Origin of the sequence: Curtobacterium sp. SP.BCp, from assembly GCF_051903255.1 — a bacterium.
GTDB lineage: Bacteria > Actinomycetota > Actinomycetes > Actinomycetales > Microbacteriaceae > Curtobacterium.
On the sequence record NZ_CP194338.1, the window covers coordinates 3,389,453 to 3,501,375 of the forward strand.

113 protein-coding genes (2 of these 113 running past the window's edge) are annotated in these 111,923 nt (G+C 70.2%); 16 read left to right on the forward strand and 97 right to left on the reverse strand.

Annotated features, from left to right (window positions below):
- Nucleotides 1-893 carry the 5' portion of a glycerophosphodiester phosphodiesterase family protein gene (locus ACRQ4C_RS16200; protein WP_439689420.1) on the reverse strand. 136 nt of this gene lie to the left of the window's left edge, so the window shows 893 of its 1,029 coding nt (coding positions 1-893); its start codon is at nt 891-893; its stop codon lies off the left edge, out of view.
- A 215-nt stretch (nt 894-1,108) separates the two neighbouring features.
- Between ACRQ4C_RS16200 and ACRQ4C_RS16205 the strand changes: the two genes are divergently transcribed.
- Nucleotides 1,109-1,960: a Bax inhibitor-1/YccA family protein gene (locus tag ACRQ4C_RS16205; protein WP_439689421.1), complete on the forward strand. Its 852-nt coding sequence runs from the start codon at nt 1,109-1,111 to the stop codon at nt 1,958-1,960.
- A 299-nt stretch (nt 1,961-2,259) separates the two neighbouring features.
- Here ACRQ4C_RS16205 and guaA read toward each other — a convergent pair whose 3' ends face one another.
- Genes guaA through ACRQ4C_RS16230 form a run of 5 tightly spaced genes read right to left on the reverse strand, consistent with a single transcriptional unit; the run spans nt 2,260 to nt 7,109 of the window.
- Nucleotides 2,260-3,846: a glutamine-hydrolyzing GMP synthase gene (gene guaA / locus ACRQ4C_RS16210; protein ID WP_290133623.1), complete on the reverse strand. Its 1,587-nt coding sequence runs from the start codon at nt 3,844-3,846 to the stop codon at nt 2,260-2,262.
- Nucleotides 3,843-4,289 (reverse strand): DUF3817 domain-containing protein, encoded by a 447-nt coding sequence (locus tag ACRQ4C_RS16215; RefSeq protein WP_290133622.1) that lies wholly within the window; start codon nt 4,287-4,289, stop codon nt 3,843-3,845. The genes guaA and ACRQ4C_RS16215 overlap by 4 nt, the downstream gene beginning before the upstream one ends.
- A gap of 10 nt (nt 4,290-4,299) precedes the next feature.
- Complete coding sequence (locus ACRQ4C_RS16220; RefSeq protein WP_439689422.1) at nt 4,300-5,079, reverse strand: SURF1 family cytochrome oxidase biogenesis protein; 780 nt, start codon at nt 5,077-5,079, stop codon at nt 4,300-4,302.
- A 5-nt stretch (nt 5,080-5,084) separates the two neighbouring features.
- A complete protein-coding gene (locus ACRQ4C_RS16225; protein ID WP_290133620.1) occupies nt 5,085-6,575 on the reverse strand; it encodes a cation:proton antiporter in 1,491 nt (496 codons plus the stop codon).
- A 3-nt stretch (nt 6,576-6,578) separates the two neighbouring features.
- Nucleotides 6,579-7,109: a cation:proton antiporter regulatory subunit gene (locus ACRQ4C_RS16230; RefSeq protein ID WP_290133619.1), complete on the reverse strand. Its 531-nt coding sequence runs from the start codon at nt 7,107-7,109 to the stop codon at nt 6,579-6,581.
- A gap of 122 nt (nt 7,110-7,231) precedes the next feature.
- On the opposite strand from ACRQ4C_RS16230, the gene ACRQ4C_RS16235 reads away from it, so the two are divergent.
- Entirely contained in the window at nt 7,232-7,756 is a 525-nt protein-coding gene (locus tag ACRQ4C_RS16235) for a hypothetical protein (protein ID WP_290133618.1), read from the forward strand.
- 63 nt (nt 7,757-7,819) lie between these two features.
- Here the strand turns inward: ACRQ4C_RS16235 and ACRQ4C_RS16240 are convergent, their stop codons facing one another.
- From ACRQ4C_RS16240 to ACRQ4C_RS16285, 10 genes are all read right to left on the reverse strand, one after another.
- Nucleotides 7,820-9,691, reverse strand: coding sequence for a glycerol-3-phosphate dehydrogenase/oxidase (locus ACRQ4C_RS16240; protein ID WP_439689423.1), 1,872 nt, complete (start codon nt 9,689-9,691; stop codon nt 7,820-7,822).
- Nucleotides 9,692-9,724: 33 nt separating this feature from the next.
- Complete coding sequence (locus ACRQ4C_RS16245) at nt 9,725-10,846, reverse strand: GuaB3 family IMP dehydrogenase-related protein (RefSeq protein WP_400412269.1); 1,122 nt, start codon at nt 10,844-10,846, stop codon at nt 9,725-9,727.
- Nucleotides 10,847-10,855: 9 nt separating this feature from the next.
- Entirely contained in the window at nt 10,856-11,902 is a 1,047-nt protein-coding gene (locus tag ACRQ4C_RS16250) for a D-alanine--D-alanine ligase family protein (RefSeq protein WP_439689424.1), read from the reverse strand.
- Entirely contained in the window at nt 11,899-13,059 is a 1,161-nt protein-coding gene (gene alr / locus ACRQ4C_RS16255; RefSeq protein WP_439689425.1) for an alanine racemase, read from the reverse strand. The genes ACRQ4C_RS16250 and alr (ACRQ4C_RS16255) overlap by 4 nt, the downstream gene beginning before the upstream one ends.
- Entirely contained in the window at nt 13,056-13,772 is a 717-nt protein-coding gene (locus ACRQ4C_RS16260) for a M15 family metallopeptidase (RefSeq protein WP_439689426.1), read from the reverse strand. Before ACRQ4C_RS16260 ends, alr (ACRQ4C_RS16255) begins: the two co-directional genes overlap by 4 nt.
- 79 nt (nt 13,773-13,851) lie before the next feature.
- Nucleotides 13,852-14,031 carry a hypothetical protein gene (locus ACRQ4C_RS16265; RefSeq protein ID WP_400412260.1) on the reverse strand — a complete coding sequence of 60 codons (180 nt, stop codon included), beginning with the start codon at nt 14,029-14,031 and terminating at the stop codon, nt 13,852-13,854.
- 213 nt (nt 14,032-14,244) lie between these two features.
- Complete coding sequence (locus ACRQ4C_RS16270) at nt 14,245-15,081, reverse strand: ABC transporter ATP-binding protein (protein ID WP_439689427.1); 837 nt, start codon at nt 15,079-15,081, stop codon at nt 14,245-14,247.
- Nucleotides 15,078-15,962, reverse strand: a complete 885-nt coding sequence (locus tag ACRQ4C_RS16275) for an ABC transporter ATP-binding protein (protein ID WP_058725420.1) — start codon at nt 15,960-15,962, stop codon at nt 15,078-15,080. Before ACRQ4C_RS16275 ends, ACRQ4C_RS16270 begins: the two co-directional genes overlap by 4 nt.
- Entirely contained in the window at nt 15,955-16,941 is a 987-nt protein-coding gene (locus tag ACRQ4C_RS16280) for a branched-chain amino acid ABC transporter permease (RefSeq protein WP_290133610.1), read from the reverse strand. The genes ACRQ4C_RS16275 and ACRQ4C_RS16280 overlap by 8 nt, the downstream gene beginning before the upstream one ends.
- A gap of 11 nt (nt 16,942-16,952) precedes the next feature.
- On the reverse strand, nt 16,953-18,164 hold the full coding sequence (locus ACRQ4C_RS16285; RefSeq protein ID WP_290133609.1) for a branched-chain amino acid ABC transporter permease: 1,212 nt from the start codon (nt 18,162-18,164) through the stop codon (nt 16,953-16,955).
- Nucleotides 18,165-18,612: 448 nt separating this feature from the next.
- Between ACRQ4C_RS16285 and guaB the strand changes: the two genes are divergently transcribed.
- A complete protein-coding gene (gene guaB / locus ACRQ4C_RS16290; protein ID WP_400412256.1) occupies nt 18,613-20,115 on the forward strand; it encodes an IMP dehydrogenase in 1,503 nt (500 codons plus the stop codon).
- A 245-nt stretch (nt 20,116-20,360) separates the two neighbouring features.
- The gene (locus ACRQ4C_RS16295) at nt 20,361-21,695 is read left to right on the forward strand and encodes an ABC transporter substrate-binding protein (protein WP_290133607.1); all 1,335 of its coding nucleotides are present in this window, start codon (nt 20,361-20,363) and stop codon (nt 21,693-21,695) included.
- Between the two features lie 159 nt (nt 21,696-21,854).
- On the opposite strand, the gene rarD is transcribed toward ACRQ4C_RS16295, so the two are convergent.
- Nucleotides 21,855-22,817, reverse strand: coding sequence for an EamA family transporter RarD (gene rarD / locus ACRQ4C_RS16300; RefSeq protein ID WP_439689428.1), 963 nt, complete (start codon nt 22,815-22,817; stop codon nt 21,855-21,857).
- Nucleotides 22,818-22,967: 150 nt separating this feature from the next.
- Complete coding sequence (groES, locus tag ACRQ4C_RS16305; protein ID WP_022904625.1) at nt 22,968-23,264, reverse strand: co-chaperone GroES; 297 nt, start codon at nt 23,262-23,264, stop codon at nt 22,968-22,970.
- 158 nt (nt 23,265-23,422) lie between these two features.
- Between groES and ACRQ4C_RS16310 the strand changes: the two genes are divergently transcribed.
- Nucleotides 23,423-24,625 (forward strand): class I SAM-dependent methyltransferase, encoded by a 1,203-nt coding sequence (locus tag ACRQ4C_RS16310; RefSeq protein ID WP_439689429.1) that lies wholly within the window; start codon nt 23,423-23,425, stop codon nt 24,623-24,625.
- A gap of 87 nt (nt 24,626-24,712) precedes the next feature.
- On the opposite strand, the gene ACRQ4C_RS16315 is transcribed toward ACRQ4C_RS16310, so the two are convergent.
- From ACRQ4C_RS16315 to tsaB, 4 genes are all read right to left on the reverse strand, one after another.
- Entirely contained in the window at nt 24,713-25,594 is an 882-nt protein-coding gene (locus ACRQ4C_RS16315) for a DUF4190 domain-containing protein (protein ID WP_439689430.1), read from the reverse strand.
- 63 nt (nt 25,595-25,657) lie between these two features.
- Entirely contained in the window at nt 25,658-26,713 is a 1,056-nt protein-coding gene (gene tsaD, locus ACRQ4C_RS16320) for a tRNA (adenosine(37)-N6)-threonylcarbamoyltransferase complex transferase subunit TsaD (protein WP_439689431.1), read from the reverse strand.
- A complete protein-coding gene (gene rimI / locus ACRQ4C_RS16325; protein ID WP_439689432.1) occupies nt 26,700-27,242 on the reverse strand; it encodes a ribosomal protein S18-alanine N-acetyltransferase in 543 nt (180 codons plus the stop codon). The genes tsaD and rimI overlap by 14 nt, the downstream gene beginning before the upstream one ends.
- Nucleotides 27,239-27,925 (reverse strand): tRNA (adenosine(37)-N6)-threonylcarbamoyltransferase complex dimerization subunit type 1 TsaB, encoded by a 687-nt coding sequence (gene tsaB / locus ACRQ4C_RS16330; protein WP_439689433.1) that lies wholly within the window; start codon nt 27,923-27,925, stop codon nt 27,239-27,241. Before tsaB ends, rimI begins: the two co-directional genes overlap by 4 nt.
- 89 nt (nt 27,926-28,014) lie before the next feature.
- Here tsaB and ACRQ4C_RS16335 point away from each other — a divergent pair, with 89 nt between their 5' ends.
- Nucleotides 28,015-28,719 (forward strand): alpha/beta hydrolase, encoded by a 705-nt coding sequence (locus ACRQ4C_RS16335; protein WP_439689434.1) that lies wholly within the window; start codon nt 28,015-28,017, stop codon nt 28,717-28,719.
- 5 nt (nt 28,720-28,724) lie between these two features.
- Here ACRQ4C_RS16335 and tsaE read toward each other — a convergent pair whose 3' ends face one another.
- The 5 genes from tsaE to glmS all read right to left on the reverse strand — a co-directional run bounded on the left by tsaE (nt 28,725) and on the right by glmS (nt 33,796).
- Nucleotides 28,725-29,237 carry a tRNA (adenosine(37)-N6)-threonylcarbamoyltransferase complex ATPase subunit type 1 TsaE gene (tsaE, locus tag ACRQ4C_RS16340; protein WP_290133600.1) on the reverse strand — a complete coding sequence of 171 codons (513 nt, stop codon included), beginning with the start codon at nt 29,235-29,237 and terminating at the stop codon, nt 28,725-28,727.
- Nucleotides 29,234-30,394, reverse strand: a complete 1,161-nt coding sequence (gene alr, locus ACRQ4C_RS16345) for an alanine racemase (protein ID WP_439689435.1) — start codon at nt 30,392-30,394, stop codon at nt 29,234-29,236. Before alr (ACRQ4C_RS16345) ends, tsaE begins: the two co-directional genes overlap by 4 nt.
- Nucleotides 30,391-31,494: an alanine racemase gene (gene alr / locus ACRQ4C_RS16350; protein ID WP_439689436.1), complete on the reverse strand. Its 1,104-nt coding sequence runs from the start codon at nt 31,492-31,494 to the stop codon at nt 30,391-30,393. Before alr (ACRQ4C_RS16350) ends, alr (ACRQ4C_RS16345) begins: the two co-directional genes overlap by 4 nt.
- 73 nt (nt 31,495-31,567) lie before the next feature.
- Nucleotides 31,568-31,942 carry a holo-ACP synthase gene (locus tag ACRQ4C_RS16355; RefSeq protein WP_290133597.1) on the reverse strand — a complete coding sequence of 125 codons (375 nt, stop codon included), beginning with the start codon at nt 31,940-31,942 and terminating at the stop codon, nt 31,568-31,570.
- 6 nt (nt 31,943-31,948) lie between these two features.
- Nucleotides 31,949-33,796, reverse strand: a complete 1,848-nt coding sequence (gene glmS, locus ACRQ4C_RS16360; protein WP_439689437.1) for a glutamine--fructose-6-phosphate transaminase (isomerizing) — start codon at nt 33,794-33,796, stop codon at nt 31,949-31,951.
- 124 nt (nt 33,797-33,920) lie between these two features.
- Here glmS and ACRQ4C_RS16365 point away from each other — a divergent pair, with 124 nt between their 5' ends.
- From ACRQ4C_RS16365 to coaA, 3 genes are all read left to right on the forward strand, one after another.
- On the forward strand, nt 33,921-35,108 hold the full coding sequence (locus tag ACRQ4C_RS16365) for an ATP-binding protein (protein WP_400412239.1): 1,188 nt from the start codon (nt 33,921-33,923) through the stop codon (nt 35,106-35,108).
- Nucleotides 35,109-35,118: 10 nt separating this feature from the next.
- The gene (locus tag ACRQ4C_RS16370; protein ID WP_439689438.1) at nt 35,119-35,604 is read left to right on the forward strand and encodes a glutathione peroxidase; all 486 of its coding nucleotides are present in this window, start codon (nt 35,119-35,121) and stop codon (nt 35,602-35,604) included.
- Between the two features lie 122 nt (nt 35,605-35,726).
- On the forward strand, nt 35,727-36,671 hold the full coding sequence (gene coaA / locus ACRQ4C_RS16375; protein WP_439689439.1) for a type I pantothenate kinase: 945 nt from the start codon (nt 35,727-35,729) through the stop codon (nt 36,669-36,671).
- A gap of 157 nt (nt 36,672-36,828) precedes the next feature.
- Here the strand turns inward: coaA and glmM are convergent, their stop codons facing one another.
- The 6 genes from glmM to ACRQ4C_RS16405 all read right to left on the reverse strand — a co-directional run bounded on the left by glmM (nt 36,829) and on the right by ACRQ4C_RS16405 (nt 43,950).
- The gene (gene glmM / locus ACRQ4C_RS16380; RefSeq protein ID WP_290133592.1) at nt 36,829-38,205 is read right to left on the reverse strand and encodes a phosphoglucosamine mutase; all 1,377 of its coding nucleotides are present in this window, start codon (nt 38,203-38,205) and stop codon (nt 36,829-36,831) included.
- A gap of 22 nt (nt 38,206-38,227) precedes the next feature.
- Nucleotides 38,228-38,713 (reverse strand): 30S ribosomal protein S9, encoded by a 486-nt coding sequence (gene rpsI, locus ACRQ4C_RS16385; RefSeq protein ID WP_175328271.1) that lies wholly within the window; start codon nt 38,711-38,713, stop codon nt 38,228-38,230.
- A gap of 36 nt (nt 38,714-38,749) precedes the next feature.
- Entirely contained in the window at nt 38,750-39,196 is a 447-nt protein-coding gene (gene rplM, locus ACRQ4C_RS16390) for a 50S ribosomal protein L13 (protein ID WP_022904636.1), read from the reverse strand.
- A 253-nt stretch (nt 39,197-39,449) separates the two neighbouring features.
- Nucleotides 39,450-42,167, reverse strand: coding sequence for an ExeM/NucH family extracellular endonuclease (locus tag ACRQ4C_RS16395; RefSeq protein WP_439689440.1), 2,718 nt, complete (start codon nt 42,165-42,167; stop codon nt 39,450-39,452).
- 134 nt (nt 42,168-42,301) lie between these two features.
- On the reverse strand, nt 42,302-43,048 hold the full coding sequence (locus ACRQ4C_RS16400) for an MBL fold metallo-hydrolase (protein ID WP_439689441.1): 747 nt from the start codon (nt 43,046-43,048) through the stop codon (nt 42,302-42,304).
- Entirely contained in the window at nt 43,045-43,950 is a 906-nt protein-coding gene (locus ACRQ4C_RS16405; protein WP_439689442.1) for a tRNA pseudouridine synthase A, read from the reverse strand. The genes ACRQ4C_RS16400 and ACRQ4C_RS16405 overlap by 4 nt, the downstream gene beginning before the upstream one ends.
- Before the next feature lie 90 nt (nt 43,951-44,040).
- On the opposite strand from ACRQ4C_RS16405, the gene ACRQ4C_RS16410 reads away from it, so the two are divergent.
- Both ACRQ4C_RS16410 and ACRQ4C_RS16415 read left to right on the forward strand, forming a co-directional pair.
- Nucleotides 44,041-45,036: an ATP-binding cassette domain-containing protein gene (locus tag ACRQ4C_RS16410; protein ID WP_439689443.1), complete on the forward strand. Its 996-nt coding sequence runs from the start codon at nt 44,041-44,043 to the stop codon at nt 45,034-45,036.
- On the forward strand, nt 45,033-45,863 hold the full coding sequence (locus ACRQ4C_RS16415) for an ABC transporter permease (RefSeq protein WP_400412218.1): 831 nt from the start codon (nt 45,033-45,035) through the stop codon (nt 45,861-45,863). The genes ACRQ4C_RS16410 and ACRQ4C_RS16415 overlap by 4 nt, the downstream gene beginning before the upstream one ends.
- Here the strand turns inward: ACRQ4C_RS16415 and ACRQ4C_RS16420 are convergent.
- The 10 genes from ACRQ4C_RS16420 to infA all read right to left on the reverse strand — a co-directional run bounded on the left by ACRQ4C_RS16420 (nt 45,845) and on the right by infA (nt 54,483).
- Entirely contained in the window at nt 45,845-49,042 is a 3,198-nt protein-coding gene (locus ACRQ4C_RS16420; protein ID WP_439689444.1) for a BTAD domain-containing putative transcriptional regulator, read from the reverse strand. The two genes, ACRQ4C_RS16415 and ACRQ4C_RS16420, sit on opposite strands and share 19 nt — an antisense overlap.
- Nucleotides 49,043-49,051: 9 nt before the next feature.
- Nucleotides 49,052-49,570: an SRPBCC domain-containing protein gene (locus ACRQ4C_RS16425; protein WP_290133585.1), complete on the reverse strand. Its 519-nt coding sequence runs from the start codon at nt 49,568-49,570 to the stop codon at nt 49,052-49,054.
- 1 nt (nt 49,571) lies between these two features.
- Nucleotides 49,572-49,958: an ArsR/SmtB family transcription factor gene (locus tag ACRQ4C_RS16430; protein ID WP_290133584.1), complete on the reverse strand. Its 387-nt coding sequence runs from the start codon at nt 49,956-49,958 to the stop codon at nt 49,572-49,574.
- 51 nt (nt 49,959-50,009) lie between these two features.
- Nucleotides 50,010-51,131: a hypothetical protein gene (locus ACRQ4C_RS16435; protein WP_439689445.1), complete on the reverse strand. Its 1,122-nt coding sequence runs from the start codon at nt 51,129-51,131 to the stop codon at nt 50,010-50,012.
- A gap of 184 nt (nt 51,132-51,315) precedes the next feature.
- Complete coding sequence (gene rplQ, locus ACRQ4C_RS16440; RefSeq protein ID WP_439689446.1) at nt 51,316-51,888, reverse strand: 50S ribosomal protein L17; 573 nt, start codon at nt 51,886-51,888, stop codon at nt 51,316-51,318.
- 63 nt (nt 51,889-51,951) lie between these two features.
- Entirely contained in the window at nt 51,952-52,947 is a 996-nt protein-coding gene (locus tag ACRQ4C_RS16445) for a DNA-directed RNA polymerase subunit alpha (RefSeq protein ID WP_058725394.1), read from the reverse strand.
- Between the two features lie 205 nt (nt 52,948-53,152).
- Nucleotides 53,153-53,551, reverse strand: coding sequence for a 30S ribosomal protein S11 (rpsK, locus tag ACRQ4C_RS16450; protein WP_017885507.1), 399 nt, complete (start codon nt 53,549-53,551; stop codon nt 53,153-53,155).
- A 9-nt stretch (nt 53,552-53,560) separates the two neighbouring features.
- The gene (rpsM, locus tag ACRQ4C_RS16455) at nt 53,561-53,935 is read right to left on the reverse strand and encodes a 30S ribosomal protein S13 (RefSeq protein ID WP_058725393.1); all 375 of its coding nucleotides are present in this window, start codon (nt 53,933-53,935) and stop codon (nt 53,561-53,563) included.
- Between the two features lie 139 nt (nt 53,936-54,074).
- A complete protein-coding gene (gene rpmJ, locus ACRQ4C_RS16460; protein WP_022903266.1) occupies nt 54,075-54,191 on the reverse strand; it encodes a 50S ribosomal protein L36 in 117 nt (38 codons plus the stop codon).
- Nucleotides 54,192-54,261: 70 nt separating this feature from the next.
- Nucleotides 54,262-54,483, reverse strand: a complete 222-nt coding sequence (gene infA / locus ACRQ4C_RS16465) for a translation initiation factor IF-1 (protein ID WP_017885509.1) — start codon at nt 54,481-54,483, stop codon at nt 54,262-54,264.
- 264 nt (nt 54,484-54,747) lie between these two features.
- Here infA and ACRQ4C_RS16470 point away from each other — a divergent pair, with 264 nt between their 5' ends.
- Nucleotides 54,748-56,043: an LCP family protein gene (locus ACRQ4C_RS16470; protein WP_439689447.1), complete on the forward strand. Its 1,296-nt coding sequence runs from the start codon at nt 54,748-54,750 to the stop codon at nt 56,041-56,043.
- A 108-nt stretch (nt 56,044-56,151) separates the two neighbouring features.
- On the opposite strand, the gene map is transcribed toward ACRQ4C_RS16470, so the two are convergent.
- The 47 genes from map to ACRQ4C_RS16705 form a co-directional block, all read right to left on the reverse strand.
- Nucleotides 56,152-56,931: a type I methionyl aminopeptidase gene (gene map / locus ACRQ4C_RS16475; protein WP_439690923.1), complete on the reverse strand. Its 780-nt coding sequence runs from the start codon at nt 56,929-56,931 to the stop codon at nt 56,152-56,154.
- Nucleotides 56,932-56,992: 61 nt separating this feature from the next.
- The gene (locus tag ACRQ4C_RS16480; RefSeq protein WP_439689448.1) at nt 56,993-57,583 is read right to left on the reverse strand and encodes an adenylate kinase; all 591 of its coding nucleotides are present in this window, start codon (nt 57,581-57,583) and stop codon (nt 56,993-56,995) included.
- Complete coding sequence (gene secY, locus ACRQ4C_RS16485) at nt 57,580-58,902, reverse strand: preprotein translocase subunit SecY (protein WP_290133578.1); 1,323 nt, start codon at nt 58,900-58,902, stop codon at nt 57,580-57,582. The genes ACRQ4C_RS16480 and secY overlap by 4 nt, the downstream gene beginning before the upstream one ends.
- A gap of 147 nt (nt 58,903-59,049) precedes the next feature.
- Nucleotides 59,050-59,514: a 50S ribosomal protein L15 gene (gene rplO, locus ACRQ4C_RS16490; RefSeq protein WP_031273239.1), complete on the reverse strand. Its 465-nt coding sequence runs from the start codon at nt 59,512-59,514 to the stop codon at nt 59,050-59,052.
- Nucleotides 59,511-59,696 (reverse strand): 50S ribosomal protein L30, encoded by a 186-nt coding sequence (gene rpmD, locus ACRQ4C_RS16495; protein WP_439689449.1) that lies wholly within the window; start codon nt 59,694-59,696, stop codon nt 59,511-59,513. Before rpmD ends, rplO begins: the two co-directional genes overlap by 4 nt.
- Nucleotides 59,696-60,427 (reverse strand): 30S ribosomal protein S5, encoded by a 732-nt coding sequence (gene rpsE / locus ACRQ4C_RS16500; protein WP_058725387.1) that lies wholly within the window; start codon nt 60,425-60,427, stop codon nt 59,696-59,698. Before rpsE ends, rpmD begins: the two co-directional genes overlap by 1 nt.
- Nucleotides 60,424-60,795, reverse strand: a complete 372-nt coding sequence (gene rplR, locus ACRQ4C_RS16505; RefSeq protein ID WP_058725386.1) for a 50S ribosomal protein L18 — start codon at nt 60,793-60,795, stop codon at nt 60,424-60,426. The genes rpsE and rplR overlap by 4 nt, the downstream gene beginning before the upstream one ends.
- Before the next feature lie 2 nt (nt 60,796-60,797).
- Nucleotides 60,798-61,334: a 50S ribosomal protein L6 gene (gene rplF, locus ACRQ4C_RS16510; protein ID WP_058725385.1), complete on the reverse strand. Its 537-nt coding sequence runs from the start codon at nt 61,332-61,334 to the stop codon at nt 60,798-60,800.
- 6 nt (nt 61,335-61,340) lie between these two features.
- The gene (rpsH, locus tag ACRQ4C_RS16515) at nt 61,341-61,739 is read right to left on the reverse strand and encodes a 30S ribosomal protein S8 (protein WP_058725384.1); all 399 of its coding nucleotides are present in this window, start codon (nt 61,737-61,739) and stop codon (nt 61,341-61,343) included.
- A gap of 150 nt (nt 61,740-61,889) precedes the next feature.
- Nucleotides 61,890-62,480, reverse strand: a complete 591-nt coding sequence (rplE, locus tag ACRQ4C_RS16520; RefSeq protein WP_058725383.1) for a 50S ribosomal protein L5 — start codon at nt 62,478-62,480, stop codon at nt 61,890-61,892.
- On the reverse strand, nt 62,480-62,839 hold the full coding sequence (rplX, locus tag ACRQ4C_RS16525) for a 50S ribosomal protein L24 (RefSeq protein WP_058725382.1): 360 nt from the start codon (nt 62,837-62,839) through the stop codon (nt 62,480-62,482). The genes rplE and rplX overlap by 1 nt, the downstream gene beginning before the upstream one ends.
- Before the next feature lie 3 nt (nt 62,840-62,842).
- Nucleotides 62,843-63,211 carry a 50S ribosomal protein L14 gene (gene rplN / locus ACRQ4C_RS16530; RefSeq protein WP_017885523.1) on the reverse strand — a complete coding sequence of 123 codons (369 nt, stop codon included), beginning with the start codon at nt 63,209-63,211 and terminating at the stop codon, nt 62,843-62,845.
- A gap of 31 nt (nt 63,212-63,242) precedes the next feature.
- Nucleotides 63,243-63,527 (reverse strand): 30S ribosomal protein S17, encoded by a 285-nt coding sequence (gene rpsQ / locus ACRQ4C_RS16535; protein ID WP_022903277.1) that lies wholly within the window; start codon nt 63,525-63,527, stop codon nt 63,243-63,245.
- Nucleotides 63,527-63,847, reverse strand: a complete 321-nt coding sequence (gene rpmC, locus ACRQ4C_RS16540; RefSeq protein WP_290133577.1) for a 50S ribosomal protein L29 — start codon at nt 63,845-63,847, stop codon at nt 63,527-63,529. Before rpmC ends, rpsQ begins: the two co-directional genes overlap by 1 nt.
- Nucleotides 63,847-64,266 (reverse strand): 50S ribosomal protein L16, encoded by a 420-nt coding sequence (gene rplP, locus ACRQ4C_RS16545; protein ID WP_022903279.1) that lies wholly within the window; start codon nt 64,264-64,266, stop codon nt 63,847-63,849. Before rplP ends, rpmC begins: the two co-directional genes overlap by 1 nt.
- Before the next feature lie 2 nt (nt 64,267-64,268).
- Nucleotides 64,269-65,066 carry a 30S ribosomal protein S3 gene (gene rpsC, locus ACRQ4C_RS16550; RefSeq protein ID WP_022903280.1) on the reverse strand — a complete coding sequence of 266 codons (798 nt, stop codon included), beginning with the start codon at nt 65,064-65,066 and terminating at the stop codon, nt 64,269-64,271.
- Nucleotides 65,066-65,458, reverse strand: a complete 393-nt coding sequence (gene rplV / locus ACRQ4C_RS16555) for a 50S ribosomal protein L22 (RefSeq protein WP_058725380.1) — start codon at nt 65,456-65,458, stop codon at nt 65,066-65,068. Before rplV ends, rpsC begins: the two co-directional genes overlap by 1 nt.
- Before the next feature lie 25 nt (nt 65,459-65,483).
- Nucleotides 65,484-65,765 carry a 30S ribosomal protein S19 gene (rpsS, locus tag ACRQ4C_RS16560; RefSeq protein WP_017885529.1) on the reverse strand — a complete coding sequence of 94 codons (282 nt, stop codon included), beginning with the start codon at nt 65,763-65,765 and terminating at the stop codon, nt 65,484-65,486.
- An 11-nt stretch (nt 65,766-65,776) separates the two neighbouring features.
- Nucleotides 65,777-66,616: a 50S ribosomal protein L2 gene (gene rplB / locus ACRQ4C_RS16565; protein WP_022903282.1), complete on the reverse strand. Its 840-nt coding sequence runs from the start codon at nt 66,614-66,616 to the stop codon at nt 65,777-65,779.
- A gap of 18 nt (nt 66,617-66,634) precedes the next feature.
- Nucleotides 66,635-66,934, reverse strand: a complete 300-nt coding sequence (gene rplW / locus ACRQ4C_RS16570) for a 50S ribosomal protein L23 (protein ID WP_022903283.1) — start codon at nt 66,932-66,934, stop codon at nt 66,635-66,637.
- Complete coding sequence (rplD, locus tag ACRQ4C_RS16575; RefSeq protein WP_290133576.1) at nt 66,931-67,590, reverse strand: 50S ribosomal protein L4; 660 nt, start codon at nt 67,588-67,590, stop codon at nt 66,931-66,933. Before rplD ends, rplW begins: the two co-directional genes overlap by 4 nt.
- Nucleotides 67,591-67,592: 2 nt before the next feature.
- The gene (gene rplC / locus ACRQ4C_RS16580; protein ID WP_058725377.1) at nt 67,593-68,246 is read right to left on the reverse strand and encodes a 50S ribosomal protein L3; all 654 of its coding nucleotides are present in this window, start codon (nt 68,244-68,246) and stop codon (nt 67,593-67,595) included.
- A gap of 12 nt (nt 68,247-68,258) precedes the next feature.
- Complete coding sequence (gene rpsJ / locus ACRQ4C_RS16585) at nt 68,259-68,567, reverse strand: 30S ribosomal protein S10 (protein WP_022903286.1); 309 nt, start codon at nt 68,565-68,567, stop codon at nt 68,259-68,261.
- 546 nt (nt 68,568-69,113) lie between these two features.
- Nucleotides 69,114-69,926, reverse strand: a complete 813-nt coding sequence (locus ACRQ4C_RS16590) for a DarT ssDNA thymidine ADP-ribosyltransferase family protein (RefSeq protein ID WP_439689450.1) — start codon at nt 69,924-69,926, stop codon at nt 69,114-69,116.
- 80 nt (nt 69,927-70,006) lie between these two features.
- The gene (locus ACRQ4C_RS16595) at nt 70,007-70,984 is read right to left on the reverse strand and encodes a DNA topoisomerase IB (protein WP_400412188.1); all 978 of its coding nucleotides are present in this window, start codon (nt 70,982-70,984) and stop codon (nt 70,007-70,009) included.
- Between the two features lie 96 nt (nt 70,985-71,080).
- Nucleotides 71,081-74,737, reverse strand: coding sequence for an Ig-like domain-containing protein (locus ACRQ4C_RS16600; RefSeq protein WP_439689451.1), 3,657 nt, complete (start codon nt 74,735-74,737; stop codon nt 71,081-71,083).
- Between the two features lie 287 nt (nt 74,738-75,024).
- Nucleotides 75,025-75,294: an Rv0909 family putative TA system antitoxin gene (locus ACRQ4C_RS16605; RefSeq protein WP_290133572.1), complete on the reverse strand. Its 270-nt coding sequence runs from the start codon at nt 75,292-75,294 to the stop codon at nt 75,025-75,027.
- A gap of 193 nt (nt 75,295-75,487) precedes the next feature.
- Nucleotides 75,488-76,675, reverse strand: a complete 1,188-nt coding sequence (gene tuf / locus ACRQ4C_RS16610; RefSeq protein ID WP_290133571.1) for an elongation factor Tu — start codon at nt 76,673-76,675, stop codon at nt 75,488-75,490.
- A gap of 135 nt (nt 76,676-76,810) precedes the next feature.
- Complete coding sequence (fusA, locus tag ACRQ4C_RS16615) at nt 76,811-78,925, reverse strand: elongation factor G (protein WP_290133570.1); 2,115 nt, start codon at nt 78,923-78,925, stop codon at nt 76,811-76,813.
- Nucleotides 78,926-79,016: 91 nt separating this feature from the next.
- Nucleotides 79,017-79,487: a 30S ribosomal protein S7 gene (gene rpsG, locus ACRQ4C_RS16620; RefSeq protein WP_022903294.1), complete on the reverse strand. Its 471-nt coding sequence runs from the start codon at nt 79,485-79,487 to the stop codon at nt 79,017-79,019.
- A gap of 4 nt (nt 79,488-79,491) precedes the next feature.
- Nucleotides 79,492-79,860 (reverse strand): 30S ribosomal protein S12, encoded by a 369-nt coding sequence (gene rpsL, locus ACRQ4C_RS16625; protein WP_017885540.1) that lies wholly within the window; start codon nt 79,858-79,860, stop codon nt 79,492-79,494.
- 544 nt (nt 79,861-80,404) lie between these two features.
- Complete coding sequence (locus tag ACRQ4C_RS16630) at nt 80,405-81,514, reverse strand: hypothetical protein (protein ID WP_439689452.1); 1,110 nt, start codon at nt 81,512-81,514, stop codon at nt 80,405-80,407.
- 69 nt (nt 81,515-81,583) lie between these two features.
- Nucleotides 81,584-82,111 carry a DUF6121 family protein gene (locus tag ACRQ4C_RS16635; RefSeq protein ID WP_290133568.1) on the reverse strand — a complete coding sequence of 176 codons (528 nt, stop codon included), beginning with the start codon at nt 82,109-82,111 and terminating at the stop codon, nt 81,584-81,586.
- A gap of 73 nt (nt 82,112-82,184) precedes the next feature.
- Nucleotides 82,185-82,784 (reverse strand): CBU_0592 family membrane protein, encoded by a 600-nt coding sequence (locus ACRQ4C_RS16640; RefSeq protein ID WP_439689453.1) that lies wholly within the window; start codon nt 82,782-82,784, stop codon nt 82,185-82,187.
- Between the two features lie 172 nt (nt 82,785-82,956).
- Nucleotides 82,957-83,748 carry a hypothetical protein gene (locus tag ACRQ4C_RS16645; RefSeq protein ID WP_439689454.1) on the reverse strand — a complete coding sequence of 264 codons (792 nt, stop codon included), beginning with the start codon at nt 83,746-83,748 and terminating at the stop codon, nt 82,957-82,959.
- 1 nt (nt 83,749) lies between these two features.
- A complete protein-coding gene (locus ACRQ4C_RS16650) occupies nt 83,750-84,346 on the reverse strand; it encodes a hypothetical protein (RefSeq protein ID WP_439689455.1) in 597 nt (198 codons plus the stop codon).
- A gap of 203 nt (nt 84,347-84,549) precedes the next feature.
- On the reverse strand, nt 84,550-85,602 hold the full coding sequence (gene pilM, locus ACRQ4C_RS16655) for a type IV pilus assembly protein PilM (protein ID WP_439689456.1): 1,053 nt from the start codon (nt 85,600-85,602) through the stop codon (nt 84,550-84,552).
- Between the two features lie 23 nt (nt 85,603-85,625).
- Nucleotides 85,626-86,462 carry a prepilin peptidase gene (locus ACRQ4C_RS16660; RefSeq protein WP_439689457.1) on the reverse strand — a complete coding sequence of 279 codons (837 nt, stop codon included), beginning with the start codon at nt 86,460-86,462 and terminating at the stop codon, nt 85,626-85,628.
- Nucleotides 86,459-88,330, reverse strand: coding sequence for a hypothetical protein (locus ACRQ4C_RS16665; RefSeq protein ID WP_439689458.1), 1,872 nt, complete (start codon nt 88,328-88,330; stop codon nt 86,459-86,461). Before ACRQ4C_RS16665 ends, ACRQ4C_RS16660 begins: the two co-directional genes overlap by 4 nt.
- On the reverse strand, nt 88,330-89,028 hold the full coding sequence (locus ACRQ4C_RS16670) for a PulJ/GspJ family protein (protein ID WP_439689459.1): 699 nt from the start codon (nt 89,026-89,028) through the stop codon (nt 88,330-88,332). Before ACRQ4C_RS16670 ends, ACRQ4C_RS16665 begins: the two co-directional genes overlap by 1 nt.
- Nucleotides 89,025-90,473, reverse strand: coding sequence for a prepilin-type N-terminal cleavage/methylation domain-containing protein (locus ACRQ4C_RS16675; protein ID WP_439689460.1), 1,449 nt, complete (start codon nt 90,471-90,473; stop codon nt 89,025-89,027). The genes ACRQ4C_RS16670 and ACRQ4C_RS16675 overlap by 4 nt, the downstream gene beginning before the upstream one ends.
- A 96-nt stretch (nt 90,474-90,569) precedes the next feature.
- Complete coding sequence (locus ACRQ4C_RS16680; RefSeq protein WP_439689461.1) at nt 90,570-91,040, reverse strand: type II secretion system protein; 471 nt, start codon at nt 91,038-91,040, stop codon at nt 90,570-90,572.
- A 17-nt stretch (nt 91,041-91,057) separates the two neighbouring features.
- Complete coding sequence (locus ACRQ4C_RS16685) at nt 91,058-91,513, reverse strand: type II secretion system protein (RefSeq protein WP_439689462.1); 456 nt, start codon at nt 91,511-91,513, stop codon at nt 91,058-91,060.
- 179 nt (nt 91,514-91,692) lie between these two features.
- Nucleotides 91,693-92,922 (reverse strand): type II secretion system F family protein, encoded by a 1,230-nt coding sequence (locus tag ACRQ4C_RS16690; RefSeq protein ID WP_439689463.1) that lies wholly within the window; start codon nt 92,920-92,922, stop codon nt 91,693-91,695.
- A complete protein-coding gene (locus ACRQ4C_RS16695) occupies nt 92,922-94,634 on the reverse strand; it encodes a type IV pilus twitching motility protein PilT (RefSeq protein ID WP_439689464.1) in 1,713 nt (570 codons plus the stop codon). Before ACRQ4C_RS16695 ends, ACRQ4C_RS16690 begins: the two co-directional genes overlap by 1 nt.
- 19 nt (nt 94,635-94,653) lie before the next feature.
- Nucleotides 94,654-96,324, reverse strand: coding sequence for a GspE/PulE family protein (locus ACRQ4C_RS16700; protein WP_290133557.1), 1,671 nt, complete (start codon nt 96,322-96,324; stop codon nt 94,654-94,656).
- Between the two features lie 181 nt (nt 96,325-96,505).
- Entirely contained in the window at nt 96,506-97,528 is a 1,023-nt protein-coding gene (locus ACRQ4C_RS16705) for a GNAT family N-acetyltransferase (RefSeq protein WP_439689465.1), read from the reverse strand.
- Between the two features lie 66 nt (nt 97,529-97,594).
- Here ACRQ4C_RS16705 and ACRQ4C_RS16710 point away from each other — a divergent pair, with 66 nt between their 5' ends.
- Nucleotides 97,595-97,960 (forward strand): VOC family protein, encoded by a 366-nt coding sequence (locus tag ACRQ4C_RS16710; RefSeq protein ID WP_439689466.1) that lies wholly within the window; start codon nt 97,595-97,597, stop codon nt 97,958-97,960.
- A 3-nt stretch (nt 97,961-97,963) separates the two neighbouring features.
- On the opposite strand, the gene ACRQ4C_RS16715 is transcribed toward ACRQ4C_RS16710, so the two are convergent.
- From ACRQ4C_RS16715 to ACRQ4C_RS16745, 7 genes are all read right to left on the reverse strand, one after another.
- A complete protein-coding gene (locus tag ACRQ4C_RS16715) occupies nt 97,964-98,227 on the reverse strand; it encodes a hypothetical protein (RefSeq protein WP_439689467.1) in 264 nt (87 codons plus the stop codon).
- Between the two features lie 158 nt (nt 98,228-98,385).
- Nucleotides 98,386-102,267, reverse strand: coding sequence for a DNA-directed RNA polymerase subunit beta' (gene rpoC / locus ACRQ4C_RS16720; RefSeq protein WP_290133554.1), 3,882 nt, complete (start codon nt 102,265-102,267; stop codon nt 98,386-98,388).
- Nucleotides 102,268-102,309: 42 nt separating this feature from the next.
- On the reverse strand, nt 102,310-105,798 hold the full coding sequence (gene rpoB / locus ACRQ4C_RS16725; RefSeq protein WP_439689468.1) for a DNA-directed RNA polymerase subunit beta: 3,489 nt from the start codon (nt 105,796-105,798) through the stop codon (nt 102,310-102,312).
- 351 nt (nt 105,799-106,149) lie between these two features.
- A complete protein-coding gene (locus ACRQ4C_RS16730; protein WP_439689469.1) occupies nt 106,150-106,677 on the reverse strand; it encodes a hypothetical protein in 528 nt (175 codons plus the stop codon).
- Between the two features lie 285 nt (nt 106,678-106,962).
- The gene (locus tag ACRQ4C_RS16735) at nt 106,963-107,613 is read right to left on the reverse strand and encodes a response regulator transcription factor (protein WP_439689470.1); all 651 of its coding nucleotides are present in this window, start codon (nt 107,611-107,613) and stop codon (nt 106,963-106,965) included.
- Nucleotides 107,610-108,782, reverse strand: coding sequence for a sensor histidine kinase (locus ACRQ4C_RS16740; RefSeq protein ID WP_439690924.1), 1,173 nt, complete (start codon nt 108,780-108,782; stop codon nt 107,610-107,612). The genes ACRQ4C_RS16735 and ACRQ4C_RS16740 overlap by 4 nt, the downstream gene beginning before the upstream one ends.
- Nucleotides 108,783-108,784: 2 nt before the next feature.
- Nucleotides 108,785-109,297 carry a hypothetical protein gene (locus ACRQ4C_RS16745; protein WP_439689471.1) on the reverse strand — a complete coding sequence of 171 codons (513 nt, stop codon included), beginning with the start codon at nt 109,295-109,297 and terminating at the stop codon, nt 108,785-108,787.
- Between the two features lie 158 nt (nt 109,298-109,455).
- Here ACRQ4C_RS16745 and ACRQ4C_RS16750 point away from each other — a divergent pair, with 158 nt between their 5' ends.
- The 3 genes from ACRQ4C_RS16750 to ACRQ4C_RS16760 all read left to right on the forward strand — a co-directional run.
- Nucleotides 109,456-110,298, forward strand: coding sequence for a spermidine synthase (locus ACRQ4C_RS16750; protein WP_439689472.1), 843 nt, complete (start codon nt 109,456-109,458; stop codon nt 110,296-110,298).
- Between the two features lie 264 nt (nt 110,299-110,562).
- Nucleotides 110,563-111,390, forward strand: a complete 828-nt coding sequence (locus ACRQ4C_RS16755; RefSeq protein WP_439689473.1) for a hypothetical protein — start codon at nt 110,563-110,565, stop codon at nt 111,388-111,390.
- Between the two features lie 117 nt (nt 111,391-111,507).
- Nucleotides 111,508-111,923 carry the beginning of a hypothetical protein gene (locus ACRQ4C_RS16760; RefSeq protein ID WP_439689474.1) on the forward strand. It continues 430 nt past the right edge of the window, so only the first 416 of its 846 coding nucleotides appear in the window; its start codon is at nt 111,508-111,510; the stop codon falls past the right edge of the window.

Consider the following 111,923-nt stretch of genomic DNA (forward strand, 5'->3'; position numbering starts at 1 on the left):
GCCGCCACGTCGCCGCCTCGCCGGAGCGGTGCCGGCAGGAAGCGGTTCTCCGGCCGCAGGGTCCACGTGAACACGTCGAGCCCGGCGTCGTGCGCCCGGTCGACGATCGCACTTCGCACCGGCCCACGGTCGTCCACCGCCCGGGTGTCGACGCCCGCCATCAGGGTCCCCAGGTCGACGCTGATCCCGTGGAACTCGGTGGCGAGCTCCGCGAGCGCCTCGTCGGACCGCTCGGACGCGTAGGACGGGGCCAGCGACCCGTGGGACGCGACCTCGTCGGCGGCGCCGCCCCGCGCCTCCTGGAGGTACACGAGCCGGCCACCGGTCCGACGCGTGCGGAGGTCGCGGAGCACGCCCTTCTCGAAGCTCTCGACCGTGAGCCGCTCGTCCTGCCGCCACCCAGCGCCAGCGAGCACCTCGTCGAGCATCGCGCCCATCGGGAACCCGGCCCGCTCGAAGGACGTGGCGTGCTTGACCTCGGCGACCAGCCCCACCGCCCGAGGGGCGTCGTCGAGGATAGCGAGGAGGTCCTCGAGCCGCAGGATCGGGTCCTCCCCGTCGTGCGCTGCGGAGGCGGGGCGCAGGGCGGGCAGCCGCTCGCGGGTCCGCAGCGTCTGCAGCTCCGCCCACGTGAAGTCCTCGGTGAACCACCCGGTCAGGGTCTGCCCGTCGACCGTCTTCGTGGTCCGGCGGCCGGCGAACTCGGAGTGGTCGGCGACGTCGGTCGTGCCGGAGATCTCGTTCTCGTGCCGCAGCACGAGGACGCCGTCGCGCGTCGGGACGAGGTCCGGTTCGATCGCGTCGCACCCCATCGCGATCCCGAGGTCGTAGGCGCTGCGCGAGTGCTCTGGGCGGTGTCCGGACGCGCCGCGGTGGGCGATGACGAGGGTCATGCGTGCACGGTACCGGCCTGGAGGCACGGCTCGCCGCCGCCGTCCAGCCCACCTCCGTCAGGTGCTCAGGCCCGGTACGGCGAACTCCGAGCCGGGGCTGCGACGATCGCCGCAGGCGACCACGGGACAGCCGTTCCGCTCGCCGCGAATCCACAGCCTTCCGGGCCACCTGATCCGTAGGCTGAGAGGACTCGAATCATCCATGAGAGGACACCATGGCCTTCAAGCCCGGTTTCGACCAGTCCCCCGCCTTCAACGACGCGGGCCGGAACGCCTGGGGCGCGGGCGCCGGACAGCAGCAGGCTGGCTGGGGTCAGACGCCGCAGCAAGGGATGACCCCTGACCAGCTGCAGTACATGTACGACCGTCCGTCGGCCTCCACGGTCGACACCAACCGCATGTCCTACGAGGACACCATCGTCAAGACGCTCCTCGCCTTCGGTGTGCTCGTCGTCGGCGCGGTGGCCGGTTGGAACCTCCCGCCGGTCGTCTGGATCGTCGGCGCGATCGTCGGGTTCGTCCTCGCCCTGGTGAACACCTTCAAGAAGAAGCCGTCGCCGGCGCTCGTACTCGCCTACGCCTTCTTCGAGGGTCTCTTCGTCGGTGGCATCTCGGCGTACTACAACAGCGCGTTCGACGGCATCGTCACCCAGGCAGTGTTCGGCACGCTCGGCGTGTTCGCGGTGACACTGTTGCTCTTCACGTCCGGCAAGGTGCGTGCGACCCCGAAGGCAACGCGGTTCTTCCTGGTCGCGATCGTCGGGTACATGGCGTTCTCGCTGGTGAACCTCGTGCTCATGTGGACCGGCGTCACGAACACCGCGTTCGGTCTGCTCGGCGTGACGGTCTTCGGTATCCCGCTCGGTGTCGTGATCGGCATCTTCGTCGTGCTGATGGCGGCGTACTCGCTGATCCTCGACTTCGACCAGATCAAGACGGGCGTCCAGCGCGGCGCTCCCCGGATCTACGCGTGGACGGCAGCGTTCGGCCTGATCGTCACCCTGGTGTGGCTGTACCTCGAGATCCTGCGCATCCTCGCCATCATCGCGAGCAGCTCGCGCAACTAGCACCAGCGCAACACGGAGGGCCCCGGCGTACTCGCCGGGGCCCTTCGTCGTCCCTCGACGGGTGCGGGAGCTCGTCGCCGTGACCGAGGTTCCACGACATGCCGCTCGGGTTTACCGGGGTTCCACGAACCGTGCGCGGGGCCCGCGAGGATGCCGAGATTGCGGAACCTCGGGGAGGGCATCGCGCACGCGCCCCGCACGCACCCCCGCACGCACGTCCCCGCCGCACGCGAGCGCCCCGCACGCACGAGGGCCCGGCACGCAGTGCGCGTACCGGGCCCTCGGACGTCAGGGAGTGGTTACTCCCACTCGATCGTCCCCGGCGGCTTCGACGTGACGTCGAGCACGACGCGGTTCACGTCCGGCACCTCGTTCGTGATCCGGTTCGAGATCTTCGCGAGGGTGTCGTACGGCAGGCGCGTCCAGTCGGCGGTCATGGCGTCCTCGGAGGACACCGGACGGAGCACGATCGGGTGGCCGTACGTGCGGCCGTCGCCCTGGACACCCACGGAGCGGACATCGGCGAGCAGGACGACCGGGCACTGCCAGATCTCCTCGTCGAGGCCGGCCGCGGTGAGTTCCTCGCGGGCGATCTTGTCGGCGGCACGGAGCAGCTCGAGGCGGTCCTTCGTGACCTCGCCCACGATGCGGATGCCGAGCCCCGGACCGGGGAACGGCTGGCGTCCGACGATGACCTCGGGCAGCCCGAGCTCGCGGCCGACGGCGCGCACCTCGTCCTTGAACAGGGTGCGCAGCGGCTCGACGAGCTCGAAGGTCATGTCCTCGGGCAGACCGCCGACGTTGTGGTGCGACTTGATGTTCGCCGTGCCGGAGCCACCGCCGGACTCGACCACGTCGGGGTAGAGGGTGCCCTGCACGAGGAACTTGACCTCGCCCGCCTCGTCGTCTCCGCGAGCCTCGAGCACGAGCGCCTCGGCGGCGGCCTCGAAGGTACGGATGAACTCACGGCCGATGATCTTGCGCTTCTGCTCCGGGTCGCTCACCCCCGCGAGGGCGTCGAGGAACTGCTGCTCGGCGTCGACCGTCACGAGCCGGACACCGGTGGAGGCGACGTAGTCCTCTTCCACCTGCTTGCGCTCGTCGGCGCGGAGGAGCCCGTGGTCGACGAACACGCACGTGAGCTGGTCGCCGACGGCCTTGTGCACGAGAGCAGCGGCCACGGCGGAGTCGACGCCGCCGGAGAGCCCGGCGATGACGCGCGCGGAACCGACCTGCTCCTTGATGCGCGCGACCTGCTCGTCGATGACGTTGGCGGAGTTCCAGTCACCGGGCAGCCCGGCGGCGCGGTGGAGGAAGTTCTCGAGCACGGCCTGGCCGAACGCCGAGTGCTTGACCTCGGGGTGCCACTGCACGCCGTACAGCTTGCGCTCGTCGGACGCGAACGCCGCGACGGGGGTCGACGCGCTCGATGCGAGGACCTCGAAGCCCTCGGGGGCCTTCGCCACGGAGTCGCCGTGCGACATCCACGTGACCTGCGACGCCGGCTGGTCGCCGAGGAGGACACTGCCCGTGCCGGTCTCGTTCACACTGACGTCGGTCGCGCCGTACTCGCGCTGACCGGTCTGGGCGACCTCGCCGCCGAGCGCGGTCGCCATGGCCTGGAAGCCGTAGCAGATGCCGAGCACCGGGACGCCGAGGTCGAGGATGTCGCCGTCGAGCGACGGCGCACCCGGTTCGTAGACGGACGACGGACCACCGGACAGCACGATGGCCGAGGGGTCCTTCGCCTTCACCTCGTCCGCGGTGATCGAGTGGGGGACGATCTCGCTGTAGACGTTGGCCTCGCGGACGCGGCGAGCGATGAGCTGCGCGTACTGGGCTCCGAAGTCGACGACGAGGACGGGACGCTGGTCGGTCTCGCTCACCGAGCGGCCTCCTTCTCACGCTGCTGGGCAGCGGTCAGCTCGTGGTAGGTGTCCATGGCCTTCTGCTGCATGCGGTGCTCGACCACGAAGGACATGAACGGGATGATGCCGCCGAGGGCGATGAGCAGGAAGCGCGAGGGCCTCCAGCGCATGATGCTCCACAGACGGAAGTCCGTGAAGAGGTAGAGGACGTACAGCCAGCCGTGCGCGATGAGGATCGCGATCGACAGGTTGAACGTGCCGGGGGCTTCGCCGGCCGTGCCGTTCGGGACGAAGAACGGGCCGTTGCCGAGCTGCATCTCGAGCTGCAGCGGCGTGTACTTGATGATGACCTCGACCACGAGGGCCAGGAGCAGCACACCGGTGATGTACGCGGAGACGCGGTACCACTTCACCGCTCCCGGGATCTTCGGGACGTCGCGGGGTCGGACGGTCAGAGCCATATCGGCCATCCTACCGTCGGTCGACGAGCGCCCCGTCGGCGCTGTGGAGGCGCTCACGGCGGTCCTCTTCCTCGCGCTCCCAGGCGTCCTTCACGAAGCGGTACCAGAGGAACACGGCGAACCCCGCGAACACGGCCCACTCGACCGCGTAGAAGAGGTTGAGCCAGTCGAACTGGACCTCACGCGTCGGGGCACGGTCGGCGATGGTGCCGAGGTCGGCCGCCTTCGCGGTGGACCCGTCGGCGACCACGTACCCGAGGTACATGCGGTCGTCGAACTGCTTCCACGTGTTCACGAACCGCGCCGGCGCCACGGCGGAGTACTCGCCCTTGTCGTAGGTGTCCTGGTCCGGGGACTCCTCCGGGTAGAGCCGCCCCTCGATGGTCATCGTCTGCCCGTCGGTGAGCCGGTCACCGCCGGCGACGGCTGCGGACCGCTGGTCGGACCAGCCGATCACGACCGGGAGGCTCGCGCCGGTCCCGGAATCGACCAGGTGTCCGACGGTCTGGTAGGTCCCGCCGCCGCTCCGACCGGTCAGGACGGTCGTGTCACCGGCGACGAACGTGCCTGTGACGGTGACCCGCTGCCCGGCGAGCGCCTCCGTCACGGGCTTCATGGGCGCGAGGGCGTCGTCGAGCGTCCTCTGGGTCTCGGTGGTCGCGGGCAGGGGCTTGCCGTTCTGGATGCTCCGCTCGAGCTGCCACTTGCCCAGGAACGCGAACACCGCCGCGAGCACGAGCGCGAGCAGCAGCAGCGCGATCCACTTCGGTCGTCGGGCAACGGCCCACATCTGTATCAGTACTCCGGATCGCGCTGTCGCACCGGGCGTTCGGGACGCTCGGCGGGGATCTCCACCGACGAGGTCACGGGTTCGTCGCGGGGCTCCGGTGCACCATTCTCGCGCTCTTCCCTCCCAGCGGCCTCCACGAGGGCGAACTCCTCCGCGAACTGCCGGTCGCGTTCGGCACGACGGGCGGCCCGGGAGGCGTCCTCGTCGGCGACCCCAGCTTCCGCGGCCGAGTCGATCGCTTCGTCGAGGGCCGGTCCGGACGCTCCGACGGGCACGGCGCCGCCGCGGCCCCCGAGCCGCGCGCGGAGGCGCTGGCGCAGCCGCGCGACGCGCGCCGGACGCACCACGAGGCGGCCGATCCGGTCCGAGTTCACGGCGAGCAGCGGACCCAGGACGGCCATGACGAGGACGTAGAGGCCCGCGAACGCTGTGATCCGCGCCTCCAGGCCGGCGGCCGCCGAGAGCGTCGCGAGGATCAGCGCGAACTCGCCACGGTTCACCAGGATCACAGCGGTGTTGATCCCCTGTTGGACGTTGAACCCGTTCATGCGGGCGACGATCTGGCCGGCGACCGCGTTGAGCACGACGGTCATGCCGATCGCACCGAGGACCGGCCAGAGCACCTCGCCGAAGGTCGACAGGTCGAGGCCGAGGCCGAAGTTCACGAAGAAGAACGCCGCGAAGACGTCACGCATCGGTAGGGCGAGCTGCTCGATGCGGTCTCGGTAGCGCGTGGCACCGCAGAGCAAGCCGATCACGAACGCACCGATCGCGTCGGTGACGCCGAGGATCTCGCCGATGCCGCCGAACATCACCGCGAGGCCGAAGAACAGCACGGTGAAGAGCTCGTCGTCACGCGTGGCGAAGATCTTCGACACCCACTTGCCGGCGAACCGGGCGAGGGTGAACATCACGATGAGGAAGCCGAACGCCAGCGCGAGCTTGCCCACGACGCCCCAGATGTTCGTGTCGCCGGAGAGCACGACCGACACGATCGCCAGGTAGATGGCGATGAAGACGTCCTCGATGACGGTGACACCGAGGATCATCGGCGTCTCGTCGTTCGCGAGCCGCCGCAGCTCGATGAGGAGCTTCGTGACGATCGCACTCGACGAGGTCGCGGTCATGCCCGCGATGATCAGCGCCTCGCGGGTGCCCCAGCCGAGCGAGAAGCCGAACGCGAAGCCGATCCCCATGTTGATGGCGACGTACGTGCCACCGGAGACGAGGAGCTTGCCGGCGTTGCCGTAGAACTCCTCCTGGTCGAACTCGAGTCCGAGGTTGAACAGGAGCAGCACGAGGCCGAACGTCGCGATGAGCTCGATCGTGTGCGACTCGACGTTGAGCCCGATCCACGGTGTGTGCGGGCTCGCGATGAGCCCGACCACCATGTAGATCGGGATCGCCGGGAGCCCGATCGTCTTGCCGAGACGCCCGAGGACGTAGGCGATGACGAACAGCACACCGATGGTGAGCAGCTCACCACCCAGGTGCACGCGCTAGCTCCGGCGCGGGGCCTCGGCCGGTGCGGCCGCGAGCTCTCCGCTGCGGTAGAACGAGAACGCCTTGGCGACCTTCTCGGGCGCGCCCGCGACGACGATGGTGTCGCCGGGGAAGACGACGAAGTCCGGGGAGGGAGCGGGGTTGGCGCTGTCGCCACGGACCACCGCGACGACGGTCAGTCCGATGAACCCCGAGTCGTGGAGGTCGCCGAGGGGCTTGCCCGCGATGGCGTCCTCGTAGTCGACGGAGAACCAGTCGATGCTGAGGCCGGGGATCTCGTCGAGCTTGTCGAGGCCCTCGGTGATGCGGGTGCCGCCGAGCAGCTCCGCGAGCGTGTGCGCTTCGTCCTCACTGAGGCGCAGCGACACCTTCTCCGACTTGTCAGCGCCGTCCGAGACGTCCGCGAAGGAGATGAGGTCGGAGTGTCCCGACCGGTGCGTGATGACACCGCACTTGCCACCGTCGTCGGTGTAGAAGCTGTGCAGCACGCCGACTCCGGGGAGCTTGACGCGATGGACGTCGACCATGAGATGGCCTCCCTTTCCGAGTACCACGATGATAACCACCGGGAGGCGCGCACCATTCCGGCGGGTGGGCATCGTCCTCCGGACGGATGCGGGTGGCCGCGCGGCGGGGCTACGGTCGCGGCATGACCTCCAGGACCGTCTCGATCGCGGGTGCCGCCGTCGTCGTCACCTACGCCGCGCTGCTCGCGGTCAACGCGCTCGTGGCAGAGCCGCTCTCGGTCGCACCGGGTCGCCCGCTCGCGGCGGTCTACGCGCACGTCGACGCGATGGGGAACTCCTCCACGCAGGACCTCGTCGGCGTGCTGGTCGTCGCGGGCATCGGCGCGATCCTCGGCATCGGCGTCGGCGTCCTCGGCATCCGGCAGCACCTGCCGACGACCGTGGTCACGGTCCTCCACCTCGGCCTCGTGGTCCTCGGCGCGGCCGCGGTCTTCCAGTCGTCGTGGTTCCTCGGCATGGACCTCGCGGACTCGTACCCGGGCTCGGGTGGCCCGCACACCGTCTGGCCGACGGTGCTCGGCTGCACGAGCGCGGCCGCGGTGGTCGCGCTGCTCGCGGTCCTCACGGCCACCGCCGAGCGCACGCGACGGCGGACGCGACAGCGCGCGGACCAGGCGCGAGCGTCCGACCAGGGCGCGGCTGCCTGACGGGCGCGCACCGCGCCTCCAGGCCGGTCTGGAGGCACGGTGCGGGTCGGCGACGTCCGTCGCCTACCGGGGTTCGCTCGTCTTCTCCCCCACCACCTGCTCGTCGGACGCCTTCGCGCCGTCTGCGCTGCTCGACCGGCCACCGCCGACGACGACGTCGTCCTCATCGAAGCCGAACGCGATGTCCGGCGCCTCGAGGCGCACGCGGTCCGCGGACTCGTCGTCGGGCTGGAGCTGCGACTCGCGCTCCGCGGCGACGCGCTTGAGGTAGTTCGAGACCTCGTTCTCGGTGGTCTCCTGGTCCCAGCCGAGGACGTCGGCCATGAGCTTCGCCGCGACCGGGGCCGCCGACTCCCCGCGGTCCCACGCCTCGATCGAGATGCGGGTGCGGCGGGCGAGGACGTCCTCGAGGTGCAGTGCGCCCTCGTGCGAGGCCGCGTACACGACCTCGGCCCCGATGTAGTCGTCGGCCTGCGGCAGGGGCTCGGCGAGCGAGGGGTCCTGCTCGACGAGCGCGAGCACCTCGGTCGCGAGGGTGCCGTAGCGGTTGAGCAGGTGCTCGATCCGGACCTTGTGCACGCCGACCTGCCGGGCCGTCCGGCCGCGGCGGTTCCACGCGGCGGGGTAGCCCTCGGCACCGAGCAGCGGGATGTCTTCGGTCGTCGACTCCGGGATCCTGCCGTCCATCGCGGCGACGGCCTCGTCGATGGCGTCCTTCCCCATCACGCGGTAGGTCGTCCACTTGCCGCCCGCGACCACCACCAGGCCTGGTGCGGTGTGCGCGACGACGTGCTCGCGGCTGAGCTGCGAGGTCTGGTCGGACTCCCCCGCGAGCAGCGGACGGAGGCCGGCGTAGACGCCCTCGACGTCCTCGCGGGTGAGCGGGACCGCGAGCACCTTGTTGACGTGCTCGAGGATGTAGTCGATGTCCGCCGCTGTCGCCGCCGGGTGTGCCTTGTCGAGGTTCCAGTCGGTGTCGGTGGTGCCGACGAGCCAGTGCCGACCCCACGGGATCACGAAGAGGACGCTCTTCTCGGTGCGGAGGATCATGCCCGTGTTCGACTGGAAGCGGTCGCGCGGGATGACGAGGTGCACGCCCTTCGACGCACGGACCTTGAACTGCCCGCGGGTGCCGACCATCGCCTGAGTGTCGTCCGTCCAGACGCCCGTCGCGTTGACGACCTGCTTCGCCCGGATGTCGAACTTCTCGCCGGTCTGGATGTCGTGCGCGTGGGCACCGACGACGCGTTCCCCGACCTTGATGAAGCCCTCGATGCGGACCCGGCTCGCGGCGTGGGCACCGTACGACGCCGCGGTGCGGACGAGTGAGGCGACGTAGCGTGCGTCGTCGACCTGGGCGTCGTAGTACGTCATGCCGCCGACGAAGGCGTCCTTCTTGAGGCCCGGCATGTTCTTGAGCACCTGCTTGCGGCTGAGGTGCCGGTGGTGCGGGACTCCCGGCGGACGGCCACCGGACCAGCTGAACACGTCGTACATCGCCATGCCGATGCCGATGTAGAAGCGCTCCCACACGCGGTGGTTGAGCGGGTAGAGGAAGCGGACGGGCTTCACCAGGTGCGGGGCGATGCGCTGGAGGAGCAGGCCGCGTTCGATCAGTGCCTCGCGGACGAGGGCGAAGTTGAGCTGCTCGAGGTAGCGGATGCCGCCGTGCACGAGCTTCGACGAGCGGCTCGACGTCCCGGAACCCCAGTCACGGGCCTCGACGATGCCGACGCTCAGACCACGGGTGGCGGCGTCGAGTGCGCTGCCGGCCCCGACGATGCCACCACCGACGACGAGGACGTCGACCTCGTGCTCCTTGAGCGCCGCGATCGCGGCCGCGCGTTCGTCGGGTCCGAGCTTCACGGTCGGGTCGAACCCGACACCGCCGGGCAGGCCGTCGGTCGTGGTGCTGGTGGTCGTTGCCTTCGCCATGGTCGCCTCCGGTTCACGGTCGGCGCCGGAGCGTCACTGCTGGTGGTACGGCGCCACGACCACTTCTACTCGCTGGAACTCCTTGACGTCGGAGTATCCGGTCGTCGCCATCGACCGACGCAGGGCGCCGACGATGTTCGCGCGGCCGTCCCAGGTGGGGGTCGGGCCGTGCAGGACGTTCTCGAGCGGGGCGATCGTGCCGACCTCGACCCGACGGCCGCGGGGCAGCTCCGGGTGGTGCGCCTCGGCACCCCAGTGGAAGCCACCGCCGGGGGCCTCGGTCGCCCGGGCCAGCGCGGTGCCGAGCATGACGGCGTCGGCGCCCGTGGCGATCGCCTTGACGACGTCGCCCGCGGTGTCGAGCCCGCCGTCGGCGATGACGTGGACGTACCGCCCGCCGGACTCGTCCATGTAGTCACGGCGTGCACCGGCGACGTCCGCCACCGCGGTCGCCATCGGCGCATGGATGCCGAGCGCGGCCCGGGTGGTCGACGCGGCGCCGCCGCCGAAACCGACGAGGACGCCCGCGGCACCGGTGCGCATGAGGTGGAGCGCCGACGTGTAGGTCGAGGCACCGCCGACGATGACGGGGACGTCGAGCTCGTAGATGAACTTCTTGAGGTTGAGGGGCTCCTCGTCCTGCGAGACGTGCTCGGCCGAGACGGTCGTGCCGCGGATGACGAACAGGTCGACTCCGGCGTCGACGACGGTCTGCGAGAACTCCTGCGTGCGCTGCGGGCTGAGCGAGCCAGCGACGGGGACACCAGCGGCACGGATCTCGGCCAGACGTGCGGTGATCAGCTCGGCCTTGATCGGCTCCGAGTAGATCTCCTGCATGCGCTTGGTGACGTTGCCGTCGGCGAGGGCCTTGATCTCCTCGTAGTACGGCGCCGGGTCCTCGTAGCGGGTCCACAGGCCCTCGAGGTCGAGCACGCCGAGGATGCCGAGCTTGCCCATCTGGATGACCGTGGCCGGGGAGGCGACGGAGTCCATCGGGGCGGAGAGGATCGGCGACTCGAAGGTGAACGCGTCGATCGTCCACTGCACGCTGACGTCGCGCGGGTCTCGCGTGCGTCGCGAGGGGACCACCGCGATGTCGTCGAACGCGTACGCCCGTCGTCCGCGCTTGCCTGCACCGATCTCGACTTCACTCACGCGCACAGCCTACCGGGCGGCCTCCACGGCGGTCCCCGACCGGGTGGACGGTGCCGGACCGGTCGTGCGTCCCGCCCCGCGCAGTGCGGTCTCGACCAGGTCGGACAGCAGGTCGGGGTACTCGACCCCGACCGACGCGAACATCTTCGGCAGCTGGGACTGCGCGGTCAGTCCGGGCATCGTGTTCACCTCGTTGAGCACGACCGCGCCCTCGGGGGTGACGAAGCAGTCGACCCGCGCGAGACCGGCGCAGCCGAGGCGGGTGAACAGCGTCCGGGCGACTGCCTCGATGCGGTCCGCGACGGCAGGGTCGAGCGGTGCGGGTAGCGCGAACCGGGCGGAGCCGTCGTACTTGGTGTCGGCGTCGAAGAAGCCGTCCGCCGCGTTCAGCACCTCGAGCGGCGGGCCCACGACAAGCGACCCGTCCGGGCGTTCGAGCACGGCGACGTCGACCTCGCGGCCCGAGACCATCCGCTCGACGAGCACACGGTCGTCGTGGGCGGAGGCCTCGGCGAGCGCGGCGTCGAGCTGTTCCGGGGCGTCGACGCGGCTCACACCGAAGCTCGACCCGCCGGCCACGGGCTTGACGATCCAGGGCAGCGGACCGACGGTCGCCGCGAGCGCGGTGGCATCGGCCGAGCGCGCCTCGGTGCGGGTCAGCAGTGCGCCCGGTGCGACCGCGACACCGGATGCCTCCGCGACGAGCTTCGTCGCCCACTTGTCCATCGCGATCGCCCCGGCACCAACGGGGGACCCGACGACGGGCACGCCGGCGAGCCGGGCGAGGGCGGCGAGCGAGCCGTCCTCGCCGTCCGGCCCGTGCACCGCGGGGAACACGACGTCGGCGGATGCGAGCACCGCTGCGGCCTCGGGGAAGGAGCACGGCAGGTCGGCCGAGCGCCACCCGCCGTCGCGGTCGATCGTCAGGCGCGCGACCTCGTACCTCGTCGGGTCGAGGGCGGCCGCGACCGAGGCGGCACTCGCGAGCCCCACCTCGTGCTCGCTGTTGGCGCCGCCGCCGATGACGACGACGCGGACGGGCTCGGTGGTGCTCATGCGGTGCTCCTGCTGTTCGTGGTGGCGACGGTGCGCGCGATGCGGCCGCCGAGTCCGGTGACGATCTCGTGGGGGTTCGTGTCGGCCCAGGCGGCCCAGTCCGCGGCGGTCGGCCCGGTGCCGGCGGGCACGCCCGCGGGTCCGATCAGCGTGGCGACCTCTCCGGGCACCACGGGTGACCCGGGCAGCCCGGTCACGTCGAGCACGACCTGGTCCATGTTGATCCGACCGACCACGGGCACGAGCTGCCCGCGGAGGCCCACCCGCGCCGACCCCGACGCGGCGCGGGGCACACCGTCGGCGTACCCGACCGGCAGCACGGCGAGCACGGCGTCCCGCGGCGCCGTCCACGTGCCGTCGTACCCGACCGGGGTGCCCGCACGGACCGAGCGCACCGCGACGACCGGCGCGGTGACCGTCATCGCGGGGACGAGTCCGGCACCGGCGGGGCCGATGCCGACGAGCGCCGCCCCGACCCGCACGGCGATGCCGGCCAGGTCGGCCCCGGCGAACGCGGCCGGGGTCCCGCCGAGGTGCAGGTCGACCGGGTGCCCGAGCGTCAGGTCGGCCGCGAGTCCGGCGAGCCGCAGGAGGGTCGCCGCGCGCGACGCCGAGGCACGGTCGGCGTTCGGCACGTGCCCCATCACCGCCCGCACGACCACGTGACCGGCTCGCTCGGCAGCGGCTGCGGCGTCGAGGAGGCCCTGCCAGCGGTGGGGTTCGGCGCCCTCGCGCGCCATCCCGGTGTCGACGTGGAGGTGCACGACGACGGGGGTGCGGGTCAGCCGTCCGGCGTCCGTCACGGCGGCCAGCGTCGCCTCGTCGCCGACCGCGACCTCGATCCGCTCCCGCGCGGCGGCGGCGAAGTCGGCCCCGGGGAGGTGCAGCCAGCAGAGCAGGCGGGCGTCGATGCCCGCGGCCCGGAGCACGAGCGCCTCGGCGAGGGTCGCGGTGCCGAGTGCAGACGCCCCCGCGGCGAGCGCCGTGCGACCGACGACCTCGGCGCCGTGGCCGTAGCCGTCGGCCTTCACCACGGCGACGAGGTCGTGCCCGCGGGCGGTGACCCGGCGGACGTTCGCGGCGATCGCGGCGGGGTGCACGGTGCGGAGCGGCCCGACCGTCGGTGTGGTCGGCACCGGCGCCGCGAGGACGGTCATGCGACGGCCCGAGGGTCCACCGCACCGGCGCTGCGCACCGCGGCGCCGGCCCCCTCCGGGACCGCCCTGGACCGTGCGGCGTCGGACGCCTCCGGGACCGCCGCGTACCGCGCGGCGGCGGCTCCCGTCCGGTGTGCCCAGTACCGGTCGCCGTGGCTCCAGTGCCACCACTCGGTCTCGTAGTTCACCATGCCGACCGGTTCGAGGACCGAGGCCATGAGCGCTCGGTTCGCCCGGGCTTCGTCGTCGATGTCCGGCGAGCCCGTGAAGCACCGGCCGCCGCTCTGCTCGGGGGTGTCGTCGATCGCCGTGCCCATCCAGAGCTGGTCGCCGTCGTCGTCCACGAGGGTGCAGTCGACCGCCGCACCGGCGACGTGCGGCGCCGCCTGCGCGGGTGCGACGAAGCGGGAGACGAGGTCGTCGAGCTCGCCCGGGGTGACGCCGGGGTGGAGGGCGGCGAGGGTCGCACGGTAGTCGGCGATGATCGCGTGCTGGGCCGCGAGCGTCCGGTACCCCTCGCCGACGAGCAGGTGCACGCCGGCGGGCAGGGCGCGGTCGGCACGGGCGAGGCGCTCCGCCACCCCGCGGCGGACGAGCCCGCCGACACCGGTCGAGGTCGTGCGGACACCGAGGTCGGCCACGGGCACCAGCGGCTCGCGCCGTGGTCGGACGGTGACCGCGAGGACGCGAGGGTCGTTGATGAGCGTGGGCACGCACTCAGCGTGGCGGCAGGGTGCCCGCGGCGGATCGGGGCCGCGGGTGAGCGCTGTCGTCCCGGAGGATGAACTGCGATCAGCCGCGCGACCGACGCTTCCGCAGGACCCGCAACGTGAGGCCGAGCAGGACCGCGAGCACCACGAGGACGACGAGCAGCACCGCGGCGACCTTCACGAGCAGCGCGGCGCCGACGAACAGGGCGACGAAGAGCAGCCAGACGACGGCGTCGAGCGCGCGGGGACCTGGAGTGCGCACCTGCACCACGGTAGCCGACCGTCGGAGCCGACTCGTGCCTCCAGTCCGTCGCCGAGGGGGCGTGGGCGAGGGGGCGTGGCCGACCCGACCGGCGGCGCGGCCCCCACGGGCGGCCACCGACACGGGAATGGGGCCGTGCGGCGCGGAGCGTCCACGCACGGCCCCACCCGGTGCGGATCCCACCCCCACAGCGGGACCCGCGGCCGACCGGCGCTACCGCGCCGAGTCGACGTCCTTGGCGAGCGTGCCCAGGTACAGCTCGATGACCTTCGGGTCGTCGGCGAGCTCACGCCCGGTGCCCGAGTACGCGTTCCTCCCCTGGTCGAGCACGTACCCACGATCGCAGATCTGCAGACAGCGTCGCGCGTTCTGCTCCACCATGATGATCGACACACCGGCCTTGTTGATCCGGCGTGTGCGGATGAACGTCTCGTCCTGCCGAACGGGAGACAGTCCGGCGCTCGGCTCGTCGAGGAGCAGCACCTTCGGGTCCATCATGAGCGCCCTGGCCATCGCGACCGACTGCCGCTCACCGCCGGAGAGCGAGCCCGCCCGCTGGTTGCGGCGCTGCGCGAGCACCGGGAAGAGGTCGTAGATGACCTCGAGGCGCTCGCCGAACTTCCGGGGCCGGAGGTACAGCCCCATCTGCAGGTTCTCCTCGATGGAGAGCGACGGGAACACGTTGTTCGTCTGCGGGACGAAGCCGACGCCCGCCTGGACGAGCTTGTTCGCCTTGAGGTTCGTGATGTCCTCACCCTGCAGGCTCACGGACCCCTCACGGATGGAGACGAGGCCGAAGAGCGCCTTGAGGAGCGTCGACTTGCCGGCGCCGTTCGGGCCGATGATGCCGATGAGCTCGCCGGGGTAGCAGTCGAGGTCGCAGCCGTTGAGGATGTTCACCCCGGGCAGGTAGCCGGCGACGAGGTTCTTCGCGCTCAGGACCGGCTCGCGGTCCAGGGTGGCGGTCGCCGCCTGCGGCGTTTCCGGCGCCTGCGGCGTTTCCGGACTGGAGGCGCGGCTCGCGTCCGCAGCGTTCGGTGCGTCGGTCATCGGGTCGCCTCCTGCTCGTCTTCTTCCTTGACTTCCTCGGCGAGCTCCTCGTAGGTCTCCTCGGTGAGGAGCGAGTCGTCGCCCAGGTCGGTGTCGTGGTGGGCGCCGAGGTACGCGTCGATGACGGCCTGGTCGTCCATCACGGTGTCCGCCGGTCCCTCGGCCACGACCTTGCCCTCGGCCATCACGACCACCCAGTCCGAGATGTGCCGGACCATGTGCATGTCGTGCTCGACGAACAGCACGGTCATGCCGTCGTCGCGGAGGGACTGGATGTGCCCGAGGAGCGACTGGGTCAGCGCCGGGTTCACGCCGGCCATCGGCTCGTCGAGCATGATCATCGTCGGGTCGGACATCAGCGCGCGGGCCATCTCGAGCAGCTTCCGCTGGCCGCCGGACAGCGAGCCGGCGTAGTCGTCGGCCTTCGTGTCGAGCTTGAAGCGGGCGAGGATCTCCTCGGCCTTCGCGGTGATGGCCCGCTCGCGGGGTCGCCAGAGGGCGGGGACGAGCGCGGCGAAGAAGTTCTCGCCCGGCTGGTCGCGCGCTCCGAGCAGCATGTTCTGCATCACCGTGAGCCGCGAGAGCGCCTTGGTGAGCTGGAACGTGCGGACCATGCCCTTGTTCGCGATGTGCGTCGCGCTCGTCTTCTGCAGCGTGTCACCGTTGAAGCGGGTCGTCGCGCCGGGGCTCGGCTTGTCGAACCCGGTGAGCAGGTTGAAGAACGTGGTCTTGCCGGCGCCGTTCGGGCCGATCAGGGCGGTGATCGAGCCCCGCTGGACCTCGAGGTGGTCGACGTCGACCGCGGTCATGCCGCCGAAGCGACGGGTGACGGTGTCGACCGTGAGGATCGGGTCGGCCTTGGGGTGGCTGTACTCAGACACTGAACGTCAGCTCCTTCTTGTTGCCGAGGAGTCCCTGTGGACGGAACACGATGAGGAGCATGAGCGCGACGCCGACGAGCACGTAGGAGAACTGCTCCGCCTGCTGCTGGTTCATGATCGAGTCGGGGATGAAGTCGCTCGCGACCGTGCGGATGAAGAGTCGGACGACGAAGAACAGCACCGCGCCGAGCACCGGCCCGAACACCGTCGCCGCGCCGCCGAGGATGAGCGCCGTCCAGATGAAGAACGTCATCGATCGGCCCATGGCGTCGGGCTGCACGGAACTCGGCAGGACGTAGATCACGCCGGCCAGGGCCCCGAGCGCGCCGCCGAACACGAGCGCCTGCATCTTGTACGAGTAGACGTTCTTGCCGAGGGAGCGCACGGCGTCCTCGTCCTCGCGGATCGCCTTCACGACACGGCCCCACGGGCTGCGCATGAGGAGGAAGAGCACGAGGGTGAAGAGGGCGACGAGGCCCCACGCCGCAAGTCGGATCCACCAGCCGTTGACGCCGTTGTTCGAGTACGTGAACCACAGGATGGTGGTCGTGCCGTCCGGCAGCGGGCTGATCGCGTTGAACGGGTCGCGGTAGGTCGAGCCGGCGATACCGTTCGAGCCGCCGGTGGTGTCCGTGAGGAGGCTCGATCGGCCGACCATGCGGATGATCTCGGCGCCGGAGATCGTCACGATCGCCAGGTAGTCGCCGCGGAGCCGCAGCGTCGGGATGCCGAGGATGACCGCGAAGACGATCGCGATCGCGAGGGCGATGAGCACCGCTACCACGAAGGGCAGTCCGTTCGTGATCGAGATCGCGAAGCCGTACGCGCCGAGCAGCAGGAACGCCGCCTGGCCCATGTTGACGAGTCCGGTGAGGCCGAAGTGCACGTTCAGACCGATCGCGGCGAGGGCGAACGCGGCCGTGGTGGGTGCCAGGGCCTCCTGGCTGAGGCTGCTGAGCAGGTTGACGAAGTAGTCCATGACGCGCTCCCTTAGCCGATCCGCTCGGCGCGACCGAAGATGCCCTGCGGCCGGAACAGCAGGATGAGGATGAGGATCACGAGGGCCGTGGCGTACTTGAAGTCACCCGGCAGCACGAGGTTCGTGAGCTCCACGACGATGCCGATGATCATCGAGCCGACGAGCGCCCCGTACGCGGTGCCGAGACCGCCGAGGGTCACCGACGCGAACATGAGGAGCAGCAGCTGGAGGCCGGTCTGCCAGTTGACACCGTTCAGCACGAGGCCGAGCATCACGCCGGACAGCCCCGCGAGGCCGGCGGCGAGCGTCCACACGAACCGGATCACCCGGTCGACGTCGATGCCGGACGCCGCGGCGAGCGCCGGATTGTCCGACACCGCGCGGGTCGCTCGACCGAAGCGGGTCTTGGCGAGGAAGAGCCCGGTGGCGACGAGCACGACGAGTGCGATCGCCATCGCGACGTAGGACTGCACCGTGAGGGTGATGCCGGCGAACGTGATCGTCTCCGGGTTGCCTTGCTGGATCCGGACGGTCGCGGCGCCGAAGAAGTACTGGAAGGCGTACTGCGCGGCGATCGAGAGGCCGATCGTGACGATCATGAGCTGCGTCAGGCTGATCCGCTTCCGGCGGAGTGGCCGCCAGATCGCCGCGTCCTGGAGGTACCCGGTCGCGGCGCACAGCAGCGTGACCACGATGCCCGTCACCCAGATGTTCCATCCGAGCTGGTTCGCGAAGACGTAGGCGAGGAGCCCGCCGAGGGTCACCTGCTCGCCGTGCGAGAAGCTGGAGAGCCCGGTGGTGCCGTAGATCAGCGAGAGGCCGATCGAGGCGAGCGCGATGAGGAGCCCGAGTCGGATGCCGGAGGCGAACTGCTGCCAGGCACGCGTGAAGCTGAAGCTGCTCGTGTCGGCCTGCGTGGTGGCACCCTGCTGGTCGGAGAGCTGGAAGATCTGCCCGACGTTGGCGTTGAGCGTCGCGGTCACCTTCCGCTCGGCGTCCGCGGCGTTCGTCAGGTACTGGCCCTTCGGCAGGGAGTCCTGGTCGACGCTGACGGTGTACTGCCCCGGCGTCGTGATCGTCACGGACCAGCGACCGGAGTCGTCGGTGGTCGCGGTCTGGGCGAAACCGCCGGCGCCCGCGACGTCCACCGCGACGCCCGCAGCGGGGTCCCGCTCGGAGTCGAGGATCGTTCCGCGGATGCACCCGTTCGTCGGGCTGACCACGCACGGCCCGGTCGAGGCAGGCGCGCTGGCGCTGGGACTGCTCGTCACCGCCTGGGCCGCGGGCGACACTGCCCAGTCGACCGCGAAGGTGGCGAGGAAAGCGAGGAAGAGTACTGCGGCGAGGACCAGGCGGCTGCGGCCTGGCGCCCCTCGGCGGAACCGGCGCCGCAGCGCTGACCCCGGCGGAGTGATGGAACCCACGGATGAGCCTCTCGTTCGGATAGTCGAGGACCCTAGGGAGTTTTTGTGTCCCCCGTGTTTCCACCACGTTCCCTGGAGAAATCGTGCCCTGACCGTGATCCTGCACAGGTTCTGCGGTGTGCCACGGTCCGGAATGCGCGCACACCCGCGCGCGTTACCATTGCTCATCCGGAACCCGTCGCTGCGTTCCCGGTGTCTCGACCACTTCAGGTGCCGCCCCACGGCACCCAGCCCACGAAGGGGACTCATGGACCAGCCGGATCCGTTCGGATTCATCGGACTCACGTACGACGACGTCATGCTCCTGCCCGGGCACACCGACGTCATCCCGAGCGAGGCGTCCACGACGTCCCGGCTCACCAAGCGCATCCAGGTGCACGTCCCGCTGCTCTCCGCGGCGATGGACACCGTCACCGAGGCCCGCATGGCGATCGCCATGGCACGCCAGGGCGGCATCGGCATCCTGCACCGCAACATGTCCATCGCCGACCAGGCCGCAGCGGTCGACAAGGTGAAGCGCTCCGAGTCGGGCATGATCACGAACCCGGTGACGACCACCCCCGACGCCACCGTGGCCGAGGTCGACGCGATCTGCGGTCAGTTCCGCGTCTCCGGCCTGCCCGTCGTCGAGGGCGACGGCAAGCTCGTCGGCATCATCACGAACCGCGACATGCGCTTCGTCGCCCCCTTCGAGCACCAGACCACGCTCGTGCGCGACGTCATGACGAAGGCACCGCTCATCACGGCGCCGGTCGGGATCGACCCCGACGACGCCGTCGCGATCTTCGCCGAACACAAGATCGAGAAGCTCCCCCTCGTGGACGAGGCCGGTCGCCTCAAGGGCCTCATCACCGTCAAGGACTTCGACAAGAGCGAGAAGTACCCGGACGCCACGAAGGACGACGCAGGACGCCTGCGCGTCGGCGCCGCGATCGGCTTCTTCGGCGACGCGTGGCAGCGCGCGACCGCCCTGCTCGAGGCAGGCGTGGACGTCCTCGTCGTCGACACCGCCAACGGCGAGAGCGAGGGCGTGCTCGACATGGTCCGCCGGATCAAGGCCGACCCGGCGTTCGCCGGTGTCGACGTGATCGGCGGCAACGTCGCGACCCGTGCGGGTGCGCAGGCCCTCATCGACGCCGGCGTCGACGCGGTCAAGGTCGGTGTCGGTCCCGGGTCGATCTGCACCACCCGCGTCGTCGCGGGCGTCGGCGTCCCGCAGGTCACCGCCGTGTACGAGGCCTCCCTCGCCGCGCGTGAAGCCGGTGTCCCGGTGATCGCCGACGGCGGCCTGCAGTACTCGGGCGACATCGCGAAGGCCCTCGTCGCCGGCGCCGACACCGTGATGCTCGGCTCGCTCCTCGCGGGCACCGACGAGTCCCCCGGTGACCTCGTCTTCGTCAACGGCAAGCAGTTCAAGGCGTACCGCGGGATGGGCTCCCTCGGCGCGCTCCAGACCCGTGGCAAGAAGACCTCGTACTCAAAGGACCGCTACTTCCAGGCCGACGTCCCCTCGGACGACAAGCTGATCCCGGAGGGCATCGAGGGCCAGGTGCCGTACCGCGGCTCCGTCGCGAACGCCGTCTACCAGCTCGTCGGCGGCCTGCGGCAGTCGATGTTCTACGTCGGCGGCCGGACCATCCCGGAGCTCAAGGCCCGCGGCAAGTTCGTCCGGATCACCCCGGCAGGGCTCAAGGAGTCGCACCCGCACGACGTGCAGATGGTCGTCGAGGCCCCGAACTACAGCCGCTGATCGGTCCGCGCGACCGCCCCGGACGCCCCGTTCCTCAGTGAGGAGCGGGGCGTTCGTGCATCCGGGGTGCGGGACGGTTGTGCGGCTGCTCAGCTTTCATCACGGGTCTGTAACGAAACATCCAGGGGTGGATGATCGTCACACGGGCGAAACAGATCCGCTCTAGCTTTCTCGACATCCCACGCGGAGGACACCGCGCTCGACCCGATGCGGTCCGGCCCCCGCGCAGAGAAAGGGCTCCACGGATGATCAGAACCACCCGTGCCACCTCGGCACTGGCAGTGGCGGGGGCGGCAGCGCTCCTGCTCGCCGCGTGTTCCACCACCTCGGGCGGCAGCTCGCCTTCGGAGTCCGCCTCCGGCGGCGCGAAGAAGGACCCGGCCGCGAGCTGCAAGGCTCCGGACTCCCCCAGCACCGACGCGCTGAAGATCGGCACGATCCTGCCGCTCACCGGTTCGCTCGCGTACCTCAACCCGCCCGCCGAGTCCGGTGTGGGCCTCGCGGTCGAGGACATCAACGCGGCCGGCGGCGTGCTCGGCAAGGACGTCTCGATCAGCCCGGCGACGGACTCCGGCGACAGCAACGACATGACCGTGTCGAGCGCCGCGGCGACCAAGCTGGTCAACGCGAAGGTCCCGGTCGCGATCGGTGCCGAGTCCTCGTCCGTCACGCTCAACGTGATCGACCAGCTCACGAGCAACTGCATCGTGGAGATCTCCCCCGCGAACACCGCGACCGACCTCTCGGGCTACTCGTCCTACTACTTCCGGACCGCTCCGCCGGACTCGGTGCAGGGTTCGGCCCTCGGCCAGCTCATCACGGGTGACGGCAACGCCAAGGTCGCGTTCCTCGTCTTCAACGACACCTACGGCACGGGTCTCCGCAACTCGGTGCAGGCCGCGGTCGAGGCGTCCGGTGGCCAGGTCGTCTACGGCGGCAAGGGCAAGGGCCAGGAGTTCCCGCCCGGACAGACCACGTTCTCGTCCGAGGTGACGGCGGCGCTCGACTCGAAGCCGGACGCGATCGTCGTCCTGGCCTTCGACGAGACGAAGTCGATCATCCCGGAGCTCAAGGCGCAGAACGCGAAGATGTCGAGCATCTACATGTCCGACGGCAACACCGCGGACTACTCGAAGGACTTCGACAAGGGCACGCTCGAGGGCGCGCAGGGCACCATCCCGGGCGCCTCGCCGAAGGACGACCTGAAGAAGAAGCTCGCCGCGTTCTACAAGGAGTCCTCGGGCAAGGACCTCGCCGACTACTCGTACGCGGCCGAGTCCTACGACGCCACGATGCTCGCCGCCCTCGCCGCGGTGAAGGGCAAGGGCACCGACTCCGGCACGATCCAGGCCAACATGGCCGCGGTCTCCGGGGCGGACGGTGGCACCGAGTGCTCGACGTTCAAGGAGTGCTCGACGCTCCTCGGGGACGGGAAGGACATCCACTACACGGGTCCGTCCGGCATCGGACCGTTCGACGACAACAACGACCCGTCGAGCGCCTACATCGGCATCTACAAGTTCGACGCGGACAACAAGCCCGTGTACCAGAGCGCCATCCAGGGCTCGGTCTCGAAGTAGGCACGACCAGGTAGGCACGACCAGTACGCGAAAGCGACAGTCCCCCGCAGTTCAACCGCGGGGGACTGTCGCTTTCGCAGTTGAGAGGGCGGATCGCGTCGCGTTCTCGGCATGACCGTCCGCAGGACCGGCCGGGAGGCACGGCGCGCGTCCGGCGGGTCAGGCCGGGTCCGCCACCGGCGCGGCCTGGGCACGACGCCGCGACGACCGTGCCGCGGCGAAGCTGTCCACCGTGAGCACGACGAGCGCCAGCCACACGATCGCGAAGCCGATCCACCGCTCGGGCGGCATCGGCTCCTGCTGCACGACCACACCGACGAGCAGCTGCATCACCGGCGCGAGGTACTGCGTCAGCCCGAGGGTCGACAGGCTCACCCGGCGCGCCGAGGACGCGAAGAGCAGCAGCGGGACCGCGGTCGCCGGGCCGGTCAGCACCGTGACGAGGACGTGCACCCAGCCCTCGCTCGCGAACGTCACACCGCCGCCGAGGCCCGTCACGCCCATGACCACGAGGGCCACCACCGCGATCGGCAGCAGCCACACGGTCTCGATCGTCAGGCCGCTCAGCGCGTCGACCGTCCCGCCGACCCGCTTCTTCACGAGCCCGTACAGTCCGAACGAGAACGCCAGCGCGAGCGAGATCCACGGCACCTGCCCGTACCCGACCGCGATGACGACGACCGCGACGACGCTGATGCCCACGGCCGTCCACTGCGCCGGACGGAGGCGTTCGCGCAGCACGACCACGCCGAGTGCGATCGTGACGAGCGGGTTGATGAAGTACCCGAGCGCAGCCTCGACGGTGTGGCCGGTGGTCGTCGCGGCGACGTACACGGTCCAGTTCACGAGGATGAGCACCGCTGCCAGGCCCATCACGAGCATCACCCGGCGCTGGGCGATCAGTGAGCGGGTCCGGAGCCACGACCGGGTCACGGCGATCGCGACGACGCAGAACACCAGGCCGAAGACGATCCGCCACGCCACGATCTCGAACGCGCCGGCCGGGGACATCGCCGCGAAGAGCAGCGGCATGAGTCCCCACAGCCCGTACGCCACGATCGCCTGGACGACACCGACGGATGCCTCGCTGCGGGCCGGGCGCACGGTCGTCGGTTCATTCACGGAACCATCCTAGGAAGCGGCGCCGACGCTGCGGACCGGCACCGTGCCTCCCGGCAGGAACGCTCGGTGACCACCCGCCGGACCGAACGCGGACGCACGAACGCCCCGCCGACCAGGTGGCCGACGGGGCGTTCGAGGAGTGGGCTGGACTCAGCGCACGACGACCGCGAGGACGTCGCGGGCCGAGAGGACCAGCAGGTCCTCGCCCGAGTACTTGACCTCGGTGCCGCCGTACTTGGAGTAGATGACCTTGTCGCCGACGGCGATGTCCAGCGGGATGCGGTTGCCGTTGTCGTCGACACGGCCCGGGCCCACGGCCACGACCTCGCCCTCCTGGGGCTTCTCCTTGGCGGTGTCCGGGATGACCAGACCGGAAGCGGTGGTCTGCTCCGCCTCGACCTGGCGGATGACGATGCGATCCTCGAGCGGCTTGATGCTGACGGCCACGGTGACCTCTTCTTTCTCGGTACAGACTCGGTACAGATGAAAACCGGGTTGGCACTACGCACAGGAGAGTGCCAACGCCAACTCTAGGGGGTCGTTGGCACTCGGTCAATCCGAGTGCCAACACGGTGGACTCGGTGTGCACCTGGGAGGATCGGAGGATGGACGCCGCCGAACTCGCCCAGCTGCTCACCCCCGAGGGGATGGCCCTGCTCGACCGTACTCCGAGCGTCTCCGACGGCGGCGAGATCGTCCGGGTCGTCTCGCGCCTCCGCGGCGAGGGGCACGACCCCGGGCTCGTCGCCGCCGTCCTGACCCAGGCGAAGCTCCGACAGAAGGCGGGCGCGAAGTTCGGGCCGTTCGCCTCGCGCATGCTCTTCACCGAAGCCGGACTCGAGCAGGCCACCCGGCTGCAGGTCGCCGCGCAGCACGCCGGCCGGTTCGCCGCCGCCGGGCTCTCGCGGGTCGCCGACCTCGGGTGCGGGATCGGCGGGGACGCGATGGCGATGGCCGCGCTCGACCTCGACGTCACCGCGGTGGACCGCGACGAGGTCACCGCGGCGGTCGCGACGCACAACCTCGCGCCGTGGCCGAGCGCCCGAGTGGAGCTCGGCGACGCCGCAGCGTTCGACCTCTCCCGCGTCGACGGCGTGTGGATGGATCCCGCCCGCCGCACCGCCGGACACGGGAACACCCGGCGCCTGGCCGACCCGGACGACTGGTCGCCGTCGCTCGACACCGTGTTCGCCGCCGCGACGACCACCCCGACCGGCGTGAAGCTCGGCCCGGGCACCGACCGCGACCTCATCCCCGACACCGCCGAGGCGCAGTGGGTGTCCGTCGACCGCGAGGTCGTCGAGCTGGCCCTCTGGTTCGGCCCGCTCGCCCGCGACGGGGTCCGGCGCGCCGCGACCGTGATCGGGGCGCACGGGGTCGCCGAGCTGACCGGGGCCGCCGATGCACCGGACGTGTCCGTCGGCGCCCTGGGTACCTACCTCTACGAGCCCGACGGAGCCGTGATCCGCGCACGGCTCATCGGGGACCTCGCCCGCTCGATCGACGGTCGCATGCTCTCCGACGGCATCGCCTACGTCACGTCGGACCGTGCCGTCACGACGCCGTTCGCGCAGGGGTTCCGGGTCGTCGACACCCTGCCGCTCGACGTGAAGCAGCTCGCGGCACGATTGACCGCCGACGACGTCGGCACCGTGGAGATCAAGAAGCGGGGGGTCGACGTCGACCCCGCGCAGTTCCGGAAGCGGTTGCGGCTCCGGGGGCGGCGCGCAGTGACGCTCGTGCTCACCCGCCTGGAGGGACGGCACACCGCGATCCTGTGCGAGCGGCTGGGCGAGGTGGCCGGCTAGCCCCCCCCCCCCCCGGACGCCGCGACGGCCCCCGCGGGTGCGGGGGCCGTCGTCGTGGGCGCGTCGTGTGCGGGTCGTGCGTCGGGTTCAGAGGACGAACGCGCCCGTGGAGCCGAAGTCGTCGGAGTAGCCCGAGCCGCTGCGGGAGGCGATGCCCGCGATGACGATGAGCGCGACGAAGAGGATCCACAGCGCGGTGAACGCCCAGCCGCCGATGATGCCGGCGAGCGCCAGACCACGTCCACCCTCACCGGTCTGCTTGATCTTGCCGAGGGCGACGTGGCCCATGATCGCGCCGGCCGGACTGGTCAGGATGATGATCGGCGGGATGAAGATGCCGGCGAAGGCGAACACGATCGAGAGGATCGAGAGGGTGTTCGTCTTCGGGCGCTGCGCGTAGGGCTGGTAGCCCGCCGCGGCGTACTGGCCGCCGTACGGCTGCTGGCCGTACTGCTGCTGGCCGTACTGCTGCTGGCCGTACGGCTGCTGGCCGCCGTACTGCTGCTGGCCGCCGTACTGCTGCTGGCCTCCGTACTGCGGCTGCCCGTACTGCTGCTGGTTCGGCGCAGCGTACGGGTTGCTCGGCGCGGCGTAGGGGTTCTGCGGCGCCCCGTACCCCGGCTGCTGGCCCGGCGCGGCGAACGGGTTCTCCTGCCCGGGCGTCGCGTACGGGTTCTGCTGCGAGCCGGTCTGCTGCGCGCCGGACGGGTTCTGGCCGGACGGGTTCTGGCCGTACGGGTTCTCGGGCGGCTGCGGGGCGCTCGGCGGTTGCGGCGCGCTCGGTGCTTCACCGGGCGCCGGGGTCGACGTCGGATCGGACGCACGGCTGCCGTCGGACGCACGATCGCCGTCGGGCTGCGGGGCGCCGGAGTACCCGCCGCTCGCCTGCTCGTCGGACTGGCCGGGCCTCGGCCACTGGTTCTGATCGGACACCGCGTCCACCCCTCCCGGCACCCACTCGTCGGACACCGGCCCCCATCGTTCCACACGGAGCCCGAGCCCGTGCAGGACGCCGAGCCGCGCCGCCGGGCCTCAGACCTGGACGGTCGTGACCGGCAGCGTCGAGTCGGCGGCGATCCCGAGGTCGCTCGGCGCGTGCCCCTCGGCGACGAGCCGTGCACCGACTGCGGCGATCATCGCGCCGTTGTCGGTGCAGAGGTCGAACGGCGGGATGCGGAGCGCGACACCGGCGGCTGCGCAGCGTTCGGTCGCGACGGCACGCAGGCGGGCGTTCGCCACCACCCCGCCGCCGAGCAGGAGCCGGTCGACCCCGGTGTCGCGGCACGCGTTCAGGGCCTTCGTGAGGAGCACGTCGACCACGGCCTCGCGGAAGGACGCGGCGACGTCGGCGACGGGGACCTCGCGGCCCTCGTCGCGGCACTTCTCGACCCAGCGGGCAACGGCGGTCTTCAGCCCGGAGAACGAGAAGTCGTACCGGTGCGCCGCCATGTCCTTCGGCAGCGTCAGTCCGCGGGGGAACCGGATCGCCGTCGGGTCGCCGTCCGCGGCAGCCCGGTCGATCTGCGGGCCGCCCGGGTACGGCAGGCCGAGCAGCCGCGCGACCTTGTCGAACGCCTCGCCCGCGGCGTCGTCGATCGTCTCGCCGAGGAGCTCGACGTCAGCCACGAGGTCCCGCACGAGCAGGAGCGACGTGTGCCCGCCGGAGACGAGCAGCGCGACCGTGGGCAGTTCGATCTCGGAGCCGTCCGAGCGCAGCACGTCGGCGCCGACGTGCCCGACGAGGTGGTTCACCCCGTACAGCGGCTTGCCCGTCGCGACCGCGAGCGCCTTCGCAGCCCCGACCCCGACCATGAGCGCACCGGCGAGCCCGGGTCCGGCGGTGACCGCGACGGCGTCCAGCTCGTCGAGGGAGACGCCGGCGCGGTCGAGCGCTTCGTGCAGCGTCGGCGTCATGGCCTCGAGGTGCGCCCGTGCGGCGACCTCGGGCACGACGCCGCCGTACCGGGCGTGCTCGTCCATGCTCGACGCGATGACGTTCGCGAGCAGGGTGTTCCCCCGGACGATGCCCACGCCCGTCTCGTCACAACTCGTCTCGATGCCGAGCACGAGAGGTTCAGTTGTGCTCATCGAGCGCCTCCTGTCCGATCGGCCCGACGGAACCGGTGCCGGGTGCCGCGGGCAGCTCCGCGCGCATCACCCACGCGTCGACGCCGTCCGGCTGGTAGTAGCGGGGCCGCGTGGCGATGTGCTCGAAGCCGAACGCGGTGTACATCGCCTGCGCCACCGGGTTGTCCGCCCGCACCTCGAGGAAGACCTCGTGCACGCCGCGACGACGCGCTTCGTCGAGCAGCTCGGTGAAGAGCACCCTGCCGATGCCGCGCCCACGCTGCTCGGCGGCGACCGCGATCGTCTGCACGTCGGCGACCGGGTTGCCCGCGAGCGAGGACAGTCCGGCGTACCCCACGACCGTCGGCGCCGTGCCCTCTGCCACGGTCTCGACCACGACGTAGTACCCGTGCGGCGAGTACAGCTCGCCGGACATCTGCGACGCCGACCACGCGTCCGTGGGGAACGACACGTGCTCGAGCCACATGATGTCGTCGAGGTCCTGCGGGTGGGCCGGTCGGAGCCGCAACCCGTCGGGGAGGCCCGTCACCGGACGACCCGCTTCGGGGCTCCCGGCATCGTCACGTCGGGGTCGCGCAGGTAGAGCGGGGTGTCGTCGGCGAAGGGAGCGCCGGAGGCGAGACGTTCCGCGGCGAGCGCGCCGAGCCTCCAGGCCGGGATCGCGACCGCGGTGACGCGCTCCCAGGTGACCGCTTCCGGACGGGAGGCGCGGATCGCCTCGTCGAGGTCCGCCGGCTTGGCGAGTCCCGGGCCGGCGACGCGGACGCCGTCGGCGTCGTACGCCGACCAGTAGACCTCGCGCCTGCGCGCGTCCGTCAGGACGACGAAGGGGCCGGGCCGCGGCTGATCGGTCTGGGGCTGATCGGCCTGGGGCTGATCGGTCCGGGGCTGATCGGTCTGGGGCTGATCGGCCGCGACGGCGTCGTGACTCGATAGTGGGAGGAAGGGGACGCCGCGCGCCGCGGCGAAGGTGCGGGCGGCGGCGATGCCGACGCGGAGACCGGTGAACGGGCCGGGGCCCATGCCGGCGACGACGCCCGTCACCTCGGCAGGTGTGACGCCGGCCTCTGTCAGGACCTCGGCGAGGAAGGGTCCGATGACCTCGGCGTGACGGCGGGAGTCGTCGGTGCTGCGGCTCGCGAGCTGCTGCCCGGTCGACGGGTCGACGACGGCGACGGACGTCCCGGCGGAGGTGTCGATCGCGAGCAGCACCCGTCCATCGTAGGCGTCCCCGACGGTTGCTCCATCGCTGTGAGCGGAACGCCGGAACGGCGACCTCCCCACGACGTAGCGTCACCGACATGGAACTGCTCTTCGTGCACGGCGCCCTCGTCCGCGACGGCGACTGGTGGTGGTCGCCCACGGCAGCACTGCTCGACCGCGCTGGCGTCCGGAGCCGTTCGGTCGCCCTCCCGAGCTGCGGCGAAGCTCCGGCGGTGGACGGGACGTCCGGCCTCGTGGCCGATGCGGCCGCGCTCCGTGCAGCGCTCGACGACGTCGACGACCCCGACGGCGCGGTCGTCGTCGGACACTCCTACGGCGGGACCGTGATCGCCGAGGCGGGCCGCCACCGGGCGGTCGCTCGGCTGCTGTTCGTCTCCTCGTACCTCCCGGACGTCGGCACCGCCCAGGGCGCGATCATGGCCGACGAACCGGACCCGGTGTCGATCGGTGACGGGGGCGAGGGGCGGCTCGCGGTCAGCGGGTACGACGCCGCGTCGTTCGGGGCGCGGTTCCTGCAGGACGCCGACCCGGACACGCAGCGGGCGGGCTGGGAGCGGGTGACGGCGCAGGACGCCACCGCCTTCGTCACGCCGACGACCGGTGCGGGATGGCAGGGCGTCGACTCGACCTACGTGGTGTGCACGGAGGACCGGAGCACCACCGTCGGCCTCCAGCGCTCCCACGCAGCGCGGGCGACGCGGTCGGTGGACGTCCCCACGGGACACCACCCGTTCGTCACCCGACCGGACCTCGTGGCGGAGCAGGTGCTCGCGCTGCGGTGACGGGCCTAGAGCCGGACGCCAGCCCAGCGGCCACCGGTACCGGTCACGATGACCCGCCGGGGTTCGTCGGGCACGTCGTCCGGGTCGAGGTCCTCGTCGGCTGCCCGGTCACCGGCGCTGCCCGTCGCCCGGACGATCTCGACGTCGAGCACGTCGTCGGTGATGCCGTCGACGAAGCCGCGACCCCACTCGACCACCACGATCGAGCCGTCCCAGTCGAGGTCCAGGTCGTCGAGCTCCAGCGGGTCCGACAGGCGGTAGGCATCGACGTGCACGAGGTCCGGCCCGCTCGTCGTCGGGTGGGTCCGGGCGAGCACGAACGTCGGGCTGGAGACCTGCCCCCGGGCACCGAGTGCGGCACCGAGGCCCCGCGTGAGCGTCGTCTTGCCGGCGCCGAGGGGACCGGTGAGCACGACGAGGTCGCCAGCGCGCAGGACGCCCGCGAGCCGTGCACCGAGGTCGCCCATCTCCTCCGTCGTGGCGACGGTGGTGTCGAGGAGGACGCGCGGTTCGGTCATCGCTCGCCCCGGAGGTACTCGGCCACGTGCCCCTCGGCCTCGTGCCCCTCGTACACGCGGGGCACGCGCTCACCGATGCGGCAGACGATCTCCTCGCCGATGCTGTCGAGCGCCTCACCCCACTCGAGGACCGTCATCTCCCCGTGCTCCCCCGTGCCGAACAGCGTCACGGTGTCCCCGACCCGGACCTCGTCGTCGCCGACGTCCACGAGGAACTGGTCCATCGCGACCCGGCCCGCGATCGGGTACCGCTTCCCGTTGATCGCGACCTGCACCCGTCCCTGCGCGAGTCGCGGCACACCGTCCGCGTACCCGACCGGGACGAGCGCGAGGGTCGTCTCCGCGGTCGTGCGGTACGTGTAGTCGTACGAGACCCCCGTGTCGACGGGCACGCGCTTCGTCTTCGCGACGGAGGCACGCAGCGTCATCACGGCCTCCAGACCGAGGTCGGCTGCGGAGACGCCGTCCGCGCCCGGGATGCCGAACAGGTTCGCCCCCATCCGGACCATGTCCTTCCGGAACTCCTTGCGTTCGAGCCCCGCCAGCGATGCGGCGACGTGCCGCACCGGGAGGTCGAGCCCGGCGTCCTCGGCCTGCTCGACGGCCTCGTCGAACGCGGCGACCGCGGCGGTGTCCTCGTCGTCCGACGACTCCGCGAGGTGCGTGTACGCGGCGACGACCTCGATCCGACCGGCGCGCTGGGCGTCGAGTGCTGCGGCGACGAGGGCCGGCCAGTCCTCCGGCGTCGCGCCGTCACGGTGGAGGCCGGAGTCGAAGCCGAGGTGCACGCGCGCGGGTCGGTGGTCGACGGCGTCGACGATCCGCTGCAGCTCGGGTACGTTCGAGACCCCGAGGTCGACCGCGGAGTCGATCGCGTCGCGGAAGTCGAGGTCCGGGGCGTGCTGCCACGTGAACACGCGGACGTCCTCGTCGACGCCGATGGCCCGGAGCCGGAGGGCTGCCGGGACGGTCAGCACGCCGATCCACCGCACACCGGCGTCCACCGCGGCGAGCGCGATCGGCTCCAGCCCGTGGCCGTACGCGTCGGCCTTCATGATCGCCATGAGCTCGACCGGTTCCATCCACTCGCGCACCAGGTCGAGGTTCGCCCGGTAGGCGTCGAGGTCGACCGATGCCTGTCGCAGTGACGCGCTCACGTGGTCCTCCGCTCGACGCTGCGGCCGACGCGGGCGACGACCTCGTAGTTGATCGTGCCGATGGCGTCGGCCCACTCCTCGACCGCGGGGTCGCCGTTCGCCGGGTCGCCCCAGAGGACGACCTCGTCGCCGACCTGCACGTCCGCGTCACCGATGTCGACGTGCATGGCGTTCATCGCGACGCGGCCCACGACCGGGAACCGCTGGTCGCCGATGCGCACCGACACGTGGTTGCCGAGCGCCCGGTCGAAGCCGTCCGCGTACCCGAGGCCGATGACCGCGAGGCGGGTGTCGTGCTCGGCGCGCCAGGTGAACCCGTAGCTGGCGCCCTCGCCGGCGCGGACCTGGACGGTCCGGAGCACCGCCGCGGTGACGCGCATCGCGGGACGGAGCCCGAGGTCGGCCGAGGTGCGGTCCGCGAAGGGGCTCAGCCCGTACAGCGCGACACCGACGCGCGCGATGTCCCGGCGGGTCTCCGGCACGGCGATGCTCGCGGCGCTGGCCGCGAGGTGCACCATGTCCGGCACGATGCCGTTCGCCGCGAGGCCGTCGAGCGCACGCTGCAGCGCGGCGTCCTGGTCGAGGTCGTCCGACCGCGAGGCGTTCGCCAGGTGCGACATGAGCCCCTCGACACGGGTGCGGGAGCCGCTGCGGGCGAGCCGACCGGCGGTCTCGAAGAGCTCGGGCCACTCCGACTCGACGGCGCCGTTGCGGCTCAGCCCGGTGTCGACGCACACGTGCACGGCGGGCACCTCGGAGTCGGCCGCTGCCGACAGCTGCGAGACGCTGGAGACGGCCGGCGTGATGCCGTACTGCGCGGCGCGGCGGAAGTCCTCGTCGGGGGCGTGCAGCCACGCGAGGATGCGGGTCCCCTCGTCGATGCCGGCCTCGCGCAGGGCGATCCCCTCGTCGATGTCCGCGACGCCGAGCCACTCCGCCCCGGCGTCCACGAAGGCCCGCGCGGCGTCGGCCGCGCCGTGCCCGTACGCGTTCGCCTTGACGACCGCGATGACGCCGGACGGTGCCACCTGTTCGGCGACCGTCGCGTAGTTCGCGATGAGAGCCTCCCGGTCGACGGTGATCCCGGTGAACGCGCTCACCGCGCGTCACCCCCTCCGACCTGGAGGCGCGGGTGCAGCCGCGCCGTCCGGCGCGGCAACCGCAAGTGGCTGGTCAATCCGACTTCCCTTCGATGATCACGAACGCCGTCGCGATCCCTCCATCGTGCGACAGCGACAGGTGCACGCTCGTCACGCCACGCTGCTCCGCCACCCGCCGAGCACCCTCGTGGAGGGTCAGCGACGGGTTCCGCTGGTCGTCCGCGACGACCTCGAGCTCCTGCCAGCTCAGGCCCGCGCTCGTGCCGAAGGCCTTGATCAGTGCTTCCTTGGCGGCGAACCGCGCGGCGAGCGACGCGGCAGGGCGGGGTTCACCGTCGCGGACGAGCTCGGCGGGGGTGAACAGGCGCGTCCGGAGCGCCGGGGTGCGCTCGAGCACACCACGGAAGCGTTCCAGGTCGACGACGTCCACCCCGATGCCGATGATCACGAGCGACTACTCGACGGTGACCGACTTCGCGAGGTTGCGCGGCTGGTCGACGTCGAGGCCCTTGGCCGCGGCGAGCTCCATGCCGAACATGTGCAGCGGCGCGACCGCGAGCAGCGGCTCGAACAGCGGCGTCGCCAGCGGGATCCGCAGGACCTCGTCGGCGAAGGGCAGCACGGCGGCGTCACCCTCTTCCGCGATGGCGATCACCCGGGCGCCGCGGGCGCGGATCTCCTGGATGTTCGACACCACCTTCGGGTGCAGCGAGCGGCTGTCACGCGGCGACGGCACGATGACGAAGACGATCTGCCCGGGCTCGATGAGGGCGATCGGACCGTGCTTGAGCTCACCGGCGGCGAAGCCCTCGGCGTGGATGTACGCGAGCTCCTTGAGCTTGAGCGCACCCTCGAGCGCGATCGGGTACCCGACGTGGCGGCCGAGGAACAGGACGCTCCGTGTGTCCGCCATCCAGCGGGCGAGGTCCTTGATGCCGGACGCGTCGTCGATGGTCTGCTGCAGCTTCGGGGCGAGGCCCTCGAGCTCGGCGACCTGCTCGGCGATCTGCTCGGCCGTCAGCGTCCCGCGGAGGGTCGCGAGGTGCAGCCCGAGCAGGTACAGCGCGACACCCTGCGCGATGAACGCCTTCGTCGAGGCCACGGCGACCTCGGGGCCGGCGTGCGTGTAGATGACCGCGTCGGACTCGCGCGGGATCGTCGCGCCCTGGGTGTTGCAGATGGAGAGGACCTGCGCCCCCTGCTCACGGGCGTACTTGACGGCCATGAGCGTGTCCATGGTCTCGCCCGACTGGCTGATCGAGACGACGAGCGTGCGTTCGTCGAGCACGGGGTCGCGGTACCGGAACTCGTGTGCGAGCTCGACCTCGACGGGGACACGGGCCCACTGCTCGATCGCGTACTTGCCGAGGATGCCGGCGTACGCGGCGGTCCCGCACGCGATGACGATGACACGCTCGACGGTCGCGAGGCGCTCGGCGATCGGGTCGAGGTCCGTCAGGGTGACGGCGCCGTCGTGGACGCGGCCGAGGATCGTCTTCGCGACGGCCTCGGGCTCCTCGCTGATCTCCTTCGCCATGAAGGACGACCAACCGCCCTTGTCGGCTGCCGAGGCGTCCCAGTTGACCTCGAACTCGCTCGGCGACGCCGGGGAGCCGTCGAAGTGGATCACGTCGACGCCGTCGGGGCGGATCGTGGCGATCTCGTCCTGTCCGATCGCGAGGGCCCGCTGCGTGTACGCGACGAACGCGGCGACGTCGGAGCCCATGAAGTTCTCGCCGTCGCCGAGGCCGACCACGAGCGGGGAGTTCCGCCGGGCACCGACGACGACGCCGGGCTGGTCGGCGTGCACGACGAGGAGCGTGAACGCGCCCTCGAGCCGCTGCACGGCCTGCTGCATGGCGTCCGTCAGGTCCCCGGTCTCGCGGAACGACCGCGCGACGAGGTGCGCCGCGACCTCGGAGTCGGTCTCGCTGAGGAACTCGACGCCCTCGGCCTGCAACTCGCCGCGGAGCTCGGCGAAGTTCTCGATGATGCCGTTGTGGATGAGGGCGAGCTTGCCGCCGTCCGCGAGGTGCGGGTGGGCGTTGCCGTCGGTCGGCCCGCCGTGCGTGGCCCAGCGGGTGTGACCGATGCCGGTGCCGCCGTCCGCGATGGGGTGCGACTCGAGTTCGTCGACGAGCGCCTGGAGCTTGCCGGCCTTCTTGGCCGAGGCGAGGTCCGATGCGGCGTCCACGACGGCGATGCCCGCCGAGTCGTAGCCGCGGTACTCGAGCCGACGGAGTCCACCGAGGAGCACGTCCTGACTGCTGTTGCTGCCGACGTAGCCGACGATTCCACACATGGCCTCGATCCTACGGTCTGCCTGGGCGGTGACCCTGCGAAGCGGCCGGATCGATGCCGTCTCGTCATCTGTCGGTTTCTGCCGTAGTCTGCTGTCCACCACAGACCGGATCAGATTGGGAGAGATGCGCGCCGAACTGAACCCGTACGCCCCCGGTGCCGGCTTGCGGCCGCCGGAACTCGTCGGACGCCAGCCCGAGGTCGACGCGTTCGACCTCCTGGTCGCGCGGTCCCGTCGCGGCCAGACCTCGCGCAGCCTCGTCCTGCACGGGCTCCGCGGAGTCGGCAAGACCGTTCTGCTGAACCAGTTCCGGGCGCAGGCCGACTCGGCCGGCTGGCTCGTGGTCGACGTGGAAGGGCAGACATCGGACTCGGGGCAGCAGACCACCCGTCGGCGACTCGCTCGTGAGATCGCCCTCGCAGCACGCCGTCTGCACCGAGGAAGGGCGCTGACCTCCGCGGTGCGGGACGCGTTGGCCACGGTGAAGGCGTTCAGCGTGCAGTTCGGGGGCATGGGGTTCTCCGTCGACGTCGAGGCCTCGGTCGGGCGCGCAGACACCGGCGTGATCGAGATCGACCTCGAAGAGCTCGTCGAGGACCTCGCGCCCGCACTCCGCGAACAGCAGCGGGTGCTCGCGCTGTTCGTCGACGAACTCCAGGACCTCGAACCCGCGCTGCTCGCCGCGTTGATCTCCGTGCAGCACCGGGCGGGCCAGCGCGAGTGGCCGTTCGTCGTGGTCGGAGCCGGGCTGCCGAGTGTGCCCGGGGCGCTCACCACGGCGAAGTCGTACGCGGAGCGCCTGTTCGACTACCGCGAGATCGGGTCGCTCCCCTCCGGGGCCGCTGCGGACGCGCTCGTCCTGCCGGCGCAGCGGTCCGGGGTCACGTTCGACCCGGACGCGCTCGACACCATCGTCGACGCAGCGGGCGGCTACCCGTACTTCCTGCAGACGTACGGATCTGCCGCGTGGGACCTGGCGGCGGACAAGCGGATCACCCGAGCGGACGCCGACGGAGCCATCGAACGCGGGAACGCCGAGCTGGACAGCGGGTTCTTCCCCGGGCGCTGGGCGAGTGCGACGCCCGCTGAGCGCCAGTACCTCGTCGCGATGTCCGACGACCCTGAGGGTGAGTCCTCGACCGGTGAAGTCGCGAGCCGCCTGGGCGTCCCCGCGAAGGCCACCAGTCAGGCGCGTCAGGCACTCATCGGCAAGGGCATCGTGTTCGCGCCGCAGCGAGGACGGATCGCTTACACGGTGCCGCACATGCGGGCCTTCGTCCGGCGACAGGCTGATCTCGACCTGGTGGACTAACGTCCGTCACATGGGACGGTTCGACGACATCGAGATCACGACGCTGCACGGTGAGCACACCACGTTCGGGCAGTTCTCCGACAAGGCCGTGCTCGTCGTTAACGTCGCCTCGCGATGCGGCCTCGCGCCGCAGTACGAGCAGCTCGAGGCACTGCAGAAGGAGTACGGCCCGCGCGGCTTCACGGTCCTCGGCTTCCCGAGCAACCAGTTCCTGCAGGAGCTCGGCTCGTCCGAGGCGATCGAGGAGTACTGCTCGACGACGTGGGGCGTCACGTTCCCGATGTGCGAGAAGGTCAAGGTCAACGGCAAGGGCGCCCACCCGCTGTACCAGGCACTCAAGGAGACCCCGGACAGCGCGGGCAAGGCCGGCCGGGTCAGCTGGAACTTCGAGAAGTTCCTCGTCGCGCCTGACGGCGCGGTGACGCGCTTCCGTCCGACGACCAAGCCGGACGACCCCGAGGTCGTCGCCGCCATCGAGGCGGCCCTGCCCGCCTGACCGCACCGAGCGCAGACCGGCCCGCGTCCGGCGGACGCGCACCGGGCTCCGGACTGGAGGCACGGTGCACGGGAGCGCGCCTGCTCACGTGATCCGGGCCTCCCGTCGGTACGCTCGTCCCCATGCCGATCACGGACACCACCGTCGCGCACCCGACCCCCTTCGTGGAGATCCCCCGCGACGAGTGGGCACAGCTCGCGCCGCGGGAGCACCTGTCCCTCACCGAGACCGAGATCGTGCAGCTGCGCGGCCTCGGCGACCGGTTGGACATGCAGGAGGTCCAAGAGGTCTACCTGCCGCTGTCACGCCTCCTGACGCTGTACGCGGCCGGCGCGCGGAACCTGCACGCGTCGACGTCGAGCTTCCTCGGGGAACGAGCCGGCAGGACGCCGTTCGTCATCGGTGTCGCGGGCTCGGTCGCGGTCGGCAAGTCGACCGTCGCACGACTCCTGCGCGAACTCACGAAGCGGTGGCCGGACACGCCCCGGGTCGAACTCGTGACGACGGACGGGTTCCTGTACCCGAACGCCGAACTCGAACGCCGCGGGATCATGGACCGCAAGGGCTTCCCGGAGTCGTACGACCGTCGGTCCCTGCTGCGGTTCGTCAGCCAGGTGAAGAGCGGTGCGGCCGAGGTCCGTGCGCCGTTCTACTCGCACCTCGTGTACGACATCGTGCCCGACGCCGAGGTGGTCGTCCGGCAGCCGGACATCCTCATCGTCGAGGGACTGAACGTGCTCGCGGCGCCGACCAACGGGCGCCTGGCACTGTCCGACCTGTTCGACTTCACGATCTACGTCGACGCGAAGACGAAGGACATCGAGTCCTGGTACGTCGACCGGTTCCTCGCCCTGCAGGAGGAGGCCTTCTCCAGCCCGGACTCCTTCTTCCACCGCTTCGCCTCGCTCTCCCGCGAGGACGCGGTGCGCACGGCGACGGAGGTGTGGCGGGCGATCAACGAGCCGAACCTCGTCGAGAACGTGCTGCCGACGCGCTCCCGGGCGACCCTCGTGCTCAAGAAGGGCGCGAACCACAAGGTCAACTCGGTGCTGCTCCGCAAGATCTGACGCGCGGCGGGCTCGCGCGAGAGCACGCGCACGCGGCGCGGATCGCGCTCGCACAACCAAAGGCCCTCGGAACCACGCGATGACGTGGTTCCGAGGGCCTTTGGTTGTGCGGCGGCGGTTCGCGCCGGTCGCAGCAGCAGGGTTCGGCGGGCGGACCCTACGCGGCGTCCTCGATCGCGAGCCTCGCGCGCACGACGTCCGCGAGGTCCTCGGCGATGCGCTCGGCATCGGCCTGCGACGCCGCCTCGACCATGACCCGCACGACGGGCTCGGTCCCGGACGGCCGCAACAGCACGCGCCCGGAGTCCCCGAGCGCAGCGGTGTGCGCCGCGACGGCCTCTTGCACGCCCTGGTCGTCGAGGCCGGTGCGGTCGACGCCCCGGACGTTGAGCAGGACCTGCGGGAACACCGTCATGCACTCCGCGAGCTGCGCGAGCGACTTGCCCGTCCGCGCCATCTCCGCGACGAGGTGCAGCCCCGTGAGGATGCCGTCGCCCGTGGTGGCGTACTCGTGGAAGATGACGTGGCCGGACTGCTCGCCGCCGAGGGAGAACCCGCCCTCGTTCATGCGCTCGAGCACGTAGCGGTCCCCCACGGCGGTCTGCTCGACCGAGATGCCGGCGTCCGACATGGCCCGGAAGAGCCCGAGGTTCGACATGACGGTCGCCACGAGGGTGTCCGACGCCAGCTGCCCGCGCTCCTTGAGCGACAGCGCGAGGATCGCCATGATCTGGTCACCGTCGACGGCGTTGCCCGCGGCGTCCACCGCGAGGCAGCGGTCGGCGTCGCCGTCGTGGGCGATGCCGACGTCGGCCCCCGCCTCGAGCACGGCCCGCGCCAGGTTGTCGATGTGGGTCGAGCCGACACCGTCGTTGATGTTCACGCCGTCGGGGTCGGCGCCGATCAGGGTGACGCGGGCACCGGCGTTGACGAAGACCTCGGGCGAGACGGCCGAGGCCGCACCGTTGGCGCAGTCGAGCACCACGTGGATGCCGTCGAGCCGCGCCGGGAGCGTGCCGAGCAGGTGCACGACGTAGCGGTCCTCGGCGTCGGCGAAGCGCGTGATCCGCCCGACGTCGCCACCGGTCGGGGTGGGCGCCGAGTGGTCGTGCATGGCCGCTTCGATGCGGTCCTCGACCTCGTCCGGCAGCTTGCGGCCGCCGGCGGCGAAGAACTTGATCCCGTTGTCGGGGGCCGGGTTGTGCGACGCGGAGATCATCACGCCGAAGTCGGCGTCGATGTCCGCGACGAGGAACGCGGCAGCGGGGGTGGGGATGACCCCGGCGTCGAGCACGTCGACGCCGGCGGAGGCGAGCCCGGCGGCGACGGCCGCGCCGAGGAACTCACCGGAGACGCGCGGGTCGCGCGCCAGGACCGCGCGGGGGCGCGGTCGACCGGACGCCCGACGGGCGTCCGCATGGTGTCCGTGTGTGAGCACGGCCGCGCTGGCCTGGGCGAGACCCAGAGCCAGCGCGGCCGTCAGCTCGCCGTTGGCGAGACCACGAACACCGTCGGTACCGAACAGACGCGGCATTGCGATCGGGTTCGGCGAGCGACTAGCGCTTCGAGAACTGCGACGCCTTGCGGGCCTTCTTGAGACCGGCCTTCTTGCGCTCGATGACGCGGGCGTCACGGGTGAGGAAGCCGGCCTTCTTGAGCGCCGGGCGGTTGTTCTCGCGGTCGATCTCGTTCAGCGCACGCGCGATGGCGAGGCGGAGCGCACCGGCCTGACCCGAGGGGCCGCCACCGGTGATGCGGGCGGTGACGTCGTAGGCGCCGAGGAGCTCGAGCACCTTGAACGGGTCGTTGATCAGCTGCTGGTGCAGCTTGTTCGGGAAGTAGTCCTCGAGCGTGCGGCCGTTGACCGTGAACGCGCCGCCACCGGGGACGAGGCGGACGCGGGCGATGGCCTCCTTGCGGCGCCCGACGGCACCGCCCGAGACGTTGAGGATCTGGCGGGGAGCAGCCTCGGCAGCGGCGGGTGCGCTCTCCGTAGTGAAGCTCTCCGGGGTCTGGTCGAGGGAGTCAGCGATCTGTGCCATGAGTTGTATCAGTCCTTGAAGTCGTCGTGGCCGTCGTTACTGCGCGACCTGGTCGAAGGTGTACGCCTTGGGCTGCTGCGCGGCGTGCGGGTGCTCCGCGCCGGCGTAGACCTTCAGCTTCTTGAGCTGCTCACGGCCGAGGGTGTTCTTCGGCAGCATGCCGCGGATCGCCTTCTCGACGGCGCGGGTGGGGTGCTTCTCGAGCATCTCCGGGTAGGAGGTCGCCGTGAGGCCGCCCGGGTAGCCCGAGTGACGGTAGTAGACCTTCTTGGCGAGCTTGGAGCCGGTGAGGGCGACCTTGTCCGCGTTGATGATGATGACGTAGTCACCCATGTCCATGTGCTGGGCGAAGGTGGCCTTGTGCTTGCCGCGCAGGAGCGCAGCCGCGTGGGTGGCGAGGCGGCCGAGGACGACGTCGGTCGCGTCGATGACGATCCAGTCGTGCTGGACGTCTGCCGGCTTCGGGGAGAACGTACGAGTCACAGGTGTGCTGCTTTCGTGTCGAGGTGAGGAGTCCGTGAATCCCGCTCCGGTGGGTGTTCCCCGCGCGATGCACGTGGAACTGCCCGGTGGAGGGCTCATCTGACTGTCCGGCGCACGGGGCGCACAGACCAAGGAGAGAGCCTACCCGACGCGACTCGCGTTGTCGAACGCGCCCGGCAACGGACTGGAGGCACGGTGCCCGCTGGCACCGCGCCTCCAGTCCGTCAGGTGGTCACGTCCGTCAGGACGGCCGTCACCGGAAGAGGCCGCGCAACCAGTCGATGAGCGCCGCGATGGCCGCCGCGATCGGGCCGGTCCCGCTGTGGCCGGGCTTCCCGGGTCCCTCACCGGGCTTGCCCGGACCGTCACCGGGCCCGCCGGGCTTCCCGACGCCCGGCAGGTCGATGCCCACCAGGATCGGGTCGTGGTCGCTCGCGCGGAACACGTCGTCGCGGTAGAGGTCCGTGACGTTGTAGTCGTAGCGCGAGTACTCGAGGCCGACCGACTCCACCGAGTTGATGTTCCAGATGTCCACGCCGGTGACGGTCTTCACGGCCGCCTTCGACGCGAACACGTGGTCGAGCGACCCGCTCAGCCCGCTGAAGACGTACGACCACTCGGTCTGGTCTTCGGTCGGGCCGAGGTCCGTGTAGCCGGCGTCGTCGAGGACCTTCACCGGGTCCTCCTGGCTGTAGGCGTTGAAGTCGCCGAGCATGAACACCTTGTCGGTGCCGGAGGTCTTCTGCATCGCGGTCGAGAACGCCACGAGCGCCTTCGACTGCGCCACACGGGAGGCGTTCGATGCACCCTGGCCGTCGCCCTGGTCGGCGTCGGCGCCCTCGCCGGAGCCCTTCGACTTGAAGTGGTTCGCGATGACGAGGAACGTGTCCGCCTTCTTCGGCTTCTCGACGCCCCCGCCCTTGCCGGGCCCGGTCACGACCGGCGCGAACGCCTGGGCGAGGGGCTGCCGGGCGTTGGCGAACGCCGTCGAGTCGGTGAGGATCGTCGACCCGCCGACCGGCTGCACGCGGTCCTGCTTGTAGATGAGTGCGAGCCGGATGACGTCCTCGCTCGACGGGAGCTTCGCCGGCGACTTCGCGTAGGCCCAGGTGTCCTTGCCGGTGGCCTCGTTGAGGGCGGCGACGAGGGCGGCCACGGCGGCGTCGCGGTCCTGGCCGAAGCGGGCCGAGTTCTCGATCTCCTCGAGCGACACGACGTCGGCGCCGAGGCCGTTGATCGCCTTGACGATCTTCACCTGCTGGCGGGCGAGGTCGTCCGCGTTCGCCGCACCACGGGCGTCGCAGCCGCCCTTGACGGTCACGGGGTCGCCGTCACGGTCCGTGTAGTACGTGCAGCCGGTGAGCTGGTCGCCGGTCGTCGGGAAGTAGTTCAGGACGTTGAACCCGGCGAGCTTGACGTCCCCGCCGACGTTCTCCGGCGCTGCGGTGCGGACGTTCGAGAACGACACCGGCAGGTCCGCTGCCGGGGTGGCCCCGGTGATCGGCGAGGTCGGCTGGAACTTCCACGCGTCGTTCCGGAAGTCGAGGACGACCGGCTCGTCGAACGTCGCGGCGGCGCCGACCGTGACCGGGCCCTGGGTGAGCCAGGAGACCGGGATCGACTGGTTGGCGGCACTGAGGAAGTTCGTGCTCGCCCCGTCGTCGAGCACGACCTTGCGCGCCGCGTTGTCGGCGACGACCGCGGCGGCTGCGGCGCTGCCCGGACGGGCGACCTCCGTCGGCTGGAGCAGTCGCTGCTTCCCGCTCGCGAGCACGACCTCGCCGTACTGGTTCGTCGTGTAGTCGTCGGCGACCGTGTAGTCCCCCTGCGGCGCGACGAGCATGCTCTCGAGCGACTCGCGCTGTGCGTCGGTGCGCGGGAACGTGAGCGTCGCGGGCACGGGCTTGGCGACGCCGTCCTTCGGGAGCTGCTCGAGACCCGCGGCGGTCGGGACGGTGAGTTCGGTCAGACCGTTGAACTCGGAGACCGCGCCCGTGAGGCGCACGACGTCGCCGATCGCGACCTTCGCCGCGGTGGCCGAGGAGTACACGAAGACGGCGTCCGACGCCGTGTGCGTCGCCAGGTCGAGCGCCCCGCCGGTGCCGGCCGTCTGGATCGTGTAGCCGTTGAACCCGCCCGTGGCGTACACGGCGGTGACGACGCCGTCCGTGCGCACGGTCTTGCCGACGTACGGCGAGGTGTCCGTCGTCCCCTGCAGCTGCGCGATGGTGACCTGCTCGGCCGGTGTCGCCGGCGTGCCCGGGTCGGTGGGGTCCGTCGGGTCGGTGGGGTCCGTCGGCTGGGTCGTCTCGCCGGCCGCGTTCTCCGGGGTGACCGTGCTCGTCAGCGAGAAGTCCGCCGCGTTCGAGTCCGTGTCGGTCGTGCCCGTGCGGGTCAGCGCGTCCGGCACCGAGTTGGCGGTGCCGGTCGTGGCGGCCGCGGTCTCGAAGGTGTTCGACGTGCCGTAGCCGAGCAGGTCGACGACACCGGGCGTCCCGGTCGTGACGGCACCGGCGGGGAGGGTCAGCGCGGTCGCCTGGTCGGCGAGGACGAGCGTGCCCGTCGACCCCGACGGGTTCAGTCCCGTGACGGCGTCGGCTTCGGGCAGCGCCTGACCGGTCGACCCGTTGGACCCCATCTGCACGAGGTACGTGCCGTGCGCGGGGACCGAGCCGGCGAGCCTGCCGACCGACGGCGCACCCGTGCTGGTCGCGGCGCGGTACTGGAGCGACCACCCGTCCACGCTGATCGGGGCGTCGGTCGGGTTGCCGAGCTCGACGAACTTGTTCGTGAACGGCTGGTTCGCGCTGCCGCCCTTGAGGTAGGCCTCCTCGATGACGAGGCCGGTGCCGTCCGGGTTCGCCGACGCCGGGGCGGCGGCGACGAGCGGGGCGGCGACGAGGGCTGCGGCGGTGACGGCGCACACCAGCGTGCGGCTCGTCACCCCCGCCGAGCGTTCGGTTCGGAGCATGAGGACCTTCGCGTTCGTGGGTTGGCTCCCCCCGGTCGGGGGGGCAACGACCCTCGGAACCTACCTGCCTGGACGGTCGCTCAGGTTGCGGACAGGTAAATGATTGCTTCCCGGTACGAACGTCCCGGGACGACTCAGTGCGGGACGGGCAGCCACTCCGACCCGACGCGGTGCACCGCCGGGCCGTGACCGGGGAGCAGGATGCCCGGCATCGGCAGCGCTCGCGCCGACTCGAGTGCCCGTCCCGGGTCGGCCGTGAAGAACGGCGTGATCATCCGGGGGCGCGGCGCCCAGGACGCCGGCTGCGTGTCGTGCCGCGACACCACCGCGTCACCCGTGACGATCGCGTCCGCGGCCGGGAGGAGGTACGCCGTCGACCCGGCGGTGTGGCCGTCGGCCGGGAAGGGGGTGATCGCGCGGCCGTCGAAGTCCGCGGCGGTGAAGGCGCGGACGGTCGGGACGGTCGTCGGTCGGAGCGCGTCGGACGCGATCGCCCGGGCGAGCCACCGGAGCACCCGTGGTGCCGCGAGCCGCCCGCCGATCTCCGCGGGGGTGACCTGCTGCCGCCCGGGACCGCGGACGTTGTCGACCTCGTCCGCGTGGGCGAGCACCTCGAGGCGTGGGAACCGTTCGAGGATCCCGGGGATGCCGCCGACGTGGTCGACGTGCCCGTGGGTGACGTACACGCGGCGGAGGTCGTCGAGGTCGTGGCCCGCCCAGCGCACGGTGTCGAGCACGAGGTCCGTGTCCGCGGGGTACCCGGCGTCGATCAGCGCGACCCCGTCCTCCTCGGCGAGGACGACCCAGTTCGACACCGGTCCCTCGACGAACACCACACCGGGCGCGACGGAGACGACGGACCGGGCGGTGCGGGAGCTCATCCCCCGACCGTACCGGTGGCGGGTCCGTCCACCGTCCGGCGCGCACGGGTCTGGTCGGCCCGCGCCGCGAGCGCGTCGTCGGCCGGGTAGCCGACCTCGGTCAGGGTGAGCCCGCGGGCCGGCGCCACCTTGAACTCGCTGGTGCGCTGCTGCGCGCGCCGCAGCGCCTCGAGGCGCTCCGGGCCGAAGCGGCCCTCACCGACGGCGATGGTCGCCCCGACCATCGCGCGCACCATCGAGTGGCAGAACGCGTCGGCCTGGAGGCTCGCCACCAGTGTGCCGTCCGGCTCGCGGTCCCAGCGGAACTCCTGGAGCGTCCGGATCGTGGTCGCCCCGTCGCGCGGCTTGCAGAAGGTCGCGAAGTCGTGCAGCCCGAGCAGCACCAGCGCACCGCGCTCCATCGCCGCGGGGTCGAGACGCGTCGGGTGCCAGGTGGTGTGTCCGCGACGACGTGGGTCGCGGGGTGTGTCGGCGTCCGCGACCCGGTACTGGTAGCGACGCCAGAGGGGGGAGAACCGGGCGTCGAACCCGTCCGGGGCGATCGAGGCGCGCGTGACCACGACGTCGCCGTCGGGCGCCGCGATGCCGTTCACCCGCTTCACGAGACCGTCCAGCGGCGAGCGCCCGGTGGTGCCGCGCTTGGCCCGCAACGCCCCCCACTGTTCGGGCGAGAGGTCGAGGTGGGCGACCTGGCCGGTGGCGTGCACGCCGGCGTCCGTGCGGCCCGCGACGGTGAGGACCGGCGGCTCGCCCCACCGGGTGAAGACCGTGGCGAGCGCCGACTCGAGCGCGCCCTGCACGGTGCGGAGGCCCGGCTGGCGGGCCCAGCCGGAGAAGGCTGCTCCGTCGTACGCGATGTCGAGCCGGAGCCGCACGCCGTCGGGGGTCTCGGTGTCGCTCACGCCCCCACGGTAGCGGTGTCAGTGGCGCGTCAGTGGCGTGTGAGCGGGCGGCTGCACGATCGACCCCGACATCGACGAAAGGAACCTGCGATGACCACGACACCCCTCGCGGTGGAGGCATCCGGCCTCGTGAAGACCTTCGGGACGAACCGCGCCGTGGACGGTGTCGACCTCCGCGTGGAGGCCGGCACGGTGTACGGCGTGCTCGGCCCGAACGGCGCCGGCAAGACGACCACGATCTCGATGCTGGCGACCCTGCTCACGGCGGACGCCGGCGAGGCCCGCGTGTTCGGGCACGACGTCCGGCGTGAGGCCCAGACGGTCCGCTCGCTCATCGGCGTGACCGGACAGTACGCGAGCGTCGACGAGACGCTCAGCGCGACCGAGAACCTCGTCATCTTCTCGCGGCTGCTCGGGCTCTCCCGTCGCGACGCGAAGGCGAAGTCGTCCGAGCTGCTCGACCGCTTCGGCCTGACCGAGGCGGCGTCACGACCGCTCAAGGCGTTCTCGGGCGGCATGCGTCGTCGGCTCGACCTCGCGGCGAGCCTGATCGCGCAGCCGCCGCTCATCTTCCTCGACGAACCCACGACCGGGCTGGACCCGCGGACCCGGGCGCAGATGTGGGACACCATCCGGGAGCTCGTCACGACCGGGTCGACGGTGCTCCTGACCACGCAGTACCTCGACGAGGCCGACCAGCTCGCCGACCGCATCGCCGTCATCGACCACGGCCGCGTCGTCGCCGAGGGCACGGGTGACGAGCTCAAGGCCTCGATCGGCACCTCGTCGCTGCAGCTCCGGTTGACCGACGGGCTCCGGCTGGACGCGGCGCGGACGATCGTGCGCACCACGCTCGGCGTCGACGCGGTCGCGAGCCCCGAGGGCTCCCGGCTGACCGCACCGATGACCGACCCCGACCGGGTGACCGACCTGCTCGTGTCGTTCCGCGAGGCGGGCATCTCCCTCGCCGAGATGAGCGTGCAGAAGCCGACCCTCGAGGAGGTCTTCCTGACCATCACCGGCAGACCGACGGACGCCGACGCGACCGACGGTGCCGACCGCGAGCTCGAAGGGAGCATCGCATGACCACCATCGCCCCCACCCCGACCTCGACGCCCCGCGTCACGCCGCGCGCCGGCGTCGGCAGCACGGGACTCGCCGCGACCGTCCGACAGTCGTTCACGATGGCCTACCGCGGACTCGTGAAGATCCGCCGGACGCCCGAGCAGCTCTTCGACGTCACGCTCATGCCGATCGTCTTCACCGTGATGTTCACGTACATCTTCGGCGGCGCGATCTCCGGCGACATCGGCAGCTACCTGCCCGTGATCATCCCCGGCATCCTCGTGCAGACGAACATCACGTCGTCGATCGTCACCGGCGTCCAGCTCCGCGAGGACATGGACAAGGGGGTGTTCGACCGCTTCAAGTCGCTCCCGATCGCGCGCATCGCACCCCTCGCGGGAGCCCTGCTCGCCGACACCGTCCGCTACGCCATCGCGACCACGATCACCTTCACGGTCGGGATCATCATGGGTCTGCGGCCCGAGGGCGGTCCCGCGGCCGTCGTGCTCGCCGGGCTCCTCGTGATCGTCGTCGCGTGGGCGATCAGCTGGATCTTCGCGTACTTCGGCGTGGTCGCGCGCACGGCGTCGAGTGTCTCCGGCATCGCGAACCTCGTGCTGTTCCCGCTGACGTTCCTCTCGAACGCGTTCGTCCCCGTCGACACCCTGCCGAGCTGGCTGCGCTGGTTCACCGAGGTCAACCCGATCTCGCACCTCATCACGGCGGTCCGTGAACTCGTCAACCACGGCGCGGTGACGGGTGACCTCTGGATCAGCCTCCTCGGCGCGGCGGTCGTCGTCGCGGTCTTCGCCCCACTCACCGTGCGGACCTACATGCGGAAGGCCTGAGCCCCCGCCCGCAGGTCCTCGAGCACCACGCGCGTCGCCGCCACGGCCTCGTCCCGGTCCCACCGGGCCGAGGCCGTCTCGGCGTCGCGGAGCACGTCGGCGCCGACCGCCGCGGCGATCACGGGCCGGAGCCGCTCGTGCGAGAGCACCGCGAAGTCCTGCCGCGTGCCGAAGCGCACGGCCAGTGCCCAGCACCGCGCAGCCGCATCGAGGGATCCCTCGCGGGCGGCGGCGAGCGCCAGTCCGGCGAGGGTCGTCCCGACCACGGGCAGGTCGGTCCACCACGGCCGGACCCGGAGCAGGGCGAGTGTCGCGTTCCGCATCCGTCGCGCGACGGCTCGCTCGGCCGGCCGGAGCCTGTCGAGACCGCCCGCGGTCTCGTCGACGGCGGCGATGCGGGCGGCGCCGGCCATCAGCCGCCAGTTCGGGGCGGGTCCGCGCCGCTCCGATGCCGCCTCCCACGCCGCCGTGTACCGGTCGGCGGCCGCTGCCGGGTCGCCCTCCGCCCGCCGGCACTCCGCCTCGATCGCCAGCGCGATCAGGGCAACCATCGCACCGTCGGCCTCGGGGCCACGACCGCTGGCCGGTCGGTGCTGCAGCTCGCGGGCGACCGACCTGGCTCGGTCGACGTCCCCGGTCGCGGCGGCGCAGAGCCCGACTGACCACGCGATCTCGGACAGGTCGTCGTCGGCGCCCAGGAGCTCGAGGCGTCCCCGTGCCCGTTCGGCCGCGTCCAAGGCATCCGTGTACCGGCCCGTCTGCGCGAGGAGCTGCGTCATCGTGACCGCGGAGGTCCCGGTGGTCCACACGTCGCCGGCACGGTTCGCGAGGTCCTGGGCGGCAACGGCGAAGCGGAGCGCCTCGGCGGGTTCCCCGCCGTTCTCGGCGAGCGGGGCGCTGAGCAGGTTCCCGATGCAGGCGACGCGGTCGTCCGGATCGGCACGGAACCCGGCGAGGAGTGCAGTCGCGGCATCCGGGCGGCCGAGCTCGACGAAGAGGGCGGCGAGGGCGTCGACGACGGGATCGTCGGCGGTCGCGGTCCGGCGCCAGCGGCGGAGCGTCGACACGGCCCACGCGGTCGTGCGGCGGTCGTCGAACGCGGACGCGCCACCCGCGACGACGAGCCCGATGTGCGCGGCGGTGCGGTCTGCCCCTGCCGGCTCGCGGGACCGCAGGACGGTCACGACGTCCGGAGCGACCGCGGTGATCTCCTCCTGCGTGCCACGGAGCGTCCAGTAGGCACCGAGGGCAGCGAACACCGCCGCGGTCGCCCCGGCGTCCTCGTCGCGGAGCGCCCATCGCAGGAGCCCGACGAGGTTGTCGGCTTCGCGGCGGACCTCGTGGAACCGGCCGAGCTGCTCCGGGCCGACGATGGCGAACAGGTCGTGGGTGGTGCCGAAGCCGTGGGCCCACCCGAGCATCGCACGTCGGACCTCGTCGGTGCGTCCGAGGTCGCGGAGCCGCGCCGCGCCGAACTCCCGGACGGTCTCGAGCAGGCGGTAGCGGACCGGCTCGCCCTCGTGTTCGACGAGTTGCACGAGGGACTGCTCGACGAGGTCGGCGAGATCGTCCAGTGCGTCGGGCTGATCCGGGGCCGCGACCGCCTCCACCGCGTCCACCGCGAGCCCGTCGGGGAAGAGCGCGAGTCGGGGCAGGAGGTCGCGGGCGCCGTCATCGAGCAGGTGCCAGCTCCACTCGATGACCGCGAGCAGGGTGCGGTGCCGTTCCGGGGCGCTCCGGTCGCCGCCCCGCAGCAACGCGAAGCGGTCGTCGAGACGCCGTTCGATCTCGTCCGTGCTCATGCCTCGGATCCGTGCGGCGGCGAGCTCGATCGCGAGGGGTGAGCCGTCGAGACGGGTGCAGATCCGGCGGACGGCGTCCACCGGCAGCACCGCGCCGGGGCGGGCCGCGCGGGCACGCTCGGTGAACAGGCGCACCGCGGCACCGTCCGCCTCGACCGGCAGGGGCGCCAGGGGCGCCACGACCTCACCGGCGATCGCGAGGGGCGCCCTCGACGTGGCGAGCACCCGCAGGTCCGGGGCCGCGGCGAGCAGCTCGGCGGTCAGCGTGGCGACCGGCTCGAGCAGGTGCTCGCAGTTGTCGAGCACGAGCACCGTCGGCCCGTCCGACAGCGATCTGACGACCCTGGCCGACAGGTCGCTCACCACGGCGTCGCGCAGCGTCCGGGCCGATCTGACCTCCACGATCCCGAGCACCGCACCGAGCGCGGGGAGGACGTCCTCGGGCGCCGCGACGGACGCGAGCTCCACCACGACGACGCCGACGTCGTCCGGCAGCGCCGCCGCGACCGCCTGGGCGAGGCGGGTCTTCCCGAGCCCACCCGCACCGAGGACCGTGACCAACCGCTCCCGGGACAGGAGGTCCGTGACGGCGGCGAGGTCGGCCTCCCGTCCGACCAACCGGTTCGGCGCGGCCCGCAGGCCGATGTGTCGCGCCCGCCCCACCTGGTCTGCCGACCGGCGCAGGAGGTCCGCGTTCAGTCGGACGAGGTCGCCGGAGGGGTCGGCACCGAGTTCGTCGACCAGCCGGTCACGGTGCGCGGCGAACACGGCGAGCGCCTCGGCCGGTCGGCCGGCAGCGTCGAGCGCACGCATCGTGCCCGCGACCGTGACCTCGTCGAAGGGGTCCGCCTCGGCGGCGGACCGCCACACCGCGACCGCCTCGTCCGCTCGTCCGGCCTCGAGCAGGACTGCTCCGAGCGTTCGACGCAGGGCGCCGCGTGCGGTGGCGGCCCGAACGGCGAGCGCGTCGCCGAGGTCACCGTCGACGTCCTCGCCGGGAGCACCCCGCCAGAGCACGAGTGCGCCTTCCACGGCACCGACGTCGGTCGACGACGCCGCGCGCTCCGCCCGGAGCAGGTCGACGTCGTCCGCGTCGCACCCGAGGGCGTATCCCGTCGTGGTGGAGCGGACGAGCCCGTCGGCGGTCGTCCGGCGCAGGCGCGACACCATGGTCTGGAGCGCCGCCCGTGCCGCACGGGGCTGCTCGCCGGGCCAGAGGCCGTCGATGAGCGAGTCGGTCGACACGCCGAGCCCGGGCGCCAGGACCAGCGCGGTGAGGAACGACCGCGCGAGCGCGCCGGTGACGGCGGTGGGCGTCCCAGTCGTCCCCTCGACCAGCACGGGTCCGAGGACGGCGAGACGGGGACGCGCGGTCACGTCCCGAGTCTACGGACGCTCGGGCGTCACGCCTCCCGCGCCGTTCTCCCGGTACCGCGTCCGGAGCTCCCGGTACCGGGCATCCCAGTCGAACGTCGCGGCTGCGGCCGTGTCGCCGTCCAGGTCGAGCTCGAGCAGCTCGAGGTACGTGTGCCACCCGGCGAGGTAGTCGATGCTGCCGACACCCTGGTGCTCGAGCCGGAGCGACGCACCGTGCTCCGTCGGCTCGACCGTGACCGTGATCGTGGTCTGCTGCTCCTCGACGGCGTGCCAGGTGGTCGTGAAGCTCCGGGGCGGGTCGCACGCTGTGACCTGCCCGACGGTGAACACGCTCCCGTCGTCGTAACGGGCGGTCCAGTGCCCGCCGAGTCGCAGGTCGCCCTCGTACGGGGCCATCCACCGGGAGAGTCGCTCGCGGTCGGTCACCGCGTGCCAGAGGTCTTCCGGGGTGGTCGGGTAGGTCTGGGCGAAGCGGATGAGGTACCCGCCCTCGGAGAGCGGTTCTGCGGTGCCGTCGGTGGTGCGCATGTCAGGACTCCTCGTCGTGTCGTGCGGGTCTTCTGGTCGTGTGATCGGGCTCATCTGCCGCCGGTCGAGCCTCGCGCTGCCCCCTGGCGATCTCGGTGCCCAGCGCATCGAGTCGTTGTCGCCAGAGCGCGCGGTAGCGTTCGACGGCTCCGTCGAGCTCGGCCACCACGCGGGGCTCGAGGCGGTAGATGCGGGCAGTCCCGTGTGCCTCCGACGATGCGAAACCCGCCTCGCGCAAGACCCGCAGGTGCCGCGAGACCGCCGGCTGCGAGATCCCGAACTCCGATGCGATGACGTCGACCAACTCGCCCGCGGGGCGATCGCCAGTGGCCAGGAGCTCGGTCAGACGTCGTCGAACCGGGTCACCGAGGACGTCGAAGGCGTGCATGCACGCACTCTATAACCTACGTGTTATCTTCGTCGAGGACCGCTGGCCCGCTCACCGTCCGGTCTGCTTCTTCCCGAACGGCCCGGTGTCGGTGTCGATGTCCTCCGTCGCCCGCTTCTCGGACTCGATGACACCCCGCAGCGCCACGATCGCACTCGCCGTCACGGTGACCTGGGACGGGTTCGACCGACTCGCGTCGAGCGCCGCCTCGAGCGTCGCGAGGGCTTCGTCCCCCTCCTCCGCCGGGCAGTCGCCCCGGACCACGCACGCCACCTGCCGTAGTGCGGCCGCGAACGGCTCGGCGAAGGCGGGGTCCGGCCGTCCGATGTTGTCGGCCACAGGGCCGGAGCGCGCGACGAGCTCGGTGAGGTCCGTCGTGTACCAGGCAGCACGTTCGACCGCACGGAACCGGGCACCGTCCGACTGCAGGCGCGCTCGGGAACCACGGAGCGCACCACGCGGGTTCATCCGCCGGCTCTCCTGTGCGGTGGCGACCCGGTCCCGCACGTCCGCGATGGCCTTGTCGAGCCGCTCCTGCTGCCGGTCCCACGCGGCGGTGTCGGGCTCACCGTCCACGAGCACGTCCGCCAGGTCGTCGAGCTGCTGCGCGAGCACCGCGTTCACCTGGTCGATGCGGCGCTCCGCGTCCCAGAAGTGCAGCGGCGGGAACACGGCGAAGTTCACGGCGAGGCCGATCGCGATCCCGATGGCCATCTGCACGATGTACGCGAACGAGTACCCCTCGGCGTTGCCGCCACCCACGAGCAGCACGAAGAGCGCGGCCATCGGCACCCAGGAGTACCCCTCGCCGAGGATCCGGAAACCGCTCACGAGGACACCGATGCCGACCGCGAGGGCGACCGCGATCACGCCGGGGTCGCCGACGAGCATGGTCACCCAGGCGATGACGATCCCGAGGGTGATGCCCACGAGCGTCTGCACGCCCGAACGGATGCCGGCGAAGACGGTCGTGCGCATCGCGACGATCGCGCCGAGCGGCGCGTAGTACGGGTACTCCGCCGCGACGCCCGGCGCGTACTTGGCCAGGACCCAGGCGATGGTCGCGGCCAACGCCGCTTTCGCGGCGAGCAGCAGCCGCGGTTGGGTGCCGGAGTCGCGGCTCCACCGCCAGATGCGGCGACCGGCGCCGGTGATGCGTTCTGCTCGTGCCATGGCGACGGTGACGCTACGTGGCGGCGCCTGGGAGGACCGACCGCGGATCCGAGGTGCGCGGCGACGGCCTGGAGGCCCGTGGCGGGCCCGCACCGCGCCTCCTGTCCGTCACCCGCTCACGCCCCGGACGCGAGGAAGCCCCCGCGACGTGCGTCGCGGGGGCTTCCTCGTGTGGTGCTGGTGACTACTTGGCGTCGTCGGCCTTCGTGTCGTCCGCCTTGGCGGCAGCGTCGTCCTCGACCTCGGCGGCAGCCTCGGTCTCGGTCTCGGCCTCGACCGGCGCGGACTCCTCGGTGGTCTCGGTCTCGTCGACCGGGGCCTCGTCAGCGGCCGGCTCCTCGACCGGGGCGGCGGCGGCCGAAGCCGCGTCGCGCTTCACCGGGGCGGGCTTGCCCGACACCGGCTCGAGGACGAGCTCGATCGACGCGAGGGGAGCGTTGTCGCCCTTGCGGAAACCGAGCTTCGTGATGCGGGTGTAGCCGCCCTGACGGTCCTCGACCTGCGGGGCGATCTCGGTGAACAGCGTGTGCACGACGGACTTGTCGCGCAGGATGCTGATCACACGACGACGGGCGTGCAGGTCGCCGCGCTTCGCGAACGTGATGAGCCGCTCGGCGACCGGGCGGAGGCGCTTGGCCTTCGTCTCGGTCGTGGTGATGCGGCCGTGCGTGAAGAGGGCGTTGGCGAGGTTGCTCAGGAGCAGGCGCTCGTGGGCGGGACCGCCACCGAGGCGGGGGCCCTTGGTGGGCTTCGGCATGTCAGTTCTCCAGTGGTGATGGTGGTGCGCGCTGACTCAGCACGCGTGCGCTCGCGCGCGAGGTCAGTTGTTGGACTCGTCCTCGTCGTACCCGCTGTAGAAGTGGGCGCCGTCGAATCCGGGGACGGTGTCCTTGAGGGACAGGCCGAGCTCGGTGAGCTTGTCCTTGACCTCGTCCACCGACTTCTGACCGAAGTTGCGGATGTTCATGAGCTGCGTCTCCGAGAGGGCGACGAGCTCGGACACCGTGTTGATGCCCTCCCGCTTGAGGCAGTTGTAGCTGCGGACCGACAGGTCGAGGTCCTCGATGGGGGTCTGCAGCTCGTTCGAGAGCACCGCGTCGACCGGCGCGGGGCCGATCTCGATGCCCTCGGCCGCCGTGTTCAGCTCGCGGGCGAGACCGAACAGCTCGACCAGCGTGCGGCCGGCCGAGGCGATGGCGTCGCGCGGCGAGATCGCCGGCTTCGTCTCGACGTCGACGACCAGGCGGTCGAAGTCCGTGCGCTCACCGGCACGCGTCGCCTCGACGCGGTAGGTGACCTTGAGGACCGGCGAGTAGATCGAGTCGATCGGGATCTGACCGGCCTCGGAGAACTCCGAGCGGTTCTGCGTCGCCGACACGTAGCCACGGCCACGCTCGATCGTGAGCTCGAGCTCGAACCGCGCGGTGTCGTTCAGGGTCGCGATGACGAGGTCCGGGTTGTGGATCTCGACGCCGGCCGGGGCGGAGATGTCCGCCGCGGTGACCTGACCGGCACCCTGCTTGCGCAGGTACGCGGTGATCGGCTCGTCGTGCTCGCTGGAGACGACGAGGCTCTTGATGTTGAGGATGATCTCGGTGACGTCTTCCTTGACACCGGGAACGGTGCTGAACTCGTGGAGGACGCCGTCGATGCGGATGCTGGTGACGGCCGCGCCGGGGATCGAGGAGAGGAGCGTGCGGCGCAGCGAGTTGCCGAGGGTGTAACCGAAGCCCGGCTCGAGCGGCTCGATGACGAAGCGCGAGCGGTGCTCGGAGATCGACTCCTCGGTCAGGGTGGGGCGCTGTGCAATGAGCACTGTGGGATTCCTTTCGGCGGAGTGTCCGCTATATGACACTCGGCGGTACGACGGGGCCGACCGGGCCCCGACGGGTCTGTTGAGTTGTGATCACGCGCACCGACGGCCGCGAACGGCTCGTCGTGCGCGATCGAACGACCAGGAATGGCCGGCCCCGCTCGCCCCGGTCAGGGAACGAGCGGGGAACGGCCGGTTGCTCCTCGCGTCAGACGCGGCGACGCTTGGGCGGGCGGCACCCGTTGTGCGCCTGCGGCGTGACGTCGTTGATCGAACCGACCTCGAGGCCGGCGGCCTGGAGGGAACGGATCGCGGTCTCGCGGCCCGAACCCGGACCCTTCACGAAGACGTCGACCTTCTTGACGCCGTGCTCCTGCGCCTGACGCGCGGCGGACTCGGCGGCGAGCTGCGCCGCGAACGGCGTCGACTTGCGCGAACCCTTGAAGCCGACGGCACCCGAGGACGCCCAGCTGAGGACGGCACCCGACGGGTCGGTGATGCTGACGATCGTGTTGTTGAACGTGCTCTTGATGTGGGCCTGGCCCACGGCGACGTTCTTCTTCTCCTTGCGACGCGGCTTGCGCGCGGCAGTCTTGGGGGTAGCCATGATGATCTCCTATCGGGCCTTCTTCTTGCCTGCCACGGTGCGCTTCGGTCCCTTGCGGGTACGCGCGTTGGTCTTGGTGCGCTGACCGCGCACCGGGAGACCACGACGGTGGCGGAGACCCTCGTAGCTACCGATCTCGACCTTGCGGCGGATGTCGGCGGCGACCTCGCGGCGGAGGTCACCCTCCACCTTGAAGTTGCCCTCGATGTAGTCGCGGAGGGCGACGAGCTGGTCGTCGGTGAGGTCCTTGACGCGGATGTCGCCGGAGATGCCGGTCTCGGCCAGGGCCTGGACGGACCGGGTACGGCCGACGCCGTAGATGTACGTGAGTGCGATCTCCACGCGCTTCTCGCGCGGGATGTCGACGCCTGCTAGACGTGCCATGTGCTGGCTGCTCCTGTGGTTGGTGGAGGTGTGGCGCAGTACCGGTGCCCGGGCCTCCGCCCCGAGGTGTCCCCCGCTGCCGGAGCCGCGGGTTCTGGTACTGCGTGTTCGGTGTTGAGTTGTGGGTCCTGCTGGGAGCTCAGCCCTGGCGCTGCTTGTGGCGCGGGTTGCTCTTGCAGATCACCATGACGCGGCCCTTCCGGCGGATCACTCGGCAGTGCTCGCAGATGGGCTTGACGCTGGGGTTGACCTTCATGGTTGGTTCCTCGTGCTCGCTGGCTTCGTGCTCGGCGGGTTCGCCGGGCCGTTCCTTTCCAGCTCGCGGATCACTTGTAGCGGTAGACGATCCGGCCGCGGGTCAGGTCGTACGGGCTCAGCTCCACGATCACGCGGTCCTCGGGGAGGATGCGGATGTAGTGCTGGCGCATCTTCCCGGAGATGTGCGCGAGGACCTTGTGTCCGTTGGTCAGCTCAACGCGGAACATCGCGTTGGGCAGAGCTTCGAGCACCGAGCCCTCGATCTCGATGACGCCGTCTTTCTTGGCCATAGCCTCACTGTCGCTTGGTTGGATTACCGGTGTGATCCCCGAGCCGGTCTGCGGGTCGGGCGCCACGCCCGGAGGGCATGACACACCAAAGATCGATCCTACTTGCCAGACGCCCGATTGCCAAGTGCGGACGGCTCCGGCCCCTCGACCTGGGGCTTCCCGGCGGGATTCTGAACGTTCCACAGTGGTTGCCTGGCCCGTTCTGGGCCGTCTCGAGTGCACCGGCCGTACCGTGTCACGGCAGCCCACCGAACGGAGAGAACCGTGCCGAAGACCCGCGGCCCCCTGGCCCGCCACGGACGCCTGCCCCGTCGTCGCGCCTGGGCGTCGGCCCTCGGGATCGTCGCGTCCGTCCTGGCGGTCGCCCTCGTCAGCGGCACCAGCGTGGCCGCGATCGCCGGTGGGACACTCGCGACGAAGCCGAAGACCGTCGCGCTCAGCAAGGACGACCAGCAGGTCGCGGACACCGCCGACATCACCGCGATGCCCGGTGGCGCGAACATCCTCCTCATCGGCAGCGACACCCGCGTCGGCCAGTTCGACTCCGACGAGGACGTGCAGGGCGCCCGGAACGACGTCACGATCCTCGTGCACATCTCGCAGGACCACCAGCAGTTGACCGCCGTGAGCTTCCCGCGCGACCTCATGGTGCCGATCCCGGCGTGCAGCAACCCCGCCACCGGGACGACGTACCCGGCGTCGACCTCGGCGCAGTTCAACACCGCACTCGGCAACGGCGGGGTCTCCTGCGTCGTCGACACTGTCGAGAACCTCACCGGACTCCGCATCCCCTACGCCGGACTCATCACCTTCGACGGCGTCATCTCGATGTCCAACGCGCTCGGCGGCGTCGACGTCTGCGTGGCCCAGCCGATCAACGACACCTACACCGGACTCCACCTCACGGCCGGCGAGCACACGCTCCAGGGCTCCGACGCGCTCGCGTTCCTCCGCACCCGCCACGGCGTCGGGGACGGCAGCGACCTCGCCCGCATCAGCTCGCAGCAGGTGTTCCTCTCGGCGCTGCTCCGGAAGATCACCTCGGGCGACACCCTGTCCGACCCGGTCACGCTCTACCGCCTCGCGACGGCAGCCCTGCAGAACATGACGCTCTCCGACGGCCTCGCGAAGGCCCGGAGCCTCGTCGGCCTCGCCACCACCCTCCGGGGCATGAGCACGTCGAACATGCTCTTCGTGCAGTACCCGGTCGTGGATGACCCCGCGGACACCGCTCGGGTGATCGTGTCGCAGGAAGCAGCACACGTCCTCAACGTCGCGCTGCAGACCGACCAGCGGACGTCGCTCTCCGACTCGACCACCGGACGCGCGTCCGAGGAGTCGACGAGCGCGGGGACGTCGTCGTCCTCCGGCGGAACGTCCTCCTCCGGCGCAACGTCCTCCTCCGGCGGGACCTCCTCCTCCGGCGGGACGTCCTCCTCCGGCGGGACGTCGTCCTCGGCGGTCGCGTCGTCGGCGACGCCGACGGCCACCGCGACGCCGCTGCCGTCCTCGATCACCGGACAGAACGCCGACGAACAGACCTGCTCCGTCGGCAACTGAACCGACGGGGCGGGGACGAGCCGCGCCTCCAAGCCGGTCCCGTCGCGACCCGCTGCCGGGCGGCACCGTCGCGACCCGCTGACGGGCGGTACCGCCTGGAGGCCCGTCCTACGGGATCGGGACCGGTGTCACACCCAGCGGGGCCAGGCCCGCAGCACCGCCGTCGGCGGCGGTGGTCACCCAGATGCCGTCGGCGTGCACCGCGACGCTGTGCTCCCAGTGCGCGGCGTCCGACCCGTCCAGCGTCCGGACCGTCCAGTCGTCGTCGTCGGTCGAGCTGTCGATCGTCCCCGCGGTCACCATCGGCTCGATCGCGACGACCAGGCCGGGCTTCACCGCCGGACCCGCGCCGCGCACCCGGTAGTTGAAGACGGGTGGGTCCTCGTGCATGGACCGTCCGATGCCGTGCCCCGTGTAGTCCTCGACGATGCCCCAGGCGCCGGTCTCCTCGATGGCGTCCTCGACCGCGGCGCCGACCTCGTTGAGGTGCTTCGCCGAGGCGAGCGCAGCGATCCCGTGCCACAACGACCGTTCGGTCGTGTCGCAGAGCTTCTGTCGCGCCTCGGACACCGCAGCGTCGCCGCCGGGGACGACGATCGTGAAGGCGCTGTCGCCGTTCCACCCGTCGACCTCGGCACCCGCGTCCACCGACACGATGTCGCCGGGCTGCACCACCCGGTCACCCGGGATCCCGTGGACGACCTCGTCGTTCACGGAGACGCACAGGGTGTGCCGGTAGCCGGGGACGAGCTGGAAGTTCGGTACGCCACCACCGTCGCGGATGGTCCGCTCGGCGATCGCGTCGAGTTCACCGGTCGTGATGCCGGGGCGGATCGCGGCGCGCACCGCGTCGAGCGCCTGTGCCGTGAGCAGCCCCGGGCGCACCATGGCGCGGAGCTCCTCCGGCGTCTTGTAGACGGAGGGCTTGCGGAAGCGGACCACTTCGGGGTCAGACGCCCGCGGTGAGCCCGCGGGACGCGAGCGCCGACTGGATGCGGTCGCCGACCTCGTCGATGCCACCGAGGCCGTCGACGTCGAGCACGAGCCCACGCTCGGCGTAGGCGCCGACGATCGGGGCGGTCTGCTCGACGTAGACCTCCTGCCGACGACGGATCGTGTCCTCGTTGTCGTCGCTGCGGCCCTGGTCCTCCGCGCGCTTGAGGAGCCGACCGACGAGTTCGTCCTGGTCCGCGACGAGCTGCACGACGGCGTCGAGCTGGGTGCCCTGCTCGGTCAGCAGCGCGTCGAGGTACGCGACCTGGTTCAGCGTGCGGGGGTAGCCGTCGAGCAGGAAGCCGTGCTCGGCGTCCGACTCGGCCAGCCGCGACTTCACGAGTTCGTTCGTCAGCTCGTCCGGCACGTACTCACCGGCGTCCATCAGCTTCTTCGCCTCGATGCCGAGCGGGGTGCCCTCGGCGACGTTCTTGCGGAAGATGTCGCCCGTCGAGATCGCCGGGACGCCGAAGGCCTCGGCGATGCGGCGGGCCTGCGTGCCCTTCCCGGCTCCGGGAGGTCCGACGATGATGAGACGTGCGCTCAACGGAGAAGCCCTTCGTAGTGACGTTGCTGGAGCTGGGAGTCGATCTGCTTCACGGTCTCGAGGCCGACACCCACGATGATGAGGATGCTGGCGCCACCGAACGGGAAGTTCTGGTTCGCACCGAAGAACGCGAGGGCGCCCAGCGGGATGAGTGCGATCAGACCGAGGTAGAGCGAACCGGGCAACGTCACCCGGGTCAGGACGTAGTCGAGGTACTCGGCGGTGGGGCGTCCGGCACGGATGCCCGGGATGAAGCCGCCGTACTTCTTCATGTTGTCGGCGACCTCTTCGGGGTTGAAGGTGATCGCGACGTAGAAGTAGGTGAACCCGACGATGAGCAGGAAGTACAGCACCATGTAGAACCAGTTGTCACCCGAGGTCAGGTTGCTCTGGATCCAGGTCACCCACGCGGCCGGCGCGGAGCCGTCCGAGGGCTGGTTGAACTGCGCGACGAGGGCCGGCAGGTACAGCAGCGACGAGGCGAAGATGACGGGCACGACGCCGGCCATGTTCACCTTGATCGGGATGTAGGTGTTGTTGCCGCCGAACGTCCGACGCCCGACCATGCGCTTGGCGTACTGGACCGGGATGCGCCGCTGCGACTGCTCCACGAAGACGACGGCCATCATGATGACCAGGCCGACGAGGATCACGAACAGGAACAGCTCGAAGCCGTTCGACTGCTCGATCGCCCAGAGCGCCGACGGGAACTGCGCTGCGATCGACGTGAAGATGAGCAGCGACATGCCGTTGCCGATGCCGCGCTCCGTGACGAGCTCGCCCATCCACATGATGAGGCCGGTGCCGGCGGTCAGGGTGATGACCATCAGCATGATCGCGTACCAGCTGTCGTTCGAGATGATCGACGAGCAGGAGGCCGACGCGTTCGTGCCGAACAGGGCACCCGAGCGGGCGACGGTGATCAGGGTGGTGGACTGCAGGACACCGAGCGCGATGGTGAGGTAGCGCGTGTACTGCGTCAGCTTGGCCTGACCGGACTGGCCCTCCTTGTAGAGGGCGTCGAAGTGCGGGATGACCACGCGCAGGAGCTGCACGATGATCGACGACGTGATGTACGGCATGATGCCGAGCGCGAAGACGGAGAGCTTCAGCAGCGCGCCGCCGGAGAAGAGGTTGATCAGGTCGTAGAGACCCTGCTGCGAGGACGCGCTGGCGAGGCAGCTCTGCACGGACGCGTAGTCGACGAACGGGGCGGGGATGTACGACCCCAGGCGGAAGAGCGCGATGATCGCGAGGGTGAAGCCGATCTTCTTGCGAAGGTCTGGGGTGCGCATGATGCGCGCGACCGCTCTGAACACGAGGACTCCGAACTTCTGGGACCGGGGCCGTCGAACGCGACCGTTCCGGTGTCGGTCGGCAGGGCCGACCAGGCCGACGGACGTCGGCCACTGTCAAGGAAACCGTAACGGCGGCCCGTGCGCAAACGCACGGGCCGCCGACGGGGGTTACTGGGAGACGGTGCCGCCAGCAGCCGCGATCTTCTCGGCGGCGGACGCCGAGACCTTGTCGACCGAGACCGTGAGCTTCACGTTGATGTCGCCCTGACCGAGAACCTTGACCTTCTCGTTCTTGCGGACGGCGCCCTTGGCCACCAGGTCCGCAACGGTGACGTCGCCACCGTTCGGGTAGAGCTCCGCGATCTTGTCCAGGTTCACGACCTGGTACTCGACACGGAACGGGTTCTTGAACCCGCGGAGCTTCGGGGTGCGCATGTGCAGCGGCATCTGCCCACCCTCGAAGCCGACCTTGACCTGGTACCGAGCCTTCTGACCCTTGGTACCGCGGCCGGCGGTCTTGCCCTTCGAGCCCTCACCGCGACCCACACGTGTGCGGTCCTTCTTCGCACCGGTGGCCGGGCGGAGGTGGTGCAGCTTCAGGACCTGCACGCGCTCGTTCTTCTCGTCGCTCATGCGTCGACCTCCTCGACCTTCACGAGGTGCGCGACCGTCGCGACGTACCCGCGGTTCTGGGGGTTGTCCTCACGCTCGACCGTCTGGCCGATGCGCTTGAGACCCAGGCTGCGGAGCGTGTCGCGCTGGTACTGCTTCTCGCTGATAACGGACTTCGTCTGCGTGATCTTCAGCGTCGCCATCACGCACCTGCCTTCTCGGACGCGGCACGCGCTGCGGCGGCCTCGGCACGCAGCAGACGGGCCGGGACGACCGCGTCGACGTCGAGGCCACGGCGGACTGCGACCGCGCGGGGCTCCTCGAGCTGCTGCAGCGCCTCGACGGTCGCGTGCACGATGTTGATGGTGTTCGACGAGCCGAGCGACTTGCTCAGGACGTCGTGGATGCCGGCGCACTCGAGCACGGCGCGGACCGGACCACCGGCGATGACACCGGTACCGGCAGCGGCCGGACGCAGGAGCACGACACCGGCAGCGGCCTCACCCTGCACCGGGTGCGGGATGGTGTTGCCGACGCGCGGGACGCGGAAGAAGTTCTTCTTCGCCTCCTCGACGCCCTTGGAGATCGCCGTCGGGACCTCCTTGGCCTTGCCGTAGCCGACGCCCACGAGGCCGTTGCCGTCACCCACGACGACGAGCGCCGTGAAGCTGAAGCGACGACCACCCTTGACGACCTTCGAGACGCGGTTGATGGTCACCACGCGCTCGAGGAACTGGCTGTCGCCACCGCGGTTGTTGCGGTCGCGACCCTGCTGACGGTCACGCCCGCCGCCACGACGGCCGCGCTGGTCGGCGGAGTCGCGGTTGTTCGACGCGGAGCCAGCGGCGGTCTCGACCGGACGCTCGGCCGTGGCCGCGGCCTCGGTCGTCGTCTCCTTGGCGGTGTTGCTGGTGGTGTTCGCGGTGTCGCTCACAGGTTCAGCCCTCCTTCACGGGCGCCATCGGCGATCGCGGCGACGCGACCGGCGTACTTGCTGCCACCACGGTCGAAGACCACGGCCTCGACGCCGGCGGCCTTCGCGCGCTCGGCGAGGAGCTCACCGACGCGACGGGCCTTGGCGGTCTTGTCGCCGTCGAACGAGCGGAGGTCGGCCTCCATCGTCGATGCGCTGGCGAGGGTGTGACCCTTCGCGTCGTCGATGACCTGCACGAACACGTGACGCGACGAACGCGTGACGGCCAGACGCGGGCGCGCCTCGGTGCCGGTGATCTTCTTGCGGAGTCGGTTGTGACGGCGCGCCTTGGCGGCCGACTTGCTCTTTCCTCGGATACCGAGAGCCATGATCACTTACCTGACTTTCCGGCCTTGCGGCGCACGATCTCGCCGGCGTAGCGGACACCCTTGCCCTTGTAGGGCTCGGGCTTGCGCAGCTTGCGGATGTTGGCGGCCACCTCGCCGACGGCCTGCTTGTCGATGCCGGTCACGGTGAGCTTGTTGTTGCCCTCGACGGCGAACGAGATGCCCGCGGGCGCCTCGACCGTGATCGGGTGGGAGTAGCCCAGCGCGAACTCGACGCTGGTGCCCTTCGCCTGCACGCGGTAACCGGTGCCGACGACCTCGAGGCCCTTGGAGTAGCCCTGGGTGACACCGACGATGTTGTTCGCGATCAGGGTGCGGGTCAGGCCGTGGAGCGAACGCGAGGAGCGCTCGTCGTCCGGACGGGTGACGAGGACCTGGTTCTCCTCGACCTTGGCCTGGATGGGCTCAGCGACGACGAGCGCGAGCTCGCCCTTCGGGCCCTTGACCGCCACGTTCTGGCCGTCGATGGAGACGGTCACGCCGGCGGGGATGTCGATGGGAAGACGTCCGATTCGAGACATTGTCGATCACCACACGTAGGCGAGGACTTCCCCACCCACGCCCTTCTGCTCGGCTTCGCGGTCGGTCAGGAGGCCGGACGACGTCGAGAGGATCGCCACGCCGAGGCCACCGAGGACCTGGGGGATCTCCGTCGACTTCGCGTAGACCCGGAGGCCCGGCTTCGAGACGCGCTTGATGCCGGCGATCGAGCGCTCGCGCTCGGGGCCGTACTTCAGGTCGATCGTGAGGGTCTGCCCGACGCGGGCGTCCTCGATCTTCCACTCGCTGATGTAACCCTCGCGCTTGAGGATCTCAGCGATGTTCTTCTTCAGCTTGGAGCTGGGAAGCGAGACGGCGTCGTGGTGCGCCGAGTTCGCGTTCCGCAATCTGGTCAGCATGTCTGCGACCGGATCGGTCATCGTCATGATGCGTATCCATTCTCGCCTGGTTTCGACACCCGTTCCACGAATGCCGACCTGAGCGATCGGGGTCCCCGGGCGGTTCCCGGAGACCTGTGTGTTCGTGCGTGCGGGCCGGAGGACGTGAATCCTCCGGCCCGCACCGCCCGAAGTATCTTAGACCGTCTGCTCGGCAGAACGGAACGGGAACCCGAGCTGCTTGAGCAGCGCGCGGCCCTCGTCGTCCGACTTCGCGGTGGTCACGACGGTGATGTCGAAGCCACGCACGCGGTCGATGCGGTCCTGGTCGATCTCGTGGAACACGGACTGCTCCGTGAGACCGAACGTGTAGTTGCCGTTCCCGTCGAACTGCTTGTCGCTGAGGCCGCGGAAGTCGCGGATGCGGGGCAGGGCGAGGGAGATCAGGCGGTCGAGGAACTCCCAGGCGCGGTCACCGCGGAGGGTGACGTGCGCACCGATCGCCTGACCCTCACGCAGCTTGAACTGCGCGATGGACTTGCGAGCGATGTTGACCTGGGGCTTCTGACCCGTGATCGCCGTGAGGTCCTTGATGGCCCCCTCGATGATCTTCGAGTCACGAGCGGCCTCGCCGACGCCGGTGTTCACGACGACCTTGACCAGGCCGGGGACCTGGTTGACGTTCGCGTACCCGAACTGCTCGGTGAGGGCAGCCTTGATCTCGTTCTTGTACTTCTGCTTGAGGCGCGGCTCGACCTTGGTCGCCGGCGCGGCAGTCGTGTCGGTCATCAGAGCTTCTCACCCGACTTCTTGGCGTAGCGGACGCGGACGGTCTTCTTGACGCCGTCCTTCTCCACCTCTTCGGTACGGAAGCCGACGCGGGTCGGCTTCTTGGTCTTCGGGTCGACGATGGCGACGTTCGAGACGTGGATCGGAGCCTCGTGCTGCTCGATGCCACCGGTCTTCGAACCACGCTGGGTCTGGCCGACGCGGACGTGCTTCGTGACGAAGTTCACGCCCTCGACGACGACGCGCTCCGAGTCAACGAGCACCTCGATGACCTTGCCCTGCTTGCCGCGGTCGCCGCCACGCTCCTGCGTGGCGCCCGTGATGACCTCGACGAGGTCACCCTTCTTGATGTTCGCCATGGCTTACAGCACCTCCGGCGCGAGCGAGATGATCTTCATGAACTTCTTGTCACGGAGCTCACGACCGACCGGACCGAAGATGCGCGTGCCGCGCGGGTCGCCGTCAGCCTTGAGGATCACTGCCGCGTTCTCGTCGAACTTGATGTAGGAGCCGTCCTGACGACGGGTCTCCTTCTTGGTGCGAACGATGACCGCCTTGACGACGTCACCCTTCTTCACGTTGCCGCCGGGGATGGCGTCCTTCACCGTGGCGACGATGACGTCACCGAGACCGGCGTAGCGACGGCCCGAGCCGCCGAGCACGCGGATGGTCAAGATCTCCTTGGCACCCGTGTTGTCGGCGACCTTCAGGCGGGATTCCTGCTGAATCACTGTTGTCTCCTGTTCCGAAGCAGGCGGGGGCCTACTTGGCCTTCTCGAGGATCTCGACCAGGCGCCAGCGCTTGGAGGCGCTGAGGGGACGGGTCTCGCTGATCACGACGAGGTCGCCGACACCAGCGGTGCCGAGCTCGTCGTGGGCCTTCACCTTGGACGTGCGGCGGATGATCTTGCCGTAGAGCGCGTGCTTCACGCGGTCCTCGACCTCGACCACGATGGTCTTGTCCATCTTGTCGCTCGTCACGTAGCCGCGGCGCGTCTTGCGGTAGCCGCGGGTCGAGGCGGCGGAGGTGTTCTCTTCGTTCGCCATCAGTTCTCCTCGGCGGTCTCGGCCTCGGTCGACTCGGCGGGCTTGTCAGCCTTCTTCGTCGACTTCTTGGCCTTCGGGGCGGTCTCGACGGGCGCGGGAGTGGCACGGATGCCGAGCTCGCGCTCGCGGAGGACGGTGTAGATGCGGGCGATGTCGCGCTTGACGGCACGAAGACGACCGTGGCTCTCCAGCTGGCCGGTGGCCGACTGGAAGCGGAGGTTGAACAGCTCCTCCTTGGCCTTCTTCAGCTCGTCGGCGAGCCGCTCGTTCTCGAACGTGTCGAGCTCAGTCGGACGGAGCTCCTTGGAACCGATCGCCATTATGCGTCGCCCTCCTCGCGCTTGATGATGCGTGCCTTGAGGGGCAGCTTGTGGATTGCACGGGTCAACGCCTCGCGGGCGATGTCCTCGTTGACGCCGGAGAGCTCGAAGAGCACACGACCCGGCTTGACGTTGGCGACCCACCACTCGGGGGAACCCTTACCGGAACCCATGCGGGTCTCGGCCGGCTTCTTCGTGAGCGGACGGTCCGGGTAGATGTTGATCCAGACCTTGCCGCCACGCTTGATGTGACGGGTCATGGCGATACGAGCGGACTCGATCTGCCGGTTGGTCACGTACGCCGGGGTGAGCGCCTGGATACCGAAGTCGCCGAAGCTGACCTTGGTGCCACCGGTCGCCTGACCCGAACGCTTCGGGTGGTGCTGCTTGCGGTGCTTGACTCGACGGGGGATAAGCATGGTTACGCCTCAACTCCTGCGCCGGCCGGCGCGTCCTGCGGGGCCTGCTGCTGACGGCCGCCACGGTCGCCGCCACGACGGTCGCCGCGCTCGCCACGGGGGCCGCCACGACGCTCCGGGCGCGACGAACGCTGGTTCGCCTGCTCGCGAGCGAGCTCCTTGTTCGTGATGTCGCCCTTGTAGATCCAGACCTTCACGCCGATGCGGCCGAACGTGGTCCGGGCCTCGTAGAAGCCGTAGTCGATGTTCGCGCGGAGCGTGTGCAGGGGCACGCGGCCCTCGCGGTAGAACTCCGAGCGCGACATCTCGGCGCCGCCGAGACGACCCGACACCTGGATCCGGACACCCTTGGCGCCGGCGCGCTGCGCACCCTGCAGGCCCTTGCGCATGGCGCGACGGAACGCGACACGGGCGGAGAGCTGCTCGGCGATGCCCTGCGCGACGAGCTGGGCCTCGGTCTCGGGGTTCTTGACCTCGAGGATGTTGAGCTGGATCTGCTTCTTGGTGAGCTTCTCGAGCTCACCGCGGACGCGCTCGGCCTCGGCACCGCGACGACCGATGACGATGCCCGGACGCGCCGTGTGGATGTCCACGCGGACACGGTCACGGGTGCGCTCGAGCTCGATGCGGGCGACGCCGGCACGGTCGAGGGTCTTCTTCAGGTACTCGCGCACCTTGATGTCCTCGGCCACGTAGTCGGCGTAGCGCTGACCGGCCTTGGTGCTGTCGGTGAACCAGTGCGAGACGTGGTCCGTCGTGATCCCGAGACGGAAGCCGTACGGGTTGACCTTCTGGCCCATTACTTGCTCGCCTTCTTGCTCGTCGCGGCGGCCTCAGCCTCTTCCGGCGTCGCGAGGACGACCGTGATGTGGCTGGTGCGCTTGTTGATGCGGAAGGCGCGGCCCTGGGCACGCGGCTGGAACCGCTTCAGGGTCGTGCCCTCGTCGACGAAGACGCGGCTCACGTAGAGGTCGCGCTCGTCGAGGAAGCTGTTCGTCGAGTCCGCCTTCACCCGGGCGTTCGCGATCGCCGAGGCGACCAGCTTGTACACGGGCTCCGAAGCGGCCTGCGGCGCGAACTTCAGGATGGCGAGCGCCTCGTGGGCCTGCTTGCCGCGGATCAGCTCGATGACGCGACGGGCCTTCTGAGGCGTGACGCGGATGTGTCGCACGCGTGCGATCGACTCCACCATTTCGTTCCTCCTCTGCGTCCCCGCGTTAGCGGCGACGGCCCTTCTTGTCGTCCTTCACGTGACCACGGAAGGTGCGGGTCGGCGCGAACTCGCCGAGCTTGTGACCGACCATCGACTCGGTGACGAACACCGGGATGTGCTTGCGGCCGTCGTGCACGGCGATCGTGTGCCCGAGCATGTTCGGGACGATCATCGAGCGACGCGACCAGGTGCGGATCACGTTCTTGGTGTTGGCCTCGTTCTGCGTGACGACCTTGCGGAGCAGGTGCTCGTCGACGAAGGGGCCCTTCTTCAGACTGCGTGGCATCTTCTGAACTCCTACTTGCGCTTCTTGCCGGCGTTACGGCGACGGACGATGAGCTTGTCGCTCGGCTTGTTCGGCTTGCGCGTCCGGCCCTCGGCCTGACCCCACGGGCTGACCGGATGACGACCACCGGAGGTCTTGCCCTCACCACCACCGTGCGGGTGGTCGACCGGGTTCATGGCGACACCACGCACGGTCGGGCGAACGCCCTTCCAGCGCATGCGGCCGGCCTTGCCCCAGTTGATGTTGGACTGCTCGGCGTTGCCGACCTCGCCGATGGTGGCGCGGCAGCGGGCGTCGACGTTGCGGACCTCGCCCGACGGCAGGCGGAGCTGCGCGTAGGGGCCGTCCTTGGCGACGAGACGCACCGAGGCACCGGCGGACCGGGCCATCTTCGCGCCGCCACCGGGGCGGAGCTCGATCGCGTGGATCACGGTACCGACGGGGATGTTGCGCAGCGGCAGGTTGTTGCCGGGCTTGATGTCGGCGCCGGGGCCCTGCTCGACGACGTCGCCCTGCTTGAGCTTGTTCGGCGCGATGATGTAGCGCTTCGTGCCGTCCACGTAGTGCAGGAGCGCGATGCGCGCGGTGCGGTTCGGGTCGTACTCGATGTGTGCGACCTTGGCGTCGACGCCGTCCTTGTCGTGACGACGGAAGTCGATCACGCGGTACTGGCGCTTGTGGCCACCACCGATGTGACGGGTCGTGATGCGGCCGGAGCTGTTGCGCCCACCGGTCTTCGGCAGCGGACGAAGCAGCGACTTCTCCGGCGTCGAACGGGTGATCTCGGCGAAGTCGGCGACCGACGAGCCGCGACGACCGGGGGTCGTCGGCTTGTAGTTACGAATAGCCATGATTTATCCCTCTGGTCCTCAGCCGACAGCCGTGAAGATGTCGATCGAACCGGACTTGAGCGTCACGATGGCGCGCTTGGTGTCCTTGCGCTTGCCCATGCCGAAACGCGTGCGACGGGTCTTGCCCGGACGGTTCAGCGTGTTGATGCTCGCGACCTTGACGTCGAAGATCTTCTCGATGGCGAGCTTGATCTCGGTCTTGTTCGAACGGGGGTCCACGATGAACGTGTACTTGCCCTGGTCGATCAGGCCGTAGCTCTTCTCCGAGACGACCGGCGAGATGATGATGTCGCGCGGGTCCTTGTTGAAGCCGCTCATGCGGAGACCTCCTTCGCGGACTTCGACGCGATGAAGGCGTCGAGTGCGCTCTTGCTGAAGACGAGGGCGTCGGACTTGAGCACGTCGTAGGCGTTGAGCTGGCCGTACGAGAGTGCGTGGACACCCGGCAGGTTGCGGATCGACTTGAGCGTGAGCTCGTCGTCCTGCTCGAGCACGACGAGCACGTTCTTGACGGGCGCGACCTTCTCGAGGAGCGTGCGGGCGGTCTTGGTCGACGGCACCTCGGCCGGGACGAAGGACTCCACCGCGGAGATGCGGCCACCGCGGGCGCGGTCCGAGAGCGAGCCGAGCAGAGCAGCGGCGATCATCTTCTTCGGGGTGCGCTGCGAGTAGTCGCGCGGGGTCGGTCCGTGGACGACGCCACCGCCGGTGTGCTCCGGAGCGCGGACCGAGCCCTGACGGGAGCGGCCGGTGCCCTTCTGCTTGAACGGCTTGCGACCGGCGCCGCGGACCTCGCCGCGGTTCTTGGTCTTGTGGGTGCCCTGACGCGCGGCGGCGAGCTGCGCGGTGACGACCTGGTGGATCAGCGGGACGTTGGTCTCGACGTCGAAGAGCGCGGCGGGCAGCTCGATGCTGCCGGCGACGGCCCCGGTCGCGTCGAGGACGTCGATCGTGGTTGCGGTCTCGGTGGCCATGATCACTTACCCTTCACGGCGGTGCGGACGAAGACGGAGCGGCCACGAGCACCGGGGACGGCGCCCTTGACGAGCAGCAGACCCTTCTCGGCGTCGACGGCGTGCACCGTGAGGTTGAGGACGGTCACGCGCTCGCCACCCATGCGACCGGCCATGCGCATGCCCTTGAAGACACGCGACGGGGTCGACGAGGCGCCGATCGAACCGGGCTTGCGGTGGTTGCGGTGCGCACCGTGCGATGCGGAGACGCCGGCGAAGCCGTGACGCTTCATGACACCGGCGAAGCCCTTGCCCTTGGAGGTACCGACGACGTCGACCTTCTGGCCCGCCTCGAACGTGTCGACGGTGAGCTCCTGGCCGAGCGTGTACTCAGCGGAATCGTTGGTACGGATCTCGGTGAGGGTGCGACGCGGGGTCACGCCTGCGGCCTCGAAGTGGCCGGCGGTCGGCTTGTTGACCTTGCGCGGGTCGATGGCACCGGCGGCGATCTGGATCGCCTCGTAGCCGTCGCGCTCGACGTTGCGGATCTGGGTGACCACGTTCGGGCCGACCTCGATCACGGTCACGGGGATGAACTTGTTGTTCTCATCCCACACCTGGGTCATCCCGAGCTTCTTGCCGAGGAGGCCCTTGACGGTCTTGGTGGAGTTCGCCATTGGTCAGCCCCCTTACAGCTTGATCTCGATGTTGACGTCGGCCGGGAGGTCGAGTCGCATGAGCGAGTCGACGGCCTTCGGCGTCGGGTCGACGATGTCGATGACCCGCTTGTGCGTGCGCTTCTCGAAGTGCTCGCGCGAGTCCTTGTACTTGTGGGGAGAACGGATCACGGTGACCACGTTCTTCTCGGTGGGGAGCGGCACCGGGCCGACCACGGTCGCACCGGCACGGGTCACCGTGTCGACGATCTTCCGGGCCGACGTGTCGATGACCTCGTGGTCGTACGACTTGAGCCGGATGCGGATCTTCTGTCCCGCCATGTGTCTCTTTGTCCTCTCTGCGCCGCGCACCCTCTCGGGCCGCCTGACGCCGCCTGCACTCCGCATTCCTGCGGGCCAGGCCGTTTACCTGAACCAACCGGCCGCATCCACTGGGGATGACCGCTGTTCTCCTGTCAACCGCGCGGGCGACCTGGGCCGTCCAGCGTGGGCATGTCGCTTCCCCCACACTCCGGGCACAGCAGTGCTCGTCGTGCTTCGCGGGGGATTCGATCGTGTTCTGCTGCCTGCGGCCCAACCCAGCCCTGCTGAACAAGGGGGTTGTGCACTGCCAGAGCAGTGATCCTGCGGGCGCGGACGCCCTGCGGAATTCGGAACCGGACAAGTCTCCCATAGGCACGGCATCCGTGCAACCCGGGCGTGTCGCGGATCGCGGGCGTGTCGGGATCGGCGCACTTCCCCGGAACGGCGGGGATCGGCCAGCCTGGAGGCACGACCCGCCCCCGCCACGCAGCGTGCCCTCCCGACGTGGTCGGGAGGGCACGACGAACGCGGCCTGGAGAACGCGGCCGACTCGCGACGCGAGTCCTACTCGGCGGTCACCGGGGGCACGAACCACGGCGGGAAGACGGCGACCCGGGGCGCGTGGCCGCCGTGCTCGGCGAGGATCGCCTTCACCTGCTGCCGCGCGCGGTCGTTCGGGACACCGATCACCGCGACGGACGAGAACGGCACGCTCGGCCCGGCGAGCAGCTCGAGGCCGTGCATCTCCGGGTCGGTGAAGTCGGTGCGGCGGATGAGGTTCGTCCCCGCCTCCGGGCCCACGGCGAACCGGACGTCCTCGGCCTCGGCATCCTGGTCGGCCACGATCACCGAGGCGCCGAACGCGGACACCGGCACGACGAGCACGACGTAGTCGGTCGCGCGGGTCCGGCGGGCGGCGTCGGACCACCGCTCCCCCTCGGCACCGCGGCGGAGCTCGTCCCAGCGCGTGGCGTCGGGAGACAGCGAGAACGTGACGTGGGCGGCGACGGGCGACCCGTCCGGTGCCGCGGCCTCGGAACGCGCGGCACGGGTGTCCGTCGAGCTGACGTCGACGGCGGGCGTCGCGTCGGTCGCGGCGACGATCGCGCCGTCCGACACGATGCCCGGCAGGTTGTCGATGTGGGTCGCGTGGTGCGCCCGCAGCGAGGCGAAGACGCGGGGTTCGGGCAGGTCCGGGACGGCCGAGCGGAGCGGCCCGCCGGGAACGCGCGCGGGAGTGGGCGTTGAGCGGAGGTCGGTGGTGATGCGGGTCCGGCGGGGTGCCGGGGCGGTGGGTTCAGCGGGGGTCTCCCGCTGGCGGGGGGAACAGATGTCGCAGAGCTCGGTGGGGAAACCGTGGATGCACTCGTCGGTCACGACTGTCGGGGGTCCTTCCGTGCCGGGTGTGGGGTGGGCGGCACGGTGGTCAACGGTACGTCATCCGACGCGCTCCGCGGTCACTGCCGGTAGAGCAGTGCACGGACCTCGGACTCGGCGGCGTGCAGGCGCCCGGGGTCGATCGTCTCGCCGTGGTCGTACGCGTCCAGGAGCCGGGGGTCGATGTAGCTCTGCCGACACACCGTCGGGGTGTTCCCGAGCTCGTCGCTCGCGGCCTTCACCGCGTGCGAGACCGCCTTCTTGCGCTTCGCCTGGCTCGACTGGGGTCCGGTCCTCGCGAGGTCCACGGCGGCGGCGACCGTGCCGTGCAGCGTGCGGAAGTCCTTCGCGGTGAACTCGTCGCCGGCGCGCTCCTTGACGTAGGCGTTGATGTCCTCGGCGGAGAGCGGCTCCCACTCGGCCCCGCGGCGCTCGCGGAACGAGAGCAGTCGGGCGTTCGGTCCGCGACGCTTCATGCCGGCGATCACCGTCGCGAGGTCGGGGTCGTGGATCGACGACGACCACTCCTGTCCGCTCTTGCCAGGGAAGTCGAGCTCGATGTCGTCGCCCGAGACGTGGGCGTGCGCGCAGAGCAGCGTCGAGAGCCCACGGCTGCCGTGCTCGGTCGCGTACCGCTCGGACCCGACGCGGAGCGATCCCTGGTCGAGCATCCGGAACGCCGCGGCGAGCGCGCGCTGTCGGTCCGGCTCCGGGCGACGCAGGTCCTGCGTCACCATCCGTCGTGCTGACGGCAGGGACTCGGCGAGGGCGAGCGCACGGTCGTACTTGATCCGGTCCATGCGTTCGCGCCAGCCGGGGTGGTACATGTACTGCCGTCGTCCGGCCCCGTCGATGCCGGTGGCGAGGATGTGTCCGTTGTCGTACGGCGAGATCCAGACGTCGTCCCACGCCGGCGGGATGACGAGGTCCTCGAAGCGCTGGCGGACCGCCGGGTCGGTGACGGTCTTCCCGTCGGGGTCGCGGTACGAGAAGCCGCGGCCGGAACGGACGCGGTGGTAGCCGCGACCGCCGGTCGCGGAGCGTCGGAGACGGGTCACGCCTCCGAGCATGCCCACCCGACCCTGTGACGGACGGGAGGCACGGTGCCAGCCGGCACCGTGCCTCCCGTCCGGTGGTGGGTCACCACCCGGTCGTCAGCGCGACCCTGCGCGCTTCCGCCGTCGGAGGACGAGGGTCGTCCCACCGGCCACCAGCAGGAGGAGCGCCGCGATCGAGCCCTGCCAGGCGACGTCGGTCCCGGTGAAGGCGAGCCGGCCGCCGTCGGCGGTCGGTCGGACGGTGCCCGCTGCCACCGCCGGGTAGGTGATCGTCAGCGTGGCGGTCGCGCGGCTGCCGTCCTCACCCGCCACCGAGTAGGACACCTCGGCCCGGCCGTGGAAGCCCTCCACCGGCGTGAAGGTGATCGCTCCGTCGTTCCCGACCGTGAAGGTGCCCTTCCCGGGAACGGTCACGCTGGTCACGAGCGCACCCGTCTCCGGGTCGACGAGCCGCACGGACGTCGGGTCGACCGGCGACGACCCGGCACCGTCGTTGCCCGTCACCGAGACGGTGATCGGCTTGCCCGGGGTTCCGGTCCGGACGTCGTCCACGGCGCGGGGGGCGGCACCGACCGTGACCGTGACGGTGGAGGAAGCCGTGCCGCCGTCGGCGTCGGCGATCTGGTACGGAGCCTCGAGCGTCCCGGTCCAGCCCTTCGCCGGAGCGAAGGTCACCTCACCGGTCGTCGTGTCAACCGTGAAGGTGCCCTTGCCGGGGACCGCGAGGGTCGTGACCGGCCGGCCGTCTGCGCCGAGCAGGCGAACCGATCCACGCACGATCGGGGTGCGGTCGTTGCCGGCGCGGTCGTTCCCGAGGACCGACACCGTCACCGGGGTGTCCTGCGGGGTCCGAGCGGTGTCGGCGGCAGCCGTCGGGAGGGCCGTGACGACGGTCACGGTGATCGTGGCGGTCGTGGTCCGGCCGCCGGTGTCTCCGACTTGGTAGGTCACCGGGGCAGTGGTGCCCGACCACCCCTGCATCGGGGTGAACACCACCGCGCCGGACGTCGGGTCGGCCACGTAGGCGCCCTGGCCGGGGACGGTCAGGGTCCGGCCGTCGACCGACACGACCGTGCCCTGCGGCTGGCTCGAGGTCGGGAACACGACGGACGTCGGGTCGATGGGTGTCCCGCGCTCGACGCCGGGGCGGTCGTTGCCGGTCACGGGGACCGACACGGGCGTGTTCTGCCCGGTGCTCGCCGTGTCGTCCGTCGCGACGGGGCCGACCGCGGTGACGGTCACGGTGAGCGTCGAGGACGTCGTCGTGCCGTCGGCGTCGGCGACGCGGTAGGTCGCGGGCGACGCCGTGCCACGGAACGTGGGCTCCGGGGCGAAGGTGATCTTCCCGGTGGCGGGGTCGATCGTGTACGCGCCCTGACCGGGGACGGCGAGCTGCTGGCCGTTCCCTGAGACCGTCGCGCCGGCCGGCTGTCCCGCCGTCGGGAACGCCTCGGTGGCGGGGTCGAGCGGTGTCTCGGCGTTGCCGGCGGTGTCGTCACCGAGGACGTCGGTGCTGATGCTCTCGCCCTGGGTGGTGGTCGCGGAGTCCGGGTTCGCGGTCGGGGACACAGGGGTGACCGTGACCACGATGGTGCCGGTGCCGGTGCCCGTCGCGCCGCCCGTGTCGCCGACCTGGTACGTCACCGGGGTGGTCGTGCCGGCGTATCCCGGTGCGGGTGTGAACGTCACCTTCCCGGTGGCGGGGTCGATCGAGTAGATGCCCTCGGCCGGGACGGTGAGCTGCTTGCCGCCGTCCGACACGGTCGCGCCGTCCGGCTGCCCCGCCGCCGTGAACACGACCGAGGTCGGGTCGATCGGGTTGCCTCCGTTGACCCCGGGCTTCGCGTCCCCGGCGACGTCGACCGTGACCGGTGTGTTCTGCTGGGTGCTCACGGTCTCGGCCGCAGCCTTCGGTCCGACCGGGGTCACCGAGATCGTGACCTGGGCCGTCGAGGTCCCGCCGTCCGCGTCCGCCACCCGGTACGTCACCGGTGTCGTCGTGCCGCGGAGCGTCGGTTCCGGGGTGAACGTCACCGCGCCGGTGCTCGGGTCGGCCGTGTACGAGCCCTGGCCGGGGACCACGATCGTGCGTCCGTCCCCGGAAACGGTGGCTCCGTCCGGCTGCCCGGCGGTCGGGAAGACCACCGAGGTGGCAACGACGCCGCCCTGGTCGTTCGCGAGCACGTCGACGGAGACGCCCGCACCCTGCTTCGTGGTCGCGGCGTCGTTCTGAGCTGCCCCGCGGTAGGTGACGGACACCTGTCCCTGCGTCGTATTTCCTCGGGTGTCCTCGACCGTGTAGGTGACCGGGGTCGGGTTCTTCGTGAACCCGTCCTCCGGGGTGAAGGTCACCGCGCCGGTCTTCGGGTCGACGGTCCAGACGCCCTGCCCGGGGACGGTGAGGGTCTTGCCGCCGTCGCTCACGGACGAGCCGGGGACCCCCGCGTCGGTCAGCTGCACCGTGGTGGGGTCGATGTCGCCCGTGGAGCCCGCGAGGACGTCGACGGTGGCCGGCTGACCCGGCGTGTTCCCCGTCGAGGAGGTGTTCTCGACCTTCGGCTTGAGCGGGTTGGAGAACGCGCAGCTCACGTCGCCGCCGCCCGCAGGGACGGTGAAGGGGGCCGTCGAGCCGGTGCCCTTCGACACGGTGGTGTTGTCGACGAGGTTGGTGCAGACGTACGACGTGTCGTAGTCGTTCGGGTCCGTGGAGGAGTTCCCGGGGCTCTGGGTCACGGTGTAGGAGCCGCCCGGGAGCAGGATGATCGGTCCCGCGGTCACGGTGTCGTTGCCGTCCGAGGTGGTCGCGGTGGCCGGCTTCGGCACGTCACCGCCGCCGACGCTGATGGTGAGCTGGTCGCTCGGCTTCGCCTTGCCGTCCGTGAACCCGCCGGATGCCGCACCCGTGGACGGGACCGCGCGGGAACCGAGGTCGGTGACCGCCAGGGCGTTCCCACCGCTGGTGATGCTCCGCTGCGCGACCGTGGCACCGGTCACCGGGTTGACCTGCAGGAAGGTGTTCGCAGACGACCCCGAGATGTAGATGTACCCGTCGTCGCCGAACGCCAGAGATGTCAGGGCGGATGCGGGTGTGATCGCCGGTCCGACCGGGGTCGCGGTGGTGGAACCCCCACCCAGGTCGGCTGCATCGACGCGGTACAGCTGTGCGGCCGTCGCGCTGCTGGAGATGAAGTAGAGGTTGCCCTGCCGGTCGAACGCGAGGTCGCCGTTCCCGCCGGGCGGGTTCGGCACGGTCACCGACGTGACGTTCGACGAGATCGTGTTCGTGTCGGGGTCGTAGGAGGTGAACGAGAACGTGGAACCGCTCGCGAGGCCGCCGAAGAAGAACTTGCCCGACTTCGGGTCGACGCCGCCCATCTGGTTCGCGACCAGAGGCGGGTTCGGCCGCGCCACCGTCTCCCAGGTCTCCGTCGACGCGGTGTACTCGAACACGGTCGAGCTGTTGGTCAGGAACAGCTCGTCGCCGTCGCCGGAGACACCGATCTGGTTCAGTCCGGTCGGGTTGTTCGGCACGGTGAGCGCGGCCGTGGCAGCCCCCGTTGCACGGTCGACGGAGTACACCGTCGACGAGCCGGAGACGGTCGCGTACAGCTGCGTCGTCGGGAACGGAGCCGCCGCCGACGCGAGCTGCGGCATCAGGACGACCGCGCCACCCGCGACCAGCGCGGTGACGGCGGCTCCTGCGAGCAGACGGGCGGAACGGCGACGTGCGGGGGCGCGGTGTTTCGCAGACACGGTTGTCCTTCGGGTCGACAGGCGACCCACGGACAGCACGACGACACCTCGCGGGCAGGGGCCAGCGCGGGGAGGAAGGGCGGCGTTCGGGTCACCACACGGGACCGCTGTGGTCCCGCGACTCGACGGTATCGAGGTGCGGGAAGCCGCAACACACCCCGACAGGGGTACAGCGCGTCCCACCTTGTGGGGACACGTTCCGGACCAGCCACACGCGACGGACGGGAGGCACCGCTCACCTGGTGAGCCGTGCCTCCCGTCCGGTGGCTGGTCGCGTGGGTGGGGCGCTACGCGCCCGTGCTGTCCCCGTTGTTCCCGATCTTGTCGTCGAGGTTCTCGGCGGTCTTGTCGATCTGCTCGTCGAAGCGACCGCCGGTCACCTTCTTCAGGCCGTCGGCGAGACCGTGGATGATCTTGTCCGAGACCTCCTCGGCCTTGTCGCTCTTCAGCGCTTCCTCGATCTTGTCGCGGTTCTCGTCCACGAAGGCCTTCGCCTTGTCGGTGACCTCTTCCGCCTTGGCGGAGACGTTCTTCTGGACGTCGTCGAAGCCGGCCATGGTGCCCTCCCTGTTCGACCGGCACAGGCCGACCGCTCGATGGCCGGTCCCTCCGGCCGCTTGCCGTACATGGTGCACGAAACCTCACGTCCTGTCCGGTCTGCGCGGGAGAACGGCGGTTGAACACCGAGTCGGAACGACGACAGCGGGGCCGGGCCCGAAGGCCCGACCCCGCTGCAGCAGGTAACCGGAGTTACTTGATGATCTTCTCGACCGTACCGGCGCCGACCGTACGACCACCCTCACGGATGGCGAAGCGGAGGCCCTCCTCCATGGCGATCGGCTGGATCAGCTCGACCGACATGTGCACGGTGTCACCGGGCATGACCATCTCGGTGCCCTCGTCCAGGGTGATGACACCCGTGACGTCGGTGGTGCGGAAGTAGAACTGCGGGCGGTAGTTCGCGTAGAACGGGTTGTGACGCCCACCCTCGTCCTTGGTCAGGATGTACGCGTTCGCCTCGAAGTTCGTGTGCGGCGTGACCGTACCCGGCTTGACGACGACCTGGCCGCGCTCCACGTCCTCACGCTTGAGGCCACGGAGGAGCAGACCCGCGTTGTCGCCGGCCTCAGCCGAGTCGAGCAGCTTGCGGAACATCTCGATGCCCGTGACGGTGGTCTTCTGCGTCGGGCGGATGCCGACGATCTCGACCTCAGCGTTGACGTTGAGCTGACCACGCTCGACACGGCCGGTGATGACGGTGCCACGACCGGTGATCGTGAAGACGTCCTCGATCGGCATGAGGAACGGCTGGTCGGTGGCGCGCACCGGGTCCGGGACGTTCTCGTCGACAGCGGCCATCAGGTCCTGGACGGACTTGACCCACTTCTCGTTGCCCTCGAGCGCGCCGACGGCCGAGACCTGCACGACCGGGGCGTCCTCGTCGAACTCCTGCGAGCCGAGGAGCTCACGGACCTCGAGCTCGACGAGCTCCAGGATCTCCTCGTCGTCCACCATGTCGGACTTGTTCAGCGCGACGACGATGTAGGGGACGCCGACCTGGCGGGCGAGCAGGACGTGCTCACGCGTCTGGGGCATCGGGCCGTCGGTGGCGGCGACCACGAGGATCGCGCCGTCCATCTGCGCCGCACCCGTGATCATGTTCTTCACGTAGTCGGCGTGACCGGGGGCGTCGACGTGCGCGTAGTGACGCTTCTCGGTCTGGTACTCGACGTGCGAGATGTTGATCGTGATGCCGCGCTGGCGCTCCTCGGGAGCGTTGTCGATCTGCGCGAAGTCGCGAGCCTCGTTGAGGTCCGGGTACTGGTCGTGCAGAACCTTGGTGATCGCCGCCGTGAGCGTGGTCTTGCCGTGGTCGACGTGACCGATGGTTCCGATGTTGACGTGCGGCTTGGTGCGCTCGAACTTGGCCTTGGCCACTGTGGGTCCTCCTCAGGACTCGGATCGCATGCCCCCGGTCGTGGACCGTTGGCCTGCAGGGTGTGTGTCTTTACTGTACTTGGTGACGAGGGGCCCGTCGCCGGGCACCCTCGCCTGTGGAGCAGCGCTGGAGCGCTACTCCCCCTTGCTCTTCGCGACGATCTCCTCGGCGACCTTGGCCGGGACCTGTGCGTAGGTCTCGAAGGTCATCGAGTAGACGGCGCGACCAGAGGTCTTCGACCGGAGGTCGCCGACGTAGCCGAACATCTCGGACAGCGGCACGCTCGCGCGGACCACCTTGACGCCCGAAGCGTCCTCCATCGAGGCGATCTGGCCACGACGGGAGTTCAGGTCACCGATCACGTCGCCCATGTACTCCTCGGGCGTGCGGACCTCGACGGCCATGATCGGCTCGAGGATGACCGGGCCGGCCTTGCGGGCGGCTTCCTTGTAGGCCATCGAACCGGCGATCTTGAACGCCATCTCGGAGGAGTCGACGTCGTGCGACTGACCGTCCTTGAGGATGGCCTTCACGCCGACCGTCGGGTACCCGGCGAGGATGCCGACCTGCATGGCGTCCTGGATACCGGCGTCGACCGACGGGATGTACTCGCGCGGGACGCGGCCACCGGTGACGGCGTTCTCGAACTCGTAGACCTTCTCCGCCGTGACCTCCATGGGCTCGAGCGCGATCTGCACCTTCGCGAACTGACCGGAACCACCGGTCTGCTTCTTGTGGGTGTAGTCGTAGCGCTCGACCGGCTTGGTCAGGGTCTCGCGGTAGGCCACCTGCGGCTTGCCGACGGACGCCTCGACCTTGAACTCGCGCTTCATGCGGTCGACCAGGATGTCGAGGTGGAGCTCGCCCATGCCCTTGATCGTGGTCTGACCGGTCTCGGCGTTGAGCTCGACGCGGAACGTCGGGTCCTCTTCCGCGAGCTTCTGGATGGCCGTGGAGAGCTTCTCCTGGTCGGCCTTCGTGTTCGGCTCGATGGCGACCTCGATGACCGGCTCCGGGAACGTCATCGACTCGAGGACGACCTGGTTGCTCGGGTCACAGAGGGTGTCACCGGTGGTGGTGTCCTTGAGGCCGATGACCGCGTAGATGTGACCGGCGGTGACGTTGTCGACCGGGTTCTCCTTGTTGGAGTGCATCTGGAAGATCTTCCCGATGCGCTCCTTCTTGCCCTTGGTCGAGTTGATGACCTGGGCACCCGACTCGATCGAGCCCGAGTAGACGCGGACGTAGGTCAGGCGACCGAAGAAGGGGTGCACCGCGACCTTGAACGCCAGGGCCGAGAACGGCTCGGTGGCGTCGGGCTTGCGGATGATCTCCTTCTCCTCGTCCTTGACGTCGTGGCCGATCATCGGCGGGACGTCGAGCGGCGACGGGAGGTACGAGATGACAGCGTCGAGCATCGGCTGGACGCCGCGGTTCTTGAATGCCGAGCCGCAGAGGACCGGGTAGACCTCGGACGCGATCGTGAGCTTGCGGATGCCAGCGCGGATCTCGTCCTTGGTGAGCTCCTGGCCGTCGAAGAACTTCTCGAGCAGGGCGTCGTCGGACTCCGCGACGCGCTCGATCAGCTTCGCGCGGTACTCCTCGGCACGGGCCTGGAGGTCCGCGGGGATCTCCTGGACCTCGTACTGGGCGCCCATGGTGACATCACCCTTGGCGTCGCCCGGCCAGACCTTGGCGTGCATCTCGATGAGGTCGACGACACCGACGAAGTCGTTCTCGGCACCGATCGGGAGCTGGAGCACGAGCGGCTCCGCACCGAGGCGGTTCACGATCGTGTCGACGGTGAAGTAGAAGTCAGCGCCGAGCTTGTCCATCTTGTTGACGAAGCAGATGCGCGGGACGTCGTACTTGTCCGCCTGACGCCACACGGTCTCGGACTGGGGCTCGACGCCCTCCTTGCCGTCGAAGACGGCGACCGCACCGTCGAGGACGCGGAGCGAGCGCTCCACCTCGACCGTGAAGTCCACGTGACCGGGGGTGTCGATGATGTTGATCTGGTTGTTGTCCCAGAAGCAGGTCGTCGCGGCCGACGTGATCGTGATGCCGCGCTCCTGCTCCTGCGCCATCCAGTCCATCGTCGCAGCGCCGTCGTGGACCTCACCGATCTTGTGCGTGATGCCCGTGTAGAACAGGATGCGCTCGGTCGTCGTGGTCTTGCCGGCATCGATGTGCGCCATGATGCCGATGTTGCGGACCTTGTTCAGGTCGGTGAGCACGTCCTGTGCCACAGGGTTCCTCCGGAAGAGTTGTAGGAGAGATGGGCGTCCGTTCCGGGGCGCCGGGGTTCTTGACCGCCGACGCCCCGGAACGGTGCCGGGACTACCAGCGGTAGTGGGCGAAGGCCTTGTTCGACTCGGCCATCTTGTGCGTGTCCTCACGGCGCTTGACCGCGGCACCGAGACCGTTCGACGCGTCGAGGATCTCGTTCATGAGACGCTCGGTCATCGTCTTCTCGCGACGGGCCTTGGCGTAGGAGGTCAGCCAGCGGAGCGCGAGGGTGTTCGCGCGGTGCGGCTTGACCTCGACCGGGACCTGGTAGGTCGAGCCACCGACGCGGCGGCTGCGGACCTCGAGGGTCGGACGGACGTTGTCGAGCGCCTTCTTGAGCGTCGCGACGGCGTCCTGCTGGTTCTTGGCGGAAACGCCCTCGAGTGCACCGTAGACGATGCGCTCGGCGAGGCCCTTCTTGCCGTCCAGCAGGATCTTGTTCACGAGCTGCGAGACGATCGGCGCGCCGTAGACCGGGTCTGCGACGACGGGACGCTTGGGAGCGGGACCCTTACGAGGCATTGACTCAACCCTTCTTCGCGCCGTAGCGGCTACGCGCCTGCTTACGGTTCTTCACGGCCTGCGTGTCGAGCGCACCGCGGATGATCTTGTAGCGGACACCGGGCAGGTCCTTCACACGACCGCCACGGACGAGCACCATCGAGTGCTCCTGGAGGTTGTGGCCCTCACCGGGGATGTAGGCCGTGACCTCGGTGCCGTTCGAGAGCTTGACACGAGCGACCTTGCGCAGTGCCGAGTTCGGCTTCTTGGGGGTGGTGGTGTAGACGCGGGTGCACACACCACGCTGCTGGGGGTTCGCCTTCAGGGCGGGCGCCTTGGTCTTGGTGACCTTCGGCGTACGACCCTTGCGAACCAGCTGCTGGATAGTAGGCAACTGTTCTCCTGGTTCTTCGCTCGTGCTCTCCGGCCGGCGCGGACCGCCGGCTTCCTCGTCCCACACCGAGGACCGCCTGTCGGCGGATGGTTCGGTGGGGGACGGAGTGGCCCGGATGCGGCCGTCGGCCGTCCGGACTTTCGGGCGCGCCCGAGGGCGCACACCCGGTAGAGCCTACCCGCGGCACCACGCGAAATCAATCCGGGCGCGTCGCCCTGGAGGCCCGTGGGGACCGCCCTGCGCGAACGTCGGTCCGGTGGGTCCTCCCGCGGGCGGCGGGGCCGCGTCCGAGGTGGGCTGCCCGGTCGGGGCGCCCCGCATCACGTCCGGAGCGGGCTGCCCGGCCAGGGCGCGACCCGCACCGCGTCCGGATCGGGCTGCCCGGCCAACCGCGCGACCCGCACCGCGTCCGACGTTGGCTGCCCGGTCAGGGCGACCCGCACCGCGTCCGACGTTGGCTGCCCGGTCAGGGCGACCCGCACCGCGTCCGACGTGGGCTGCCCGGTCGGGGGGCGACCCGTGCCTCCAGGCCGGACGCCGCGTGTCAGGAACCCGACTCGGACGACGACGGGGCGACCGCGGAACGGAAGGTCGCCCCGTCACCGTCGAACCCCGTGATGTACCCGCTCGCATTGACGTTCATGGGGCCGGCTGAAGCCGTGCCGACGCCACCCGGACCGGAGATGTCCGCGGTGAAGGTCGCGCGACCGTAGGTGGTCGTCGTGACGAGCCAGCCACCGGACGACCACTCGCCGACCGAGACGACCGGGCGGGTGCCGAGCGTCCAGCGCTCGTTGGTGTACGTGTAGGACGGGTCTTCGCCGTAGGCGTAGAAGCTGCACCCGGACGGCGCCGGGTCGTGCGACGCGATGCACCCGTCGACCCAGGCGTCCACTGCCTTCGTCGCCGCGCTCCTGCCCACCGATGTGAGGGTGGCCGTCATCGCAACGGGGCTCGACGCGGTGCCGCCGAACCCGCTGACCGTGGCGGTCTCGCTGCCGGACTCGACCCACTTGCCGCCCCTGATCGCGACGTCGTAGCTGCCGGGGAGGGCGGTGAGCGTCGCCGTGCCGTCCTTCGACGTCGTGACGGACCTGCCCGCGACCTCGAGCGGGGTGCGGGCCGGGCCGCGGACCGACACGTCGACGGCGCCGAGCCGGGGCGGCTGCAGCTGCCAGACCGGGAACACACCCCAGTCGGTGCCGGTCCGGCTCAGCTCGAACGTCGCCGGGACGTCCTGTCCGCCCTGGCGGAGTGCGGTCGTGACGGCAGCGCTGTCACCGCTCGTCCGGACCGCGGTGACGCGGTAGCCGGTGATCGTCCGCTTCGCCTTCGCGTAGGCGGCGTCGGTCAGCAGGGCGTCCCCCTTCTCACGCTCGATGCCGGCGGAGTCGAGCGCGGCCTCGGCCTTGCCGGCCAGGAGGTCGTCGAGGAAGGCACGGACCGGCCGGTCGGCCGCGTGCGTGCTCATGCCGTTCGCGTAGCCGATGCCGCCGCCCACCACGAGGAGGACGAGCGCAGCCGCGCCCGCGAGGATCCCGATGAGCGCACCGCGCCGCAGGCGCCGACGGGAACGTGCGGGATCCGGGACCCGGGTGCCGCGGATGGAGTCGACGGGCGGGACCGCTCCCCAGCCGTGGTCGTGGTCGGTCATCGTGCCCCCGGTCGCCGTGCGTGGTCGTCGCACGGCGCGGCTCGCGGTGTCGCGTCGTGCGGGGCGATCCTACCGCGGACCGCCGTCACTCCCCCGGGCGTCGGGGGCCGGTGCGGACGTGCGGCCAGGGCCTCCCGGGACCGGGCCGGGGCCGCTGCCGGAGCCTTCCGGGGCCGCCCCCGCCGCTCGCGCCTGGTGTCGGACGACGGCGATCCCCCCGACGACGCAGACCAGGGCGACCACGACGGTCCCGACCACGAAGGGCCCGAGCGCGGAGCCCGCCGGGAAGACGAGGAGCTCCGTGGCGTCGCCCCGGAGCAGTGCGTACCCGACGGCTCCGACACCGAGCATCACCAGGTACGAGGTCGCTGCGGCGACCAGGCCCGTGACGCCGGGGTTGCCCTCACGGGCTCCGGCGGCGGTCGCGAGGAACACCACGATCGCGACCGAGACCACCATCGCGGGGCCGAGGTACGGGGTCGCGTCGGGCTGGGTGATCGGTTCGACGTCGGCGAGGAGCGCCTCGAAGCCGGACACCGCGACGACGAGCGCGATGAAGAGCACGGACGTCATCGTCGCGATCAGCCACCGGGACATGGAGCGATCGTATCGCCGGGGTCGTTCGCGCGGGCGGGTCCCGCGGGGTTCGGCTCGGTTCGGGTGTCAGCTGTCAGGCCAGTTCGGGCTGCTCGGGCACGTGGTCCTGCTGCTGGCGCTCGTGGTCCTGCTGCTCCCGCTGTGCTGCCGCGACCAGGGCGAGGGCGATCGTCGCGGTGATCACCGGGACGGTCTCGGTCATGGGGGCCGGGGCCGTCGGTGCCTCGCCCGCGGTGTGGACGCGGGCCTCCTCGTACGCCTCGGTGTGGACGTGCGATCCGGTGTCCGGCTCGGTCGTGTCGCCGTGGTCGGTCGTGTCGTCGTGGTCGCGGAGGGCCGGGCCGACGACCGGCAGGACCGCTGTCGTGGTCGGGGGCTCGACGAGGATCGGACCCGTCGTCGCCGCCACCGGCTCGCCGCGCCTGGCCGCCCGTCGCGTGCGCAGCATCTTCATCAGGACCACCACGGCGACGATCGCCCAGATGCCGTTGACGATGAGCGACGGGATCGCGTGGTGCGCTCCGACGTTGACGGCGATCGCGAGGCCCCCGACGAGGTTGAGCAGCTGGTAGACCGGGCCGTTCGGCAGCTTGCCGGTCGAGAAGAGGATGTAACCAGCCAGTACGGTTACGGCTCCGAACCAGCCGAGGAACTCCACGATTCCGTTCAACACGCGCGACTCCGGGCACGACGAGGAACAGCCCACGAGCGGGGCCGTTCGAGAGGGGATGAGCAGCCACGAGCGCGGCGTCGGGAGCATCGTACGCAGACGAGGACCTCCGACGGAAGAGGGTGTGGCGCGGCGCGTCACACCCCAGTCTGCGGGGGTCTCGGGGAGGGGTCCGTCAGCCGTTCGTCGGGGCGGTCGGCGCGGTGGCCGAGGTCTCGCTCGACGCGCCCGACGACGCGGTCTCGGAGGCGGTCGACGAACTGCTGGCACCACTCGCGGCGTGCACCACGTAGACGTACCCCGAGAGCGACCAGGCCTGGCTCGGCCCCTTCCCCTCTCCGGCAGTCTGCGACAGTGTGTCGACGAGGAACAAGCGATCGCTGTGCTGCATCCGCTTGGTGAAGTCGAGAGCCTGCACCCAACTCGCGGCATCGACCGCGATGCTCACGGGGATCAGGTCGAAGGTGCTCGACGTGATCTGGTCGTTCCGGTACGGCTGGGGTGCGGCCGGTGTCGAGGCCGCGGATGGGGTAGCGGCGGGGGCCGGAGTCGACGAAGAGGAAGCCGACGAGGACGGCACCGCGGACGCCGCTCCGTTGCTCGCGGCGGGCTCACCCGCGGGTGCGTACGCCTGCACGGTGCCGAACGTCAGCGACGTCAGCGTGACGCCGGCGCCCGTGGCGGCGGCGTCCACCTGGCGTGTGAAGCCTGCGGTGTCGGCGGTTGCGGGAACGGACTTCCGGAGTGCGGCGAGCTCCGCTTTCGAACGGCCCAGTTCCCGGAACTCGGCCTCGAGTTTCCGCAGGACGCCACGATTGCTGGCGTTCGTGGCTTCGATCGTGGTGCGTTGCGCGTCCGCAGCAGAGGCGGAGGCGAGTTGTGGCTGCACGCCGACGAACCAACCGCCGGCGATCAGGACAACGGCAGCGAGCGCCGCCCCGATGAGCGAGAGCTTGTACTTGTCCACGTCACTCCCCCTTCTTGGGAACGTACGTCTCGTCGAAGGCCTTCGAGTCGAGATCGAGGGTGATCTGCCCCGAGTAGGCCCCACTGTCGCCTGCACTCGCGATCGTGGCGATCCGCGCGCCTGCGTAGCCCTGTACGGTCGTCAGCCGGTCGGAGAGGTCGGGCACCGACGGCACGGCGGCGCTGCTGATCGTGATGTCCAGCGTCGCGACGCGACTCGATGCGAGCGGTTCGGTCGACTGCGCGAAGCCCTTCACGGGATCCATCGAGGTGATCGTGAGGCCCGTGACCGTCGTCCCGGCTGGCAGCGCGCTGGCGAGCGAGCCGAGGACACCGCTCCAGTCGATCTGAGCGGAGCCTCCGACGGCCTGGGCGGCTTTCAGGAGCTCGGTGTCCCGTTGGACGGCCCGGACATCGTTGAAGCGCAGCTGCTCCTGGAGGACCGATGCGCCGTTCGACTGGGAACGAGCGAGGTCGGATCGAGCTCGGACGCCTTCCGTCGTCGCAGCTCCGACCCCGAGGAGGACCACAGCTCCCACCACGACGACGGCGAGCCACGCACGCCGTGCGACTGCAGCTGCACGCTGCTCGGTGTGCACTTCAGACGGGAGGAGGTCGACTCGGGGCTCTCCCCCGACGGTCTGGACCGGGCCGCGGGCGGAGCGCTTCGGTGGACGCTCCTGAGCCGCACGCTCGGCGCTGTCTCGGTCCGGGGAGAGACCGTTGCCGCGTCTCCGATCCGCCCGCAATCGCACTCCGCGCGCCCGTCGACGGTCGTCGACGACGTTCACCTCGAGGTCGCTCATGCTGCTCGGCTCCCCACCGCGAGACCGTACGCGACCGACACCGATTCACCGTGCGCCGCGAGGTCGTCCGGGTTGATGGATCGCGAGAGGGTTGCCCCCGCGAAGACGTCACCGTGCTCGACCGGCAGTCGCGTGGCCTGCGCCAGCGCATCGCCGAACCCGTGCATCCGTGATCCGCCACCGGTCAGGACGATGCGACGCACCGGCTGGTCGGGCCGTGTGTTCGCGAAGTAGTTGATCGTGTTCCGCAGACTCGAGAGGAGTTCCTCCACCGCCTCCCTCGTCGCAGCGATCGCGCGGGCGTCGTCGGGCGTCTTGGCGCCCGGCCCGACTCCGAACCACTGCTTGACGGCTTCGGCTTCGTCCAGCGGGATGTCGAGCCGCCCGCTCAGCGCACGGGTGATGTCGTTCCCGCCGGTGGGGATGATCCGGACGAAGTGCGGGGCGCCCTCGGTGAGGATCACGACGCTCGTGGTGTCAGCACCGAGCCCGATGAGGGCGACTGTGCCCGGCGTGCGGCGCCGCGTGACGAGTGTCCGGCTCAGTGCGAACGGAATGAGGTCGACACCCACCGGCCGCAGCCCGGCCAACTGCACGGCGCGGACGTTCGCCAGGACGGCGTCCTTGACCGCGGCGATGAGCAGGCCGGACACGACCGGCCCGTTGTCCCCCACACTCTCGGATGTCGGGTAGAAGTCGAGGATGGCGTCGCCGACGGGGACCGGCAGCATGTCTTGCACCTGGAAGGGGAGGGTCTCGCGCATCTGGGCCCACGGCACGCGCGGAACAGTGAGGTCACGGGCGAGCACACGCTGGTTGCCCATGCCGAGCACGACTCGGCGCGTGCGGAAGCGTCCCGTCCGCCAGAGCTGCCGGAGCGACTGGGCCACCGTGTTCGGCTCGAGGACCTCGCCTCGACTGATCGCCCCCTCGGGTGCGGCGACCTCAGCGACGCGCAGGACCGACGGCTGCGGCTTGTCCGCGTCCGCGACCTCGACAGCACGGATGGACGTACCGGTGAGGTCGAGACCGACGATGCTCTTCGTCATGTTGTCTGCTTTCGATGGAGGGATCAGGCGAGGCCGAGGACTGTGACGTACGCCGTCCAGACGGACGTGCCGAAGAACACACCGATCCACGCTCCGGCGAGCATGGCGGGACCGAACGGCACCCCGCCGCGCCACCGAGCCCGGCCGGTGAGGAGGAGGACGACCGCGAAGATACCGCCGACCAAGAAGGCACCGAAAGCGCCCACTGCGAGGGGTCCCCATCCGAGGTACGCGAGGACGAAGCCGAGGACCACCGCGAGTTTCACGTCGCCCAGCCCCATGCCGCCGGGCACCGCGACCGCGAGGACGAGGTAGAACAGCCCGAGGCCGGCAGCTCCGAGGACCCCGCGCCACAAGGCGCCCCAGTCACCCCCGAGAGCCGAGGCGATGACCAGGAGCACCACGAGGACGACCGCGGACGGGTAGGTGATCGCGTTCGGCAGACGATGGACGTCGAGGTCGATCAACGTCAGGGCGACGCTGATCGACATGAGGTACAGCAAGGCGATCGCGACGGTCAGGTGAGCTGTGGTGCTTCCGTCGGTCACTGCTGCGGCCTTGAGGACGCGCCAGGCGACCAACGCGAACAGGACACCTGTAACCGCCTCGACCGCTGGGTACCTGGCCGGGATGCGGACCCCACAGTCCCGGCAGCGCGCGCGCAGGACCAGCCATGAGAGGACGGGGACGTTGTCGCGCCCGCGGATCGGGTGCCGGCACTCCGGGCAAGCGCTCGCCGGCCGGACGACGGAGAGCCCGGCCGGTACGCGGTACACGACCACGTTGAGGAACGAACCGATGATCAGGCCGAACACTGCTGTGACGGACACGACGAGGCCGATCGGAAGAGCGTCGCTCATCGGCAGACTCCCGTCGCGGTCTTCGCGCACAGGCCGTTCGCGAGGTAGGCAGGTTGGACCTCCACCTGCGTCGTCACCCCGTACGAGGTCGACACCGGTTGCAGGAACTTCGGCGGCGCGGTCGTGAGGAAACGACTGTCGTAGACGTAGTTCTTGGCGAAGCCCGTCGCGATCGTCCCGCCTCCGGTTGCCACGATTCCGCGCCAGTTCTGTGCGATCGAACCCTTGACGGTCAGGACACCGAGGGGCTGGCCGAGGTCGTAGTTCTGGTTCCAGAACGTTCCGGCGTTGCTCGCGACACCGGCATCGACCTCGAAGTTCTCCCCGCCCGACCGCCGGAGCAGCGCCGGGTTGGTGCAGGACGTGCCGGAGAAGCTCGAGCACTTGGCCGGGTTCCAGACCTCGACCGCGTCCTGCCCGACGAGACCGAGGATGTCTTGGTTCGCGTTGACGTAGGTGACGTTGCCGGTGAGCCAGACCGTTCCGGCAGCGGCGATCGTCATGGCGCCGGAGAACCGACCGGACACGAAGACGTCGCCGTCGGTGCAGCCGTACGTGTCAGACGTGGACCCCGTCCGCCAGTACGTGTTCCAGCCGGACGTGTACGAGCCTCCGTTGATCCACTCGCCGGACGCCGGATAGCCCATCCCGTTGCTGTAGGTCGTGCTGGCAGAGGTCGACGCCGAGCTCCCGCTCACGGTGACCTTCGTGTTGCAGTAGGTGTTCGTGTAGCCGCTCGGGTACGACGTCCCCCAGTAGTTCACGTTCGTCGGACTGTTCGTCTGAGGGACGTCCTGCACGAACACGAGGTTGGACGGCAGGGTGGGGATCGTGGCTCCGGCCGCGCTCTGCAGGGCGCTGATCGACCCGCACAGCGAGGCAGCCTTCGCGGTGTCCGACGCGACGCTCGCCCCCGACGCGACGACCGTGTACTGGGTCGCCCGCGACCACGGGGACTTGACGGTCATCGTGCCGTCGCCGTTGAACGTGATCGTGGTGGGACCGGTGTAGAGACACCCGGGGCGGGGGACAGTGGTCGGCAGGTCGGCGCGGGCCTCCTGCGACATGTTCGAGTTCAGAGCGGGCAGACCGAGGTAGGCCGCCGCTGCCGGTGTCCCACCGTTGTAGGTCGACGACGCGCAACCACTCGGCCTCGTCACCGTCCCGTCGTGGTCCTCGACCGTCCCGTTGAAGGTCGCGCCGCACGAGGTGAACGTGTCGTTCGTCCGGATCGGACCGTTGAGCACGTCACGAGCGGCGAACTGCACGTACCCGCAGGTGTTCGAGACACCGGTCTGCCACTGGTAGTTCGACGTGCACGTCGAACCGGTGATCGACGGCTGCGCAGACTCGTAGTTCGTGAAGTACAGGTAGTTGATGAACCCGTCGCCCTTGAGGTTCGCCACGAGCGAGCGCGTCGTCGATCCGCTCTTGCCGGTGACCCGGACGCGCAGGATGCCCTGCGCCGCGTACAACGAGTTGTCGACCTCGTAACGGAACCACTGGTCGCCGGTCTTCGGCACGCCGACCCAGCCGACGAAGGCTGGATTGGTGGTGCCGTTCGGCCCCAGTCCTTGGAAGATGGCCCTCGCAGTGCTGCTGAACTGTGCGTTCGCGGTCGTGCCGTAGACCGCGTACCCGTTGTCGTTCGAGATCTTCGACTGGTAGTCAGCGAGTCCCGCGTAGGCAGCAGCCGCAGCGTTCTGGTAGTCGCGGTCGTTCGACGACTTCACGGCACCGGATGTCGAGAGCACCAGCAGGCCCGCGACGATGAGCATCATGACAGTGCCGAAGATGATGACGTTCGCGAGCACGACGCCGCGGTCGTCGTCGTTCGCCCGCCGGAGCACCGACTGGATCGATCGCATCACGGTGTCGCTCCCGCGTTCGAGGTCGTGGCGTAGCCCACGTTGAAGAGGTAGAGGGTGTTCTGGAGCGTCGTGTTCCCCGGCCGGCCCGCCGCGAGCGACCCCGCCTCGATGTTCACGCGGATCGCTCGGACCGACGCAGGGGTGCTCGCCGGAGTCGGAAGGACGACGCCGGAGCCGTCCAGGTACTCGAATAGCGGGCGGTTGTCGATCGTCGGGGACGCGATCGGACCGCCGAGGGTGATGGTGCGGGTCGGCGCGGCCGTGAGCGCCGGGAACGTGTAGTACCCGTTCTGGTCCGCGATGCCGTCCCACTGCTTCTCGAGCAGGAGGCCAGTGGTCGAGTCCCGGACGAACTCGACCTGGATCGGTTGCTGTGAGGTGGAACCCGACAGGTTGACGTACGCGTAGAACGCCACGTCGGTCGGCGTCGCACGCTGGATCGCGGTCTGGAACGTCCCGTCCGGCAACGGCAGGACCGTGGCTGCGTGGACGTACTGCGTCACGGCGTTCATGATGTTCGAGGCCTGCCGCATGCCCGTTTCGCTGACCTGGTCGGTGTTGGTCGCCTTGACGGTCGCTGCGAAGAATCCCCCGACCGCCACGATGATGATCGTCGCGACGCTCATCGCCACGAGGAGCTCCACGAGCGTGATGCCGCGGTCATCGCGGGACCGGTCCAGGATCTGCCGGATCACTTCGTCTGTCCTCTCGGGTCCACGACGACGGTGTAGCCGCCGAGCACCCCGCCACTCGAGGTCCCCGGCGTCACGTTCTTCACCGAGGCACCGTTCAGGACGTTGAGGACGGTGCCCGTGATGCTCGAGTAGAACGACACGTTCCACGTCCCGAACGGGAGCGCGAGCGTCTGTGAACCGGACGAGCTGGTCGGGAACCTCAGCGTGTACCCGGCCGTGCAGCCGGGGTCACCGGCGCCGGCTGTCGTGGCCGTGGTCGCGACGACGTAGGTGCTGCTGCTCATCCCACCGACCTGGACCACGCCGGTCATCACCGGGACCGGGGACACCGAGGCTGGCTGCCCTGGCGAGGTCCCGACCTGCGCAGGTGCGATGCCGACCTGGTTCTGTGCGTTCGGCGTGCTCCAGGCTCCCGGGTTCGGGCTGAGACAGCTCGTCGCTCCGGGAGCGGAGTTGTACGTACCCGCGAACACCGCGTAGTTCCCGAACGGGAAGACGCTGACGGCGGTCTTCGTCGCGGAGGTGACCGTCGGGGTCGTGCCCCACGGCGTGATGACGTCCTGTCCACCGCCTGTCGAGGACAAGGTGGTCGGCATGCTCTGGGGCAGGGTCGCGCTGTACGTCGAGGCGTACTGGAGCGTCATCATCGACGCCTGGTCGTACACGAACGGCACGTAGGCGCTCGCTCCGGCGACCACCGTCACCGGCGTCTTCTTCGCAGGCTGCTTCTGGTCCGTGTCGATGCCATCGGTCTCGGTGGCGGTGACCGTGTAGTCACCCTGCTGCACGTCGACGGCGATGGCGCACCCCTGTGCGTTCGTCGCGTCCGGCTGCACGGTGAGCGGACCACCGGTGCTGCCGGCGACGGGGGTGATCGTGATCGCCACCCCGGCGTTGCCCGTGCCGGATGCGGTCTTCACCGAGATCGTGATCGAGCCGTTGCCGGGCGACGTCACCGCACTCGACGGCGCGATGGCCGAGGTCATCGTCGTGGAGTAGGTCTGGTTGCGACTCTTCCACGAGACCGTCTCGACGACGCTCTTGTAGGCGAGGTACCCGCCGGATGCGGAGCCACAGGCGTTCGTGGCTCCGGTGCTGTCGACCCAGTTGACGTCGCGGGAGATGGTGTAGGTGACGCCACCGATCGTCTTCGTCGGCACGGCGTCGCCCGGGTTCGCGGGCAAGCTCGTGACCTGCTGGATGCCCGCCGCCGTCGCACTGGCCGTCTGACGCAGACCGTCGATGTCCTGCGAAGCGAGCGCGACCGCCGTCGTGCGGCTCCGGCTGTTCTGGCTCAGCGTGAGTGCGTTGACGATGCCGTAGGCGATGCCGATCGACATGATCGCGAACACCATCATGGCGACCATGACCTCGACGACCGAGAAACCCGCTTCGCGGTCCGCAGGTTCAGCGGGACTGAACACCGAGGCGATGCGTCGGATCATGGTCACCTCCGGGTCGGGGTCGTTGCGTGTCGTGCTGGATGTGCGGGCGGGCAGGACATCCGAAGGTCCGGATGCCCTGCCCGGTCTCGACTCAGGTCAGGACGTCACGGCCGTGCACTGCGACGGCCTCGTACCCGTGACACCGCCAGATTCAGTGGCGTAGTAGGCGCTTCCAGCAGCGCTCCAGCCGGCGACACAGAAGGTCGTCGCGCTGATGTACTGGTAGTAGAGCGTCTTCGTGTTGCTTGACAGGGTCATGCCCGCAGCTGCCCAGTCCGGGTCGCTACCGGCCGCGGGCAGCGCGGTCCAGCTCGTGCTCGTGGTGGGGAGAGCACCCTTGTTCGTCTGGACGCTGACGACCGCGGTCTTGAGGTTCGAGACGTCGGACTGGGTGGCCGAGTTCTTGGCGTTGTTCTGCACGCCGAGGTACACGGGGATGGCGATCGCGGCGAGGATGCCGATGATGATCACGACGACGAGGAGCTCGATCAGGGTGAAGCCCCGGTCGTCTTGGTTGCGGAGGCGGTTGCGACGCTCCTCGAGCGGCGCGAGGGCGGTGAAGGTCATGGTCTTGTCTCTCGAGATCAGGAGGGGGTGCACTGGTTGCTCGTCACACCGGACGTGGAGGTCGCGTAGAAGGTGGATCCGCCGCTGCTGACGCCGATGATGCAGAAGTCACCGTTGGTGCCGACCGGGCCGTAGTTGAGCGAGGTGGTGTTCGAGCTGATGGTGGCGCCAGCGTTGGCGAAGCCGGTCGGGAAGGTGCCGCTCGGGGCCACGGCGGACGTGAACTTCGCCGGGAGCGAGCCACCGCTGGTCTGCAGACTCACGACAGCGGTCTTGAGGTTCGTGACGTCGGACTGCGTCGCGGAGTTCTTCGCGTTGTTCTGCACGCCCAGGTACACCGGGATGGCGATCGCCGCGAGGATGCCGATGATGATGACGACCACCAGGAGCTCGATCAGGGTGAAGCCCTTTTCGTTCTCAGCAGCGATCGCATTGCGGCGAGCATTCAGCTTGCCCATGAGACGGAAGTACATTTTTGTCGTTCCTTCGGAATGGTTCAGGAGGATGGGTGGGCTGCGCTCGCGCCGCCGAGTGAAGCGTATTCCGGGCGCATTCCCGGCCGTCATCCCGAGAACGGGGGTGTTCCGAACGCAAAACGCCCCCAGTCCGGGGGCGAATTGCGCGCAGGTGCCCCCTGCAATGGGGCTGCCGATCAGGAGTGCTGGATCGCGCTCGTGATGTCGAAGATCGGCAGGTAGAGCGCGACGATCATGCCGCCGACGACGACGCCGAGGAACGCGATGAGCAGCGGCTCGATCAGCGAGGTCAACGCCTCGGTGGTCGCTTCGACCTCGTCGTCGTAGAAGACCGCGATCTTCTCGAGCATGGTCTCCATCGAGCCGGAGTCCTCACCGACCGCCACCATCTGCGAAACCATTTGCGGGAAAACGTTCTCGCGCTGCAGCGGCGCATTGATCGACTCACCTTTCCGAACTGATTCGGAAACCCGCTCGAGCGCTTTCTGCACGACGAAGTTGTTCGACACCTGGCCGACGATCTGCAATGCCTGCAGGATGGGTACGCCGGCACCGATCATGTTCGAGAAGTTGCGCGCGAACCGCGCGATGACGATCTTCCGGTTGAGTTGTCCGAAGATCGGCATCCTCAGCTTGATCGGGTCGAGGAACGCCCGCACGCGGTCCGTGTTCTTGTTCACCCGGTACCAGAGCCACACGGCGACCGACACCACGGCGAGCGCCGGCGCGATCCACACCATCGCGTGCGAGAGCACGACGAGCGCCTGGGTCGGCCAGGGGAGCGCGCTCCCGAGCCCGGCGAACATCTTCGAGAAGATCGGCACGATGAAGACCAGCATCACGACGACGCTCACGAGCGACATGACGAGCACGACGACCGGGTAGGTCATCGCAGACTTGATCGTCGACCGGAGCTTGTGCTCCTTCTCGAAGTTCGTCGCGATCGAATCCATCGCCTTGTCCAGGAAGCCACCCGCCTCCCCGGCTCGGATCATGTTGATCATGATCGGCGGGAAGTCCACGGGGTACTTCGCGACCGCGTCCGACAACGAGACGCCCTGTTCGACCTCGTCGCGGACCTTCGCGAGGATCTCCTTGAGCTTCTTGCTCTCGGTCTGGTCCGCGAGGATCGTCAGCGCCTTGAGCAGCGACAGGCCGGAGGTGAGCATCGTCGAGGCCTGCCGCGACATGATCGCGAGGTCCTTGAGCTTGACCCCCTTCTCGAAGCCGGGGATCTTGATCTCCGCCTGGAGCCCCGTACCAGCGCGAGCCTCGTTGATGGCGATCGGCGCGATGCCCATCGATCGGAGGCGCGAGGTCGCCGCGTTCTCGGACGCGGCGTCGAGCCGCCCCTTCACGAGCTTGCCGCTGCCGTCGCGGCCGCGGTAGTCGAAGGCGAGCGACATCAGTGGCCTCCCGAGTACTTGTCGCCGAAGTCGATCTCGGACGCGGCGATCGCGGCGGCGGAGGAGTCGGAGGGCGACTCGACGCGCTGCACGAGCCGGTCGAAGCCGTCGTGGTCGTGGACCTTCTCCATCGCGGCACGGCGGGTGATGGTGCCGACGTTGACGAGCTCGGCGAGGTCCTGGTCCATGGTGTGCATGCCGGCGTCGCGGCCGGCCTGCATCGCCGAGGTGATCTGGTAGGTCTTGCCCTCGCGGATGAGGTTCCCGATCGCGGGGGTGGTCTTCATGATCTCGGTGGCGACGACGCGGCCGGCACCGTTCGCCTTCGGCACGAGGGTCTGGCAGACGACCCCTTCGAGCGTCGATGCGAGCTGCGTCCGGATCTGCCCCTGCTGGTGCGGCGGGAAGACGTCGATGACGCGGTCGATGGTGCCGGGTGCGCTCTGCGTGTGGAGGGTCGCGAACACGAGGTGGCCGGTCTCGGCGGCGGTGAGCGCGACGGAGATGGTCTCGAGGTCGCGGAGCTCGCCGATGAGGATGACGTCGGGGTCCTGCCGCAGCACGTGCTTGAGCGCGGCGGCGAACGAGTGCGTGTCGGCCCCGACCTCACGCTGGTTGATGATCGCCTTCTTGTGGTCGTGCATGAACTCGATCGGGTCCTCGACCGTGACGATGTGGTCGGCACGGGTCTCGTTGACGAGGTCGATGAGCGCGGCGAGGGTGGTCGACTTGCCGGAGCCGGTGGGTCCGGTGACGAGGACGAGCCCGCGCGGCAGCTTCGCGAACTCACCGACGTGCTCGGGGATGCCGAGCTGCTTGAGGGTCTTGATCTTCGTCGGGATGATGCGGAACGCGGCGCCCCAGTTGCCACGCTGCTGGTAGAAGTTCACGCGGAACCGGAAGTCGGGCGAGAGGGAGTACGCGAAGTCGAGTTCCTGCTCGTGGTCGAACTGGCCGGCCTGTTCGACGGACAGCATCGTCTTGAGCGCTGCGATGACCTTGTTGCGCGACCACGGGCCTCCCGGCACGGCGGGGCGGAGCGACCCGTCGACGCGCACCGTCGGTGGTGCGTCGGCGGTGACGTGCAGGTCGGACGCCCCCTGGTAGACGACCTGCGCGAGCGCGGTGATCAGGTCGGGGTCCGCGACCTCGCGCGCGTGGCGGGTGAAGTTGATGACCTCGCTCCCGGCGGACGCGGCTCCGGCCTGGAGGCCCGTGGGGACTCCGCCGGGCACGACCGGCAGTTGCCGGGTCGCCTCTTCGGCGTACCCGTAGGACGCGGTCGACGGCGGGACGGCTGCGGGGGGCGTCGCGGGCGCAGCCTGCGGCTGCGCGACGGGCACGGCGACGGGGTCACCCGACGGGGCGGGCCACACGGCGGCCGTCCCCGCGGCGGCGTCGACGGGCGTGTCCCAGGCCGGAGCCGGGGTCGTGGCGGTGCCGAGGGGCGCGTCCCACGCAGGGGTCGGCGTCGGCGCGACGGGCGCGGGCCAGGCGGCGTCGTCGGCGAGGTCGTACACCGGCGACGCGGCGGGCGGCGGCACGACCGCTCCGGCGACGTCCGGGGAGGTCGGGTGGGATGCGGCGGCAGCCGCCGCGGCGGCCAGGCGGGCTGCTCGGCGTCCTCCGCCGACCTCGTTGCCGGGGGCACCGGGGTGCCAGCCGTGGACGGGGCCGTCGGCGGGGGTGATGTCGTACACGGAGTCGGTCATCGGTGTGCTCCCGGGCCTTCTACGCGACCACGCGCAGGATCTCGTCGACGCTCGTCATGCCGAGCTTGACCTTCTCCCACCCGTCCTGGCGGAGGGTGAGCATGCCCTGCTCCTGGGCGACGCGGCTGATCTCGGCGCTCGAGGCCCGAGCGACGGCGAGGCGCTCGATCTCCTCGGTCACGGTCATGACCTCGTGGAGGGCGATGCGCCCGCGGTACCCGGTGTTGGAGCAGACCGAGCAGCCGACCGGACCGAAGAACTCGGGGACCTGGTCGACGTCGGACGGCAGGAACCCGAGCGCCTGCAACTGGGCCGGGGCGTACTGGGCCGGGGCCTTGCAGCGGTCGCAGAGCCGGCGCGCGAGACGCTGCGCGACCACCGAGTCGAGCGCCGACCCGACGAGGAACGGCTCGATGTCCATCTCGGTGAGCCGGGTCACCGCGGACGGGGCGTCGTTCGTGTGCAGCGTGGAGAGCACCAGGTGGCCGGTGAGGGACGCTTCGATGGCGATCTGCGCGGTCTCGTGGTCACGGATCTCGCCGAGCAGGACGACGTCGGGGTCGGAGCGGAGGATCGACCGCAGCGCGGACGCGAACGTCAGCCCGGCCTTCGGGTTGACCTGCACCTGGTTGATGCCGGCCATCCGGTACTCGACCGGGTCCTCGACGGTGATGACGTTGATCTCGGGCTTCGCCACGGCGTTGAGCGTCGTGTACAGCGTGGTCGACTTGCCGGAGCCGGTGGGTCCGGTGACGAGGATCATGCCGTAGGGCTTCGAGTAGGAGCGCTGGTACGCCTGGAAGTTCTGCTCGAGGAGGTTGAGGTCCTTGAGGGACATCGACGTGTTCGTGTTGTCGAGGATCCGCATGACGACCTTCTCGCCCCACACGGTCGGCAGCGTCGCGACGCGGAGGTCGATCTGCCGACCGCCGTGGCGGACCGACATGCGACCGTCCTGCGGCTTCCGACGCTCGGCGATGTCGATGTCGCTCATGATCTTCAGACGGCTGATGACGCCGTTCTGGATGTTCTTGGGTGCCGGGGCCATCTCGTGCAGGACCCCGTCGATGCGGTAGCGGACACGGACCTCGTGCTCGCCGGGCTCGATGTGGATGTCGGACGCGTGGTCCTGGATCGCCTGCGAGACGAGGAGGTTCACGAACCGGACGATCGGCACGTCGTCGAGCGAACCGTCGGTCAGGTCGGCCTGCTGCTGGGTGTGCTGCGAGGCTTCTTCCTCGAGGGACGACGTGAGGTCGTTCAGCTCGTCGTCGGCGCGCAGGTAGCGGTCGAGCGCCGCGGCGAGGTCGCGCTCCTCGACCTGGAGCGGCTTGACGCTCCGGCCGGACGCGGTGCGTGCGTCGTCGATCGCGAGGACGTTCGTCGGGTTCACCATCGCGAGGACGAGCACGTCGCCCTCGAACCCGATGCCGAGCACGCCGTGGCGCCGGCAGAGCGCGGCCGGGAGCATCGACACCGCGGTGCCGTCGACCGGGTAGTCGGTCAGCGGCACCGTGCGGGAGTTGCTCGATGCGGCACGGGCGGTGATGTACTGTGCCTCGCTCACGATGCCCTGGTCGACGAGCGCTCGGATGGACCGGTCGTCGACGTCTTCGTCGCCGGTCATCGAGTCGAGGTGCTCGATCGGCAGGGCGCCGTTGAGGATGAGGATCTCGGACAGCGTGGCCATGGGCTCCGAGCCTCCTTCGGTTCGCGCGCGGATCGGGGGTGGCGCCGTGCGGGGAACGACGCTCGACCACGCTACGGTCGCGCCGGAGGGCCGCCGCAGTCCCAGAAAGAGGGGGCGGACGGGCATCGGGTGCCCCCAGTGCGAGGGTGCCGTCCAGCGGACACGACCCGGACGACCCGCGTCAGAGGGACACCGACGACGTGACGTGCACCGCACCCGCGACGAAGCCGAGGCGCTGGTAGATCCGGCCTGCTCCGCTCGGGTTCTCCGCGTCGACGTCCAGCACCGCGGCCGCGAGTCCGTCGGCTCGGATCGCGTCGAGGGCGGCGCCCAGCACGAGCGGCGCCAGGCCCCGGCCGCGCGCGGCTCGGACGACGCCGACCCAGTGCACGTACCCGAAGCCGCGGCCGCGGGCCTCGAACGCGGACGGCTCGACCTCGACGATCGCGAACGCGAGCACGGCGCCGGTGTCGTCGACGACCACCCGGGACAGGTCGAGCCGGCTCTTGGCCGAGGTGAGGAACCCGCGCCAGTCCGACGCGACCATCGGCTGGGAGCCCCAGTGGTCGCGGAAGGCATCGTTCTTGGCCGCCCGCAGCGGCTCGATGTCGTCCTCCGTCGCGGGCCTGACCACGAGCCCGTCGGGCGGCACCGGGAGCGCTTCGCGGGGACCGTCGTCGAACACGAGCTCCATGTCGAGCCAGGTCCGCACGGGCGCGAACCCGGACCGTGCCGCCAGCCGCAGGACCGAGGAGCCCTCCGGCCCGCCCACGTCGAGCGTCGCCGGCAGGTCGACGTCGAGCTGCGCCAGTCGCTGCCGTGCCCGACCGACCTGCCACGCGAGGACCCTCCTGCCGACGCCGCGACCACGGACCTCGGGGTGGACCGCACCCTCGAGCACCGCCCGGGCCGCGGTGACCCGGGACGGGATGTCGATGACGATTCCGTACGCCTGCACATGCCCCTCAGCATCGACGCCCACGAGGGTGTCCCGCGCGACGTCGAGGCCCTCCGTGGACAACGTCCGCTCGATGTCCGCTGTGGAGGGACGGCTGCGCGGGTCGTCCGCCGCCGCTGCGGCGACGGCCACCGCGAGCATCCCGGCGGTGTCGTCCGCGGTCGCCGGCCGGAACGTCAGTCCCCCGGTCCGCACCGGTGGCTCGAGGCGGGCCGGTGCCGTGATCCGTTCGCGCAGTGTCGCCATGTCCCCAGCCTGCCAGCACACCACGAAACGCTCGACGCGCCCGACCCCGTCGGGCCATGATGAGTCATGGACATCACGAGCGTGACCGTGGGGCTGCCCGTCACCGACATCGAGGCGTCCTGCCTCTGGTACGGCGCGGTCTTCGAGCGCACCGAGCCGGACCTCGAACCCGAGGACGGCGTCGCCGAGTACGAGGTCGGCGGCATCTGGATCCAGCTCTACGAGGACGAGCACGCCGAGGAGAACCCCGTCAGCGTCCGGTTCGGCGTGGACGACGTGACGGCCCAGCACAGCCGCATCGGTGCCCTCGGCATCGACATCGGCCCCGTCGAGTGCATCGACGGCGCCACGAACTGGTTCGACGTCCGCGACCCCGACGGCAACGTGCTCAGCCTGTACTCACTCGTCGACGAGAAGGGCCGCACCGCCTGACGCTCAGGAGCGGACGACCCACGCGACCACGGCGACGGCCAGCACACCGACCACGATCAGGAACGTGTTCGGCGCTCGGCCACCGTCCCGGTCGATCCGGTCGATCGTCCCGGACAGGAGGACCGCACCGCCGCCAGCTGCCACTGCGAGCGGTCCGCCGGTCAGCACCAGGACCAGCGACGTCACCGCCAGTCCCACCGACGCGACGCCGACCGCCAGGGCGGCGCGACGCCGCCGCGGACTCAACTGCTCTGTTCCGGATCCCACCCGACCAACATATCGCGTACCAGTGACGAGACGGACAGGAGGCCCGTGGCGGGCCCGCACCGCGCCTCCAGGCCGACCCGTGGTCGCGAACGCGACCCGCAACGCGGAAAGGCCCCGCATCCTGACGGATGCGGGGCCCTTCGTGGGTCATTTCAGACTCAGTTGTACGTACCCGGCGTGAAGTCGTCCGACGAGAAGCTGTCGAAGTCGACGAAGCTCAGGTCGGCGTCCGAGAACGACGAGTCGTCCGCGAAGATGCGGTTGGGGTACCGCTCGGCCTTCGCTTCCTCGGTCGCGTTCACGTCCACGTCGCGGTACCGGCTGAGGCCCGTCCCGGCGGGGATGAGCTTACCGATGATGACGTTCTCCTTGAGGCCGACGAGGTGGTCCTGCTTGCCCTCCATGGCCGCCTGCGTGAGGACGCGGGTGGTCTCCTGGAAGGACGCGGCGGACAGCCACGACTCGGTCGCGAGGGACGCCTTGGTGATGCCCATGACCTCCTGGCGAGCGGAAGCGGTCTTGCGACCCTCCTGCAGCGCCGCACGGTTGAGCTCGTTGTACCGCGAACGGTCGACGAGTTCGCCCGGGAGCAGGTCGGTGTCGCCGTGGTCGACGACGGTGACCTTGCGGAGCATCTGGCGCACGATGACCTCGATGTGCTTGTCGTGGATCGGCACGCCCTGCGAGCCGTACACGTCCTGCACACCGTTGACGAGGTGCTTCTGGACCTCACGGACACCCTTGACGCGGAGGACTTCCTTCGGGTCGACGGTGCCGGCGATGAACTGCTCGCCGAGCTCGACGTGCTGGTTGTCCTCGATGAGGAGCGTCGCACGCTTGAGCACCGGGTAGATGAACGGCTCGTCGCCGTTGTCCGGCGTGAGGATGATCCGACGGCCCTTGTCCGTGTCCTCGATGACGACGCGGCCGGGGGCCTCGGCGATCGGGGACGCGCCCTTCGGGGTGCGGGCCTCGAAGAGCTCGGTCACGCGGGGCAGACCCTGCGTGATGTCGTCGGCCGACGCCGAACCACCCGTGTGGAAGGTACGCATCGTCAGCTGGGTACCGGGCTCACCGATGGACTGGGCGGCGATGATGCCGACCGCCTCGCCGATGTCGACGAGGTTGCCCGTGGCGAGCGAACGGCCGTAGCACTTCGCGCAGACACCGATGGCCGACTCACAGGTCAGGACCGAGCGCACCTTGATGCTCTCGACACCGGCCGCGATGAGCTTGTCGATCAGGACGTCACCGACGTCCTCACCGGCCTCGGCGACGACCGTGCCCTGCGCGTCCACGGCCGGGGTGGCCAGGGTGCGCGAGTACACGGTGTTCTCGACGCGCGGGTCGCGGACCAGGGCGCCGTCGGCACCCTTCGTCGCGATCGGCAGCTCGAGACCGCGGGTCGTGCCGCAGTCGTCCTCGCGGATGATGACGTCCTGCGAGACGTCCACGAGACGACGGGTCAGGTAGCCCGAGTCGGCGGTACGGAGAGCGGTGTCCGCCAGACCCTTGCGGGCACCGTGCGTGGCGATGAAGTACTCCGCCACGGTCAGGCCCTCGCGGTACGAGTTGATGATCGGGCGGGCGATGATCTCGCCCTTCGGGTTGTTCACCAGACCACGCATACCGGCGATGTTGCGCACCTGCAGCCAGTTACCACGAGCACCCGACGAGACCATGCGGTTGATGGTGTTGTCGACCGGGAAGTTGTCGCGCATCTCCTGCGCGATCTCGTTCGTGGCCTCGGTCCAGATCTTGATCAGGTCGGCGCGGCGCTCCGCGTCGGTGATCAGACCCTTGTCGAACTCGCCCTGGACCTTGGCGGCCTGGACCTCGTAGCCCGCGATGATCTCCTTCTTGCGAGGAGGCGTCACGACGTCCGAGAGCGCGACGGTCACACCGGAGCGGGTGCCCCAGTAGAAGCCGGCGTCCTTGATCCGGTCGAGCGCGGCGGCCGTCTCGGTCTTGGAGTAGCGCTCTGCGAGGTCGTTGACGATCGCGGAGAGCACGCCCTTGTCGGTGACCTTCTGGACGAACGGGTAGTTCGCCGGGAGGGTCTCGTTGAAGAGCGCACGGCCGAGCGTGGTCTCGAGCAGCACCGGCTCGCCCTGCACGTAGCCCTCCGGTGCCTCGCCCTCGGCGAAGTACACGTCGGACATGCGGATCTTGACGAGCGCGTTGAGGTGCAGCGTGCCCTGGTCCTTCGCGAGGATCGCCTCGGCGACGGACGAGAACGCACGGCCCTCACCCACGGCGCCCTCGCGGACGGTCGTGAGGTGGTGCAGACCGATGATCATGTCCTGTGCGGGCAGGGTCACCGGGCGGCCGTCGGACGGCTTGAGGATGTTGTTCGAGGCGAGCATGAGGATGCGGGCCTCGGCCTGGGCCTCCACCGAGAGCGGCAGGTGCACGGCCATCTGGTCACCGTCGAAGTCCGCGTTGAACGCAGCACACACGAGCGGGTGGAGCTGGATGGCCTTGCCCTCGACGAGCTGCGGCTCGAACGCCTGGATGCCCAGACGGTGCAGCGTCGGCGCACGGTTCAGCAGCACGGGGCGCTCGCGGATGATCTCCTCGAGGACGTCCCACACCTGCGGGCGCGAACGCTCGACCATGCGCTTGGCCGACTTGATGTTCTGCGCGTGCGACAGGTCGATGAGGCGCTTGATGACGAACGGCTTGAACAGCTCGAGGGCCATCTGCTTCGGCAGACCGCACTGGTGGAGCTTGAGCTGCGGGCCGACGATGATGACCGAACGGCCCGAGTAGTCGACGCGCTTGCCGAGCAGGTTCTGGCGGAAGCGACCCTGCTTGCCCTTGAGCATGTCGCTCAGGGACTTGAGGGCGCGGTTGCCGGTACCCGTGACCGGACGACCACGACGACCGTTGTCGAACAGCGCGTCGACGGCCTCCTGCAGCATGCGCTTCTCGTTGTTCACGATGATCTCGGGGGCACCGAGGTCGAGCAGGCGGCGGAGACGGTTGTTGCGGTTGATCACACGACGGTAGAGGTCGTTGAGGTCCGACGTGGCGAAGCGGCCACCGTCGAGCTGCACCATCGGGCGGAGCTCCGGCGGGATGACCGGGACGACGTCGAGCACCATCGCGGCCGGCGAGTTGCCGGTGGCGAGGAAGGAGGAGACCACACGCAGACGCTTGATCGCGCGGATCTTCTTCTGGCCCTTGCCCTCGGCGATCTGCAGGCGCAGCGACTCGGCCTCGGCCGCCAGGTCGAAGGCCTCGAGACGGAGCTTGATCGCCTCGGCGCCCATGTAGGCGTCGAAGTAGATGCCGAAGCGGTCCTGCAGCTCGTGGAAGACGGCGTCCTCGGGCTTGAGGTCGCCCACCTTGAGGTTGCGGAAGTCCTCCCACACGCGCTCGAGGCGGGTGATGTCCTCGTCGAACGACTTGCGGACCTGGGACATCTCCTTCTCGGCGGTGTCCTTGGTGCGGCGCTTGACGTCGGCCTTGGCACCCTCCTCCTCGAGCGCTGCGAGGTCGTCCTCGAGCTTCTTGAGGCGGTCGGCGATGATCGAGTCGCGCTGGCCCTCGAGGGTCTTGATCTCGAGACGCATCTCGTTCTCGAGCCCCGGGAGGTCGGCGTGACGGCCCTCTTCATCGATGTCGATGATCATGTACGCGGCGAAGTAGATGACCTTCTCGAGGTCCTTCGGCGCCATGTCGAGCAGGTACCCGAGGCGCGACGGGACGCCCTTGAAGTACCAGATGTGCGTGACGGGCGCGGCGAGCTCGATGTGGCCCATGCGCTCACGGCGGACCGAGGACTTGGTGACCTCGACGCCGCAGCGCTCGCAGACGATGCCCTTGAACCGGACGCGCTTGTACTTGCCGCAGGCGCACTCCCAGTCGCGGGACGGACCGAAGATCTGCTCGCCGAACAGACCGTCCTTCTCGGGCTTGAGGGTGCGGTAGTTGATGGTCTCCGGCTTCTTGACCTCGCCGTACGACCACTGGCGGATGTCCTCGGCCGTGGCGAGACCGATCCGCAGTGCGTCAAATGAAGTTGCTTCGAGCAATGTTCTTCTCTCTAGCTGGATTCGTTACGAGTACGGGCGGGATCAGATGTCGTCGACGGACGACGACTCGAACCGCGAGGAGATGTTGATGCCGAGCTCTTCGGCGGCACGGAAGACCTCGTCGTCCGTGTCGCGGAGGCTGACCGCCTGGCCGTCGGCCGAGAGGACCTCGACGTTCAGGCAGAGCGACTGCATCTCCTTCATGAGGACCTTGAACGACTCCGGGATGCCGGGCTCCTGGATGTTCTCGCCCTTGACGATCGCCTCGTAGACCTTCACGCGGCCGAGGATGTCGTCGGACTTGATCGTCAGGAGCTCCTGGAGGGCGTAGGCGGCGCCGTACGCCTCGAGCGCCCACACCTCCATCTCACCGAAGCGCTGTCCACCGAACTGCGCCTTACCACCCAGCGGCTGCTGCGTGATCATCGAGTACGGACCGGTCGAACGCGCGTGGATCTTGTCGTCGACCAGGTGGTGCAGCTTGAGGATGTACATGTAGCCGACCGAGACGGGCTCCGGGAACGGCTCGCCGGAGCGGCCGTCGAAGAGCTGCGCCTTGCCGGACGAACCGATCAGGCGCTCACCGTCGCGGTTCGGGAGGGTGTTGTCGAGGAGGCCCTCGATCTCACGCTCGTACGCACCGTCGAACACCGGGGTGGCGACCTTCGTGCCGGGCTCCGCGCTGCGGGCTGCCTCGGGGAGAGCCGAAGCCCACTCCTGGATGCCCTCGACGTTCCAGCCCTGCTTCGCGAGCCACCCGAGGTGGATCTCGAGGACCTGGCCGAAGTTCATGCGGCCGGGGACGCCGAGCGGGTTCAGGACGATGTCGACCGGGGTGCCGTCCGCGAGGAACGGCATGTCCTCGACCGGCAGGATCGTCGAGATGACGCCCTTGTTGCCGTGACGACCGGCGAGCTTGTCACCCGCGGTGATCTTGCGCTTCTGGGCGATGTAGACGACCACGCGCTGGTTGACGCCGGAGCCGAGCTCGTCGTCGCCGTCCTGCGCGTCGAACACCTTGACGCCGATGATCGTGCCCTCTTCACCGTGGGGCACCTTCAGCGAGGTGTCGCGCACCTCGCGCGACTTCTCGTTGAAGATCGCGCGGAGCAGGCGCTCCTCGGCGGAGAGCTCGGTCTCGCCCTTCGGCGTGACCTTGCCGACCAGGATGTCGCCGGGACGGACCTCGGCGCCGATGCGGATGATGCCGCGCTCGTCGAGGTCGGCCAGGAGGTCCGGGCTGACGTTCGGGAGGTCGCGGGTGATCTCTTCCTTGCCGAGCTTGGTGTCGCGGGCGTCGACCTCGTACTCCTCGATGTGGATCGAGGAGAGCGTGTCGTCCTTCACGAGGTTCTGCGACAGGATCATCGCGTCCTCGTAGTTGTAGCCCTCCCACGGCATGAACGCGACGAGGAGGTTCTTGCCGAGCGCGAGCTCGCCGTTCTCCGTCGCGGGGCCGTCGGCGATGACCTCGCCCTGCTCCACCCGCTCGCCTGCGGAGACGATGACGCGGTGGTTGTAGCTCGTGCCCTGGTTCGAGCGGTCGAACTTGCGCAGGTAGTAGGTCTGCGTGCCGCCCTCGTCGAGCTGCAGGGTCACGGCGTCGGCCGAGACCTCGGAGACAACACCGGCCTTGTCCGCGGTGACGACGTCACCGGCGTCGATCGCGGTGTAGCCCTCCATGCCGGTGCCGACGAGCGGCGACTCGGAACGGAGCAGCGGCACGGCCTGGCGCTGCATGTTCGCACCCATGAGGGCGCGGTTCGCGTCGTCGTGCTCGAGGAACGGGATGAGCGACGTCGCGACCGACACCATCTGGCGCGGGGAGACGTCCATGTAGTCGACCTCGTCCTTGCCGACGAGCTCGACCTCGCCGCCCTTCTTCCGGACGAGCACCTTGTCGTCCTGGAAGTGGAAGGAGTCGGTGAGCGGCGCGTTGGCCTGGGCGACGACGAAGTCGTCTTCCTCGGACGCGGTCAGGTAGTCGATCTGCGTCGTGACCTGGCCGTCGACGACGCGACGGTACGGGGTCTCGATGAAGCCGAAGGAGTTGATCCGACCGAACGACGCGAGCGAGCCGATCAGACCGATGTTCGGACCTTCCGGGGTCTCGATCGGGCACATGCGGCCGTAGTGCGACGGGTGGACGTCGCGGACCTCGACGCCGGCACGCTCACGGGACAGACCACCCGGGCCGAGGGCGGAGAGACGACGCTTGTGCGTCAGGCCCGCCAGCGGGTTGTTCTGGTCCATGAACTGCGACAGCTGGGACGTCCCGAAGAACTCCTTGATCGCGGCGACGACGGGGCGCACGTTGATCAGGGTCTGCGGCGTGATCGCCTCGATGTCCTGCGTGGTCATGCGCTCGCGGACGACGCGCTCCATGCGGGACAGACCGGTGCGGACCTGGTTCTGGATGAGCTCACCGACGGCACGGATGCGACGGTTGCCGAAGTGGTCGATGTCGTCCACGTCGAGGCGGAGCTGCACCGGCTCGCCGTCGCGGACACCGTCGATGGTGGTGCGCTCGGCGTGCAGCGAGACGAGGTACTTGATCGTCGCGACGATGTCCTTGACGGTCAGCACCGAGTCGCTCAGCGGCGCGTCGATGCCGAGCTTGCGGTTGAGCTTGTACCGGCCCACCTTCGCCAGGTCGTAGCGCTTCGGGTTGAAGTAGAAGTTGTCGAGGAGCGCACGCGCCGCCTCGGCCGCCACCTGCTCGCCCGGACGGAGCTTGCGGTAGATGTCCTTGAGCGCCTCTTCCTTGGTGAGGATGGCGTCCTTCTCGAGGGTCGACTCGATCGAGGCGAAGCCCTGGAACTCGTCGAGGATCTCCTCGCTCGTCAGGCCGAGGGCCTTGAGGAAGACCGTGACGGACTGCTTGCGCTTGCGGTCGATGCGCACGCCCACCTGGTCGCGCTTGTCGATCTCGAACTCGAGCCAGGCACCGCGCGACGGGATGACGCGGGCGGAGTAGATGTCCTTGTCGGAGGTCTTCTCCTGCGCGCGCTCGAAGTACACGCCCGGGGAACGGACGAGCTGCGAGACGACGACGCGCTCGGTGCCGTTGATGATGAACGTGCCGCGCTCGGTCATGAGCGGGAAGTCGCCCATGAAGACGGTCTGCGTCTTGATCTCACCGGTCATGTGGTTCATGAACTCGGCGTTGACGTAGAGCGGCGCAGCGTAGGTCTTGCCACGCTCCTTGCACTCGTCGATCGAGTACTTCGGGTCCTCGAGCTCGGGCGACGTGAAGCCGAGCTGCATGGTCTCGCCGAGGTCCTCGATCGGGGAGATCTCCTCGAAGATCTCCTCGAGCCCGGAGTGCAGCGCGAGGTCGGTGCGACCCTGCTCCTGCCCCTCTGCGAGTCGGGCCTTCCACACGTCGTTGCCGACGAGCCAGTCGAAGCTCTCCGTCTGGAGGGCGAGCAGATCAGGAACCGTGAGGGTGTCCGTGATCTTGGCGAACGAGAGTCGCGAGTGGTTGCGACCGTTCTTGGGGTTGGTGGATGCGTTGGGCGCAGCAGCCAAGGGTGTGACCTCCGGTAGGCCCCGTCGGGCCGGTACTGACGAGCAGCACGTTGGTGGGTGGATTGACGCTTCAGCGCGACCTGGTGACCAACACACGGGGAACGGTACGCATCCGTGGGATGCGACCTGTGCGATGATCGGAGTGAGCGGGACCCGCCGCCATATACGGGTCCGGCGTCACCAGGCGGGTTCGATGTGAACCGACGGTCGACCGCAATATGACGACACGACGAGCCAGGGAGCGCGAACTGTCATCATAGGTCGGCTTGTCCCCCGGTGTCCAGTCCTGGCTTGACCTTCTTCGTCGATGACGTGTATAAGCCGGTGGGCCGGTCGTTCATTCCGCCGTGGTCAGGCCGCGAGCGCGCGGTACGTCGCCTCGGGGCGCGCGGTCCGGACGAACGTCACGCGGCCGCGGTCGTCGGTGATCTCGACGCCCAGCCCCGGCGTCAGGAGCAGGGCGCGCACGCCGTGCGCGCGGCGCAGCCCGATGCCGCCGAACGTCGACGCGTCCGCCTCGACGAGACGCACGTCCACGATCCGGGAGCGGTCGATCCGCCGTGCGGGCAACGGGCGGAAGCGCAGCACCACGTGGTCGTCGGTCACGGTGACGCCGGTCCGGGCGAGCACGAGCAGGAAGCCGGTGACGACCGCCACGACCCCCGGGACGAGGAGCGCGGCCTCGGGTGCGTCACCGGGCCAGGCCAGCACCGCGCTCGACAGCGCGAGGCCGCCGAGCAGCAGGACCGCACCGGTCGCGCGCATCCAGGCGGGTGCGACGTCGTGGTCGCCGTGGACCGGCCGGGAGGCACGGGTCGCCGTGCGGGGTCGGGTCGCGGTGGTCAGTCCCAGGGTCGGGACGCTCAGGGTGTCGGTCATGCGGGGGCTCCTGCTGGCACGGGACGGCGTGCTCTGCGCACGCGGCGGGCGGTCCGGCACGCAGGGCGCACCGGACGGCGGCGCAGCGACGCGCCGACGACGTGCGGGCACCGGACGGTGGGGTCGGCCGGGCGGGCTCGTCGCGGTCACGGCGGAGGGTGGACGCGGGCGGTGTGGGGCCGCTGGCATCGACACGGTCCGGGTGACGACCGGGTGAACGGTACGTGACGTCCCTTGGCGCGGGCTGGGCGGACGGCGACGGTGGCCGGGGAGCGCAGTGCAGGGTCAGGAGCGCAGCACGAGGGCGACGGCCTCCGCACGACTGCGGACCCCGAGCTTCGCGAACACCTGGTTCACGTAGGACTTCACGGTCGGGACCGTCAGGAACAGCTCGGCGGCGATCTCCGGGTTCGACCGGCCCGCGGCGATCCGCTCGAGGACGTCCGCCTCACGTGGGGTCAGGTCCGGGAAGCGGTCGCGCACGCCCGGCGACGGCGCCGCCGATGCTGACGGAGGGCCTCCCAGCTGCGCGACGAGCCGCGCCCCGACCGAGGCGTCGAACGTGGCCTGGCCGGACGCGACCGCCCGGATGGCGGTGGCGATCTCGGTCCGACCCGCGTCCTTCGTCAGGTACCCGCGGGCTCCGGCCCGGAGCGCCGTCACGATCGAGTCGTCGTCGGCGAAGGTGGTGAGCACGAGCACGCCGACCTCCGGGTGCGCCGCCGTGATGCGTGCGGTCGCGGTCGGGCCGTCGACCCCGGGCATGCGGAGGTCCATCAGCACGACGTCCGGGCGGTCGCGTCCGACGGCCTCCACGGCCTCGGCACCGTCGGCGGCCTCGCTCACGACCTCGAGGTCGGGCACGAGCGACAGCACCGTCACCAGCCCGTCGCGGACGATCGCCTGGTCGTCCACGACGAGCACCCGGATCGTCACGACGACTCCCCCGCCCGGTCCGCGACGGGCACGCGCACCGCGACGACGAACGCCCCGTCGCGGATCCCGGCGTCGACCGTCGAGTCGTCGCCCAGCTCCGCGAGGCGCTCCCGCATGCCCGTGATCCCGTGGCCGTCGGAGCCGAGCGGGTTCGTGATCGTGACGGACACGGCGGAGCCGTCCCGGACCACCGAGAGGGCCACGGGGCGGCCCGGGGCGTGCCTGCGGGCGTTGCTGAGGGCCTCCCGGCAGACCTGGACCACGGCAGCGCGGTGCGCCGCGTCGAGGTCGGCGAGCGCCTCGTCCCCCTGCGCGTGGACCGTGCCGCCGAACGACCGGTGGTCCTCGAGCAGCGTCTCCAGCCGGGAGGCGCGGCTCGGCGCCTCGACGTCGGCCTGCGGCTCGGTGTCCGCGTCGTCGCGGAGGGCGTGCACGGCCCGGCGGGCCTCGGCGAGGCCGTCCGCGGCGAGCGTCCGCGCCTCGCCCGCGCGGCGGGCGGCCTCGTCGACGCGGCCGGCCTCGAGGAGGGCCTCGACCGCGTCGAGTTGGAGCACGAGCCCGCCGAGGGAGTGCGCGAGGACGTCGTGGATGTCCCGCGCGGCGCGGGAGCGGTCCGCGAGGAGGGCGGCGCGCTGCTGCTCGGCGAGGGCCTCGCGGGAGCGCTGCTCGGCCACCCGGAACTGCCGGCGGCTGAATCCGATGAGGACGCCGAGGAGGAGGCCGGCGCTCGTGCCGAGGACGAACTGGACGGACGCGTGCAGCACCGTGGCGGACACGGCGATCACGGCGAGGGACACCACGGCCGCGACGGCACCGACCCAGACCGGGACGGTGAGGGTGGCGCCGAGCAGGACGATGCCGACGATGACCGGCACGATGAGGAGCGAGTCGGTCGGCACGACCACGACGGACCCCGCGAGGACCATGAGCGCGCCGGCAGCGAGGACCGTGCGGGTGGAGCGGCCGAACTCGCGGAGGACCCAGGCGGCGAGCGCCACACCCCCGACGACCCACACCCACGCGGGGTGGTGGAGGCCGATGCCGTTCTTCACGAACCAGAAGCCGACGACGGCGACCCCGAGCGCGTTGAGCCCCCACGCGACACCGGAACGGGGCCGGCCGCCCCCGGCACCGCGGGGGAGGTCGGCCCGCTCGGGCTCGGCGAGCATGGTCACCGGACCATCATGCCGCTCGTGCGACGGGCGCTGCCGCCGGGGATCCGCTGGTCGACGACGACGGCTCGGGCGGCACGGTTCAGGGCGAGGACGAGCAGGATCGTGCCGGTCGAGGTGAGCAGGTGGGCGCCGAGGTGGCCGCCGAGGACGTCGAGGCCGATGCGCACGACGATGAGGACGACCCAGAGCGCGGCGCCGGTCCACCCGGTGCGGGACTGGAGCGTGCGGCCCTTGCTGTCCGGGGTCGACACGGTGCGGAACCGGGTGATGCTCCCCATGGTCAGGCCGACGCCGATCGTGACGAGGGCCTCGATCGCGAGGAACACGACGTCGGTCGTGGTGACGGTGACGCCGGAGTTCGCGAGGACCACGACGCCGACGACGCCCATGACCAGCGGCGTGCGCCAGATGCGGGTCGGGTCGAGGTACTGCCAGGTGGCCTGCCGGTAGGCGAGGAAGCCGACGAGGGCGAGACCGAGGAGGACGTTGACGACGAGCTGGGCGGACATCGGGGTGAACCTTTCCGTTCGGGGTCCGGCGGGGGTTCCCGTCGGCGTCCGGCGGGGTTCCCGTCGGGGTGTCCCCAGCCTCGTTCGCGGGCGTCCGCGGGCACACCAACCAGGGGTGGGGGTGCGGGTGGGGATCCGCGGTGGTGTTCGATTGGGGCATGGCTGATGCGTTCGACGGGTTCCGGATCGGTGCGGGGTACGCGGTCGTGGAGCCGGACAAGCACCGGCCCGGTTCGTACACGCTCGTGGTCGACGGGACGCCGCAGTCGCACGTCGACCTCGAGGACCCGACGCACCTGGCGTTCGAGTACATCCGGCGCATCGGGCACGCGATCGACCTGCTGCCGGGTGGCCCGATCACGGCGCTGCACCTCGGGGCGGGGGCGCTCACGCTCCCCCGGTACGTCGCGGTGACCCGGCCGGGCTCGCGGCAGCAGGTGATCGAGCTGGAGCGGGACCTCGTCGACCAGGTCCGGGCCGTGCTGCCGTTCCCCCGCGGCGCCTCCATCCGGGTGCGGTACGGCGATGCGCGCGAGGTCCTCTCGAAGCTGCCCGCTGGTCTGCGGGGTTCGGTCGACCTCGTCGTGGTGGACGTGTTCGGCGGGTCGCAGATCCCCGCGCACGTGACGAGCGTCGAGTTCTACCGCGAGGTGGCGGCGTTCCTCTCGCCGACGGGGATCGTCGCCGTGAACGTCGCGGACGGCGCGGGTCTCGCCTTCGCGCGAGGGCAGGCGTCGACGCTGCAGTCCGTGCTGCCGTCGGTCGCGGCCGTCGCGGACACCGGGATGCTCAAGGGCCGTCGGTTCGGGAACATCGTGCTGCTCGGCTCCCCGACGGACCTGCCCGTGGCGGACATGCCGCGGCGGTACTCCTCGGACCCGATGCCGGCGAAGGTCGTGCACGGCGCGGAGCTGCGGGCGTTCGTGGCCGGCGCGCCGATCGTCACCGACCAGACGGCGGTGGCGTCACCCGAGCCGAACCGGAGCGTGTTCGGCGGCTGACGCCAGGACGGCGCTTCCTCCCCCACGAAACGCGCGCGTTTCGACGTCCCGCGCGTCGATCCCGAGGTGCTTCGTCGCACGATGAGCGCGCATGGGCTTCTCGGTCACGACTGCGACGAACCGCACGTCGATCGACGCGTGTTCCGTCGCGTCCGTCCCGCGTGCCGTGCACCGCGGTGGCGTTGTCGGGCGTTCAGCGGACAGGACGGGCAGGATGGGCTGAACGACCGTGCAGGGCACGACCGAGCGAAGGGACCGCACGCCATGACGAACGACGACCGGAGCAACGAGGGCCGGCCGACCGACGGCCAGGCGCCGAGCTGGGGGCCCGCGCCGGACGCCTCCTCCGCTGACGCCCCGCGGTACGGCGAGCAGGGCGACACCACCCCGCGGTACGGGGAGCGCGCCGAACCCGCGTCCGCGCCGCAGTACGGGGAGCAGGGCACGACGCCGCGGTACGGCGAGCAGGGCGACGCGCCCCGGTACGGCGAGCAGACGGCCGCGCCGCAGTACGGCAGCGAGCAGTACCGCGAGCAGCAGGGCCAGTACGGCCAGTCGCAGTACGGGCAGGGCCAGCACGACGACCGGTCGGGCGCACCCGCGTGGAACCACGACCACCAGCAGCAGCCGTACGCCGCCGCGGCAGCGACGAACCACGGCGGACCCTCGTGGCAGCAGTACGACGAGCCGAAGCCCGCGAAGAAGAAGACCGTCGGCGTGGTCGCGTTCTTCCTCGGGCTCATCGCGCTCGTCATCGGTGGCATCGCCGGGTACTTCTTCGGCACCGCGATCGTCTCCAGCAGCGCCTTCGACGAGATCTTGCGGAACGGCGGTTCGTCGACACCCGATCCCTCGCAGTACAACGACCTGGCGAGCTCACCGGCCATCGTCGTCTCCGGCGTGCTGTCGCTCCTCGGCACGGTGCTCGGCGTCTGGGCGATCGTGCAGGGCATCATCGCCATCGTCACGAAGCGCGGGCGCGGGTTCGGCGTGTTCGGCCTCGTCCTGGCGGTGCTCGGACCGATCGTCCTCATCGTCGTCTACGCCGTGGTCGCGGGAGCCGCCGCCGCGAACTCCGGCTTCGCCCCCTGACGGTCGACATCGTCGACGGCCCGTCGTGCTCCGGCACGGCGGGCCGTTCCACGTCCGGGTGACCCCCGTGCGCGTGGCACCGCTCACTCTCGGCGCAGCGCGGTTACCCTCGAACCGATGTCCCTCCCGCCCGAGAACCCGCAGCCGCACGACCGGACCGACCGCGCCCGTGACGGCCGCCACGCGGCGCCCGTCACCGCCGGGGTGAGCCCGGGTTCGACGTTCGCGCCGATCAGCCTGCGCCCCGCGGTCGACGCCGAGGCCGTGCAGCAGCGCCTCCGTGACCTCGGGCAGAGCCGCAGTACCGAGGCCCTCGCGGAGCGGGCCGAACTCCTGCGCCTGCTCGGTCGGTTGGACGAGTCGCTCGTCGTCGCGGAGGAGGTCTTCCGCCTGACGATGTTCACCGGGGAGCGTCAGGACAAGGTCGCCGCCCGGATCCGTCGCGCGCACGTGCTGCACGACCTCGGTCGCCACGAGCGCGCCGCCACCGAGGCCGCCCTCGCCCGGGACACCGCACGCACCGAGGAGTGGCC

What these genes read in the sequence shown, in the direction of transcription:
- ACRQ4C_RS16205 (WP_439689421.1), top strand. Translation starts at nt 1,109, where the DNA reads ATGGCCTTCAAGCCCGGTTTCGACCAGTCCCCCGCCTTCAACGACGCG.
- ACRQ4C_RS16215 (WP_290133622.1), bottom strand. Translation starts at nt 4,289, where the DNA reads ATGGCTCTGACCGTCCGACCCCGCGACGTCCCGAAGATCCCGGGAGCG.
- ACRQ4C_RS16220 (WP_439689422.1), bottom strand. Translation starts at nt 5,079, where the DNA reads ATGTGGGCCGTTGCCCGACGACCGAAGTGGATCGCGCTGCTGCTGCTC.
- ACRQ4C_RS16230 (WP_290133619.1), bottom strand. Translation starts at nt 7,109, where the DNA reads ATGGTCGACGTCCATCGCGTCAAGCTCCCCGGAGTCGGCGTGCTGCAC.
- ACRQ4C_RS16235 (WP_290133618.1), top strand. Translation starts at nt 7,232, where the DNA reads ATGACCTCCAGGACCGTCTCGATCGCGGGTGCCGCCGTCGTCGTCACC.
- ACRQ4C_RS16240 (WP_439689423.1), bottom strand. Translation starts at nt 9,691, where the DNA reads ATGGCGAAGGCAACGACCACCAGCACCACGACCGACGGCCTGCCCGGC.
- ACRQ4C_RS16250 (WP_439689424.1), bottom strand. Translation starts at nt 11,902, where the DNA reads ATGAGCACCACCGAGCCCGTCCGCGTCGTCGTCATCGGCGGCGGCGCC.
- alr (WP_439689425.1), bottom strand. Translation starts at nt 13,059, where the DNA reads ATGACCGTCCTCGCGGCGCCGGTGCCGACCACACCGACGGTCGGGCCG.
- ACRQ4C_RS16270 (WP_439689427.1), bottom strand. Translation starts at nt 15,081, where the DNA reads ATGACCGACGCACCGAACGCTGCGGACGCGAGCCGCGCCTCCAGTCCG.
- ACRQ4C_RS16280 (WP_290133610.1), bottom strand. Translation starts at nt 16,941, where the DNA reads ATGGACTACTTCGTCAACCTGCTCAGCAGCCTCAGCCAGGAGGCCCTG.
- guaB (WP_400412256.1), top strand. Translation starts at nt 18,613, where the DNA reads ATGGACCAGCCGGATCCGTTCGGATTCATCGGACTCACGTACGACGAC.
- ACRQ4C_RS16295 (WP_290133607.1), top strand. Translation starts at nt 20,361, where the DNA reads ATGATCAGAACCACCCGTGCCACCTCGGCACTGGCAGTGGCGGGGGCG.
- ACRQ4C_RS16310 (WP_439689429.1), top strand. Translation starts at nt 23,423, where the DNA reads ATGGACGCCGCCGAACTCGCCCAGCTGCTCACCCCCGAGGGGATGGCC.
- tsaD (WP_439689431.1), bottom strand. Translation starts at nt 26,713, where the DNA reads ATGAGCACAACTGAACCTCTCGTGCTCGGCATCGAGACGAGTTGTGAC.
- ACRQ4C_RS16335 (WP_439689434.1), top strand. Translation starts at nt 28,015, where the DNA reads ATGGAACTGCTCTTCGTGCACGGCGCCCTCGTCCGCGACGGCGACTGG.
- tsaE (WP_290133600.1), bottom strand. Translation starts at nt 29,237, where the DNA reads ATGACCGAACCGCGCGTCCTCCTCGACACCACCGTCGCCACGACGGAG.
- glmS (WP_439689437.1), bottom strand. Translation starts at nt 33,796, where the DNA reads ATGTGTGGAATCGTCGGCTACGTCGGCAGCAACAGCAGTCAGGACGTG.
- ACRQ4C_RS16365 (WP_400412239.1), top strand. Translation starts at nt 33,921, where the DNA reads ATGCGCGCCGAACTGAACCCGTACGCCCCCGGTGCCGGCTTGCGGCCG.
- ACRQ4C_RS16370 (WP_439689438.1), top strand. Translation starts at nt 35,119, where the DNA reads ATGGGACGGTTCGACGACATCGAGATCACGACGCTGCACGGTGAGCAC.
- coaA (WP_439689439.1), top strand. Translation starts at nt 35,727, where the DNA reads ATGCCGATCACGGACACCACCGTCGCGCACCCGACCCCCTTCGTGGAG.
- glmM (WP_290133592.1), bottom strand. Translation starts at nt 38,205, where the DNA reads ATGCCGCGTCTGTTCGGTACCGACGGTGTTCGTGGTCTCGCCAACGGC.
- rpsI (WP_175328271.1), bottom strand. Translation starts at nt 38,713, where the DNA reads ATGGCACAGATCGCTGACTCCCTCGACCAGACCCCGGAGAGCTTCACT.
- ACRQ4C_RS16395 (WP_439689440.1), bottom strand. Translation starts at nt 42,167, where the DNA reads ATGCTCCGAACCGAACGCTCGGCGGGGGTGACGAGCCGCACGCTGGTG.
- ACRQ4C_RS16400 (WP_439689441.1), bottom strand. Translation starts at nt 43,048, where the DNA reads ATGAGCTCCCGCACCGCCCGGTCCGTCGTCTCCGTCGCGCCCGGTGTG.
- ACRQ4C_RS16410 (WP_439689443.1), top strand. Translation starts at nt 44,041, where the DNA reads ATGACCACGACACCCCTCGCGGTGGAGGCATCCGGCCTCGTGAAGACC.
- ACRQ4C_RS16415 (WP_400412218.1), top strand. Translation starts at nt 45,033, where the DNA reads ATGACCACCATCGCCCCCACCCCGACCTCGACGCCCCGCGTCACGCCG.
- ACRQ4C_RS16425 (WP_290133585.1), bottom strand. Translation starts at nt 49,570, where the DNA reads ATGCGCACCACCGACGGCACCGCAGAACCGCTCTCCGAGGGCGGGTAC.
- ACRQ4C_RS16430 (WP_290133584.1), bottom strand. Translation starts at nt 49,958, where the DNA reads ATGCACGCCTTCGACGTCCTCGGTGACCCGGTTCGACGACGTCTGACC.
- ACRQ4C_RS16435 (WP_439689445.1), bottom strand. Translation starts at nt 51,131, where the DNA reads ATGGCACGAGCAGAACGCATCACCGGCGCCGGTCGCCGCATCTGGCGG.
- rplQ (WP_439689446.1), bottom strand. Translation starts at nt 51,888, where the DNA reads ATGCCGAAGCCCACCAAGGGCCCCCGCCTCGGTGGCGGTCCCGCCCAC.
- rpsK (WP_017885507.1), bottom strand. Translation starts at nt 53,551, where the DNA reads ATGGCTACCCCCAAGACTGCCGCGCGCAAGCCGCGTCGCAAGGAGAAG.
- rpsM (WP_058725393.1), bottom strand. Translation starts at nt 53,935, where the DNA reads ATGGCACGTCTAGCAGGCGTCGACATCCCGCGCGAGAAGCGCGTGGAG.
- rpmJ (WP_022903266.1), bottom strand. Translation starts at nt 54,191, where the DNA reads ATGAAGGTCAACCCCAGCGTCAAGCCCATCTGCGAGCACTGCCGAGTG.
- infA (WP_017885509.1), bottom strand. Translation starts at nt 54,483, where the DNA reads ATGGCCAAGAAAGACGGCGTCATCGAGATCGAGGGCTCGGTGCTCGAA.
- map (WP_439690923.1), bottom strand. Translation starts at nt 56,931, where the DNA reads ATGGTGCGCCCGGGGCTGCTCACGGCACAGGCGCTCGACGCGGTGCGC.
- rplO (WP_031273239.1), bottom strand. Translation starts at nt 59,514, where the DNA reads ATGAGCGACGAGAAGAACGAGCGCGTGCAGGTCCTGAAGCTGCACCAC.
- rpmD (WP_439689449.1), bottom strand. Translation starts at nt 59,696, where the DNA reads ATGGCGACGCTGAAGATCACGCAGACGAAGTCCGTTATCAGCGAGAAG.
- rplR (WP_058725386.1), bottom strand. Translation starts at nt 60,795, where the DNA reads ATGGCTCTCGGTATCCGAGGAAAGAGCAAGTCGGCCGCCAAGGCGCGC.
- rplF (WP_058725385.1), bottom strand. Translation starts at nt 61,334, where the DNA reads ATGTCTCGAATCGGACGTCTTCCCATCGACATCCCCGCCGGCGTGACC.
- rpsH (WP_058725384.1), bottom strand. Translation starts at nt 61,739, where the DNA reads ATGACGATGACCGATCCGGTCGCAGACATGCTGACCAGATTGCGGAAC.
- rplE (WP_058725383.1), bottom strand. Translation starts at nt 62,480, where the DNA reads ATGACCGACACGACTGCCGCGCCGGCGACCAAGGTCGAGCCGCGCCTC.
- rplX (WP_058725382.1), bottom strand. Translation starts at nt 62,839, where the DNA reads ATGGCGAACATCAAGAAGGGTGACCTCGTCGAGGTCATCACGGGCGCC.
- rpsQ (WP_022903277.1), bottom strand. Translation starts at nt 63,527, where the DNA reads ATGGCGAACGAAGAGAACACCTCCGCCGCCTCGACCCGCGGCTACCGC.
- rpmC (WP_290133577.1), bottom strand. Translation starts at nt 63,847, where the DNA reads ATGGCGATCGGTTCCAAGGAGCTCCGTCCGACTGAGCTCGACACGTTC.
- rplP (WP_022903279.1), bottom strand. Translation starts at nt 64,266, where the DNA reads ATGCTTATCCCCCGTCGAGTCAAGCACCGCAAGCAGCACCACCCGAAG.
- rpsC (WP_022903280.1), bottom strand. Translation starts at nt 65,066, where the DNA reads ATGGGCCAGAAGGTCAACCCGTACGGCTTCCGTCTCGGGATCACGACG.
- rplV (WP_058725380.1), bottom strand. Translation starts at nt 65,458, where the DNA reads ATGGTGGAGTCGATCGCACGCGTGCGACACATCCGCGTCACGCCTCAG.
- rpsS (WP_017885529.1), bottom strand. Translation starts at nt 65,765, where the DNA reads ATGCCACGCAGTCTGAAGAAGGGCCCCTTCGTCGACGAGCACCTGCTC.
- rplB (WP_022903282.1), bottom strand. Translation starts at nt 66,616, where the DNA reads ATGGCTATTCGTAACTACAAGCCGACGACCCCCGGTCGTCGCGGCTCG.
- rplW (WP_022903283.1), bottom strand. Translation starts at nt 66,934, where the DNA reads ATGAGCGGCTTCAACAAGGACCCGCGCGACATCATCATCTCGCCGGTC.
- rplD (WP_290133576.1), bottom strand. Translation starts at nt 67,590, where the DNA reads ATGGCCACCGAGACCGCAACCACGATCGACGTCCTCGACGCGACCGGG.
- rplC (WP_058725377.1), bottom strand. Translation starts at nt 68,246, where the DNA reads ATGGCGAACTCCACCAAGACCGTCAAGGGCCTCCTCGGCAAGAAGCTC.
- rpsJ (WP_022903286.1), bottom strand. Translation starts at nt 68,567, where the DNA reads ATGGCGGGACAGAAGATCCGCATCCGGCTCAAGTCGTACGACCACGAG.
- ACRQ4C_RS16605 (WP_290133572.1), bottom strand. Translation starts at nt 75,294, where the DNA reads ATGGCCGGCTTCGACGACGTCCAGAAGAACGTCTCCGCCAAGGCGGAA.
- rpsG (WP_022903294.1), bottom strand. Translation starts at nt 79,487, where the DNA reads ATGCCTCGTAAGGGTCCCGCTCCCAAGCGTCCCGTCGTCGCAGACCCG.
- ACRQ4C_RS16630 (WP_439689452.1), bottom strand. Translation starts at nt 81,514, where the DNA reads ATGACCGACCACGACCACGGCTGGGGAGCGGTCCCGCCCGTCGACTCC.
- ACRQ4C_RS16635 (WP_290133568.1), bottom strand. Translation starts at nt 82,111, where the DNA reads ATGTCCCGGTGGCTGATCGCGACGATGACGTCCGTGCTCTTCATCGCG.
- pilM (WP_439689456.1), bottom strand. Translation starts at nt 85,602, where the DNA reads ATGACGAAGAGCATCGTCGGTCTCGACCTCACCGGTACGTCCATCCGT.
- ACRQ4C_RS16660 (WP_439689457.1), bottom strand. Translation starts at nt 86,462, where the DNA reads ATGAGCGACGCTCTTCCGATCGGCCTCGTCGTGTCCGTCACAGCAGTG.
- ACRQ4C_RS16665 (WP_439689458.1), bottom strand. Translation starts at nt 88,330, where the DNA reads ATGCGATCGATCCAGTCGGTGCTCCGGCGGGCGAACGACGACGACCGC.
- ACRQ4C_RS16675 (WP_439689460.1), bottom strand. Translation starts at nt 90,473, where the DNA reads ATGATCCGACGCATCGCCTCGGTGTTCAGTCCCGCTGAACCTGCGGAC.
- ACRQ4C_RS16680 (WP_439689461.1), bottom strand. Translation starts at nt 91,040, where the DNA reads ATGACCTTCACCGCCCTCGCGCCGCTCGAGGAGCGTCGCAACCGCCTC.
- ACRQ4C_RS16685 (WP_439689462.1), bottom strand. Translation starts at nt 91,513, where the DNA reads ATGTACTTCCGTCTCATGGGCAAGCTGAATGCTCGCCGCAATGCGATC.
- ACRQ4C_RS16690 (WP_439689463.1), bottom strand. Translation starts at nt 92,922, where the DNA reads ATGTCGCTCGCCTTCGACTACCGCGGCCGCGACGGCAGCGGCAAGCTC.
- ACRQ4C_RS16695 (WP_439689464.1), bottom strand. Translation starts at nt 94,634, where the DNA reads ATGACCGACTCCGTGTACGACATCACCCCCGCCGACGGCCCCGTCCAC.
- ACRQ4C_RS16700 (WP_290133557.1), bottom strand. Translation starts at nt 96,324, where the DNA reads ATGGCCACGCTGTCCGAGATCCTCATCCTCAACGGCGCCCTGCCGATC.
- ACRQ4C_RS16705 (WP_439689465.1), bottom strand. Translation starts at nt 97,528, where the DNA reads ATGGCGACACTGCGCGAACGGATCACGGCACCGGCCCGCCTCGAGCCA.
- ACRQ4C_RS16710 (WP_439689466.1), top strand. Translation starts at nt 97,595, where the DNA reads ATGGACATCACGAGCGTGACCGTGGGGCTGCCCGTCACCGACATCGAG.
- ACRQ4C_RS16730 (WP_439689469.1), bottom strand. Translation starts at nt 106,677, where the DNA reads ATGACCGACACCCTGAGCGTCCCGACCCTGGGACTGACCACCGCGACC.
- ACRQ4C_RS16740 (WP_439690924.1), bottom strand. Translation starts at nt 108,782, where the DNA reads ATGCTCGCCGAGCCCGAGCGGGCCGACCTCCCCCGCGGTGCCGGGGGC.
- ACRQ4C_RS16745 (WP_439689471.1), bottom strand. Translation starts at nt 109,297, where the DNA reads ATGTCCGCCCAGCTCGTCGTCAACGTCCTCCTCGGTCTCGCCCTCGTC.
- ACRQ4C_RS16750 (WP_439689472.1), top strand. Translation starts at nt 109,456, where the DNA reads ATGGCTGATGCGTTCGACGGGTTCCGGATCGGTGCGGGGTACGCGGTC.
- ACRQ4C_RS16755 (WP_439689473.1), top strand. Translation starts at nt 110,563, where the DNA reads ATGACGAACGACGACCGGAGCAACGAGGGCCGGCCGACCGACGGCCAG.